A 110,229-nucleotide genomic window follows, 5' to 3' on the forward strand; every position below is an offset into this window, starting at 1 on the left:
AAAGCAAATTCATTTTATGGAACTTCTAGCTGAATCTTTAACTTCTTCCCAAAAAAAAGATTTAGACTGACCAGCAAGGTGTCTTTCTCTTCTTTGATCCATAACTTTATAATCTTCTTCAGATAATCCATCAATTATATTTGAAGAATCTTCTAATAATACTTTAACATTTTGCAAAATACTTTCCTCATTTATATTTATAAGCATCTCAATTAATTCTAACTTTTCAGAATCAAAGTATGTGGATTTCAATTTTTTAAGTGAAGGACTCTTCTTGTACTCTGCTTGTCCTTCCGCCAAAATTTCAATCCAATCAGCAACAGGCATTTCATCTAAAGTTTTGTAATCTCCTGAAGTTATTTGCGCATACAAAAATTCAGTCAACCTTGAAAGGCTGATGTTTTGCTTAGATGCAAACTCCTTTGCTTTTTCAATGACTTTTTGGTCCAAAGAAAGTGTGATTTTTAAGTCCATAAATTCCTATTTTTTATACGATAAAGTTTAAAAGATTATACTTACAAATCAAATATTACGCACAAATATACCTGATAATGAATTAATTATGAAGAATATAATACTGAATAATCTCTACACACAATCCATTACTTTTTTTGCGCCCTTTGCACCTCCGCAAACTTTGCGAGCTTAAATTTTATTTCCCCCAATTCCTCTCCCCTGCCTCTATAGCAAGCTCCAATATATTCTGTCTTGGTGGCAAAGGGCTAGTCGCAAAAGGAGTAAAAACACAAGGTGGATTATAAGCTTTATTGAAATCCAATATCACTATTCCATTTTCGTCAGCTTTTTGTGTGTAGAGATACCGTCCACCTCCATACGTCTCAGCACCACTCGTCCCATCCGCAAAAATCAAATACAACTGATCCCCTTCTTCCAAAGCATCGATATTGTAAATCCTTCCTTCAAAACCAAAACTCAAATAACCAATCGCTTCTGCAGGATAGGTTTGTCCTAAAACATTAGAAATTGGTATTTCTTTGGCAGGTTCATAAGGGATAAATCGTGCTTCAAATCTCCATTCCATATTCACTGGAAACCTATCAATTCCCTGAAAGTCCTTAATAAGATCTGATTCCACATTTCTCAATCGCAAGCCCACTAAATCTGACCTCTGCAATACAGACATTCTATAAGTCTCAAAAAAAATTATAGGAGCAAAATCAAGTTCTGGGACTAAAATAATTGGCTCAGTATTCAATTATAAAATTAAGTATGGCTAATAATTGAAACTCAAAATAAAATCTAACTTGAAATTAACTACATTCAAATATTTTTTTTTTATTTGTATAAAGTCAAATAAAAAAAAGTATATCCGCTTAAATACAAGTAGCCAAACAAAATCGTGAATTTTAAAGCTTTTAATACCCTGAAAACTTATCGACTTTTAACAATTTTGAGTGCGATAATTAGTGAAATTATCGGTTTCTAATATTACTCCGGATATTTCTATAAAAAAAAATACTAAAACACATCATTTCATTTCAATAAGAATCTTCTTTCTTTTTATGAACATTAAAAAAGCCCTTGAATTATTAGACCTTGAAGAAAATGCTTCAAAGCAGGAAATACGAAAAGCTTATCAGGAACTATACAATGACATGCAGGTCAGAATTACCAACGTTCCTGACAGTCTTAGGCAAAAATATATCGAAAGACTCAAGCAGATAGATGAAGCTTACCAAGTTTTAGGAGGGACTTTGGAAGATGATGTCTCCGATCTGCCAAGCACAGGGCCTATTGAAAATGAAAGTAGTTTAGAATCAAACCCTGCTGAAGTCACAATATCTTCAGCAAAAGATTTACTAGGTATTCAAGGGGAATTCTTTCTGGAAGATTTGAAAAATATATACCAAGAAAGAAAAGCCGAACTGGAAGCTTCTATGCAAGAAGCACCCTTGAAAAACATCAAAAAAGCTTATGAAAGTACCTTAAAAGAACTTGATCAATCTTACGCATTATTAAAACTTAATGCAAAGAAAAAAAATGAACCGAATGAGGATAAAAGCAAGGTTTCAGAGTTAAAACAGGCTTATGAGACCTTGGGAGTTTCCTTTGGGACTGAATATGATGAAGTAAAGAAAGCTTATCAAGAGAAACGCAAGGAACTGGTTTATATCATCAATAACAGGAAGGATGATTTTGCTAAAGCAGCTTCTAAAGAACTTACTTTACTTGAACAAAACGTAAGTTTGATCATTCCCGATTTATCACATAAGGACAAATATCCTGAAAAAAATCAAGCAAAAGCAGCAGAAATAAAGAATGTCTATCCAACCAAAAAGAAAAATCTGCTTCCTGTTCTCTTGGGAGTCTCTGTACTCATATTGGTGGTGGTAGGATATTTATTTTTGAAAAGTGACGAATCCAAAATTGAGTCAATAGAAATAGTCAATGAGGCAGTCCCTGATAGTGACTTAGATTTGGCAGACACCATTACAGATATCAATTCCGAAGAAACTTCCACCTCCTCCACTACTCAAATCACCCAAACAGCGGAAAGCTCTACTTCTTCATCGAGTAATAACGCCATAATTGTCCAAGCCATGCAGGCTTATAATAATCTCGATTACAAAAAAGCTATAGATCTTTTCCAGACCGCCGCCAGGCAAAACGTGGCAGAAGCCTACACTATGCTCGGGTTTACATATTATTGGGGTGACGGATGGGGTAGCGTCAATTACCAAAAAGGAAAGGAAAGCTTTGAAAAAGCCTTATCCTTAGGAGACTTAAAAGCCAATTATGGACTAGGCCTTCAATATAATTCGGGAAATGGGGTGACTAAAAACCCAAGAACTGCTCAAGATTTTTTTAGGAAGTCTTTTAATGCTGTACAGGAAAAGTCCAAACAAGGAGATGATTTTTGGATGCAGATACTCTCGGCTATGTATAGAAATGGCTGGGGAGTCACCAAAAATCTAGAAGAGGGTATCAGATTACTAAAAATAGGCGATTCAAATCAAAATGCTCGTGCACAATTGAATTTGGGATATGCTTATCACTATGGTGAAGGAGTACTTCAGAACCATCAAGAAGCTGTCCGACTATACCGTTTAGCTGCCAATAAAGGTCAGGCCGTTGCAGAATTCAATTTAGGGGTTATGTATAGAGATGGCACTGGTGTATCAAAGGACGATAGAGAAGCATATAATTGGTTCCTCAAATCTGCTCAAAAAGGATTTTCTAATGCCCAAAATGAAATAGGCAGGTTCTATGAAAATGGCTGGCATGTCAGTAAGAATGAAAACGAGGCTTTTAATTGGTATAAAAAAGCTGCTGCTCAAAATAGCCAATATGGACTGTTTAATCTAGGGAGATTTTATTTCAATGGTATTGCAATTACACGGAATGATGAAGAAGCCTATAAATACTTCAAAAGTGCTGCAGATAGAGGACATACTGGCTCCATGAGTTTTATAGGAGCCATGTATGATTATGGATTCTTCTTAGAATCTAATTGGGAGAAAGCTTTTGAATTTTATAAAAAAGGAGAAGAATCTGGATATTATTTACGCCAATTGGGAGAAATGTATTTTTTTGGCGTCGGTGGCGCTCCCAAAAACGAGATTTTGGCCATGGAATACTTCAAAAAATCTAATGACAATTGGTCAAAAGTCTATATGGAAGTCATCCCAAAATTGGGCAAGGAAAAATATTTTGAAGCAAGTAATAACAGTGGGGATAAAATTTCACTTACCACTTCGTTTTCCAGTCCAGTAGTCATGGGGAAATTAGGCAACAACTGGACAGAAAAAGTTAGCCTTAGTTTCAACGCTGCCTCAAGGGCAAGGGTATGGCCAATCGGAAATGCTAATAGCGGAGGAGAAAACCCCAAAGATGAAATTATTTACAGCAACTATAGTTCTAGTGAAGAATTTACCTCCAATACTGAAAAGCTGGTAAGTGTATCATCTAAAACTCCACGGAGGACTATAGGCTACTATTATGTGACTGCCACTTTCAATACCGGTGATGTCCAATTAAAAATCCCGATGGCATTTGCATGGAAACCAGAATAGAAGATAAAGAATTGGTTCCCTATTAATATCCAATATTTATTATTATCGAGCCCTTGAAAAGCTGCGGATATTGGGTCGATGGCAAAATAGCGATTATGAATTAATCAAATGCATAAATCAATTAGAACCAATCCCTTAAAGCTAAATAGTTCAAATATTAATATATCTAAACTGAATAGCAAATGCCTGAAAATTAATTTGGTACATATATTATAAAATTTATATATTACTTGATATTTAACAGATAATAATCAAGTATTACCTGAATTAAACTTAAACTGAAAAGTTTTTGACAATTATTCACTAACCCCATCTTGTAATGGACAATAAAATGACTGAGAAAAAAGCAAAGGGAACCTTTAAAAAAGAAAACCTAGGTACTACTATTGGGGCAGCAGTAGTAGGTGGTGCTGCAACTGCCGTAGCCAACAAACTTTTCGGCAATGATATGTCAGGCGAAGGTACCGAAGGTACTATACTAGAAGAAGAGATCTTACCTCAAAATACAGCTCCCGGAGTAGTGAGCGCCACAGGTACACCTGTTACAACAGTGGAATCCAAAGATCAAAATATTGATTTAAGTTCTTACATGACTTCAGTGTTACAAAAAGCAAACATTCTCAACTCAACCATACAAAATTTATAATCAATTATGGAATCACCTCAGGAACTTTTAGCTATCGCAGCAGAGCTCGATAGTGCTTTGACTACACTTAACTCAAAAGTGTTTGACATTCAATCTTTGTACCAAGAAATTGAAACTAACAAACAACAAATTCTTGCTTTAACAGAAGAACTGAATGGCTACAGAGACGAAGTGGTCTCTTTGAAAAATGAAATTGCTGAATTCCGAAATCAGACCGAAACTTTCCATAGCGAAAGTGAATCTATGAGAACGGAAATTGAAGGGTTTAGGGAAACAGCTCAAGAACAGTTAGAAATTACAACTGAACACCAAAATAACGCGCTCGAATCCTTAGGATTAACAAGAGAACATGAAACCAATGCTCTAGAAGCTTTGAATATCACAAAAGAGCATGAAAATAATGCATTGGAATCACTTAACTTGACCAAGGAGCACGAAGCAAATACATTGGAATCCCTCAATATTACCAAAGAACACGAGGCCAATGCTTTAGAGTCTTTAAATATCACCAAGGAGCATGAAAATAATGCCATGGAGTCTTTGAACACAACGAGAGAGCATGAAAATGCTGCATTGGAATCACTCAACATTACTAAGGAACATGAAAACAGTGCTTTTGAATCATTGAATACAACGAAAGAGCATGAAAATAATGCACTGACATCTTTAAATTCGACGAAAGAGCATGAAAACGGCGCATTAGAGTCCTTGAATACAACAAAGGAGCACGAAAATTCCGCACTGGAATCGCTGAATATTACCAAAGAACATGAAAACAATGCTTCTGAATCTTTGAATACAACAAAAGAGCATGAAAATAATGCCAGCGAAGCACTCAACACGACCAAAGAACATGAAAGCAATGCCGCAGAGGCTCTAAAGCAAACAGAAGATCATGCTTCCAAAGCAGAAAGCGCGATGAGCAATGCAGAAAGTTCAGAAAGTTCTGCTGATAGTGCTGCAAGTCAAGCAGAAAGCGCCGCTAGCAGAGCAGAAAGTGCTGCTAGTGATGCAGAAGCTGCCGCCTCAAGAGCGAACTCTGCTGGAGGGGGATTTAGTTCTTGGTAATTCAGAGCTTATCCAGAAATAAATTTAATTAAATATACATTTCGGATATTCCGCCTTTTTATAAATTGTCAATAAAAAATACCCTTGTTCGGCTTTTGTGCCAATAAGGGTATTTTAATATTTCCTTCATTGATTTACTCACCCGAACTGAACAAAAAATTGATCACATTAAGCGAGTGATCAAGATAGTTTGATTTTAGCTAGCGTCTCCATCATATGCATGTTTCCAAAATAAAAAATGCACTCAAGGACATTGAAAGGATTGCTGAATTTTCTCTAGAACCAGGAACTTTAGTCCACTTGTCTGAATCACTAAGAAAAATTGAAAACAGTATTTCGTCTGAAAACATCAAGATGGATATTCTTTTTCTTGGTCAAAATGATGATTTGGAAATGATCCTTCCACAGGAATTTCATGATCTATGGAAAGAAAACCATATGGTAGGATTATCAGAAGGTCCATTTTCTATACGTGTTTTTGGTCCTTCCAAATTTCCGATAGTCAAGATAGATGAGTTGCATCCTGTTATCAAAGTAATTTATCTGAATGATTCTGAAATTGAAAAAGAGGAATTAAAATATTTCGTAGACCGGTTTTCAAAAAACACCGCTTTTCTATACTTTATTTTGGGTCCAAAAATTGAAAAAATAAACCCACAGGAATTCAGTTTAGAGAAAATCTGGAAAGTTCTGCGTCAATCTTCCGAAGAATTCAACAACATTGTAACATTTACCAAACAAATACCTGAGCCTTACAAGAAAGTTTCGGCGTTCATCAGTGGCGTTTTTGGTCTAAAGAAATTATCTGAATTCTTAGAAATACAAATGCAGAATGAGCAAAAAGAGATAGATGCAAAAAAAATTGCGGTTAGTAAGGAACTAGAAACCAATAAAAAATCTGCCAATTCCAAGTCTGGACAGGAAGTATTTCAACAGATTAAGAACAACCTCAGTAAAAGTGCCTCCGAATTTGAAAAGGGAATTGGGGAGCGTTTTGGGAAAATCACCAAAATACAAGATGGCTCTTTATTTTTTAATGTAGAACAGGAAATTGCTTTGCTCAAAGAATTAGAAGAAGTAGAAGTGGATGGAGAAATTATGTTAAGGCTTCCCAAATCAGTAAATCAACTTTTCGAATGGATGGAGCAGCAATTGAAAGACCACCTAAGTAATGATGTTATTTCTATGAATGATTTCTTATCTGCTTCTATTGAAGAGGTCCAAGAACTATTGGAGAAAACTGGTGTACAGGCTGCAAATATCCAGACTGAATACTATGACAAAAGTAAAATCCAACCCCTCTTGGACCATAGTATTAGGATGGAAAAGGATTTTGAAGCCAAAGGAGTAAGCAAAAATTTTAATAGTTTATTCAGCGCCATCAGGCAACCTGTTTTCATGGTAATGTCAATTTTGATGATCGCAGGTTTTGCTGGATTTAACCAGGAGGTACAGCTCGTTAAAGACAACTTTAACATTTTAATTGTTGTTTTGCTTGGCTTTGGAACATATCAGGCCTTTCAAAATATTTCCACTGAAAAAAGAAGAAAAATGACAGAGGAAACAAAAAAAGCCAAGCAACACCTATCTACAGAAATTAAAAGAATCCTATCTACTGTGGAAAGAGAATGGAAGCAACCCTATAATGATTTTCTAAAGAAACAGATCCGCGATATTATTGACAATTGCGAAACAGTACTTAAAAATTACAGTCAGAGAACATCGCAGGAGATCAATGACAAAAACCTACTCACACAAAGAAAAATGCTCAATATCAATAATCAGGAAAAACAATTTCAGAATGGTCTGAGGGAAAAACAGAATTTTGATAATAAACTCAATAACCTGATGGCAGAAACAAAAATTGAATTCCAAAAATTGACTCAGTAAGAAATGTTAGTAGGAATTGACTTAGGCACTACTTATTCTCTCATCTCTAGGGTAGGAAAAAACGGGATACCGGTTTTGATCCCGGACAACCACAAAAACAGTGTATTTACTACTCCCTCAATCATTCATATTGATGGCGATACAGCTTATTTAGGAGAGTTTTTAGAAACCAAATTAGAAAGAAATCCTGGACTTGATCTCATTAAGTTTTTCAAACGACATTTTGGCGATAAAAAACCCTTATACATTGATAAGGACGATACACCTTGGTATCCAGAAAGTCTAGCAGCACTTTTACTTAAAAAGCTCAAAATAGATGCAGAAGCTTATACTGCAGAAAAAATAGAAGGAGCAGTGATTACTGTACCAGCACATTTCAATGATGTCCAAAGAAAAGCGATACTGAATGCCGCTGCTCTGATTGATTTGCCTGTGCTGAATCTATTAGAAGAGCCAATCGCTGCTGCTATTCATTATGGCCTGACCAATAAGAAATATAATAAAACCATCATGGTCTATGATTTAGGTGGTGGCACTTTTGACGTTACCATAATGACGATGGATGAAAAAGGTATCTATGTAATCGCAAAAGATGGGCATACGGAAATCGGAGGAAAGGAATTTGATGAAAAAATAGGCGAAATCATTCTACAGCAATTCAAAGAAGCTTATGGAATGGAGCCAGTATTAGATGCCAGAAACTCGCTACATCTTAGGAGGTTTTCCGAAATGTTGAAGGTAGAGTTATGCATGCCGGGGACTCAGTTTGTCGATCAAGTTTGCGTGATAGGTAATCAGTCATTAGAAGTTCATGTGTCGAGAAATGAATTTGAGAAGGCCATAGAACCCTATCTGATTACTTGTGAAGAAATCCTCAATAGATGTTTAAAAAGTGCGAGTTTGGATTTTGAGGATGTGGACACCTTGTTATTGGTGGGAGGCTCGTCTATGATACCCTATATTAAGAAGCGACTGAAGAAAATTTTCACCAAAGAAAGCCAAGAGATTCTGACCCACGAGCCTATGCGCGCTGTTGCCTACGGAGCAGCACTTCATGCCATTCAGCTATCCGGACAGAAAATGGATTTTGAGTTACCTCCAGAACTTAAAGGAGTAACAGGATACAACCTAGGAGTAAGAGCTATTAATCCTAAAACAGGGAGAATCGTCATCGATAGCTTGGTCAAAAAAAACATGCCGCTACCCTTTAATAACAGCAAGACCTATTACACCTCCAATCCAGAACAGAAAAAAATGAAGCTGGAAATTATCCAATATTTAGATAAGGGAGAAAAAGAAGTGAGTTTGGGTTCATTGGTGATCGGCCCCCTACCCTCTTTTGAAGCAAACTATCCAATTGAAGTGAAAATAGAAAGCAGGACTGATGGTACGGTTTGGTTTTCTGCCTTTGATCCTAAGACAGGAATAGAAATCGAAAAACTCTTTGGGGATGAAGTAGAGGGAATTTCCAAGCTTCCAAGACAGAAAGCCATCGTACAGTCAACTTATATCAATATGATTATGTAAAGCCATGGATAAGAAAGAAGCTTTTGCCCTACTTCAAGTCACTGAAAATGCCTCCTCAGAAGAAATCAAAAAAGCATTTGAACAATTAAACGAAGCAACCAAACAGCTTATAGAACATTCCCCCCTTCAAAGCCAAAAACAGCTTTACAGGAAAAGAATGAGCCAATATTGGCAGGCATATGCTTCCTTGGTAGACATTAGAAAGTCAGAAAATGTTTTGAACTTTTCAGAAGAGGAAATGCAAAAAAAATCAGCTCCTGAAATAAAGATGTCCGGGAAATCCGGCCAATTCTTTCAATCAGAACCTAAACCTGAAAAAAAGAAGGGTCTGAGTGAGATACCTTGGAAACCCATCGCTACAGCGGCATTTTTAGGATTAGCACTTTTCATTACATGGAAAATTATTTTTGCCATTCCTTTACCTATCAAGCAGTTAATGAATGATATGGAGTATATCTCAGGTGGCACTTTTGAGATGGGCTGTACTCAAGAACAACGTGGAAAATGCGCTGATAATGAATTCCCCAACCATGCAGTAACCCTATCAAGCTTTCAAATTGGAAAATTTGAAGTGACTAGGGCTCAATGGTACGCTGTAATGAAATATTATCCCAAAAGTCCAGCCAATTGTACCGATCCGAATTGTCCTATAGTCCATATTACTTGGAATGAGGCTCAGATTTTTTTGAGTAAACTCAATAAGATGACTAAAAGCAATTATAGACTCCCTACTGAAGCAGAATGGGAATATGCTGCAAGAGGGGGCAATGCATCTAAAAACAGAATTTTTTCAGGTTCTGATCAATTCAATAAAGTTGGTAGCCGAGCTACAGCGCCATATCTAATAGGGACATTTTCTCCAAATGAAAAATTACTCTTCGATATGAGTGGGAATGTGTGGGAATGGTGTTTTGATGGATTTGATTCTAACTATTATAGCAATAGCCCAAAAGTTAACCCAACAGGTGTAGCTAAAAATAGCTGTAAAGTGATACGAGGTGGAGGTTTTCAGTCCAACGACTCTAACAGACGGGTGTCTAGTCGAAATTGCCTTCAACAAGACCAACATGCAGAAGAAGTGGGGTTCAGGATAGCAATTTCATTTATCAAATAAATGATCATGGATAAGGCTTCAAATAGATTTCAAGACCGTCAACTTAAATTAATCGATTTCCAAGATCGTGTTTTGATTGTATGTCCTAGGTGTACCCAAATGGCACAAGCAACAGCAGATTATGAGAGCAAAATAGCTAAATTAATATGTGGCCATTGTGGTTTCAATCAACAAAAGTCCACCATGCTTGATCAAAAAGCTAACTTGATCACATCAGCTGAATATTATTTTGAGGCTGATTTATGGCTTTCTTCTAGCTACAAAGAGCATCAATTTTCTGCTTACAACGAAGCACATTTGCTTTACCTAGAAGAATTCATTAGAGCAGATATAAGAGAGAATAGAGATAGGAAATTCTTTACAATGGTTGAAAAATTACCAAAATGGATGATTTCCTCTAAAAATAGATTGTCAATATTGAAGCTTATTCAAGCTTTGAAAAAAAAGATACCACCAACAACTTAATCACAGTATTATCATATGACACGCGAACAAGCACTTGAACTTCTCGAATTGGAGCCGGATGCAGGAGTATCTGAAATTAGAAGATCTTACAAAGAAACATATAACGAGTTGCAGATCCGTTTGACGAATGCTCCTACTGAGCAACAGAAAAATTTATATGGCAATCGTATCAAGAAATTAGAAAATGCTTATCAATTATTAATTGGTAACATAGAAGATGATTTTGATGTGCTACCTAATATCAGTCCAATTGCTGAGGAAGATTCAAAATCTTATGTAGGTGATGATAAGAATATTGAACCTTCAGGATCCTTATCAGAAGCGCTTGGTATTTTAGGGTTAGACCCCGATTATTCAGAACAAGAGCTTTATGACGCTTATAATAATAAGACCGCACAATTTGAGGATGCAATTCAAAAAGCTCCAATTGAACGTGCAAAAAAGCTGCTTAGGGAAGGTCAGGCAGAGTTGGATGATGCTTTTGAGGTGTTGTTGAAAGTAGTGATCAAGAAAGGATTCTCTACAAAAAAGAAGGAGACTAATACAGCAGATAAAAAGCAGACTTCAAAAACCACTTCAGCAGATAAATCAAGTAAGGTTGATGAAGTCATTGAACAAAAAAAGAAAATTAAAGCGGGTCTCTGGATTACTATATTTATTTTGATTGCCATCTTAGGAGTAGCTGGAAAGTTTGGTTTTGATTATTATCAAGAAGAACAATACCAAAATCAACTAATGACTTTGAAGGCTGAAGCAGAAGCGTTGGAAGAGGCTGGTGATTTCAAAAACGCTTACTTGAAGTATGAAGAAATCACTCAGTTTTGTAAAAGAGATTGTGAAGTATTTTCTGAGAAATTAAATGCCATGGCTGAAAAGAGTTTAGTGATGCATCAGAAATATTTGCAAGAGGCAGATTCTTTGATGGGAGGATATGAATTCGAACTAGCAAAGGAAAAGTTTATGGAAGCTCAAAAATGGCACCCAACAGGATGGGATATTGAGGAAAGTTTGGCGATGTTGGAACACGCTAAGGAGGATTTTGAGGCGGAATCAGAAGCTGAAAGACAGAGATTACAGCAAGAGTTGATCTTGGAACAACAAAGGCAACAGCAAAGGTTGGCACAAGAACAAGCAGATAGAGAAAGAAGAGCGAGACTCGAAGCAAGTGCCAATGAAATGGAAGCATCGGGAGATGTCTATCTTAGAAACTTAGAATATCAGAAGGCTTACGATTTTTATCAAAAGTCTCTTGATTTTAGTTATTCTGATCGAGTTTGGAAAAAAAGAACCGAAGCTGAGAACAAGCTGCCTATTAACTTATTCTTTTCATTTTCTCAAGTAGACAGTAGGTTTGTTAATTCTAAGGATGCAAATAAGGAATGGAAAACAGATGGCGGAGTGCTCAAGCATTTCTCTTTTTCAGAAGGATTTTCATATAATAAATTCTTTAATCAGTCAAGACTATCTGAGGCGACATTAGTAGAGATTAGTGTAGATGTGATGCATGTATCTGGAGCAGATAATTTTAGTTTTGGTTTATTGTTTTTGGGTAATAGTACAGACCCAAGCTACCGATTTGGGATAAGTGCTAATGGATCCACAAATATTGGAACATTAGAAGGAGGTAAATGGAATACAAAATGGGAATCAAATTCTGCAATTAGAAAAGGAAGTGGTCTATGGAACACTCTGAAAATCATTTATCAGGCAGGTAAAATAACTTATTACGTTAATGGAGTACAAGTAAAGCAAGAATCAGGAAGACCTTTTGGGAATACTATTGGAGTTTTTGTAGATGCTCGTATAAAAGAATCTTGGTATGATAACCTCTCCATCAAAGCGACCTTTTGAAATTTGGTCAATATAGCATGAAAACTCTGTTGCCGTAGATATGACGATGTGGGTTTTAAAACCTAAACACTATGTTTGATCACTAAGCTAACTTGATCACATCAGCTGAATATTATTTTGAGGCTGATATATGGTTATCTCCTAGCTACAAAGAGCATCAATTTTCTGCTTACAACGAAGCACATTTGCTTTACCTAGAAGAATTCATTAAAGCAGATATAAGAGAGAATAAAGATAGGAAATTCTTTACGATGGTCGAAAAATTACCAAAGTGGATGATTTCCACTAAAAACCGAGAACCTCTGCTCAAACAGATAGCCTTCTTGAAAAAAAAGATTCCGATTATCTGAACCGATTGAGCTTCCAACTATTTAAAAATTTATTTTAGTAGATATCAGATAAAAAGTAAATCCTTTTAGATATGGACACAGAAAAAGCACACTACATAATGGACTTGTATTCAGGTGCTTCATTGGAGGAGATTGAAAGAGCCTACCAGGAAAAGTTGGCAGATATCATGCTGCGCCTTCAACATGCCCCTACAGCCCATTTGAAGAAACTATTTTCCCGAAAATTGGAGGAACTCAACTCTGCTAATGAACACCTTTTGAGGCTGCACGAGGCTGACCATTATACGCTACCTTTGACAGAAAAATCAGCTAAGCCCGTTTCTATTGATAAGGAGTATGGCATACAGGGCTATGGTTCCTTAAAACTCCATTCGTCCACCTTTTCCCTATATGACTTCAGTATGGAAATGACGATTCCGGCTGCCTACCGGGAGTTTGAATTTGTTTTCATTGACTTCAGTGAAGATGAGCTCGTTATAGCGGGGTGGAAAGATGAAAATATTATTATTATACACAGACAGAATCTGAATAAGGATCCAAAATTACAATCACTAGAATCCATTATGGAAAAGAAAAGGCTAAAAGTCCAATCCTTATCTTGTTCATATTCTGAAAAAAAAGTACTCTTATCATTACCTCAATTCACAGAAAAATACGATAAACTCTCCTTTATGCTACTCCAAGAGATGGCTGGGCTTGATTATTTTAGACATCGATCTCATTTAGCCGTCCTGGAGTTTTTCTCTAACCAGCCTCTGGATGCCGAAGTGGTGTTTTATGAGGAAGATAAAGAAAGACATTATTTTTCATTTTATGAGGTATATGAGGGTATTTTCGAGGAACGTACCAACTCGAATTACCAAAAAAATGAATACCCAGACCTCCAAAATGCATTGGGTCAATTTCTAAAAGACAAGCCTTTGATCACATTCAATTATTTATTGGTACAGGGTAAAACAAACTTTCAAAAGGATGGTGTCTTTTCAATCCAGTTGGACCGCTGGGCAACTTTACAAGGAATGGGGCACCTTTGCCGGATTTGGAAAGGGCAAAATAAAAATCAATTATTACTGGGAAGCCTTGGCTTCAATATTTATTTCAAAGTAGATGATCGGGAAGAAAAATTGATCTTAGACAAAGAAAACACCCTTCCTACAGGGAAAATCGAAAAGTTTACCTATGAAATTGACTCCCAAAAAAGTATGACACTGCAATTATTATTGGAGTATGTTGATGTTGTAAAGAAAAAGAAATTAATTTGGGAAAGGCGAGTGGAACAACTGCCAAAGGTCCTTGGGACTGCTATACAATTGGAGTTGAGTGTTAATATAGAGGCTAAGAAAAACCCAATCCGAGTTGAGTTAAATGGGTATTCCCAAAAAGGAAAACCCTTTTTTGAAGAAATTCACGAGATAGATTTTATGAAGGATATCTAATCCATAAATCAGAAGACTATGAATGAACAAAAAGCTTTAGAACTCCTAGACCTTGAACCGGGCGCCTCTACCTCTGAGATCCGCAGGGCCTATCAGGAAGTCTATAACGAACTTCAGATACGCCTGACCAACGCCCCAACCGAGCACCAAAAAGAACTCTACCGCAAGCGCCTTGCCGCCGTGGAGGAGGCCTATCTCTTTCTTGGCGGGGAAAGCGAAGAAGACCTCAGCGAACTCCCCAGCATGGGACTCGTAGAGAATCCTTCTGAGGAAAAAATCCAATCTTCCAAGCTAAAGCCCCTCAGTGAGGCCGCTGCTTTGGAACTATTAGGGTTAAGCAAGCCATTTTCTAAAAATAGATTAGTGGATGCATATGAGAGCAAGAAAGAATATTTTGAAAAAGGGTTGAAAAGTGCACCGAATAATCTGGTAAAACAAGCGTTCCAACATTCTCTTGAACAACTTGAGCAATCATTTTCTACGCTGGAACCTTTAGCAGAAAACCCTGCTCCAGCCCCACCTAGACCAGAACCTCCTAAAAAAGAACCTCGGCCCAAAAAGAAAAAATCATCCCCATTACTCTGGGCAATTCCTGCCATCTTGCTTTTGGCAGCAGGTCTCTGGTTCTTCTTGCCAAAAGGAGAAAAACAAGATGAAATCTCTCAGGAGCTTAAGGAAGAATTTATTAAGGTGAAAAGTCAGGCAGATCTTTTGGCCGAAAAGCAATACTGGGATCAGGCTTTGGAGAAATATGAAGAAGCTTATACTTTATTGGCAGATAACGAAGTCAAAGATAGCATAGCAAGCATCGAGCAGCGCCTTGCGGCCATTGCAAAAGAAAAAGCGGATTTCGAGGTGTCTAATACCCTCCTAGTGAAAGGTATGAAATTAATCAAGATACCAAGTAAGAATTTTTATATGGGTGAAACTGAGGTAACCCGCGGACAGTTTGAAGTCTTTGTAATTGCCACTGGTTACCAAACTACGGCTGAGAAAGAGGGTTGGAGCTGGGTATGGACTGGAAGTGGCTGGGAAAAGGGTAATGGAGTAAATTGGCGCAACAATGAAGGAGGCAGCGGCAGTCAGCCTAGCTCACATCCTGTGATTCATGTAAGTTGGCATGATTCAATGGCCTATTGTATTTGGGCGGGAGTTCGTTTACCAACTGAGGAGGAATGGGAAGAAGCGGCCAAAGGCGGCCTAAACCATGAATATGCGGGCAGCAATAAGATCGATGAAGTGGCTTGGTATAAATATAATAATGGTAAAACCACACATGCAGTAAAAGGAAAAAAGCCAAATGGGTTTGGTTTATATGACATGAGTGGCAATGTAAAGGAGTGGACGGCTTGGGCAGGAGGTTACCTTCCAATATTGCGTGGTGGCGGTTGGACAAGCGATGCGTTTGACTGTAGAGTTTTTTCTCGCTTGGCTATTGGCTCTGAAACACGTGACATGACTAGCGGTTTTCGAGTAGCCCTATCCCCTTGAAAAATCAACACCAATTACCGTTCGTCATAATGCTGTTAATTTTGTAATCCTTAAAAGCACAACATTGACTTTAAAAAATTCCACATTAACCAAATATTACACTTAAATATATCTGATAATGAATTGATCATGAAAATATATAATATTGAATAATCTCCACTCACAATCCTAAACCTTTTCTGCGCCCTTCGCACCTTAGCAAACTTTGCGAGCTTAAATTTTATTTCCCCCAATTCCTCTCCCCTGCCTCTATCGCAAGCTCCAATATATTCTGACGTGGGGGCAATGGGCAAGTCGCAAAAGGTGTAAAAACACATGGCGGATTAAACGCTTTATTGAAGTCCAAAATTACGATCCCATTTTCATCGGCCTTCTGGGTATAGAGATAGCGTCCACCTCCATACGTCTCAGCACCACTCGTCCCATCAGCAAAGATCAAATACAACTGATCCCCTTCTTCCAAAGCATCTATATTGTAAATCCTTCCTTCAAAACCAAAACTCAAATAACCAATCGCTTCTGCAGGATAGGTTTGTCCCAAGACGTTGGAAATTGGAATCTCTTTTACAGGTTCATAAGGGATAAATCGTGCTTCAAATCTCCATTCCATATTCACTGGAAACCTATCAATTCCCTGAAAGTCCTTAATAAGATCTGATTCCACATTTCTCAATCGCAAGCCCACTAAATCTGACCTCTGCAATACAGACATTCTATAAGTGCCATATGTAATTGTTGGAGAAAAATCATTTTCGGGATCGAAAACAAGTACTTTTTCTGTAATCAATTCTTCGCCAATCTTGATCCCATCGATTTCAGGACTGAAATAAACTTGCTTTCCAACCTTCCCGAAGGTCCCAAAAAATTCAGGAAACAAGGCATCATCAACTAGCAGTTCCGATCCCACATTCATTCCCAATCTATTGCTATCCTGTTCAAACCAATACAAGCCTATCAAGTTCAGCCAGCCATTTTCTGATTTCAAAGATGCTACCCGGTTGTTGTACCAGTTTTCAATTTCTTCTGTGTGTGCTTCTTGGGAAATAGCGTAGCTCTCCTCCTTTTCTACATGACAAGAAGAAAAAAGTAACAACAGAATCAACATGCTGAATGATAAATGCTTCATAGGGAATAGAGCGTTGGTAAAGAGTGAATATACCATTTTGAACACAACATTTAACCACATGGAACACTAAGTTTTCTCAAAGAATACAAAAAATAGAATAGATCACTTTAATCACGGATAACAGCTGAACAATGCTTTTTTTGATTATGCTTGGTTCATTTCACTTCTGATATATTCTTCAAATTTCCTGATCTCCAAAACATCCAAACTCCCTCTAGGGATCTTAATCCGAGTGTTATCAGACTTGATAAGCAGCGTATTCTCTACTTTGTCAAATGACTTGATATCAGCTATTTTAACTCGTTTATTTTTGAAGAGTGCCTGTTTGATAATTTCCCCGTTAGCTATTTCAACATACGGGTATTTTTTGAAATACAAAGCACCAACAATCCCTATCAAACCAAGCGATATTTGGATAGAGGGGTAAGTATTCATGTAATCACGAACCAATCCAAAAACTCCGGCTAGTATTTGAAGCCCAGAAGCAATAATTAATAATTTGTGAGACTGCTTGTCATATAACTTCATGACTTATTTTCATTAGATAGAATTGCACTAAAAACTAATCCTCTAATATACAAAAATGTTTTACTTTATAAAGATCAAAAAATAGAAAACTAAAAACGCTTATTTTACAGATGAGCACCATTTTTTTTTGTGTTCATCTGTGTTCATCCGTGGTAAATAAAAAAAAGGCTAACCATCGGCCAGCCTCTTTAATCTTATTTTAACCATTAAATCATTTTACAAGCCAAAAAGCCTTGGCAGCCAAAGTGTCAAACCTGGCCATAGTGTAATTACAATCAACCCAAATATCATCGCAACAAAGAATGGAATCAGAGGTTTGACGACTTTCTCTATGCTCGTCTGGGCCACGCCAACACCGATAAACAGCACTGAACCAACAGGTGGGGTACATAGTCCTATACAAAGATTCAAAATCATGATAATCCCAAAGTGAACAGGGTCAATACCCAATGCAGTCACAATCGGTAAGAATATCGGCGTGAAAATCAAAACTGCTGGAGTCATATCCATGAAAATCCCGACAAACAACAGGAGAATATTGATCAGCAATAAAATTACAAAAATGTTGTCACTGATAGACAACAGGGACTCTGAAATGGATTGTGGAATATCCTCACTTGACATCACCCATGACATACTCATGGAAGTAGCGATCAAAAGCATCACCACAGCAGTGGTTTCTGATGACTTGAGCAAAATGGAAGGAAGTTCTTTCCACTTCAACTCTCTATAGAAAAATGATAAAGCAAGCGTGTAAATTACCGCAATAGCTGAAGCTTCTGTTGCGGTGAAAATACCCCCTACAATTCCTCCCATTACTACAACCAGCAACATCAAGCTTGGAAATGCTCTGAAAAACTTGCTTGTCAATTCCTTCATGCTTGTCGCAGTTCCACCGGGAAGGTTTTTCCTTTTGACAAAAACTGCAGCAGTCAGCATCAATAGCAATCCAATAAATATCCCTGGCAGGTATCCTGCTACAAATAATGCGGCGATAGAAACCCCACCTGAAGCCAATGAATAGACGATCAAAATATTGGATGGAGGAATAATTAATCCAGTCGTTGAAGAAGTGATGTTTACAGCAGCTCCAAGTTCTTTTGGATAGCCTTCATTCTCCATTCTTTTTCCCAAAATCCCACCTATAGCCGAAGCAGCAGCAGCGGCAGAACCAGCTATTGCTCCAAAAAGCATGGCAGCAATTACGTTGACATATAATAATCCACCTGGCAATCTCCCTGTGATGGCTTTTGCCAATTCTATCAAGCGATTGGCAATCCCTCCCCGATTCATGATTTCTCCTGCTAAGACAAAGAAGGGTATCGCCAAAAGCGAAAAACTATCCAAGCCTGTTCCCATTCGCTGGGCAATCGTCGTGGCTGAGGGCCCAGCGGCAACAGAAACCATCAAGGTAATCAAACTTGATAAACCTAAACTCCAAGCGACAGGCATTCCGATCGCCATCAATGTCACAAAAGTCAATACGAGTATGATAATGCTGATATACTCCATTTTAGTCCTGGGTTTTGGTTTTAATCAAATGAAAAATTCCTGCTACTTGGTAATACAAGACCAATAGTCCACTTGCTGGAATGATGCTGTAGATATAGGCAAGTGGAATTTGTAAAGTGGCTGATTTCTGGCCAAGCAAATATGTAATGTAAACCAGATTACTCCCTCCCAAGATCATCGCTGCAATCGCAAAAACCATAATCAAAACATTGATCAGGATTTGAAGCTTCATTTTGGCTTTTCCTTCCAATTTTCTCAAAACAATATCAATGGCTAAATGCTGGTTTTGTCCCGCCACATAAGCCGCACCCAACATTCCCAACCAGATCAACATATATCGGGATAACTCATCTGTAAAGGAAGATGGATTTTGAAAAATATACCTAGACAGCACCTGCCAAGTCACATTCAATACCATAGAGCCCATCAAAAAGATCAAGAGCCAGCCTATGATTTTATCTAAATTTTCTTTGAATTCTATACTAAACATTTTCAAATAGGTCTGTGGGTTAATAAGATTAATTAAGGTTGCTTTCTGATTTGATCGATTACCGCATACAATTCAGGTTGAGCGACTTTCAATTCTTCGTACATACTTTCTACAGATGCTCTGAAGCCATCTTGCTCCGGATAGACAATGGTAACTCCTGCCTTTTCCATTTCCATTAAGGACTCTTCCACTGCGTCTGCCCAAATTTTATATTGATAAACAGCAGATTCATCTGAAGCTTCCTGAAGCCATTGTTTTTCTTGATCTGAAAGTAATTTCCAAACCTTCGTACTGATAATCATGATATCTGGAACGGCTGTATGCTCGTTGATAGAATAAAATTTACAGACTTCATAATGTCTAGAAGTGTATAAACTCGGAGGATTATTCTCCGCACCATCTACAATTCCTTGTTGAAGTGCTGTATAAAGTTCTCCATAAGAAACAGGAGTCGGAGAACCACCAAAACTTTTTACCATATTGATGGCCGTATTGCTTTCCATTACTCTGATCTTGAGGCTTTGCAGATCTGCTGGGGATTCTACGGGTTTAGTTTTAGTATAAAAACTCCTTTTTCCAGCATCATAATAGCATAGTCCCCTCAACCAAAACTCTTCCCCATCCAATAAAAGTTGTTTTCCAATCGGACCTTTGAGGACACTTTCTCGATGCTTATCATCTCTAAAGAGGTAAGGCATACTGAATACTTGAAGCTTGGGAGCGAAACTTTCCATTACGGCAGATGACACTTTGGTCATACCTAGGCTTCCGATTTGTAGCAGTTCGACTAATTCTCTTTCAGAACCTAATTGTTGATTGGGATAAATTTTGATGATCATTTCACCACCGGATTTCTCCTTGACCCGCTCCGCTAAAAAAACCATGGCTTCATGAACAGGGTGAGTTACACCGAGTCCATGACCCAATTTGATCACGCGAACCCCTCCAGGACCTTTGCAAGCTGTAAGGAAAATCAATGAAATAGCAATGATATAGCAAATTCTCAATTTCATTTGAATGTTATTTTTGGGTTGTCGGCCTTAAGACCTAATCGACTTTATCAATGTAAGTGTAGCACTTATTTTTTCTTGAAGTATCTCGTACTGTCCCGACTCGATGACTTTCTTATCAAATAGCTGAGATCCCATACCCACGCAATGTACGCCAGATCCAAACCATTCTGATAAGTTTTCCTTGGTCGGCTCCACTCCTCCCGTCGGCATCATCATTACATCAGGCATAATTGACTTCACTGCTTTGATAAAACCTGAACCAAGAAGATTCCCTGGAAATGCCTTGATTAACTGTGCTCCGAGACTTTTGGCATGGAATACTTCTGAAACCGTGGCGCATCCCGGAACCCAAAGCATCCCTTTCATAGTACAAAAATTTGCAACTTCAGGAATCAACGCAGGGGAAACTATAAAATCAGCTCCAGCAAATATGAACCTTTGAGCATCAGTTGCAGTAAAAATCGTCCCAATTCCCAAATACATCCCTTCAAACTCCTCACTATAAATTTTCAGAGCCTTAAATACCTCAAAAGCATTTTTTTCTCTATTGGTAAATTCAAAAACGCGAACACCTGCTTTGTAAGCCGCTGCTAATACTGACTTGGCAACTTCAATGTCCTTGTGATTAAAAACCGGGATCATTCCCGAATCAGTCATGGCTTGAAGGATGGATTTGTTTTGGTTCATTTGAATTTTAGATTTATGATTTTAGATTTTAGATTAGGAATATTGTTGGGATAGCTTTTCCGCTACGTCGCGGCGTACAAGCGCCTTACATTTTTGGTCTTATGTCTTGCGTCTTACATCTTAAGTCTCATATCTTACCTTAGCAGTTTACCGACATTCTCACCTTTTACCAGTGACTTGACTTCTTCAAGACTGACGAGGTTGGCATCTCCTGGAATACTGTGTTTCAAGACCGAGGCAGCAACTCCGAATTCTAAAGCTTCTTCATCGGAAAGATGGAGCAGTCCATAAATCAATCCAGCCATATAAGCATCTCCTCCTCCTACTCTATCTACAATATGCGTCATATTGTACTTTTTAGAAGTCAGTAGATTTTTCCCATTCCAAAGGATTGCACTTAGTCCATTTTCAGAAGCAGAAATAGAATCCCTTTCTGTAGTTGTAATATATTTGATTTGAGGATAGTCTTTTTTGGCTTGGATACATGCTGCTTCATAATCTTCAGCTGTGATGTCCATACAATTTTCGAAGTCAGCCATTCCGGCTACAATAATATGTGTATAGCGAATCAATTCAGGCATTACTTCCAATGGCCCTTTTCCATATTGCCAAAGATTTCTTCTATAATTGATATCACCACTGATTGTAATTCCTTTTGCAGATGCAGCTTTCAATGCTGCTAAAGTCATATCTGCAGCTCTCTGGGAAAGTGCAGGCGTGATACCCGTCCAATGAAACCAATCCGCTCCTTCAAATATTGCATCCCAATCTACTTCAGCACCATCGAAATTTGCAAAAGCTGAATCAAATCGGTCATAAATAATTTTTGAAGCCCTCTGCATGGCTCCATTTTCTAAGAAATAGAGACCCATTCTTCCTTCGGAAGTAAAAATATATTCTATTCCAACTCCCATTTGCCTCAAGTAATTTGTCGCAGCTTTTCCCAAATCATGATCTGGAAAAGCTGTTACATGGTAGGATTTCACTCCCCATTGTGCAAGGGAGACAGCTACATTAGCCTCTGCCCCACCGTAGACAATATTGAATTGATCGGCTTGTAAAAAACGCTCATTGCCCGGTGTGCTAAGCCGCATCATCACTTCACCTAGAGTTATTACCTTTTTAGTCATGGGTTGATCTTTATTCTAATTGGTAAATTAATGCCTTATATTTTTATTTTTGAATTTCTTTTGCCTAAATTGTGCAATCGATTGCGCAATATAAACAAAAAATTCAATGAACCATAAGTTTTTACAAATTCATCCACAGGACAATGTACTCGTCGCTTTGACAGATTTACGTGCAGGTGAAGTGATAGAATTCGAAGGGAAAAAGATTACCCTAAAGGACTCTGTACCTGCCAAACATAAATTTGTATTGACTGAAATTGAGCAAGGTGGTTACGTCTATATGTACGGTTCAGTAGTAGGGAAGTCAGTCACTCCCCTAGTTAGTGGATCAGTCTTGACAACTGCCAATGTGAAGCATGAAGCCAATTCTTTCAGTGAAAAGACAGAAACTACAGGATGGACTCTACCTGATTTTAGCAGGTTTGAGAGAAGAACTTTCAAAGGTTATCACCGATCAGATGGGCAAGTGGGAACGGCCAATTATTGGGTTGTAATTCCATTGGTTTTTTGTGAAAATAGAAATGTAGAAGTCATCAAGCAGGCCTTCGTAGATGAGCTCGGTTTTGGGAAACCAAACAGGTTCAAAAGCCTTGTGCAACAAATGGCTGATTTGTACAAAACAGGAAAAAAAGAGCAGATCGAAACGTTACAAGTTGAGGAATTTGTAGAAGTTAGCGCTTCAAAAATTTTCAAAAACATAGATGGTATCAAGTTCCTAACCCACCAAGGTGGCTGTGGTGGAATTCGTCAAGATTCAGATATGCTTTGTGCTTTGTTGGCCGGATATATCAATAATCCAAACGTGGCTGGCGCGACAGTTTTGAGTTTGGGTTGTCAAAATGCACAACCTGCGATCTTAAAAGAAAAACTGAATGCAATCAATCCCAATTTAGATAAGCCAATAATACTCCTTGAACAACAAAAAGAAGGAACAGAAAGCAACTTGCTATCACAAGCAATTAAGCAAACTTTCCTTGCTATGGCTGAAGCCGATCAACAAGAAAGACAGGATGCTCCGCTGAGTAAGTTGACGATTGGTTTGGAATGTGGTGGATCCGATGGATTCTCTGGTATTTCAGCTAATCCAGCGGTTGGGCATGTTTCTGATCTGATTGTTGCCTTGGGTGGAAAATCAATCTTGTCCGAATTCCCAGAACTTTGTGGCGTTGAACAGGAATTGATCAATAGATGTGTTGACAATACCATTGCGAAGAAATTCAGTAAGCTAATGGTAGATTATGCAGCATCTGCTGAAGCAGTAGGTTCAGGTTTCGATATGAATCCTTCACCAGGAAATATCAAAGATGGTTTAATCACAGATGCGATGAAATCCTCTGGAGCTGCCAAAAAAGGAGGAACTTCTCCTGTAGTAGATGTCTTGGATTACGCGGAGTATGCAACTAAACCCGGCCTCAACCTCCTTTGTACGCCTGGAAATGATGTAGAAAGTACCACCGCCATGGCTGGATCAGGTGCCAATATCATTTTGTTCACAACTGGACTTGGTACGCCAACAGGCAATCCAGTAACTCCGGTCATCAAAATATCTTCCAATACAAAGTTGGCAGAAAGAATGCCTGATATCATTGATGTAAACACAGGTGCTGTAATCTCAGGAGAAAAAACTATCCCTCAAATGGGCGAAGAGATGCTCGAACACATTATTAAAGTTGCCAGCGGCGAGATCAAATCCAAAGCCCAACTCCTGGATCAGGACGATTTTATTCCGTGGAAGAGAGGGGTTTCTTTGTAGGTTTAAATTTCAAAGTTCAGATTTTAGATTTTAGATTTGGCCTAGAATTAGGATTGCTACGTCTTGGTTCTAGGCTTAAAAAAAATGACTCATTTTTTCTCTAACTTTTTCCTCTAAACACTTTCTACCACTAACATTTTTCCTTTGGAAGCTTGAAAGCGGATATTTTTGGCTGTGGTGTATTGCTCAGAATTGTACCATTCTTTTGCTCTTTCGACAGATGGAAATTCTAAAACAACCAAGCGCTGTGGATTCCAATCACCTTCGAGAGATTCCGTCTGTGCCCCTCTAACGACAAACTTTCCACCAAAAGCTTCAACCGCTGGTAAACTCAGTTTTTTATAATCTTCGTACAATTCAGGATTATGGATTTCTACTTCTACTAGAACAAGTGCTGGCATGGTTGATTTTAAATTTTTGATTGTTGAATTCAGATTAATATTTGGTTTATCAGAAACCAGATTAAAAAATGTAGCTTATAGAGAAAAAGGCTAGATTCCTGAGAAGCTAGCCTTTTCTATTTTTTATCTTTGCTTGTTGCTCTTTTCGTAATAAGCCATGGCTTCTGCCATTTGGCTATTTAATTCTTGAATTCTTTTATCTGGACCTGGGTGAGTCGATAAAAATTCCGGTGGCCTTGCACCTTCTGCACCTGCATTCATTCTTTCCCAGAATATAGGGGCTTGTCTTGGATCATACCCCGCTAAAGCCATGAAATTTAAGCCTAATTGATCGGCTTCTAATTCATGCTTTCTAGAAAATTTCAACATTCCCAATTGTCCACCATAACCTACAGCTTGAAGGAAGATGCTTTGAGTAAGTGTTGGGTTTTGACCCATTGCGACCTGAACACCGCCAATCAATCCATTCAATAAAAGGCCATTTGACATTCTCTCTCTTGCGTGACTTGCTATAGCATGTGCTACTTCGTGACCCATAACAACAGCAATCCCTGTCTCGTCTTGGCAAATAGGCATGATACCTGTGTAAAATGCTACTTTACCACCTGGCATACACCAAGCATTGATTTGTTCACTATCTATAAGATTGAATTCCCATTGAAAGCCTTCCAATTCATCTGCATAACCCTTTTCTCGCATGTAAATATCTACAGCTTCTGCAATTTTTCTACCTACTCTTACGACTTGCTGACCTTGCGTCGAACTAGTTACTAACTTACTTTCTTGCAATACCTGACCATATTGATCGTATGACATCGGGAGAATCTCTGCATTACTTACAAGACTTAACTGATTACGTCCACTAAATGGGACTTTGGCACAGGAATAGGTGATTAGCCCGACCAAAAACAATATTGATAATTTCTTTAACATAACAGTTTGGATATTTATACAAAATTGCCCAAAAAAGATGCCATATCAAAAATGCATTCCTTTTTTTTAATTAATTTGGAACATTAAATACTTAATCCAATCAATATGACCCCAGAAGCAAAAAGTTACTTAGGTAAAATGACTAATCCTTTCATTTTTTGGTGGGCGATGTTGTTCAAATTACCCTCTGCCATTTTTTGGCGATTGAAAATCAAAAAACTTGATGCAGAAGCTTGCGAAGTGTCTATTCCTTATTTCTGGAGAAGTCAAAACCCTTTCAATTCTATCTATTTCGCGGCACTTGCCGGAGCAGCTGAATTGTCCACTGGTGCATTATGTCAACTTTCTATGGCTGGAAAAGGCAAATTCAGTATGCTGGTGGTTGATTTTAGAGCAGAATACTTTAAAAAAGCAGATCAATTGATCACCTTCAGTTGCAATCAAGGAAAAGAATTGGAGTCAATAATCAACCAACTTCAACTTGGTGAAAGCAACAAACTCACGATGATTTCGACAGGATTGACTAAAGATGGAGAAATGGTCGCAAGATTTTATGTTACTTGGTCTTTCAAAAAGAAATAGATGGGCGTACGACTTGGAGGAAAATCAGAATCTACTCTCTGCGTCTACCTGTTCTCCAATCAAAAAACTCGATCAGTCGCTGTTCCACCATCTTCCAACTCATATCAAGAAACTGATGGTCTTTGTTGTGCAGGTTAAATTCAATAATCAAATCATCTAAATCCTGATTGGAAAGGTTGTATTCAGACTTAAGCGCTGTCATCACTGAATCTGATTGAATCAATTCTAAATAATCTTTTTTCCGAGCTATTATGGCCAGTTTTCTGGCGTATTCCCGCTTATTTCTTTCGCTTTTCATAAAATAAGAAATCGGACCATCAATAGTCATCGCAGGAACTAAACCAGGATTATCAGACATACCCATGTACATTTTCCCTGGTCCTGCTTTTCTATCAGAGAATCCACGCATTCCAGTTGGACTTGCAGTACCACCAACCAAATAGGGAACTTTATATTCATTTCCGTAAACGCTAAACTGAGGGAGTGTTCGCGCATTTAAATATATCTCAGCTACAAAATGTCTGTCCTCACCAACGATCACTTTGTTTGGAATATAATATTGTTTTGAAAAATGTATGGAATCACCTCTGCTTCCCTGAAGTCTAAAATACCCTCTTGAATTTGTCAAACTGCTATCCATGTTCGTCAAATTCACAACCCAGACGTCCTCCAAGTAGCCTTTATCAAAGCCATCAATCACATTTCCGGTAATTGTCTGGGCCTGTATGCTAAATTGCAGCGTAAAACAGATCGTAAATAAAAGTACTATAATTCTCACCGTACGAAGGTAAAGTGAATTGTCTTTCACTAAAAATTTGTCGTGTTAAAAAACATTAAGCTTATAAATCACTAATTTGAATTTTCAATCTTAAAAGCATTTTATAAAAACACCTATATACAGCAATGGATAAATTCAAATTAACCAGATTCGCCCCTACACCAAGTGGTTTTTTACATCTTGGAAATATCTATTCTTTTTTGATTACGAAAGTTTTGGCTGAAAAACACGGAGCAAAAATCCTCCTCAGAATCGATGATTTGGATCAAGAAAGAGTCAAGAAAAAATACACGCAAGACATTTTCGATTCGCTAGATTTTATGGGACTCAGCTATGATTTAGGCCCAAAAAATCTGAAAGATTTTGAACAAAATTTTTCTTGTTTGAAACGAATAACCTTATACCAAAAGCACATCGAAGAATTAATTAAGAGAAAAGCTATTTTCGCTTGCGATTGCAGCAGAAATAAAATTGAAAAAATGCATCCTAAAGGATTTTATACAGGCTTTTGCAAAAAAAGGAATCTACCAATGAATACATCAGGATCAACTCTAAGAATCAATACTCCTGTAAATCAAAAAATAAAAATCCAAACTCTTGAAGGAATTCAAGAAAGTGAAATCCTTGGGATTTTAAGAGATTTTGTCATCAAAAAGAAAGATGGGATACCTGCCTATCAATTACAATCAATCTCAGATGATATTCACTATGGTGTTGATCTAATTGTGAGAGGCAATGATCTTTTTGGATCTTCAATTGCTCAAACTTTCCTCGCGTCTCAATTGGATAAAAATGGGTTAAATCAAATCACTTTCCATCATCATGATCTGATATTTGGGAAGAAAAATCAAAAATTGTCAAAAACCACTGGAGATGCCTCCATCCAATTTCTTAGAAAATCAGGAATGAAAAAAGAAGGAGTTTTCGAGCTTCTGGGGAAAATGGCGGGTTTTCCCCAACCCATTAAAAGTTTTGAAGAGTTTTCAAAAGCGTATTTAGCGGATATGATTATCCAAAAAAGTGATAGCAAGAAAAGTTAAAGATTTGCAATTGTGAGTAAGAGTTAATGGTTAATCAGTAGATAAATCTAATCTACACAGGCTCCTATTTATAAGAAAAGTTAGGTAATTGCTTCAATGTAAAAGCCGAAAGTCATCCTGACTTTCGGCTTTTACAATTAATCTATTTGAACTTATTATTTTCAATTTTTTGCTGGAACACCCTTTCCTGGAAGGCTATTTTTGATAAACTCTCGAATGTCATCATTGGATGTCTTCAAATCTTCTGCTCTCAGATACATCATGTGACCACTTCTGTAGGCCTTGAAAGAGAGTCTATCCTTCAATTTTCCATTTTGATCCATTTGCCACATATTGTATTTGGCATTGAAGTAATCTGTGCCACCATCAAAATAACCGGATTGTGTCATCACATGGAGATATGGGTTTTGACGCATGGCGTTGGCAAGTTGTTCACCAGTATTTTCATTACTTCTATCCCAAGGATTTACCGGACCAAAGAGATTGTATGTCAGATCAGTTTCATACTCCAAGACATTTCTTGCATAAAGATTGAAAGCTGGTGCAAAAGCATGATTCCAAGACGTCAAGGCTGGATCAAAATCATAGCGCTCTCCTGCATCACTTTTGTCAATTCCTCTATACCTACTATCCAACCTACCAATGGTCATTCCCTGATCTCTCAACAATTCCTTCCAGAAAAAACCTGTTGGAACAGCCAAATTATGTTCTAAAATAACTTTTTCACTCAATCCTGAGTAGTAAGCCATCTTTTTTGCAATTTCAATTCGAGCTTTTGGATCTAAAGAACCACCTTTTGCCATAGCTGGCAATAAAACATCGAGTGTGTAAGCCTCCACTTCAGGAAGAATTTCATCTAAGTCTTTGGCTTGAAGGTCTGCGGGGAGCACTTTGTGATACCATGCTGTAGCAGCGTAATAAGGAAGGTAATTAGCATCTGAAACTGGTCCGTTTCTCTCTAGTCCCATTGGAGTTGGAGATACTAATATCACACCATTGAAATACATCCAATGCGCATTTTGAAGTTGAGAAACCAAACCAGCAACTCTTGTGGTTCCGTAACTTTCTCCTATCAAGTATTTTGGAGAAGCCCATCTGTTTTGTCTGGTTACAAAGGTATTCACCCAGTCAGCCAAGTATTTGATATCAGCATTTATCCCGAAAAATGTTGATCGAGGTGTTTCTTTATCAACAATCCTAGAATACCCAGTATTAACTGGATCTACGAAAACAATATCAGCGACATCCAAAATAGAATGTGGGTTTTTACTGTAACCATATGGCTGAAGTGGGTAACCTTCGTCATCAATATTCAATTTGTAAGGTCCAGTGTAGGCCAAATGCATCCAAATTGATGCAGACCCAGGGCCACCGTTAAACGAAACTACCAAAGGCCTCGAAGCGCGATCAGAAACATCAGATCTTTCGTAATACGTGTAAAACAAAGAAGCAATTGGTTTCCCATCTTCGTTCCAAACAGGCTTCGTACCAGCAGTCGCTTTGTACGGCACCCTTTTGCCATTGATAGTTACTTCGTTGTTTGTTACTTTGGAAGATTCAACAGCTATTTGTCTCGTTTCTTGTGCCGAAACATACGTCAAGCTCAAAAGAAACAATGAAGCACTTAGTAAATATTTTTTGATCATAATTTTTGGATTTATTTTTACTAAAATAGAAAACTCAATTCATATCCCGTAATGAAATTTTTCAAAGGTCAAATAATCTGGTAAGAGGAGTACCGAGATTAATCTTGATGCTTAATATTACTTGCGGCTGCTACAAGTTTTGCGATGATAACTGCTGGATATAGAATCCCAATTGCTGACAAGAAAACTGAAAGCATTTTGGTTGGTACATTTAGTGGAAAAATATCTCCATAACCAACTGTTGTAATGCTTACTAAACTATAATAAATATAGGAAACATAGTCTCGATCATCTCCATACAACTCTACCTCACCTCCAATGGTAGACCCTGTCAAGAAGTAAATAATTTCAAATCCAAAACTTCCAAATAACGCTAAAAGTAGATATACATTGATTGCTCCAATAACCCTATAAACATCAATCTGATCATCCCTAAACAAAAGACGAACATTGATTACTATGAAGACTATCAAATTCAGTATTCCAACCACTCTTTCCATTAAGTAAAAATCTAGAGGTAAATCACTTAACCTAATGATTTTTAGAACTAAATGAAGTAGGAATAAGATGCTTGTAATAATGATAAAAGTCCTGTCTCCTGAGGAGAAAATCCCCACGAAAAACAATGCTAAAAATATGACATTTAAGAATAATACATTGTCAGATTCTACATCAATGAAAATCGGCATGATAAATACCGTAAAAACTAAAATGACGAGTAGTGTCACAAAACTTGCATCGGATACCCAATAATTTTTTATTTTCTTTAATGCAATGAACATGACAGAAGATTTGATTTAAAAATGAAATTTACACAATATTTCTATTCAAAAAGAAAATCCCGACCAAAGGCCGGGATTTTTAAATTAGGCTGCATTTCTAGCAGCATTGATAATTCCAAACATTGTCCGGAGTATCAATTTCTGCAACACAGGATCTTCTTTTCCTGAATCGAGCATAGATTGTATCGCATATTGCTGAATGGTAATCAGCGGAAGAACGATTTTCTCTCTAATTGCGATAGATTCTTTAGAAGTTGGATTGTCTTGAAGCAGAGAATCCATACCAGATACTTCCAAAATCAACCTCAAAGTTCGTTCGTACTCTTCAAACATCAATTTCCATAAATCAGCATATTGAGGATTGTCTTTCAGATAAGCCGTAGATTTATAAAAGGATTTTGCTAAGGACTGCATACTATTCCCAAGCAAAGATCTAAAGAAGAGTGAGTCACTATAAAGTGCTTGAGCATGATCAAATTTACCTTCTTTTTTCAAGGCTTCTAATGCAGCACCTACGCCAAAGAATCCAGGGATATTTTGCTTCATCTGAGCCCAAGAACCTACAAATGGGATTGCCCGCAAATCATCAAACTTCAACCCTGCATCCTTACCTCTTTTCAAAGGCCTAGAACCAATATTGACTTGACCAAAATACTTAAGCGGAGTCACATGCTCCAAGTATGGAAGAAACTGTGGATGATTTTTGAAATCCTTGTAAAACTGATAAGAAACATCAGCCATTTTATTGATCAAGACGCGCTGATCTTCAGAAAGTGTTTTTTCTGAGGAAGGATAAAGTTCGTTTTCAATCCCTGCACAGAGTAATTGCTCTAAGTTATACGTACAAGAAACCTGCTTGCCATAATTCGAGGAAATCGTCTGTCCTTGAATGGTAATTTGTATTTCTTCATTTTCAACTTGAGGGCCAAGGGAAGCATAAAAATTATGCATGTTTCCTCCACCTCTTGCAGGTGGTCCTCCTCTCCCGTCAAAGAAAATGACTCCAATCTCATAAAGCCTCGAGATTTTTGTCAATTCTTCTTTAGCGAGTAAAATAGACCAATTTGCTCGGATGTATCCTCCATCCTTTGTTCCATCGGAGAATCCAAGCATAATCGATTGCTTTTGCTTTCTGAATTTCAGGTGTTTGGCATAAGCTTTATTTTTGTAGAGCTCCTCCATAATTTTTGGAGCTTGGGCCAAATCATCTATTGTCTCAAAAAGTGGTACAATATCTAGTGGAAGCTCTCCTTCCTTATGGGGTATGCTGAGTTTTGCAAGTTTAAATACTTCTAAAACATGAAGCGCTGATTGACAATTAGAAATGATATAACGATGCAGACCATCTTCACCATTTTCCTTTTGCACAGTTTGAATAGCATCAAAACTTTTAAGCATTTCCTTATGAAAGTCATCTTTGATTCTATCTACTTTCGGAAGCTTATCAAAATCAAATAGATAGCTAATTTTCTCTTCTTCACTCAACTTGTGGTAGCCATCTAGCTCCTTTTTCCCAAGTTCCAATTCAATGATTTCATCCCATAGAGCATCATGCTTTCTGCTATCTTGACGCACATCCATATTGGCAAAGTGGAAACCAAAGATTTTCACTTTAAGAATAAACTCATCCAATTGATCCAAAAACAAACCCTCATGATGTTCAATAAGCGCACTTCTCGCTTCCAATAAATCATTGAGAAGATCTGCTTTTGTTCTGTAGACACCTTGATCTTCAAATAAGGAGTTAAAAAGTCCATTTTCAACTTTGACCATAATTGGCTCTACATGTTTGAAAGTCAACCTCCTTCTAATCAACCTAATATCTCTGTAGTAGCATCTAAGAATCCATTTTTGGAGTCTTTCTGCAACTTTTACTGTGATGTCATGCGTGACAAATGGATTACCATCACGGTCCCCACCAGGCCAGAATCCAACTTTTAACAATCCTGGATTATCCCACTCGTGGAGTGGGATTTCAAGTCTATTCAATAATCTCGTGAGGATATCTGGAATACTTTTATAAAAAACGTTTGTCAAAAACCAAATTAAACTGACCGCTTCATCAAGAGGAGTTGGCTTATCCTTATTTATAAAACCAGTTTTCCCTAGCTGCTGTAGGAGAAGATTGATGTTACCCAAATCGTTGTTCTTGATCGCATTTTCAAGATCAGTAATGATTCCCAATACATTGCCAGGATAGAATTGTGTAGGGTGGGCTGTGAGTGTCAGTCTCACAGAAAAATTATTGAGCTTCTCTATCAAAGCTTCTTTTTTCTTATCATTTTCCACTCGATTGATCAAGGCTGCTACACTTCCTTTTCCTTTCAGGTCGTGGATCTTGTCAAAAGCTGCATCCTCTATGGAATCAAAAAGTACAACTTGTCTTTCGACATATTGTACCATTTTAAAAAGAAGATTGTGACGATCATCTTCAGATTGACTTCCCATCAATTCATCAAAAAAGTTTCTAATAATCTCTTTGGGAGTTTTGTCTTTTTGATAGCCTTCTTCACACTTACTTGCTAATATTGGCAATAGTGTCCCTGTGCGGTTAATATCACTAAATGGTAAGTCTAGAAATAGACTGTTATAAATAGTGAATCTTTTGGCTACTTCGGTTTGATAATTATTCTTTAACATTTTTAGGTTTAAGGTTTGAGAGTCGTGAATTTAAGCAATTTTTATGTTTTTTTCATAAAAATGGATTAATTTATACCATTTATACATCTAAATACTAATTTAATTGTTGATTTTATTAAAAAATATAGACTTTATTAAACAAGCTAGAATTATAAAAAAGGCTTCTTTAATGTGAAAGGTAAAAATACCTTCACCTTTTTTCGTAATTTAGGATTTTTAACGCTGAAAAAGAAATCACCTATAAGCATGATATTAGCTATTCTTTCAGGGTTCATTGTTGCTTCAATGATTCCTCTTATGAGTAAATTTATAAAAGGAAAAGGTTCAATTCTGATCCCATTTCTTCCATTAGCTTTATTCATCTACTTCTTGACCTTTCTACCTCAAGTTAGTCAGGGTAATCCTATTGATTTCTTTTACAGTTGGGTTCCAAGCTTTGGAGTTGATTTGTCCTTTCGACTAGATGGCTTATCATTGCTATTTACTTTATTGATCACGGGAATAGGTACACTCGTATTTTTCTACACATACAGTTACCTGAAAGGCCATGTTTACTTAGATAGGTTTTATGGCTATTTGAGTATGTTTATGGCTTCTATGCTTGGCTTGGTGCTCTCTGATAACATCATGACTTTATTTATTTTTTGGGAATTGACGAGTATCAGTTCTTTTTTCTTGATTGGCTTCAACAACGAAGACCCTAAATCCAGAAAATCTGCCATGTTAGCATTAAGCATCACAGGATTAGGTGGACTTTTCCTTCTTGCTGCTGTTATTTTACTCGGTTATGTAGGTGGAACTTATTCCATCCAAGAATTACTCTCCCAATCTGAGCTCCTCAAGGCATCAGCAAATTACAATTGGATTATTTTCCTCTTATTCATCGCTGCATTTACCAAATCTGCACAGTTTCCTTTCCATTTTTGGCTTCCCGGTGCGATGAAGGCTCCAACCCCAGTAAGCACCTACCTGCACTCTGCTACGATGGTAAAAGCAGGTATCTATTTATTGGCAAGGTTTACTCCTGTATTAGGAGGAACGGCAGAATGGAATACAACATTGATTATCGTTGGAGCAATCACGATGGTTTACGCTGCAATTCATTCGCTTTTTAGATTAGATATGAAAGGTATCTTAGCTTACTCAACCATATCTGCATTAGGGATTTTGGTATTTCTGATTGGCTTAGGAACAGAGGAGGCTCTCTTGGCAGCTGGTGTATTTATTTTAGTTCACGCTTTATATAAAGCTACACTTTTCTTAATAACGGGTATCGTAGATCATGAAACCGGTTCTCGTGATGTGACTGTACTGTCAGGTTTACGAAAAGTGATGATGCCTGTAGCTGTAGCTGCATTTTTAGCAGCACTTTCCAATGCTGGAGCGCCACCATTCTTTGGATTTGTAGGAAAGGACTTGATCTATGAAGCCACTTTACATTTTGGTGATTGGGCTTATGTATTGACAGGTGCAGCGATTGTAACCAACATTTGTTTACTATTTGCAGGACTTTTAGCTGGTTACAAGCCATTTGCAGGGCCACTTCCAAAGCAATTCGAGAAAGTACATCTTCCCCACCCTACCATGTGGGTTCCACCATTGATTTTGGCTGGATTAGGTCTTGTCTTTGGAATATTTCCATCGCTAATAGAAAAAAGTCTCATTCAACCAGTTTTTACAAGCCTAGTTAATAATGATACCATTATCCACTTGAAACTCTGGCATGGTTTCAACCTTGTTCTTGGACTTAGTGCCCTAACTTTGGCTACGGGAGTTTTACTTTATTGGAAATTAAAACCTTCTAATAATTTACTTAGAAAGACTTTTAAGTTCGAGATTCTCTCACCAAAAACCCTGACAGAACAATTTGGGAATCTATTCTCCAATTTTGCAAAGCTTTGGACAGGATTCTTTCAAAATGGTTATTTAAGAAATTATGTCATCACCATCTTAGGTTTTCTGACCCTGCTTTTAGCTTTCCGTCTTTATCAAGGAGTGAATATTTATATTGATACAGCAACCCTCACAGATGTGACGATTTACGAAGCGATAGTGGTCATCATCATGGCAGCTTCTATCATCTTCACTGTTTTCTCAAAATCCAGATTGGTAGCAGTAGCATCGCTCGGAGTTATAGGATACGCAATCTGTTTGATTTTCCTATTCTATTCAGCTCCTGACCTAGCGATGACCCAATTCTCTATAGATACTTTGACAGTGATTCTATTTGTTTTGGTGATTTATAACTTGCCCAAATACAAATCTTTCTCTAAAAAAAGAGTCCGTATAAGAGATGGTATTCTTTCAATTTTCTTTGGTACTTTGATCGCCTTGCTGACCTTAGAAGTTTTGTCCGAGCCACTGAATCGAGAAACCTCAAAATATTATGCGGAAAATGCCTACATCTTAGCCAAAGGGAAGAATGTGGTGAATGTAATTCTAGTAGATTTTAGAGGTTTCGATACCATTGTCGAAATCACTGTTTTGGTGATTGCGGCAATTGGAGTTTTTAGTTTATTGAAATTGAGGTTAAAAAGCATAGAAAAAGAATAATATGAAAACAATCATTTTCAAGACAGCATCAACCTATCTTTTACCTTTGTTGATTTTGTTTTCTGTATTTATCCTACTGAGAGGTCACTATCTTCCAGGAGGCGGATTTGTGGGGGGATTAATTGCATCTATTGCATTTATAATTCATTCGTTTGCCAATGGACTCGAAAAGACAAAGACCATCATCAAATTTCATCCAGGTTTTTTGATGCCAATTGGATTAGCTATTGCACTTTTGAGCGGAGCTGCACCTCTGCTAATTGGACAAAGCCTAATGACCGGATTATGGTTTGACGAACCTATTGCAGTAATCGGAATGGTAGGGTCAGCATTATTTTTTGATACGGGAGTTTATTTGGTTGTCATTGGAGTTACTTTAACTATTATTTTCACCATAACTGAGACTATTTAATATGGAATTGTTATTAGTTATATTAATTGGTTTGCTATATGCCGCAGGAATCTACATGATGCTGAGGAGAAGTATGGTAAAATTAATTTTAGGCTTGATCCTACTTGGCAATGGTGCAAACATGCTGATCTTTCTTTTGGGAAGAATTGTCAAGGGTAAACCACCTATTATCGATTCAGCAGAAAAAATGTTTACTGAAATATATGCTGATCCTGTCCCCCAAGCATTGATCCTAACAGCTATTGTAATCAGCTTTGGCTTACAATCATTTGCTATTATCCTTGTCAAAAGGGCCTATAAAATCACAGATACTGATGATTTGGACGAATTGAATACTACAGACGAGATTTATGAATAACCCCTATATAGTTTTACCTGTCCTTTTCCAATTATTCACAGCAGTGCTTCTGTTGTTTTTCTGGTTTCGAGTCAATACACAACGATTGATCACCATCATTTGTAGTCTTACATCTGTTGGAATCGCCATTTGGTTGTTTTCAGAAGTCTATAACAATGGCATTCTAACTATGCAAGCAGGAGAATGGAAAGCCCCTTTTGGGATTACCTTCGTGGCAGATATTTTTAGTTCTACGATGGTCTTGTTAACTTCCATCTCTGGAATGGCAGTAGCTATTTTCGCGACAGGAAGTATTCGAAATGCAAGATTGAAATTCGGTTTTTTCCCGATCCTAAACTTCCTTTTGATGGGGCTACACGGTGCTTTTTTGACAGGAGATATATTCAACCTTTATGTTTGGTTTGAGATTATTATCATCGCTTCATTTGTATTGATCACGATTGGTGGAGAAAAAGCTCAGATAGAAGGTGCGATGAAGTATGTGACGATGAATTTGCTTGCTTCTGCTATTTTCTTGACTGCAATCGCAATTTTATACGGAATGGCAGGAAGTCTTAATATGGCAGACCTCTCAGGTCAAGTCGCTCAAATAGAAAACAGAGGACTTGTCAATGTTGTGGCTATTCTTTTTCTTGTAGGATTCGGAATCAAATCAGCAATTTTCCCATTATATTTTTGGTTACCAGCATCTTACCACACACCTCCTCCAGCTATTTCAGCAATATTTGGCGGATTATTAACCAAAGTTGGTGTATATGCACTCTTGCGAATCTTCACCTTGATCTTTATTCCTGACGAATTCTTGAGTAATTTATTGATTGTCATGGCAGCTTTAACAATCCTATCAGGTGGATTAGGTGCTATTTTACAAGTCAATATGCGGAAGATTTTCTCTTACCTCATTGTTTGTCACATAGGATTTATGATTGCTGGATTAGGGATCTATACAGAATTAGCCATTCTCGGTGCCATCTTCTACTTGATTCACGACATTGTCGTCAAGACTAATTTATTCCTCATCTCCGGTTTGATTTTTAAACTAAAAGGAACATTGAATATCGAAAAGCTTGGAGGGATTTATAAAAAATACCCAAAATATGCACTTCTGATAGCTATCTCGTTGTTTTCATTAGTAGGAATACCACCGCTTTCAGGATTTTGGGCTAAGATATTCTTGATTCAAGGAGGATATCAAGAAGGTCAATATACTTTGATCGGCTTTATTTTATTGGGAAGTTTTCTTACCCTTTGGGTTATCGCAAAACTTTGGTCGGAAGTGTTTTGGAAAGAATCGGTTGATTTACCAAAGAAAATCAATGTAAAATACTTCAGTGAATTAGTTCCATTTAAACAGTGGGTAATGATTATTCCAATTGTTTTTTTGACAATTATCACCTTGTATATTGGTCTTGCTGCGGAACATATTATCATCTTAAGTAAGCAAATTTCTTATGAATTGATGAATCCATCGGTTTATATAGAAGCAGTATTAGGAACTCAAATTGAAACGCCATGATCAAAACCAGATTTTTAAGTAACCTTTTACTTTCCCTCATTTGGATAGCTATTACTGGAACTTTCAGTTTTGAAAATTTTCTGTTTGGTTTTGTACTTAGCTTCTTCCTTTTATGGCTCACTGCTACGAATAGAAGGGAAAACAAATATTTCAACAGAGTTCCAAAATTATTCGCTTTTGTATTTTTCTTTCTTTACGAATTGATCAAAGCAAATATTGAAGTGGCTTATGATGTAGTCACTCCGAGGCATTTTATGAAACCTGGAATTGTAAAAATTCCTTTGGATGCTAAAACCGATTTGGAAATCACATTGCTAGCAAATTTAATTTCCCTCACACCTGGCACCTTAAGTCTTGATGTTTCCGATGACAAAAAAGTCCTCTATGTACATGGAATGTATGTAAATGACAAAGCTGAATTTATAGCAAACATCAAAAATGGATTTGAAAAAAGACTACTAGACATATTGAGATGAGCACATACGACTATCTATACTATATCATATTACCCGTTTTGAGCATTTCAGTTTTGATTATATTCATTCGATTCCTAATGGGTCCAAGACTTTCTGATAGAGTGGTATCATTGGATTTACTCTTGACTACGGGTATTGGTATAATCGCAGTTTACAGTATTCATACGAATCAACCCACCTTCTTGGACATCGCGATGATTTTAGCGTTGATAGCCTTCTTGGGGACAGTTGCTTTTGCTTATTATTTAGAAAAAAGAGAAAGAAATGACTGATATAATCGTAATTACACTGAGTACACTTGGTACACTCTTTATCCTTTTGGCTGCAATAGGTGTTGTGAAAATGCCTGATTTATATCTTAGAATTTCCGTAACAACCAAAGCGGCTACTTTAGGCATTGGATTAATTTTAATCGCAGCAGCATTTTATTTTAACGATCCATCCATCACCGCTAGAGTTTTAGCTATCATCGTTTTTATGTTACTTACTGCTCCTGTAGGCGCACACATGATTGGTAGAGCTTCTTACTTTACGGGTGTAAAAATGTGGCATAAGTCTAAAATTGATGAACTTGAAGGTCAATATGACCCAAAAACGCATAAACTTAAAAGTGAGGATCAAACACCTACAGAAGATGAAAATCCAAAATCATAAATGATGAAAAAATATCTCCTAAGATATCTCGTTCTCCTTTTTGGAACTTTGGTATTTACTGCCTGTGATGAAGAACCTTCAGAAGAAATCTATGAACCAAAAAATCAATTTTTAGTAGGAGCCTATACCAATTCAGTAGAAGAGGGCATTGGCCTTTTAGAATACGATCCGATCACAAACACTAGCAATATAGAAGTGATCAGTGAAGGTGTTTCTAATCCTTCTTTCATATTAATGAACAAAGAGCAAAATCTATTATACACCGTTGAGGAGATATCAGGAGTAAATGGAGGAAGAGTCAAGTCATTCGGGTATAACAAAGTCGATAAAGAATTAACTTTGATCAGCATGGTCGATACGTATGGAGACCACCCCTGCTATTTGGCACTTGACCCGAGCGAGCAGTTTTTAGTAGTAGGAAATTATTCCGGAGGTAATTTCTCTACATATAAAATTAATTCTGGTGACCTGACCCATGTACAAACTATAGCACACGAGGGACAAAGTATCATTCAATCAAGACAAGAAAAAGCACACGTACATAGTGCTGTATTTCAACCAAATGAAGCACGCCTTATCGTTGGGGACCTCGGAACAGACAAGATTTATATCTATGATTTCAACCCTGATTATGCTGTACCATTCCAGCCAGCCTCTACACCATATTTCGAGGTTGAACCTGGTTCTGGGCCGAGACATTTGATTTTCAATGACAAAGGTGACAGGTTATTTTTGATTCATGAACTGACTGCTGAAATTGGAGTCTATTCTTATGAAAATGGAGAAATAAACTTATTGAATACGGTTTCTTTGACCCCTTCACAATATCAAGGGACAGTTGGTGCAGCCGAAGTTAGATTCTCTCCCGATGGAAAATACATTTATGCCTCAAATCGTGGGGATGCAAATGAAATATCTGTCTTCGAGAAAGATTTAAATGATAAATTAATCCTTGTTCAAAGAGTTCCAACACAAGGAATCACCCCAAGAAATTTTAATTTTAGTAAGGATGGCTCTTTCTTGGTTGTTGGAAATCAAGAATCTAATGAAATCGTAATTTTTGATGTAAATCAGAAAACGGGTATGATTGGCGATTTGAAACAAAAAGTAAATTTTTCAAATCCTGCTTATATTTTACCATTGAATTAACTCTGAGACCTTAATCCGTATTTGTTTATTTTCATTGAGAGATAAAATTTTATAGCCCTCAATCAATTGTCCATAGCTGATTGTAATATATTTCATACAACATTATAAATGGCTACTGGTAAGAAATCGGATGTACATAAAATTTTCTAAGTAAATCAACCGTAAAACACAATTCAAATAAAATAAATTGATGTTGATCATTAAAATAACCGAAAAATATTTTCTTGAATTGTTTGTATTGTAAAAAGTAATCGTACCTTTGAGCTATTAAATAATCAATACAATTACAATATCATGAACACAGGAAAAGTAAAATTTTTTAATGAGTCCAAAGGATTCGGTTTTATCGTAGACGATGAATCTTCTAAAGAGTATTTTGTACACATCTCAGGATTAGTTGACGAAATTAGAGAAGACGACGAAGTAACTTTCGACCTTAAAGAAGGTAGAAAAGGACTTAACGCTGTGAATGTAAAGTTAGCTTAACATACAACATTGACAAGTATAAAAGCGGCTCAAACGAAAGTTTGATCCGCTTTTTTATTTTAGTCCTTTTTGAAAATGTTTATATCTTGAACATCATTTGGAAAACCAATACTATCCTCTTTCATTTTTTCAATCACAGCCAGCATCACTTCATTTTTCAAAAGCGCATTTCTTCTTTGTGCTCCTAGCAAGCTATACCAATAAGTAATACTCAACTGAACTGTTCCTCCTTCAAAGTTTTTGATTGTGACCGTAGGCTTTTGTGTTTTCAATAGATGCGGCACAGCAGCTACTACTTCATATATAATTTCAATCACTTGTCTGATATCGTTCGAATTGCTTATACTAATGTCAAAACTTTCCCTTAGTTGATCATCAATCGTATAATTGATAAAATGCTTTTTAATGATGTCAGAATTAGGAATATAGACATCCTTACCATCAACAGTTTTGATTGTAGTTTCTCTAATAGATATCCTTATCACACGACCAATTCTACCTTCAATTTCAATTAAGTCTCCCATTTCAAAAGGACGATCAAAAATCATCACTATCCCAGCAAGGAAATTCTCGCCGATATCTTTTAAGGCAAAACCAATGATAAAGGTAGTGATCCCCGCAGCGCCAATTATTGTTTGGGTCAGAGCACTCAATCCTAGCGTTCTAAAAATGATAAATACTAAAATTATAAAGAAGATAAATATCAAAATGTCTGCTAAAAAACGTGCTCCAACTGGATCTTTTGATCTGCTTACCAGTCTATTAACCACAACACTTTTCAGACTTCGAATAATGACAATTCCTACCACAAGCACAAAAAGTGACACCAATAAATTTGGCATCAAATCAATAATATCCAGGTAAAGTGCTTCAAAGCTAGTTCTAAACGATTCTATTACTTTTTCCATAAAATTTAATTTAAAAATGAAAAGTTTTCTTCTTAGTGAAATTAAGGCATTTTTTTTAATATTCTTTTTAATACCTCTTTGAAAGAAATATACAAACTCAACAAATATAGGATAGAACCCTTAGCTTGGTATTCAATTATCGCTTAATTTCTTTAGATAGAGCTCCAAGGAATATTTTGTTCATAGACCAATGTTCCTGATTCTATCACAAGTGGAGACTCAATATTGTTATGATAAAGTTGACCAGTTCCCAGTCCTTGGGGCAAAGAAGTTTCGAAAGTTGCTGTAAATTGAGAAATAGCATTCAATCCGATATTACTTTCTAAAGCAGATGTCATCCACCATGTAATATTCAATCTTTCAGCAATATCTATCCACTCCTTTGTTTCCCTAAATCCACCTAAAAGAGTTGGTTTCAAAATGATATACTGAGGATTAATTTGTTGGAGAAGTGACTTTTTATTTTCTTGGCCAAAGACTCCAATCAATTCCTCATCTAGTGCTATTGCAATAGGAGTTACTTCACACAATCGAGACATTGCTGAAACTTGCCCTTGTCGAATCGGCTGCTCGATGCTATGTAGGTCAAATTCAGCTAATCTTTTTAATTTCTCAAAAGCTTCATCGGGGGTAAATGCACCATTCGCATCTACTCGTAAAGTGATTTGATTTTTATCAAACTTACTTCTAATATAAGCCAGCAAATCACATTCCTGATCGAAGTCTATCGCTCCAATCTTCATTTTAATGCAATCATACCCATCTTGAAGTTTTTTGTCTATTTGTTCTAGCATAAAATCCTTCTCCCCCATCCAAATCAATCCATTGATAGAGATTGGTTCTCTTTTGGAAACGAAATCTGAGTCGAAAATCAGTCTTTTCCCTCCATTTGAATAATCCAAAAGTGCTGATTCAAAAGCAAAACGGATACTTGGGAGTGATCCAGAAATATTTTTATTTACAAAATCAAATATATGAGTTTGATCAAGCTCAATTTCGGTGCTAGATAAATCATTACAAATTTTCATTAACTGGTCTTCAAAATCTGGAAGATCATCTAAGCTCAAATTAGGAAGCGGACCAGCCTCACCTATTCCATAAAACCCTTGAGAATTACTTCTTGATCTGACAGTTACAAAATAGGTTTCTTTTTGCTTGAGAACACCTCTAGAAGTTCCTGCATCAAATTTAAAATCTAATACATGCTTTTTGCACTCGAAAAATAATTGCTCTGTTTTACTCATATTTTCTACATCATTTTTAATGCTTTCAACAAGTTTAATAATTAAGGGTTCGAACTATTGGGGAAATTTATGCTTTATATTTGCAAGCCAGATTAAAAATCGAAGACTTTATGAACCTTTCAACTGCTATAGCTGAATTACAATTATCAGATTACGAATATACTTTACCTGAAGAGAAAATCGCAAAGTTCCCTCTTGAAAAAAGAGATGCCTCAAATCTCCTTCATTTCAAAGACGGAGAAATCGAACATCTAAAGTTCAATCAACTTCCTGAGTTGATACCAGCGGGAAGCTTAATGGTCTTTAACAATACAAAAGTAATCCCAGCTAGATTGATTTTTCAGCGCAGCACGGGGGCCAAAATCGAAATATTTTTACTTAAGCCCGTTGCTCCTACTTCTGTGATCAATGAGGTCATGATCAAGACCGATACAGTTTCTTGGGAATGTATGATTGGGAACCTCAAGAAATGGAAAGCAGGAGAAATTCTTTCAGGTGAAGTTATTTATCTAAATCAACGTATTCAGCTCAATGCAGCTTTAATAGATCAAGAAAATAGAATTGTTAAATTCACTTGGAGTGAAGAGGTTCCTTTTGTATCGATAGTTGAGGCATCAGGAGAAGTACCGCTACCACCCTATTTGAATAGGAAACCAACTGAAGATGATAAACCTCGTTACCAAACGGTGTATTCGAAAAATGAAGGAGCAGTTGCAGCGCCTACAGCGGGCTTACATTTTACAGATGAAGTCCTTCAAAAGCTTATTGATAATGACGTAAAAGAAGAATTTTTAACCTTACACGTCGGAGCAGGTACTTTCCAGCCTATCAAAACTGAAAATATCACGGAGCACAATATGCACAGCGAGCAGGTTGTGGTCGGTATTGACACAATCAAATCTATATCTAAACACAAAAATAAATTAATAGCTGTAGGTACTACATCAATGCGCTCTTTAGAAAGTTTGTATTGGTTTGGAGTAAAATTGATTAGAGAAGAGGGTGAGGAGTTTTTGATCCCAAAGCTATATCCTTATCAACAATTTGAAGAACTCCCTTCCAGAATCGAGAGTTTTGAAAAAATATTAGACTTTATGAAAAGTAATAATCTAAAGGAAGTTACTGGCAGTACTGAAATTTTTATAATGCCTGGATATAATTTTAGAGTTTGTGATGGATTAGTGACTAATTTTCACCAGCCAGGCTCAACATTAATTTTACTAATCGCTGCTTTTACTAAAAAATATTGGACAAAAATCTATCAAGATGCATTAGATAATAATTATAGATTTTTGAGTTATGGAGATAGCAGCTTGTTGTGGTGTCAGAAGGGCTGATAATTAATCAGCACCTCCTGCTCCTAATTTGATTATACCTTTTGTAAGATTTTGATAGTATGTTCTACCTACAGGTACTACATCTTTGCCAACTGTTAATTCTCTAGGGTTGATTGACAGGATCTCTTCCAGCCTAACTATGTAACTTTTATGAATACGCATAAAATCATTTATTGGCAACACAGTTTCAAAATCCTTAAGAATATTTCTAAGAGAGTATACACTCGTTCTAGTCACTAAAGTAGTGTAATTCCCATCACCTTTCATCCAAAGGATATCTTCAAACTTTACTTTTACCAAACTTCCTTTACTTCGGACAAAAATTGCGTCTTTGATTAACAATTCACCTTCCAATTCATCTTCCATTTCTTGGGAGTGCCCATTTCCATTGGAACTATAGCTTTTTACTAATTCTTTCATTTGACCCATTGATTAATGATAAATGACTAGCAAACAGAAACTGAACAGAGTATTTTACTAGTGTTAAGTTAACATTCTGTAAGGTAATAAGTTTTGAAAAATCTGAATTAAGGTAAATTTGAATTAAGCTTATAAGTAAAAAAACCAGGTGAAAAATTTCACCTGGCTTTAAATTATCACGATAACATTATGAAAAACTGTCTTAATCGAACTCATTTATTTTTCTGGCGTTCTCTCGGATCACCATATCAAGTTCCTGAGCTAAAGGCTTTAAATAAGAAAAATACTTGGTATTTTCCGTATCTAACTGCTTTTTGTCAATCAAATCCAAAAGACCTAACATGGATGACAGGGGTGACCTTAGAAGGTGAGATTGGATGTAAGCAACTTCTCTAAGCACTTTGTTTTTTTCTTCGACTCTCTTAAATTCTAGCTTCTTCTCTTCAATATTTTTATTGGCATATACAAAACCAATAACTTTTCTATCTGAATTAAATAAAGGGAAAAACTTATGTTCAAACCAAACCTCTTCATTGGTTCTGTTGTGATTTACCACTTTTTCGTAAGTGATGGAATTTCCTGCAAAGACCGTTTCTAAATCTTTCAGAAACTGTTCTTCCAAGCCCGCTAATAAATAGGGTAAAAAATCATCCCCTTCTTTCAATTCTTTTCTGAAATATGTTTTTACTAGTTTTTTTGCATTCGTATTAAAGGAGACAATATTCAATTCTAAATCAACTAGAAAATAATTTTCATCTGCGTGTTCGATAATTGATTTAAGATTCATTTGAGCCTGCTGAACTGCCAATTCATTCGTTTTTTCCTTGGTAATGTCCTTCATCATCACATGCATCTCTGACTTGTGACAAACAATAAATACCTTAAACCATTTTTCAATATCAGGTCTTCTTTCTTCAAATACTATTATCTCATTTTCTTCTTTCGCTTTTTTGAATTGCAATGCAGATTGATGGAGTTTATTATTAGGATAGACTTGCCAAATTGTTTTTGATAAGAGTGAATTACTACATTTTCCAAAAAACTTTTGAGCTGCATCATTTACAAAACTAATTTCCCATTGGTCATTGAGTTTGAAATAAATGTTTTCTACAATACTCAAATCAAAACCTGATTTCTTATAAATTTCTTCAATTTCAGATTTGACAGTTATTGCTACCGCTACTTCATGGCCAATCCCTAAAACTCCCATGATATCCCCTTCATCTGATTTGAGAATGGAAAACTCCCAATTGACTTTCTTTTGATTGGAAAGGTTAAGGAATACCTGCTTGCTCTTGTTCGGTGACCCTAGTAAGTCTGACAATAAAAATTCAAAAAGGCCATGATCATTTTCCTCTAAAAAATTTGAAAAGTTATGAACATAAAACTCCTTTTTAAAAAGAGGAAATTCTGTTTCAAACTTTTTCCCGATAAAATTGACATGACCATCAATATCCAATCCGGCAACATAAAGCTGCGTAGAATTGAGTAAATAGTCAGGAATCATTTTATCAATTATTGGACTCATTTGTACTAATTCGGTCTTACCAAATGTTAAAATTAATCAAGTAACTCTCTCCTTTTATGAAGGAATTGATTGCAAGATAAATTAAATTGATGAAAAAATAAAAATTTGTAAATCATTAATTATCAAAATTTTATAACTTTTTTTCGTTGAAAAATAATCATTCATTTTGAATTTAGAAAAATACTTTTCCTATTAAGAAAAATGGTTTTTATATTAATTGTTGAAATTCTATCCGTAAAATTAAAATAAATCGTAAAATCAATATGTCAATCTTAAAACTTCAGAAATGAGAAAACTCCTTATTCTTACATTTCTTTGCCCCTTTTGGATTTATAATGGGTTTGGTCAGAAGCTCTATTCTGTCGATTATGAAAACCAAGCTGATATCAAAGTATTTGTTGTTCAATATGAAAATCAGGCGGACTTAAAAGTCTTCAAAGTCGACTACGAGAATCAAGCCAGTGGTAACGAAGGCAGGTGGTTTTTCACAAAGTACCCGAACCAAGCCAAAAAGAAAATTTTCTTTGTGAAATACGAAAATCAAGCTGATTTGAAAATCTTTTTCGTGAACTACCAAAACCAATCAGGGTGGCGAAATAGATCAAAAATGCATCTCTTGTTTTGAAATCAGTATGATCCTAAAACCAATTTAAGCTTTTTTCACAAACTCGCTTTTCAAAGCCATCGAACCAAAGCCTTCAATCTTACAATCAATGTTATGATCACCATCTACTAATCGGATATTTTTCACCTTAGTTCCTGCTTTAATCGACTTTGGTGCACCTTTTACTGGCAAGTCTTTTACAACGACTACTGAATCGCCATCTTGCAAAACCGCACCATTTGCATCTTTTACCACAAAACCAACCTCTACTCCTACTTCCTCAACTTTCCACTCAAAACCACATTCAGGACATGTAAGCCCATTATCTGTTTCATATCCGTATGGGGAATTACATGATGGGCAATTTGGTTTTTTTTCCATGTGGCGAAGATAATTATTCTAAATCTAAATCCTGTCACCTCATTAGAAGGAATTCATGCTTAGTTTTTATTCTTGAAATGGTAACTTTACTGTATTAAGAAAAAACTGAACAAACATGAATGTTTCCCAAACATATATTTCAGAGTTAGAACAAATTTCAAAAGATGTGAAAAGTAGTTTTTCAGGTCTTTCAAAAGAAGTACTTTATCAAAAACCCGATTCTAAAAATTGGAGTATTGCGGAAAATCTAGCACATATCATTGTTTTAAATAGCAGCTACTTTCCCATATTCCAAAGGCTTAAAAATGGAAACCTGAACAATGCTTTTGTCTCTAAAATCTCATTTTTCCCTAAGGTCATCGGCGATATGATTTTCAAATCCGTCTCTGATGGCGGAAAAAGAAAAGTTAAGACTTTCCCGCTTTGGGAACCTAAAACTTCTTTAGATCAAAAGGAGGATATTCTTGATAAATTTATCGAACATCAAAAAGAACTTTCAACATGGATAGATGATTTGCAACCATTTCTAGAACAAAGGACTATCATTCATTCACCAGCCAATAAACTGATCGTATATTCCCTTAATAAAGCATTTGAAATCATTATTGCACATGAAAAAAGACATTTTGATCAAGCTAAAAATGTCTTAAATCAAATCTAAAAGTAAATAAAAAATCCTCAGCTCTTTTTAGAACTGAGGATTATCTTTATTCATTGGAAATGTTTATAATCCCTTAAGTCCTTCCTTGGCCAAATTAAAATTAGGCTCAAGTGCTAAAGCTTCTTCAAATGCTTTTCTAGCATCTTCTTTACTTCCTTGTTCTATATAAACCAAGCCCTTCAAATTTAAAGCTGCTGCTTTCATACTTACTTCCTGAGTTTCATCATTTTCACCTGGAAACCCTAGTTTTTGTTCAGCAGATTTGGTGTTTTTCACAATCATATTGATTGAATTCAATGCTTCCTCGTGCTTTTTCAAAGAATATTGTAGGTAGGCTGATTTGTAAAGCGAATAGATATCGTCTGTAAGTAAGTGAAGTCGCTCAAATTGAGTCAATGCCCTATCTAATGCGCCAATTTGCTCTAATGAATATGCTGCTACTTCTAAGGCTTCAATGCTTCTATCGTTAACTTGCAAAACATCGAGCGCTGCTAATGCCGCACTACTAAATTGATTGTTTTCAAAATAAAGTGTCGCCAATAGCTCTCCATATCTTGAGTTGGTTGGATTTCTTTCAATCAATCCAATCAAGGAAATTCTTGCTGCGGCAAGATCGTTGTATCTTAACGCCAATTGGTAAACACGCTGATCTCTTTCATTTTTTTGACGGATTGTTTCTACTTCAGGGCTAGCAACTTCTTGTGCAAATGATGCTGAAATCGATAATGTCAAGATGACTAGGAGTAATTTAATTTTGTTCATAATTTGATTTATTTGCTTTTCAGTCCTCTTTTTTCTGCTAAACGGTATAATAACTGTAATGCTTCTTCTTTATTGTTTTGAATTTGTCCCTCAAGGATTGCTTCTTTGATGTCTTCCTTGAGTTCTCCGATAACTTTAGATGGATCGAGGCCAAAAATAGACATAATTTCTTCTCCTGAAACAGGTGGTTGAAAATTTCTCACATGATCTTTTTCCTCTACCTCTAATATCCTCTGCTCGACCTTGTCGAAATTAGCGAGATATTTTTGAACTTTGTTGTTATTTTTAGATGTCACATCCGCTCGACAAAGTTTCATCAAATCATCCACAGCATCACCTGCATCGAAAAGCAATCTTCTCACAGCGGAATCTGTCACCTTATCACTTACCAATGCAATAGGCCTAAGATGTAACCTTACTAGCTTTTGGACATACTTCATTCGTTCATCCATAGGTAATTTCAATCTTCTGAAAATCAAAGGAGTCATCCTAGCACCTTTGTCTTCATGACCATGAAATGTCCATCCTACTTTTTGGTTGAATCTCTTGGTGGCAGGCTTAGCAATATCATGCATGATCGCTGCCCAACGTAGCCATAGGTCATCCGTGAAAACTGTGATGTTATCCAATACTTGAAGTGTATGATAGAAATTGTCCTTGTGGGATTTATCTCCAACTGAATCCACACCTTGTAACTCCACCATTTCTGGAAAAAATTGATGTAACAATTTACTAGCGAAAAGAAGCTTGAAACCGTAAGATGGTTTTTCTGCCAAGATTATTTTATTCAATTCATCGATAATTCTTTCGCCAGAAATGATGCTTAGCCTTTCTGCATTTTGAATCAATCCATCAAATGTATCTGCATCAATATCAAACTTCAATTGTGTTGCAAAACGAATAGCGCGCATCATCCTCAAAGGGTCATCAGAAAAAGTAATATTCGAATCTGTAGGAGTTTTGATGATTTTCTTTTTGATATCCTTCAATCCATCAAATGGATCGATCAATTCTCCAAATCGAGATTCATTGAGACAGATCGCCATTGCGTTGATGGTAAAATCCCTTCTTTCCTGATCTTCTTGCAGCGTTCCGTCTTCTACAAGCGGTTTTCTTGAGTCCGCTCTGTATGATTCTTTTCTTGCGCCTACAAATTCCAACTCGTAGTCATCAAGCTTGATCATCGCTGTTCCAAAGTTTTTGAAAACAGATAAGGGGACATGCTTCTCAAAACTCTCTGAAACTTGAGTTGCCAAGGCTATTCCTGATCCAACACAGACAAAATCCAAATCCTTGCAAGGTCTCCCCATGATCAAATCGCGGACATAGCCACCTACGACATAGGTTTCCAAACCCATCTCATCTGCGACTTTCCCAACTTGACGGAAAATGAGATTTGTATCTAATTGTACTTTGAAATTCATGCTTTAATAATTTTCACATCCCCATCAGGACTCAAAAACATCTCTTTGACATCGGGACCATAAAGTGGAAATCTTTCTTTTGTTTCAAAATCAGCAGGAACACCTTCTTTTTCTTGGTAAATCACTGGCTGACCAAAAGCAAATAGCACCTTATTCCAAAAATCATTTCTAATCATCGCGAATTTCACATTCCCATTGACTTTAGGCCCATTTTGAAGAACTCTATTCACCGGACTGTGATAGATCGTAGCTTTTGTAGCGTACTCAACTATATCAAGAGACACCTCAGAAAATTGTTCTGTGACTGATCTGATTTGAAATAAATCAAAAAATAAAAAAATTCCTGTTGGGGAATCATTCTCTTCATTCCATCTCGTAGGAATGATCAATTCTATAATTCTTCCATTTCCTTCTCTGATCGACACACGACCATTTGTCTTGATATGCTTGGCTACTGCTGAATTCTCCACTTTTCTAAAATTTTGTCAAAAATACAGTAGATAATCAAGAAAAGGGGCAGATTTCAAGAAAATGTGAATTTAGTATTCATTTAATTTCTAAAATTTTAGCCTAAAATAAAATCTGCTGCCAATTGTGCATGAAGTTGTGTAGTAGCTATCAGAGGGAATTTTGAATCTTCTTCCTTGATCAATAGTGGTAATTCTGTACATCCCATGATTATTCCATCAGCCCCACGATGATTTAAATTTTCCATTTGCTCTAAATAAAAAACTTTGGCTTCATCAGTGAATTTTCCAAGTGTAAGCTCCTTTGAAACATAATAATGTGATTTATCAAGATACTTCTCCTCAGGAATTATTGTATCTATGTCATAATGCTTCTTAAGATAATATGGAATAAAATCACCCGTCATAGTTGGCCGGTTGCCTAACAGCCCAAGCGTTTTCAACCCTCTTTTCTCCGCGGCTCTTCCAATAGCCTCAGCAATATGTAAAATAGGGATACCAATTTGAGGCTGAACAAATTCATAAACTAGATGTGGTGTATTGGCACAAATAATTATTGCTTCTGCTCCAGCGGTTTCTAGCTTCTTGGATATTTCAAGATATGCTTTTTTAATCTTCTCATGATTTTGTTCCCGCATCAATTGGATATTGATACTGTGTAAAATTAGAGGAGGATTTTGATCACCGCCTATTACCCCACCAACAAGCTCGTTGATCAATTTATAATATTCTATCGTGGAGTGCCAAGAAGTTCCACCTATCATACCTAGTGTTTTCATAAGGATGAAGATCGAATTTTAATCTTCGGGACTTTGTGATAAAGCACACCGATGAATAAAATATTGAACCAATATTCTACTGCCTATCGAGTTTCTTACCAAATCAAAAAAATGATGTTTCTTTCGAAACCCATATTCTTAAATGAAAATCTCTTTGAAAAGGAATTTGAACCACTTGATAGTATAAGTTTAAATTGATAGCTTTTTTCACTTGCGCACCTACCAAACGGATTATTTCCTTACATTTGTATCCCATAGGAATCACAATAAATATACATCCGCACTATTCTTATGGCATCATCCACCAAGTTTATCTTTATTACCGGAGGCGTAACCTCTTCCCTTGGAAAAGGCATCATTGCTGCTTCTTTGGCCAAATTATTACAGGCGAAGGGCTTTTCAGTTACCATCCAAAAATTCGACCCTTATCTTAACATTGATCCAGGAACGCTCAATCCTTACGAGCATGGCGAATGCTATGTCACAGAAGATGGCGCAGAAACTGATTTGGATTTAGGGCATTACGAAAGATTCCTCGATACCCCTACTTCCCAAGCCAACAACATCACAACAGGTAGAATTTACAATAACGTAATTACCAAAGAGAGAAAAGGAGAATACTTGGGCAAAACTGTTCAGGTAATCCCTCACATCACCGATGAAATCAAAAGAAACTTTTTCAAATTAGGTGAAGAAGGCAATTTCGATGTTGTCATCACCGAAATCGGCGGATGTGTTGGTGACATCGAGTCATTACCATTTATTGAAGCAGTGAGACAAGCCAAGTGGGATTTAGGACAAAATAATTTTTTAGTAATTCACCTTACGCTAATTCCATACCTCGCTGCTGCAAAAGAATTAAAAACAAAGCCAACGCAGCATTCTGTGAAACAATTATTGGAAGCAGGTATTCAACCGGATATCTTGGTTTGCAGGACAGAATATTCTTTACCTCAAGAAGTTAAAAAGAAACTGGCTCTATTTTGCAATGTTCAGCTGAACTGTGTGATTGAAGCTATGGATGCAGACACCATCTATGACGTGCCTCTTTTGATGAAGAAGGAAAAGTTGGATGAAAGAGTGATGAGCAAATTGAAGCTGACTTCGAAAAGCAATACCGACCTAGAGCAATGGAAAGATTTTCTAGGCAAATTAAAGAACCCAACACAAGAAGTAAATATTGGACTTGTAGGCAAATACGTCTCATTGCCAGATGCATACAAATCAATTATTGAAGCTTTTATTCATGCAGGTGCTGTTTCAGAATGCAAAGTGAATTTAACTTTAATATCCTCAGAAGAATTATCTGCTGATTCGATTCCAAAAAAACTCGAAAATCTTGATGGAGTAGTTGTGGCTCCAGGCTTCGGAGAGCGAGGATTGGAAGGGAAAATTGAAGCAGTTAGATTTGTAAGAGAAAACAATATTCCCTTTTTCGGGATTTGTTTAGGAATGCAGGTTGCCGTTATAGAATTTGCTCGGAATGTGCTGGGATTAAAAGATGCTAACAGTACAGAGATGGATCCAAACACTCCGAATCCTGTTATAGGTCTGATGGAAGATCAGAAAAATATTGAGATAATGGGAGGAACCATGCGCCTTGGGTCTTATGCGTGTGAATTGAAAAAAGGAACCAAAGCCTACCAAGCTTACGGAAAAAGTAAAATTCAGGAAAGACATAGACATAGATATGAATTTAACAATGCCTATCTCTCAAAAATGGAGGCCGCTGGAATTGTAGCATCTGGAATTAATCCTGAAACACAACTAGTTGAGATCATTGAAATCAAAGATCATCCGTGGTTCGTTGGCGCACAATTTCATCCAGAGTACAAAAGTACGGTCTTGACACCACACCCGCTTTTTGTAAGATTTATTAAAGCGACCATAGAAAACAAAAAGACAAAATAAATCCTTCTATATTTGTCAAAATTGCTTGGTAACCCAAAGGAATATTTCGGAATTGGTTTTCGATTTTATCCTTTGTGTTACCTTTGCTTTTAAATAGACAGTTTAATTTAAAATTATGGATAGAAACCAAGCGACAGGACTGATCCTTTTCGCCGCAGTGATACTGGTATACTCGATTTTCTTCGGTAGCACTCCCGAACTGCCGACTCAAGAGCCAACAGGCGAAGTTATCAGTTCCGTTCAGGAAAATTCTACACAGGCCATTGCCACAGAGGTGGAAGAAGTAGATAGCCTTCAAGATCTAAAAGCTCAAATCCAATATGGTGTTTTTGCTCCTTTGGTAAAAGGTACTGAGTCTGAAGTAACTCTAGAAAATGATAAAATGATCGTTACCCTTTCAACAAAAGGTGCCGAGATCAAAAAAGTAGTCCTAAAAGAATATAATTCCTGGGATCAAAGACCATTGGTATTGATGGATCATGAAAGCTCAAATCTTTCTTATCAGTTAAACACCACAAAAGGCCCTTTGAGTTTGAATGAGTTTTTCTTTGAAGCAAGTTCAAGCTCCACGGAAATTGACGGTGTAGCCATCTCAAAAGTAGCGTTTACTGCTCAAACTGGCTCAGGTAAAATCACAAGATCCTATTCTCTTCCAGACAATTCTTATGTGTTAGGAAATAATTTGGAAATCGCAGGATTAACTTCTCAGTTGGTAGATTCCAATGTAAATATCCTTTGGGATTCCAAACTCATCAAGCAAGAAGAGGATATTGAGGAGTCAAGGAGAAAAACCAATATCAACTTTTTCAAATCGACTGAAAAGTATGATTATCTAAGTTTGACATCAGACGAAGCTTCTGAACAAGTTTCTGAACCATTAAAATGGATTTCATTCAGTCAGCGTTTTTTTACTGCTGGTATCATTGCAGAAAATCAATTCAACTCTGCCAGTCTTGAGCAAGTAACTCCCGACGATACACTTTCAGTAAAAAACATGAAGGCAACGATTGCTCTACCACTTACTGAAGGAAAAGCCGATTTGAGCTATTATTTTGGTCCAAACAAATACAAAACACTTAAGAAAATCACTCCAGGTTTTGAGAATAACGTGGACATGGGTTACTTCTTTGTGAGTTGGGTGAATAAGTACATCATCGTCAATTTGTTTGTATTCCTTGAGAAATTCTTTAGCAATTATGGAATCATCATCATTATCATAGTTCTTATCATCAAAGCAGCTCTTTTCCCGCTGACTTATAAGTCTTATGTCGGAATGGCTAAAATGAGGGTGATCAAGCCTGAAATTGATGAGTTGAAAGAAAAGTACAAGGATGATTCAACCAAGCAGCAGCAGGAACAAATGAAGTTGTTTGGTCAATTGGGAGTGAGTCCAATCTCGGGTTGTCTTCCAATGCTCTTGCAAATGCCATTCTTGTTTGCGATGTTCTTCTTCTTCCCGAATTCCATCGAAATGAGACAAGAGTCATTCCTTTGGGCACATGACCTTTCTACTTACGATACATTTATAAAACTTCCGTTTACGATTCCTTTCTATGGATCTCACGTCAGTTTGTTTACTTTGTTAATGACAGTCTCTCAAATTGCTTATACGCACTTCAATAACCAACTTACAGCAGCGCAAGGACCAATGAAGAATCTCGGTTACATTATGCCAATTGGCTTTATGTTTATTCTGAACTCCTACCCTGCGGCATTGAGTTTCTACTACTTTGTATCAAACATGGTGACTTTCGGTCAGCAAGCCTTAATTAAGCTATTTGTTGATGACAAGAAAATCAGAGAAAAAGTAGAATTGAGTAAAGTAAAAAATGCAAATAAGAAGAAATCAAAGTTCCAGCAAAAACTGGAAGATGCGATGAAAGCTGCTGACGCTAACAAAAAGAAAAAATAAGGTATTTAACTCCGAAAGGAGAAGTATTTTAATATGACATTAAGGGAGTTGGTGATACCAGCTCCCTTTTTTTCCCTATCCCCCAATCTCATTCGTATAGACCATTAATTTTCAAAAGGTTAACGCTATCCACATAGCACTGTGGAAAACAAAACATTTTGAGTAAGAATATAAATGATATATTTGTATAACTCTGAAAATTAAAAGCCAACAAGATGATTGAACTTACTTATTATGGACATTCGTCCTTTTTAGTAGAAATCAATGGAAAAAAACTTCTTTTTGATCCATTTATCAGACCAAACGAAAAAGCATCAAATATTTCAGTTGCAGATATCAAAGCAGATTATGTTTTGATAACTCATGGACATGAAGATCATATTGCAGATGCGGAAGAAATCACTAAAAATTCTGATGCACTGTTAATCTCCAATTTTGAAATCGCATCATGGTTTGCCAAAAAAGGCGTTCAGAAATACCACCCAATGAATCAAGGAGGTTCAAAGGTATTTGATTTTGGAAAACTTAAATATGTCAATGCCGTGCATAGTAGCACTCTTCCCGACGGAAGTTCTGGCGGTCAGGCTGGAGGTTTTGTGGTTCAACACGAAGAAGGATGTTTCTACTTTGCAGGAGATACTGCGCTGACTTTCGATATGAAATTGTTAGATGCAGAATTCAAAATTGATTTTGCGATACTTCCAATAGGCGATAATTTCACGATGGGCATCGATGATGCGATCCGTGCCGCAGATTTTGTAGGAACAGATCGAATCATAGGCATGCACTATGATACTTTTCCGTATATTGAAATTGACCTTGAAGCAGCAAAAAAAGCAGCGATAGAAGGAAAAAAAGAATTGATTTTGCTTAATATTGGAGAATCTATTACCCTTTGAAATTAGATAATGGGAAAAGTAATTGCAATTGCAAACCAAAAAGGCGGAGTTGGGAAAACCACTACTGCCATGAACCTAGCTGCGAGTTTGGCAGTCCTAGAATATAAAACTCTGGTCATTGATGCAGATCCTCAGGCCAATACGACTTCCGGTCTTGGGGAAGATCCTAAAGAAATCGATACCAGCATTTATGAATGTATGGTAGATGGGATTGATATCGAAACCATCATTCACAAAACAGATATGGAATATTTGGACTTGGTTCCTTCCCATATTGACTTAGTGGGTGCTGAAGTAGAGATGATCAACTTGGACAACAGAGAAGAAAAAATGAAGTCGGTGATTGCTAAAGTCAAAGAAAAATATGACTTTATCATCATCGATTGCTCACCTTCTCTAGGATTGATCACCATCAATGCATTGACTGCCGCCAATTCCATTATCATTCCTGTCCAATGTGAATACTTCGCATTGGAAGGTCTGGGAAAGTTATTAAATACAATTAAAATCATTCAGACTCGTTTGAATCCTGACTTAGAAATTGAAGGAATCTTACTTACTATGTATGATGTTAGGTTGAGATTATCCAATCAGGTTGTAGATGAAGTGAGAATGCATTTCAAAGATTTAGTATTTAAGACAATCATCCCAAGAAATGTGCGATTGAGTGAGTCACCAAGTTTCGGCTTGCCTGTCATAGCTTTTGACGCAGACGGTAAGGGTGCTGTAGCCTACTTGAACTTAGCTCACGAGATTGCAGCAAAAAATGGAATGGAAAAAGTAAATTGATAAAGCAATATGGCTGATAAAAAACCTATACAAAAGAAGAATGCATTGGGAAGAGGACTGGGTGCTTTATTGCAAGACTCGCCCCAAAAGGTTCAAAAACAAGACTTAATTCCTGCAGCATCTTCTGCTGGAATATACGAAATTCCTTTATCAACTATCCAAGTCAATCCTTATCAGCCAAGGACACATTTTGATAAAGATGCGCTACAAGAGCTTTCTGAATCCATTATTGTTCAAGGAATCATCCAACCAATTACTGTCCGCAAACTCGCTGATGATGAATATCAGTTGATTTCTGGAGAGCGACGATTTCAAGCATCCAAACTCGCTGGTTTAGAGAAAATCCCAGCTTATGTCAGAACTGCCAATGATCAGCAAATGCTGGAGATGGCCTTGATAGAAAACATCCAAAGAGAAAATCTTAATGCACTTGAAATAGCTCACTCCTATCAAAGATTACTTGCAGAGTGTAATTTGAAGCAAGAAGAACTCGGTGATCGTGTTGGGAAAAACAGAACTACTGTCAATAACTATTTAAGATTGCTCAAACTGCCACCGGATATTCAAGCGGGAATCAGAGATCAAGTGATTTCAATGGGACATGCGAGAGCTTTGATCAATATTGAAGACATTGACAAGCAATTGGCAATTTTCAAAAAAACCGTAGCGGAAGAACTTAGCGTAAGAAAAGTAGAGGCGCTTGTCAAAGCACTCAATAACGAGGACGATGAGTCAGAGAGCAAAAAAACTCCTGCATTAGATCCTGTCAGGAAATATGAAATCGGAAAAATCCAACAAAGATTAGCCACTCACTTTGGATCAAAAGTTCAACTGAAGGCAAATGATAAGAACAAAGGTGAAATTAAAATCCCTTTTGGTTCAGCTTCTGATTTGAATAGAATTCTAGAAATATTGGAGATCATATAACAGTGAATCCACATCAAAATAATCTTCGATTGATAAAATCAAACTTAGCAATGGTTCTCAAAGGAGCCCTTGCTGTTTTTGTTTTATTGGCATTTTCAAATCAAGCTTCCTTTGCTCAGGTTCAGGGTGATACTGTTTCTATTGAGTTCAATGAAAAGCTACCCAAAGACCCTAGAGTCGCCACGATCTTATCCGCAGTTTTTCCTGGGGCAGGACAAGTGTATAATGAAAAAGTCTGGAAACTTCCAATTATCTATGGAGGAATTGCAACCAACCTTTATTTTATTGAATTCAATAACAGAAGGTATCAACTGTTCAGAGATGAGTTAAGAAAATTTGACCAAGGTGATCCAGCACTCAGCTTTCCAAATCTAAATAGAGATGCATTAGCAAGAAACGTTGACTTTTGGAGGAGAAATCGAGATTTGAACTTTGTAGTATTTGGCGTAATCTATTTATTAAATATTGTCGATGCACAAGTCGATGCACATTTATCAGGGTTTGATATCAGCGATGATATCGGTATGATCTTCGAACCATCATACGAAACATTAACTGCGGGAGGCCAACTTGTAGGAGTTTCTTTAAAATTAAAATTCTAAACCATGAATATATTAATACTAGGCTATGGGAAAATGGGGAAAATTATCAGTGAAATCGCTGAATCCCGAGGTCATAGCATCGCAGGAAAAATCAATATTGACAACAGACATGAATTGGATGATTTAGATCCAAAGGATATTGATGTTGCTATCGAGTTTTCTCAACCTGAAGCTGCTGTTGAAAACATCAAATGGGCTATCTCAAATGGTATCCCAATTGTATCAGGCACCACAGGCTGGCTAGATCAAAAGCCTGCGATCGAAAAGCTAACACTTGAAAATAACGGGACATTCTTCTATGCTTCTAACTACAGCATTGGAGTAAATATCTTTTTTAAAGTGAATGAATTTCTTGCTAAGTTGATGGGAGAACAGTCCGACTATCAGGCGAGCATGGAAGAAATTCATCATACTGAAAAGAAAGATGCCCCAAGCGGAACTGCAATTACTTTAGCAGAAGGTATTATCAAAAATATTTCAAAGCTCAATAAGTGGGAATTGTCCGAAAATATGAACGGAAACGAACACGCACTCCCTATCACTGCAAAGAGAATCGACCCTGCTCCAGGTACCCATATTGTACGCTATCGTTCAGAAATCGACGATATTGAAATCAGCCACACCGCACATAGTCGCAAGGGTTTTGCTCTTGGTTCAATTTTGGTATCTGAGTGGATTATTGATAAAAAAGGTGTGCTATCTATGGACGATTTCCTATCTTTCTAAAATTTTTGACCAACATGACTAAAGAAAAAAAGAAAAAATCAGCAACCAGAGAATGGGTAGACGCCTTGGTATTTGCTGTTATTGCAGCCAGTTTAATCCGATGGTTGTTACTTGAGCCATTTACTATTCCTACTGGTTCTATGGAAAAATCACTTCTAGTAGGCGATTTCCTTTTTGTAAGTAAAATGCACTATGGGACCAGAATACCCAAAACTCCCCTTCAAGTACCTTTGACACATCAAAAAATTTGGGGAACAGAGTTAAAGTCTTACTCTGACGCGATTGAACTTCCATACTACAGACTTCCTGGATTCACTTCTATCAAAAGAAATGATGTGGTTGTATTTAATTATCCCGCTGAATACGAATATCCTGTAGATCTCAAAACTAATTATATTAAAAGAGCAGTAGCTGTGCCTGGAGATGTATTAGAAATCAAAAAAGGACAGGTGTATATCAATGGGGAACTAGGTGATAATCCTGAAAAAATGCAATTTACCTATGATGTTTTGACAGATAAAAATCTATCTATTGAGTTTTTTGAAGACTATGGGATAGATAGAGACAGTTTTTATCCATTTAGCAACGGGGTTGGATATATGGTGTCTGCTACTGACGAAATGGCTGAGAACCTTAGCAAATCACCTGCAATCACAGATGTGACCAAAAGATTGGAAAGAGCTGATATGGGGGAATCAAAAATATTTCCCGATGGTGCTTACTTCGGTTGGAATAGAGATTATTGGGGTCCATTGGAAATTCCAGGAGAAGGAACAACCATTGAAATCAACGATGAGACTATGGCTAAATATGCTTTTACCATCGAAAAGTATGAAGGTCTTAAAAACATGGAAGTTAGAGACAATAGATTGTTTATAAATGGTCAGCAAGTTGAAAGCTACACCTTCAAGCAAAATTATTATTTCATGATGGGAGACAATAGACATGATTCCTTGGATTCAAGGTATTGGGGTTTTGTTCCCGAAGACCACGTTGTAGGTAAAGCTTGGTTCTTGTGGTTGTCTTTGGATAAGCATAAATCTATGTTCAGCAAAATCCGCTGGAACCGATTCTTCAATGGAATTGACTAAAATTCCCTAGGGGAGACAATCCTTATTAGACATAAAAAAAGATTGCTGAAAAGTTCAGCAATCTTTTTTTATGTCCATTTGAATCTACCATTTAACTTATTGTAGATCCGTTAGCTGTGCTAGAACCTGGTTCAAGAAGTCTCAGGCTGCCATCTTTATCTTCTGCCATCAATATCATTCCTTCCGAATCAATCCCCATCATTTTCCTAGGAGCCAGATTGATCAACATGGTGACCTGCTTTCCAATCAAATCTTCCGGTTTGAAAAACTCAGCAACACCACTCAAGACAGTTTTTTTACCCAATCCAGTATCAACTGTCAGTTTGAGAAGTTTCTTTGATTTTGGCATCGGTTCAGCGGTCAAAACTGTAACCACACGCATGTCTAACTTTGCAAAGTCATCATAAGAAATGATGTCCTTCATTGGAGTTACCGTCGCATTATCCATTTCATTTTTCTTTTTGGCTTCCAAAAGTTTATTTACTTGCGCATCAACAACATCATCTTCAATTTTCTCAAATAATAGAGAAGCTGCATTGATCTGATCACCTGCTTTTAGCAAATCAAATTCTCCAGAATTTTTCCATGTCAATCCTTTCAAATTGAACATATCGAAAATCTTCTCCGAAGTAAATGGCAAGAATGGCTCTGCCACAATGGCTAAATTCGAAGCAATGTTCAAAGCAATATTCAAGATGGTTCCTGTACGTTCTTTATCTTCTTTGATGGTCTTCCACGGTTCTGTATCCGCTAAGTACTTATTCCCTAATCTGGCAAAATCCATTACAAAAGAAAGTGCTTCTCTGAATCTATATCTTTCTATAGAAGCAGCGATTTTTTCAGGGAAAGCATTCAATGCATCCAAAATCTCCTGATCGTAAGGAGAAAGTGTGCTTTTCGCAGGAACAACTCCATCAAAAAACTTATGTGTCAAGACCACTGCTCTATTCACAAAATTACCATAAACAGCGACCAACTCTGAGTTATTTCTTCCCTGGAAATCCTTCCAAGTAAAGTCATTATCCTTAGTTTCTGGTGCATTAGCAGTCAATACGTAACGCAAAACATCTTGCTTCCCTGGGAATTCTTCCAAATATTCATGTAACCAAACCGCCCAATTTCTTGAAGTGGAAATTTTATCTCCTTCCAAATTCAAGAACTCATTTGCAGGTACATTTTCTGGTAAAATGTAATCGCCATGCGTTTTCAAGATTGCAGGGAAAATAATACAGTGAAATACAATATTATCCTTTCCAATAAAATGAACCAACTTGGTATCCTTATCTTTCCAATATGGTTCCCAGTCTATCCCTTTCTCTTTAGCCCATTCTTTGGTAGAAGAGATGTAACCTATAGGCGCATCAAACCAGACATAGAGCACTTTTCCATCCGCTCCTTCCACCGGAACAGGGATTCCCCAGTCCAAGTCACGAGTCATCGATCTGGCCTGCAATCCATCCCCAGCTTCTAGCCAAGACCGACACTGACCCAAAACATTGTTTTTCCAATCGTCTTTATGATCAACAAGGATCCATTTTTGCAAAAACTTCGTGTATCTCGCTAAATCTAAAAACCAGTGTTTCGTCTCTTTTAGAACAGGTGTGTTTCCACTTAGTTTTGATTTTGGATTGATTAGCTCAGTAGGACTCAAAGAGCTTCCACATTTTTCACATTGGTCACCATAAGCACCATCATGACCACATTTTGGACATGTTCCTTCGATATATCTGTCTGCCAAAAACTGCCCTGCTTCTTCATCAAAATATTGCTCTGTGGATTGCTCCAAAAACTCACCTTTATCATAAAGATCTTTGAAAAAACCCGAGGCAGTTTCATGATGTATTGGTGCGGAAGTTCTAGAATAGTGATCAAAATTGATCCCAAAAGCTTCAAAACTTCCTTTCATCATTTCATGGTATCTATCTACAACTTCTTGAGGAGTGATGCCTTCTTTTTTGGCTTTTATAGTAATCGCTACGCCGTGTTCATCCGATCCACACACATAGGCTACATCTTTGCCTAGAGAGCGAAGGTATCTCACGTAGATATCTGAAGGAATATAACACCCAGCCAAATGACCAATATGAAGTGGACCATTGGCATAAGGAAGTGCAGAAGTAACTGTATATCTTTTAAATTCTTTGTTATTCATATTTGCAAAGATAGAAATTTCGGAAAGTATTAAAGATGAAAAAGAAGCTTAAATCAAGACTTTTGAAACTCTTCTCTCGCTTCGTCAGTCAAGATCCCTTGATAAATGATCTGAATTGTTTGATCAAAAATTTCAGAAGTATTCAAATTCATTTTTTCACGCATTTCGAAAGGAAACTGAGCGAGAAATTTGGGATCTATTAGACTTTGAATAGCGGAAGCGTATACCAATACAATCATTGTTTTATTGATATTGGGTGCTACCTGACCTTTTTCAATTCCTTCTTCAATTAATTTTTGGAATCTCAAGTAAGCAGAATCTCTTACATAATCCTGCAATTCAGACCAAATCTCAGGAGCATGATCTCTTAAATCTTCTAACAATTCTGGATTGATCGGAGCCAAATCAGCCGCCACTATAGATAAAAATGATTTCAGTTTAGCTGTAAACGGAATGTGTCTATTTTCAAAAAGCGCCTCTACTTTTATAGAAAGCTTGGTCTTGAGCAAATCAAAAGATGCTGCAAGTAATTCTAATTTGCCTGGAAAATATTTGTAGAGCGTCTTTTTGCTCATCGCTAATTCTTGCGAAATATCATCCATAGTGGTATTCTTGTAGCCTTGCTTCAAAAACAGCCGGTACGAAACATCTAAAATTCTTGACTCGATATCAGTTTTTTTACTCATTTTTCTTGAATAGGGAACAAAGATATACATTCCGAGTTATGTACCTTCCCAAAATCAAAACTTAGTCTATCACAAAAGCTTTGCGCTTTCGGTAGCAAAGGTTAATTTTGACCGTAGCATTCAATAATTTTAGCAAAAAAGCAATGACCCCAACGCAGGCCGAAGCAAGGATCGCTGAACTGACTCAGCAAATCAATCACTACAATTACCTTTACTACCAAGAAGACAAGTCTGCCATCTCAGATTTTGAATTTGATAAGTTATTGGAAGAATTGATTCACCTTGAAACCAAATTTCCTCAATTTTTAACTGAAGAAAGCCCAAGTCAGCGTGTTGGTGGGACGATAACTAAGGAATTTGAAACTGCTGTTCATGAAACCCGGATGCTTTCTTTGGGTAATACTTATTCTGAAGAAGAACTTTTGGCATTTGATGAACGTGTGGCGAAAGGTCTCGAACATAGGAATTTTGAGTATTTCTGTGAATTGAAATTTGATGGAGTTGCCATCAGTCTTGTTTATGAAAATGGCAAATTGGTAAGAGCTGTGACTCGAGGCGATGGAACAAGAGGCGATGTGGTGACGGAAAATATCCGTACAATCCGAAATATCCCTTTGTTCATTACTGGGAATGATATTCCAGAGAGGTTTGAAGTTCGTGGTGAAATTTTTCTCCCAAGAAAAGAATTCGAAAAAATCAATGCAGAAAGATCTGCTAATGAAGAAGCACTTCTTGCAAATCCTAGAAATGCAGCCTCTGGTACAGTCAAAATGCAGGATAGCGCAGTAGTAGCCAAAAGAAGATTAAACTGCTATTTCTACCAATTGATCACCGATGATGCAGGCATTGAGCAACATGATCAAGCGATGACATTTTTGGAAAAATGGGGATTCAACGTCTCTCCCACCTATAAAAAATGTGGTTCGATGAAAGATGTATTGAATTTTATCGAAGACTGGAGAGAAAAAAGACATCAATTACCCCTTGATACAGATGGCGTAGTTTTGAAAATCAACAGTTATGATCAAAGGGAAGAATTAGGATTTACAGCTAAAATTCCTCGTTGGGCGATAGCTTATAAATATCAAGCTGAAAGCGCAGAAAGTCAATTACTCTCTATCACCTATCAAGTAGGGCGAACAGGAGCAATCACGCCCGTTGCGAATTTATCTCCTGTTCAGCTCGCAGGCACCACTGTTAAAAGAGCATCCCTTCACAATGCCAATGAAATTGAGCGGCTGGGTTTGCATGAAGGAGATACAGTATTTGTAGAAAAGGGAGGAGAAATTATTCCAAAAATTACAGCTGTAGCCATTGAAAAGAGAAAATCTGATGCAAAGGAAGTTCAGTATATTTCAACTTGTCCAGAATGTGGGACGCCGCTAGAAAGAAAAGAAAGTGAAGCCAAACATTACTGTCCCAATGCTCAAAGTTGCCCACCGCAACTTCTCGGAAGAATAGAACATTTTGTTCATAAACGAGCCATGGATATTGATTCTATGGGAACGGAAAGAATCCGTGCGCTAATTGATCAAGGTTATATTGTCAACTTTGCAGATATCTATGAATTAGAATTGAAGAAAGATGCGCTATTGGGCTTGGAAATGAGCCAAGATCAATATCAAAAAACTGATGAGGGTATGCTCTACATCTCTCTTCATAAAGCGCTTTTTTCATTAACCGATGGAATCCCTCTATCTTCCATTGTGAAGTTTCTTGATGAAAACCAATCAAATAAGCTTGGTGAAATCCTTAGAAGTTTCAAAGAATTCATCAGAGAAAGCAAGAAGAAAGTAGCTCAGAATATAGGTACAATCCAACTAATGGAAAACCTACTTCTCTCCTACCCTTTTCCACAAATTGAAGATTTCCTTCCACTTCCTATCGTTCTTTCCTTATTGATCGGAAAGCAAGTTGGAATGAGTAGATTGAAAGAAGTGGCGATGCAAGAAAGCACTGTTCATGGGATCATGCTCGAATTGAATATCGCTCTGAGCCAAGACCAAGAAGATAAAATCAAAAAACTGAAAGCCAATACTTTCCAAGAAGGCGTTATCAGCAATATGCTTGAAGGGATCAAAGTCTCCAAATCTCAAAGCTTTGAGCGAGTATTATTTGCTTTAGGAATTAGAAATATTGGAGAAAATACAGCTCAAATTTTGGCAAAATCCTTCAAAAATATTGAGGCTTTAAAAAATGCAAGCGATGAAGAATTGCTTGCAGTCAATGGCGTCGGAGAAACATTGGTAAATAGTATCAAAGAATTTTTTGCAGATGAAGAAAATCTCAAAATTATTGAAAGACTAAAAGCCCATGGGTTGAATTTTGAAATTGAAGAAGTAGAGCGGATTTTCGAAAGTAATAAGCTGGAAGGTATGAAAATACTCGCTTCTGGAAAATTGAACCATTTCAAGCGGGATGAAATTATAGATTTTATTGAAAGCAACGGAGGACAATATATCAAATCCGTATCCAAGAATATTGACTTCATTATTGAAGGAGAAGATATGGGACCAAGCAAAAAAGAAAAGGCAATGAAACTTGGAGTGAAGTTAATTTCCGAGGAGGAGTTCATGAAAATGGTTGGAAAAGAAATCTAAATATGGAGTTTGTAAAAAAATATTTTATTAAAAAAAAGATCCAAAGGACTTCAACCTCCCTTGCTAGAAAAATCATCATTCCAAACGAAATAACTTCTATTGCCATTATTGCAAATACAGAAGAGGAATTAAGGGATTGTGAAGAAATGATTGCGGTCAACTTTGGTAAAGCAGTAAAAATATTAACCTATTACTTTTCAAAAACAGATTTAGAAACAGGTATTTCCTCTAAGGATTTTAATTTATTTGGTCAGCCGAATGAAAGAATCGAAAGGTTTTTAGAAGAAAAAGTAAATTTTATTTTGGCACCTTCTTTAAACCTTAATCCTTATTTACTTTATTTGTTAATTCATTCTAAAACTGATTTGAAAGTCGGATTTTGGTCAACTGAAAACAAAAATTTCTTGGATTTAATGTTAGACCAAAAGGAAAATAGTCTTAAAAGAAACATCCAAAACTTATTGGATTACTTGATAAAAATAAAAGCAGCATGTTAAACTTATTTGGTACAGGAGTAGCATTGATCACACCAATGAATGAAGATTACAGCATTGATTTCATTGGGTTAGAAAAATTGATCAATCATGTGATTGCGGGAGGAGCTGATTATTTGGTGGTACAGGGAACTACCGGAGAATCTGCTACGATGACCAAAGAAGAGAAAAAACAAGTCTTGGCTGCTTCAATCAAAATCAACTCCAAAAGACTGCCAATAGTCTATGGACTTGGAGGAAACAATACCTCTGCAGTATTGGAAGAAATCAAGCAAACAGACTTCACCGGCGTAGATGCTATACTTTCTGTTTGTCCATACTACAACAAACCATCTCAGGCCGGTATAATTGCGCACTACCATGCCATCGCTGATGCTAGTCCTGTTCCAGTTGTTCTTTATAATGTTCCTGGAAGAACGGTTACAAATATGACTGCTGCCACAACTTTGACCTTGGCGAAGCATCCAAATATCATTGCGATGAAAGAAGCAAGTGGAAACTTGGAACAGTGCATGGCTATAGCAGCGAATATGCCTAATGACTTTCTATTAATCTCAGGTGATGATATGCTGACAACAGCATTACGCGCTGTAGGCGGATCGGGGGTGATTTCTGTCTTGGCCAATGCCTATCCTTTGATTTTCAAAACTATTAGTCATGGAAGCCTAGAAGAATCCAAAAATGCTACTTTTAGTTTGCTCAATATCAATCCTTTGATGTATGAAGAAAGCAATCCTGTAGGATTAAAATATTTATTGAATGAAATAGGAATTTGTGGTGATACGGTGAGACTGCCATTAGTCAAAGCCTCAGAAAGTCTCAGTAAAAGAATTCAATCAACTATGATCTAAAATTTGAAAGATTCACCGTGTTCCGAATCTAAATCATAAAGCAATCCGCAACTCTGAATTTCATCGATTAGATTTATGCAGAATTGCGGATAAATTCATTTTTAAGTAAATTTCAAGTATGCAGCAAGCGATTTCACTTTTAGAACTAAATCAAATCATTCGAGATTCTCTAGAAAACAATCTTTCTCCAAGTTATTGGGTGATTGCGGAAATCGGAGAACTGAAACTCGCTGCTGCTGGTCATGCTTATTTGGAATTGGTAGAAAAAAATGGCAACCAAGTAAAAGCAAAAATCCGAGCAAACATCTGGCAATATTCTTTTAGAACCATTGCCGGAAGATTTCAAGCGATAACGGGAAAGGAATTGAGAGCGGGTATGAAAGTTCTCGCTCTTGCTACAGTTACTTTTCATGAACTCTATGGCATCAGCTTGACGATCAAAGATATTGATCCGAATTATACATTGGGTGAAAGAGCTCGGATCCGACAGGAAATTATAGATAGACTTCGGCATGAAGGCATGATGGAGCTCAACAAGCGCTTTGAGTTACCTTCTGTTCCGCAACGTATTGCCGTTATCAGTAGCCAAACGGCCGCTGGCTATGGAGATTTTGTCCAGCAATTACAATCCAACCGCTATGGATATCAGGTACATTTCAAACTTTATCCAGCCACACTACAAGGCTCCGAAGCTGCCAAAACGATGATTAGAGCTCTGGAGCAGATTGAGGAAGATGCTCAGGAAATAGGCTATGATATGGTCATCATCATCCGTGGTGGTGGTGCTCAAATGGATTTGGATTGTTTTGATGATTATGACTTGGCATTGGCTATTGCTAAATTCCCAATTCCAATTCTGACAGGAATCGGCCATGAAAGAGATGAAACTATTGCCGACTTGGTAGCTCATACCAAAGTCAAAACCCCGACTGCCGCGGCTGAATTTATCCTTTCTGGATTTTTAGGTTTTGAAGAGGAGCTATTGACTTTCCTCAAACAAATTGAAAGACAAGTCTCCCAAAAACTGCTGTGGGAAGACAGAAACCTACGCGATTATACTTCAAAGCTAAAACACATCAGTTTACAGAAAATCAATTGGGAAAAACAATCATTTACTACTAAGGAGAATCAAATTCAAAATTTAGCCTTCAACAAGGTGAAAATGCAGTGTTTTCAACTAGAAAAACTATCTGAAATCATCAAAAAAGATTTCAAAGGTTCAATTCAGAAAGAAAATCAAAATTTAGATTCTTTGGAAAAAGCCATCAAAAATCTTGATCCTATTTCTATTTTTGAAAAAGGATACTCAAGATCAGAAATAGACGGAAAACCAATCCATTCAACGGGAATCAGAGAGGGAATGGAAATGGTCACTATTACTAAATCTAAAAAAATCAAAAGCACAATTCAAGAAATCGAAGATTATGGAAAATGAAAATTTGAGTTACGATAAAGCGCTGGCACGAATAGAAGAGATCGTGAATAAACTAGAAGCAGGAGAAGAAGGAATCGACCAACTATCAGAAATGGTCAAAGAAGCAGCAAAACTTGTGAGTTTTTGTAAAAATAAGCTTCGAATGACAGAAGATGAAATCAAGCAAGCTTTTGAGGAGTAAAATATTTTACCTGTTTTATCCTTTTATGAAATTAAGAGAATTCAAAACAGATAAGTAAGTACATACTATTTAATTTTTTCATTTCTTAAAGCACCAATAATGTATAATAATTTTAAAAAATCTTCCTCCTTGCTTATCTTAATTTTTTTTATGGCGTGCATGAAAGAAGTCTATGGACAGAATTTTTATGCTTATCAAACTCCCCTTCAAAACTCTTTAATCATTGGTGTAGGTCCGTCATTTATATATGCTGATAATGGAGGAATATATAGTCAATTTAAATTTCAAATAAACCCAGCGATAACTGCTGCTTATAACAGAAAAATAAGTCGTCACTTTAATTTAAGAGCCAATTTGGGATACCAAAAGATTGAAGGTCAAGAATCATCAAATCAAAATATCTTAGAAATTTGGGAAAATCGTTCTGCAGCAAATAATTTCTCTGGTCATGTTTCTTATTTTGATTTCATGCCAGTATTTAACATCTTTCCTTCAGATCATCCTTATTTGAGAACCAAGGTAAATATTTATGGCGGACTTGGCCTTGGTATTTTGATGTCAAATGTTGACTTAGAATACAGAAATAAAAGAGATGAAAACCATCAAATCATCTCTTTATATGTGCCAATTCGAGCTGGATTGTCTTATATGATTAATCAAAAAACAGATATCATGTTAGAAGGAAGTATCTTATATAACTTTAGTGATAATGTAGATGGAAATGAAAATTTTAATAGATTTAATGATCATCTTTTTCAATTACAATTTATGATTAAGAGGTATTTGAATACCTCAACAAACAGGAATTAATTGAAATGATGTTTTTAAAGAAAGTCTCTTGTATTCGTTTTGAATTTTAGATTTGATTCTAAAATCATTTTTACAGAATATAAAAGGTAAGAGTTGAGTAAATTACTCAGAAACTGACATTAAAAACTTCCTTTCAATACTTACCATTAAGTTTTGATTGATACCCGGAACTCTTATAATAAAGTAATCTTTATTGCCTTTATTGACACATTCTCCCGCCATTCCTTCCAAAGCACCACCGATGATTTTCACCTGTTCTCCTGGCTGAATTTCAGAATTATCGGTTTCTATTGCTACACCTGTTTCGAGGATTCTTTTGATAATATTAATTTCAGATTGTCTAACCGTAGCATGTTCCCCAGCAAAATGCACAAATTTTACTGCACCAGGCACTTGCAAAGTGTTCCAAAGATCAGCTTTGGTTGTTTTAACAAACAGATAGCCATTAAAAAGTGCCTTTTGTACTTTCTTTTTCCTGTCACTCCACTGTCTCAGTTCCTCGATCATCGGAAGAAAAACTTCCAGTCCCTTTTCTTCTAATCTTTGAGCTACTTTTTTCTCAGCTCTTGATGTGGTATAAAGTACGTACCAATTTAACTCTGCCATTTTGCCTATTTATTTCAAAAATGTAAAATTAAAAACCCTTGAGATAAAATCCCAAGGGTTTAAACATTTAAAACCACCAACCTTCATTAATCATGCTATTTCAATCTACGAATCAACATGTTTAATTTGTCTGCCAATAAATACATGACAGGCACAATTACTAACGTCAAGAAGGTCGCAAAGGTTAACCCAAATATTACTGTCCAAGCCATTGGTCCCCAGAAGGTCGCATTATCTCCTCCAATGTAAAACTGAGGATCAAATTCCGATAACATGGTAGCAAAATTGATGTTCATTCCAATCGCCAAAGGTATCAATCCAAGCACTGTTGTGATCGCTGTAAGCAATACTGGTCTTAGCCTTGTTTTTCCTCCTTGAATTATACTTTCTAATAAATCTTCAATTGATAAGAATTCATCATCATTCAAGTCCAATTCCTGTCGTCTTCGTTCCCTTACCAAATTCGTGTAATCTATAAGTACAATGGCATTGTTTACCACGACTCCAGCAAGAGAAATAATCCCAATTCCTGTCATAATTACCACAAAATCCATATTGAAGATTACCAATCCAAGAAATACTCCAATCGTACTCAAGACTACAGAAGCCATGATGATGAAAGGCGTAGTCACTGAGTTGAATTGAGCAACAATGATCAAGAAAATCACAGATATTGCAATAAACAATGCCCGCATCAAGAAAGCTGTTGATTTGGCTTGCTCTTCCTGTTCTCCTGTAAATTTCACCGTGATACCTTCACTCGTTTCGTAATTCGCAGTCAATTCCTTGAGTTTGTTATTAATCTCAGTAGGATTGTACCCGTCAGTTACATTGGAGAAAATAGAAATCACTTTATTCAAATCCTTTCTTTTCACGGAACCATAGGTAGATCCATATTCTAAGGTCGCTACAGCAGAGATTGGCACTTCCTTTTGATTGCCAAATTTATCCCTGAAACTAATCTTCTTGTTGATCAGAGAAGACAAATCATAACGGTATTCATCTTTCAATCTCAATTGAATTGGATAATCTTCTTCACCGTCTTTAAATTTCGAAACTTCAAGACCAAAAAGGGCTGTTCTCAATTCATTAGCGATAGAAGACGTAGAAAGTCCGAATCTTCTTGCTTTCTCCCGATCGATATTCAAAACCACTTCAGGGCTTCCAAGCTCCAAGTCAGTTTTCAATTCTTCAATTCCAGGAATATTAGCTGACACTAAATATTCTCTGTATTTACCGACGTAAGCTATCAACTCTTCGAAATTCTCTCCACTTACTTCGATATTCACTGCCTTGCCTACTGGAGGTCCATCTCTTTGCTTATCAACTGTGAACAAAACACCAGGATACTTATCAACCAAGTCCCTGATATCTTCCATTACCTGATTTGTGTTGATCCCATTTCGATACTGAATCTCTACGAAACTTATGGTGATTTTAGCCTTATGAGGTGTATTTGCTATGCTTGGACCTTCGGATTGATCACCCGTACCCTCTCCCACTTGCGTGATGATGGACTCGATGATATCATTATAAGGTTCCAAAACATTCAACAAATCGTCTTCCATGGACTTCACAAATTCATTAGTCGCTTCGGTGTCTGTCCCGATTGGATTTTCCACAAAAACATTCACCAATGCAGGTTCATTATCTGGAAAGAATAACACTTTTGGAGATCGCACAAACAACAAACCTACAGAAAGCAACAACACCAAAAATATCCCGCCAAAAAACAAATAAGGTTTCCAACCATTCAATGCAAATACTAAAGTAGCCTCGTAGGCATTTTCTAATTTCACTAAGAAAACATTCTGAAACCATCTAATCGCTTTTCTTAATACCAAAACATTGAATATTGTGAAAATAGCAGCAATCATGGCCAAATTACCAATCGAAATCCATCCAAACATGTATGATAGAATCGCAACCACCATTAAAAAAAGAGCTATTAACAATGGTTTTTTCCTAGATTTTTCTGTGTCGACATCCTGAACTTTCATATACAATGAAGTCAACACTGGATTGACGACCAATGCAACAAATAGTGATGATGACAACACAATAATCAAGGTGATAGGAAGGTATTTCATAAACTCTCCTATCAAATCATCCCAAAATGCTAGAGGAAGAAAAGCTGCTAAAGTTGTCGCTGTAGATGTAATAATCGGCCAAGCAACTTCTCCAACTCCCTCTTTTGCTGCGATGATCGGCGACTTTCCTTCTTGCATCAAGCGGTAGATATTTTCTACTACCACAATGCCATTATCCACAAGCATACCCAATGCTAGAATTAAGGCAAAAAGCACCATCAGGTTCAAGGTTATCCCAAATGCATTCAAAATCAGGAATGAAATGAACATGGAGAGCGGAATAGCAACCCCTACGAAAAGTGCATTCCTAAAACCTAGGAAAAACATCAAAACTAAAATCACAAGAATTACACCGAAAATAATACTATTTTCAAGATCATTTACTTGAGATCTAGTTTGCTTGGATTGATCGTTGGTAATGCTGATTTCCAAATCTGCAGGAAATCTATTTGCTTTTGCATTGTCTAATAAGGCCTTGATCTTATCAGATGCGTCAAGGAGATTTTCTCCACTTCTCTTGATGACGTTGACAGTTACTACAGGCAGTTTATTGCTTCTTGCATAACTCGTACGCTCTTTATAAGTATCCTTTACTTCGGCAACATCTCTCAGATATACGATTCTATTATTTTCTGTTTTGATGATGATATCGAGAATTTCTTCGGCTTTTTTAAATTCACCGGTAATTCTTAGAGCTCTTCTAAAATCACCTGAAAGAACATTACCACCTGAGATAGTCACATTTTCTTGTCCAATCGCTTCCGAAATATCAGAAAAAGAAACTCCCAATGCTTCCATTTTGAAAATATCAGCATCAACTCTAATTTCTCTTTCAATAATACCTCTTAATTCTGCTTTAGAAATTTCAGGGAGTTTTTCGATTTCATCTTCCAAATACTCTCCGTATTTTTTCAGTTCTTCTTCCGTATAATTACCTGAAATATTCACATTCATGATCGGGAAATCAGAAGTATTTACTTCAATCACGTCAGGCTCCTGATCTAGATCATTCGGTAATTCACTTTTTGATTTATCTACCGCATCTTTTACATCTTGAATAGCTTTGGAAATCTCCACTCCTGGGTTGAATTCCACTACAATAGATGAAAAATCCTGAACAGAAGTCGATTTGATATCTTTGATATTGTTGATTCCTTTCAGTTCCTTTTCGATTGGTCTAGTGATCAAATTTTCCATATCCACAGGTGAGTTACCCGGATAGGCTGTACCCACATAGACAGTAGGGATTACAATTTCAGGGAAACTTTCTTTTGGCATTGTTTTGTATGCCAAGATTCCTAAAGCGGTTATGATAAAAACCAATATGACAATCGAAGTCTGATTATCAACAGAGAGGGAACTCAACCCAAACTGTCTGGTAACTCCTTTTTTCTTTTCTTCTTGATTTGACATGAGAAAATTATTGGGCAATGTTTACACTAAAATTATCTCCAACTTCACGGAATCCTTTATCCACCAATGTTTCAGAACCATCTAGTCCTTCAAGAACTTCTGTGATTTCTTGGTAAACTTTTCCTCTGGTTATATATCTTTTTTTGCTAAGACCTCCTTCAACCACAAAGATGTAATCTCCTTTACTATCCTGCAGGATCAGGTAGTTAGGAACTGTGATCGCATTTTTATTTTCATAATCATTGATTTTCATTACTGAAATCATGTTTGGCTTCACGTAAGAAAGATTAGGCAAGACGACTTCCACTTTAAAAGTTCTGTTGTTTGGATTGATAATCGCTCCGATAGCAGAAACCTTCGTCTTTAGAGTTTTATTAATTGATGGAAAAGAAACTTCAACAGAATCACCTCTATTTACAATTCCTACATACCTTTCAGAGACATCTGATTCAATAAATAAATCACTTTCACCGACAAACTGGAACATCGGTGTACCCGGCTGAACCAATTCACCCAAGCGTACATTCACTGTCTCAACCGTTCCATTGAAAGGTGCTCTTACCTTTGTTCTATTCAGTTGAGTAGTTAAACCCGCCATTGTTTTTTCTAAAGATTCTTTTCTATTCTTAGCTTCCAGAAACTGAATTTCAGTACCGATTTGCTGTTTCCAAAGTCTCTCTTGCTTTTCAAAAACTATCACAGCGAGTTCTAGCTGCTTTTCCATTTCATCGATATTTCTTTGAATAGATTCTGCATCAATTACTGCGAGGATTTCTCCTTTAGCTACACGCATGCCTTCTACGGCTGTGATTTCTTGGATTCTTCCAGAAGACTCACCTGATATATTGACATTTTTCTTAGATAGCACAGCGCCTGTTACTTCCACAAAATGCTGAAAAACCTCTTTTTTAGGAGTTGTGGTAGAGATCAACACAGACTTTCTGTTCAATTTCCCAAACTCTGGATCAAGAGCAGAGATCTCTTTCTCAAGCGTCTCGATAGAAACTCTAAGTTCTGATGCTTGAGTTTTCAATTCATCTAATTCAGCTTTTTTAACTGACAATTCATCTTCTTTAGCACACGAAAACATCATTGCTGCTAAAGGAAGGATCAAAAATTTTGAATATGATTTCATATAGATTTATTATACAATTTTCTTGTTCTGATTTTATAAAATTCCTAATGCTTTTTCCAAATCTACTTTGGCTATCAATGCATCATATAGAGCTGAGAAGTAATTGGTTTCTGCTTCTTTCAAAGCGGAATCTGCTTCCACTACTTCCAAATTAGACCCCACACCTTCCTGATATTTAATTTTTGTCATTTCAAAAACTTCCAAAGCCAAGCCTCTATTCTCTTCTTGTACATTTAAGGTTCTTAAAGCATTTCGAAGGGTGATATTTGCCTGATACCTTTCCAATTCAATATTCTCTTCCAAATAATACTTTTGATTTTCGAGTTGCTTGATTTGAACTCTATTCTGTTGAACCTTATAACTTTTTCTTAATCCATCAAAAATTGGTATGTTCAGCCTAACTCCGGCAAACGAAGATGAAAACCATCTATCAGAATCTAAAACTGTTTCAAATCTTTGAGCACCAGTGACTCTCTGAAATGTACCAAAAGCAGATATATTAGGCATATATTGAACTTGATTATTTTTCAAATCCAACTTTGCCAAATCAAGATTTGTGTCCAGTTGATCAACTTCTACTCTCCTGTATCCATTATTACTCAGGAGTGATTCTAATTCGCTGACTGAATTGATATCAGAAATATTCTGATTAAGCACAACTTCTGTATTGATAGGCATACCCATTTGAACTTTCAAAAGCTGCATACTTATTTCCTCTGCTGCTTGAACTTTATCAAATTCTGACTGTAGATTATTTAATTGAACTTTTACTCTACTCACATCTAGTTTTTCTACAAAACCTTCCTCATATAAAGCCTCAGTTTCTTTTAGCAATTGTTTAATTCTATCAAGATTAGCTGAAACTAGTTCTTTTCTTTCTTTATTGATTAGGACAGTGAAAAAAGCTTTTTTGATAGACTCAATGATATCATTTTCGGTTTTTTCTTTGTCAAATTCAGTAAGTGATTTCAAGGTTTTAGCTGCCTTCAAACCAACAAAGTAAGAACCATTAAAAATCATTTGTTCAATGGAAACTGATAATGAAGATTGATAATTTACTGCAAATGGAATTACCGTAATGTCGTCAGGACTGTTCATCCCAGGATCAGATCCTCCATCACCATTTCCTCCACCAAGTGCCCCACCAGCTTCCGCAGGTAAAATAAGTAAAGGCGGTTGCAAGTTCTTTGTCATTTCAACCGTACTGTTGATCTGAGGGAGCCCAGTAGCTCTGTTTTCTCCAATTATGCCTTTTGAAATAAGGATTTCCAACTGAGCATTTTTAGCATCCACATTATTTTCTAGGGCATACTTGATACTTTCATCTAAAGTCAGCTGAATTACTTGCTGAGCCAAAGCAACTTGGCAAAACGAAAAGCTGAATAGCATCAAGAAAACCCCTTTTATGATTGATTTCTTCATAGTATTAATTTTGGCTGTTTTTCTTTTTTAAATAGGTTTCTTTTCCTTTTTCTGTAAAAATTCCATAAAGGAAATGTTCAAACATTTCTAAATGTAAATCTCCCATGTTGTATTTTGAAGGTGGAAATTTGATCGGGTCAAAAAGACTCATCATTTGCTCCATTCTCATCAAAGCAATAATTTCAGGGTCGATCTCAGGTCTGAAATATCCATCCTGTATACCTTTCTCCAATAAATTGACGATGTCTTGATAGATACATTTACTTTTGAAATCTTCAAATAATTGCCAACATTGAGGATAATAACGCTGAATCTCATTCATCACCAAAGGATTCATCTCACTAAATCGTTTTCGGATGTAAGTCGATAAACCAATCAAGTGTTCTATGATACCATCGTTGAGCTGTGGAAGGCGCTTCATCATCAATTCATCATCCTGAATTGCCGACTGAAAAGTTTCCAAAACCAAATGATTCTTATCAGTAAATTCCTGATAAATGGTTTTCTTTGAGACGCCTGCCAAACGAGCGATATCATCCATAGTAACTGACCTTATGCCATAATGCATAAATTGATCAATTGCCGTAGCGATAATTTTTTCTCTTGTCTCCAAATTTTTTCTAAATTTAGAACAAAACTCAGGAAACTATTTGAAAGTTCAAAGTTTCTTAAGTTTTTTACAAATATTTTCTTCCTCTAAGTGAGTAATTCAGGTATATTTTAAATATAAATATTTTAAAAATATGATTTAAAAAAAATATAATTCCGAAAACCTACATATAGTAATACAATCAATCGTTCTTATTAATAATTTTAAAATAATGATCTTTTTAGAAACCAGCTTTGGGAATTTAGCCTATCAAAAACATGGTAAGGGTAGCGATATCCACCTCTTATTTCACGGGTTTGGTCAAAACATGAAGGTGTACGATTCATTTTTATCCTTAAGGAAAGAAACTGATTCTTTTATCATATTTGATATATTCTATCATGGACAGAGCAGTTGGAAATCGGCAGAACACAAACTAAGCAAGGAAATATGGAAAGAAATTGTCCAAAAGCTGATGGAAAAAGAAGGATTTGAAAAATTCCATTTAATCGGCTACAGCATGGGTGGAAAATTTTCCTTGGCTACTTATGAATTATTCCCAGAGCATGTTCAGTCTCTTCTCCTTATGGCTCCTGATGGAATCAAAACTGGATTTTGGTATAACATGGCAACATTTCCTGGCATACTCAATCGGGTTTTCAAGCACGTAGTATTTCATCCAGAGCGATTTTTCAAAACAATGAAAGTCCTCAAGATTGTCGGTATTTTACAGAAAAGCTTGATCAAGTTCGTAAAATCTCAAATGAAAACCCGCACGATGCGAGCACAGGTCTATTTTACCTGGATAGTTTTCAAACCACTACAGCCCTCTATGGGCAAAATCATCAAATCTCTCAGAGAAAATCAAACCCCCATCACCTTAGTAACTGGTAAATTTGACAAAATGGTTACAACAGAAAATCTGAAGAAATTCTCTAGCAAAATCGAACACATTAAAATCGTGGAATTAGAAAGTGGACACAATACCTTGATTGAAGATACTGTGAATTACTTAGCAAAAGATTTTGATCATCATCAATAATGTTGCTTCTATCGTGTATTCTTACCAAATAATTTTGCTAAGCCCATTTTGCTCTAAATAATCATTCGCCAGCGTGAAATGTCCACAACCTATAAACCCTCGATGCGCAGAAAGTGGACTTGGATGTGGTGCATGAAGTTTCAAATGTTTGGATTCGTCGATAAATGCAGCTTTTTTCTGAGCATACGCTCCCCAAAGCATAAAAACGATATTGGATTTTTGTGAAGCAAGTCTTTGAATTACCGCATCTGTGAAATCCTCCCAGCCTTTTTTCTGATGAGACCCTGCTTCACTTGCTCGCACAGTCAATGTAGCATTCAATAGCAAAACACCTTGATCTGCCCAACGGGTAAGGTTTCCATTTGCAGGCATCGACTGATCTAAATCTCTGTTAATCTCCTTGAAAATATTCAGCAAACTTGGTGGAAAGGGCACTCCCTCTCTAACAGAGAAAGATAATCCATGGGCTTGTCCAGGTCCATGGTAAGGATCTTGACCTAAGATAACCACTTTGACCTTATCAAAAGGACAGTGCATAAAAGCATTGAAAATTTCTTTTCCTTTAGGATATATTTCCTGCGTAGAATATTCTTCTTTTATAAATTGAGTGAGTTGGGTAAAGTAAGGTTTGTCAAATTCTTCATTTAAAACAGACTTCCAGCTATGCTCTATTTTTACATCCATTATGTTAATTTTTCGTTGTGGTTTGATTAGAATCCTTTAGATTTGTTAGGTATAAATTCAAAATGAATTCAAATATGGTCAGTGCGATTACAGAAGGCGTCAAAGTGAGTGTGGAAGTTACTTATCAACCTGAATTTTCCAGCCCACATCAGCAACATTTTGTGTTTACTTACAAAGTAAATATAGAAAATAACAGTGCGCATACGATACAATTGATGCGAAGAAAGTGGGAAATTTTTGACGCAGGTGATGAATTCAAGATTGTGGAAGGTGATGGCGTAGTCGGACAGCAGCCAATTTTAGAACCAGGACAATCTCATCAATACATCTCAGGGTGCAATTTAAAATCAGGACTTGGGAAAATGCGTGGCTCTTACATTATGGAGAAAATCAAGGACGGAAAGATTTTTCAAGTTAACATTCCCGAGTTTCAAATGATCGCTCAAATATTCGATAATTGATTTGAAGAAAAGTATCTATCCACTCTTTTCTTATCTCAAATATTGGCTTCTCCAAGAAGACCAATACGCATTGCAATCACCTTTCATCTTCCGCATTTATACTAACCTTCTCTCATTTTTTTTAGCAAAAAAAACAGCAGATCTTGACTTAGAAGAAATTAGAAAAATGCTTCTAGAAGATCAGGAAATATTAAAAATTTCAGATCACGGAGCTGGTTCAAAAAAGCTAAAGAGTCATTTTAGAAAAACAGCTGAGGTAACGAAATTTAGTGCTACAGGCAGGAAATTCTCGCAGTTGTATCAATATTTCTGTTCACTGACACCCGCAGAAAACGTTTTGGAACTAGGGACATGCGTAGGAATAAACAGCAGATATTTAGCTAAAGCGACCATGGGAACACTCTATACTTTCGAAGGTGCAGAATCTTTATTCCAAAAGGCACAGGAATTCCCTGTTGAATCAAATACAAAATATATTTTTGGTAACATCAAGGATACACTGCCTAATGTTCTTCAACTATTTGAGAAAGTAGACTTCGCTTTGATTGATGCCACACACACTTATGCAGGTACCACTTCCTACTTCAATCATATCCTACCCTATCTTCACAAGGGAAGTATTGTGGCGATTGCGGACATTCATTGGTCGAAAGAAATGGATCAAGCATGGGAAGAAATCAAAAAACATCCTAAAATTCGATTGAGTATAGATTTCTATGAATGTGGTATTTTATTTTTTGATCAAGATATTGCTCAAGGTGAATATATCTTAAAAATCTAAAAACATCACTTCTTAATCAGCCTGATAAAAATCTCCGAATCTAGTCGTGGGGGAATTGAATTATAGCAAGCCTCCATAGTTTTGATATCAAACAAATCGGAAAAGTAAGTTCGATACTCCGCTATACTACCGCCAAAAGGAGGGCTATCATTTCCAAAATTCCTATTAAAAAGAACACCAGCAAGCTGACCATTTACCTCAAGCAGATCATGCATCTTGTCTGCATAATCTTGCCTAAGTATGATTGGAAGAGCACAGAAAAAAGTCTGTTCTATGATCAAATCATATTTTCCTTGATGATCAAAAAAGTTTTCATGATGAACATGATCTTTTGGGAAATCAGAATATTTCTCAAGAAAATTATTCAGCGGGACTTTGGAAATATCCAAAATATGCAAATTTTTGAATCCTGATTCAAAAGCATACGCAGCTTCATAAGCATTGCCTGCACCAGGGATCAAAACCTTCAAATCTTTGTTATCAATTTGGTCTAAAAATTGCTTAATGGGGAAAGTAACTTGCCCTACATCCCACCCGATTGAATTTTGATTATATCGAGAGGTCCAATATTGTTCGTTCAGTGAAAGAGTCATTATTATTTATTAATTTGGTAAAAATACAAGGATAAACACCATGAATACCAATTTTGAAAAGGAAAAATCAACTAATACTGAGAAAGGTAAAAACATTTTAATCATTGTTTTGATCATTCTTGTAATCATCAGCGGAATCAAGCTTTACTCAGATTCAGTAGATAGAAGCAAAAAAACTGAGGAAATCCTCTTACTTTCTGAGGAAAACAATGAAATCAATCAAAGGCTTGATTCAATAACTTTTCAGTTGGATTTGAGAATTCAGGAAATTGAAAAATTGGGTGGTGACATAAGTTCTCTCCAAGAAATAAGAGATCAATTAGTCTCAGAAAGAAATCTAGACAAGAAAAGATCAGCTGAGGAAATCGCAGTCTTGAATACAAAGATCAATTCTTATACAACTGTTTTGCAAGAAAAAGACCAAGAGATCGTCAGGTTAAGAGAGATAAATCAACAACTGTATGCAGAAAATGAAGATTTGAAATCTTCCCAAGCGGAGATAGAAGAAACTGTTGTGCAGTTGAACCTTAAGAGAGAAGAACTTGAAGAGAAAGTAAATATTGCTGCAAGATTAAAAGCAGAAAATGTGGTCATCGCAGCGGTCAATTCAAGAGGGAGAGAAAGAGAAGATGGTTTTAGAAACCGTCAGTTAGAACGATTAAAAATAACATTCAATCTGGCTGATAATAAGGTAGCCGAGAAAGGCCCTCGTAATATTTTTGTACAGATCATTGCTCCAAACAATCAACCCATCTTTGATATTGCGAGAGGTTCTGGGACATTTATGATAGATGGTCGAGAAGAATTTTACACTGTACATCAAGACATCCTGTTCGATAATACAAAGCAGACATTGACGTATTTTTATGAAAAAGGAAGTAAATATGTGGATGGCACTTATCAAGTAAGAATCTACGCTGATAATTATCAAATTGGGAGTGGAAGTTTTGAGGTCAAATAATTTAAGAATCTCTTCTTCCATTTCTAGCACAACACATTTTAATTTAAGCTAATAATTGTATAAAACAGATTATTACACTACTTTTGCGGTCTGTTTAAATAAAAATACATTAAACAATTAAAAAAATGTTCCAAAAAAATTATGAAACGGTATTCATACTAACTCCCGTTTTGTCTGATGTTCAGATGAAGGATACCGTAGACAAGTTTGTAAACTTGTTAAAAGAACAGGGGGCAGAAATCGTAAATGTCGAAAATTGGGGCCTCAAAAAGATGGCTTATGCAATTCAGAAGAAAAGCACCGGTTTTTACGTTTTGATCGAATTCAAAGCTGAGCCGACTTTAATTAAGAAGTTTGAGCTTGAAATCAGAAGAGACGAGAAGATTTTAAGATTCTTGACTACAGCATTCGATAAGCATTCTTTGGCTTACGCTGAGAAAAGAAGAAAAGGTGAATTTAACAAAAAAGCAGAAGCTAAGGAGGAGCAAGCCTCATGACATTAAGAAACGAACCAATCAATAGAGTAGAGAATAGAAAGAAATATTGCCGATTCAAAAAGAATGGCATCAAGTATATTGACTACAAAGATCCTAACTTCCTTTTGAAGTTTGTGAACGAGCAAGGTAAAATCCTTCCAAGAAGATTGACCGGTAACTCTGCGAAGTTCCAAAGAAAAGTGGCTAACGCTATCAAAAAAGCAAGACACTTGGCTTTATTGCCATTCGTAGCTGACGGATTGAAATAATCCAAGCCTGATCGATTATTTACAAATTAAAAATTTATCACAATGGAAGTTATCTTAAAAACAGACATAAAAGGTTTAGGTTACAAGAATGATCTTGTGGCAGTAAAACCTGGATATGGCAGAAACTACCTTATCCCACAGGGATTTGCAGTTTTGGCTACTCTATCCAACAAGAAAATACTTGCTGAAAACATCAAGCAAGCAGCTCACAAAGCTGAGAAAATCAAAACTGAAGCTGAAGGAATTTCTGCTAAATTGGCCAACCTTACTTTGGAAATCAAAGCTAAGATCGGTGAATCAGGTAAAATCTTCGGAAAAGTTACTACACTTCAAATTTCTGATGCTTTGGCTAGCCAAGGAATCGAAATTGACAGAAAGAAAATTTCTATCAATGTCCCTGTACAAACTGCAGGTGAATTCGAAGCTGAAGTAGATCTTCACAGAGAAGTAAAAAGCTCAGTAAAATTTGCTGTTGTTGCAGAATAAGCACAAGCAAAAGAAAAACAAAAAAAGCTTTCTCTATCGAGAAAGCTTTTTTTGTTTAATTCAACGCGATCTTTTCTAGATCTTCAATTAATTTCTTAGAAATAGCTCTAGCGTTTTCTTCACGTTTAGCTTTAAAAAGTGCTAATGCTTTTTGGCTTTTTTCAATGACACCTACAGGATTATTGTCATATTCATAGCTCTTCAAACACCAACTTAATTCAGCATAAAGCTTGTCATCAAGTTTCAATTTCTCCAGTTTTTCCAAAGTGCTGACCACTGTTTTTTCAAGATTTTTAACTGCCATTTTTGTAAATTTAATAGGGTTAAGAAATAATTTTCACAACAAAATAGTATAATATTTTTTGAAATAACAAAATTAACCTAGTTATGGTAACAATTATTTAATAAAGCAGGACATCATATCATGAATAAAATCTGATCATTTGAAGCTAGTTGGAAGCTTTAAATCCAAGGAAAAACAAAGAGGAATTGAGTTTCAGATCAAGAAAGTTATCTTTAAGAAAAAATCAAAATGGAAAGAAAGCAAACCCTTCAAGAAGAATTTGCCAATAGCATCAGTCACGGAATAGGTGTTTTGTTTAGTGTTGTCGCCATTTCCTTGCTCGTAACTTTTTCAGTTTTGAATGGTACTGCTATTCATATTGTCAGCTGTAGCATTTTTGGGGCCTCTATCCTACTTCTTTACACATTTTCTACTTTATACCATGCAGTCCAAGACCCTACTGTGAAGGCCTGGTTAAGGACTCTAGATCATATCGGAATATACATCTTAATCGCAGGAACATATACCCCTTTCCTTCTCCTTTCTGTACAAGGATTTTTAGGATGGCTTTTCTTTGGAATCATTTGGGGACTTACAGCCTTCGGAATAGTTTTTAAGATCTTTTATACTGATAGGTTCAAAAAAGCATCATTGATTTTGTATTTATCGATGGGATGGTTAGCGATTTTTATCATCCGTCCACTCTTAGATAACTTGAGCAATCCCATTCTCTTTTTGATAGCGGCTGGAGGATTAAGTTATACACTTGGTACTATTTTTTATACTAGACCGAAAATAAAGTATGCCCACACGATATGGCATTTGTTTGTATTGGGTGGAACAATCCTTCATTTTATTGCGATTATGTATTTAATTCAAGACTTATAAAGCCAATATAAATAAACAGTGTTTTTTTTCTGATTGAAATCTAGGTGATTAAGAAAAAGTACATAAAATCTTTATCTATTGACTTGCATAAAATAGAAAGTCCTCCTACATTTGTACCACCTTAAAGAAGAGCAATCAACTGCAAGTGAAATTGGCCGATGGTGTAACTGGCAACACGTCTGGTTTTGGTCCAGAAGAGTCCAGGTTCGAGCCCTGGTCGGCCAACATTAAAAATCCCAAACTGATTTTATAGGTTTGGGATTTTTGTTTTAACATCACTTATACTTTTGGCAATTTCCAACCATTGTGGTAGCTAGCTCCTAACAAATCATTGGCTTCAGACTTATTGAAAACTCCTTTATCCTGATCCCAGTAAATTTTCTCACCTGTCTTATATGCAATATTGCCCATGTGCGCATTGATTGCTGCTATACTGCCTGTTTCTACACCACACTTCAATAAAGAAGCATCATTTTTTGAAATTGATTCCACAAAATTCATTGTATGCAAATCCAATGCATTCCCTGTTGGTTTTACTCTTGACATTGCTTCCAGTTTAGGCTTATCTCCCTCCTTTTCAGAAATTATTTCCCAACCACCTCTATTAACCACAAGCGTTGCATTATTTCCTATAAAAGCAATGCCTTCATTATATCCATAATTTCCTCCATCTATTCCTGTAGCATGTTCCCAGAGCATATTGAATCCTTCATATTCATATATTGTCTGTAGGGTATCTGGCGTTTCTGAGGCATCATTGGGGTAAGCCAGTTTCCCTCCTGAAGCCATGATTGATTTTGGCGCAGACACACCCATTGCAAAAAGGGCAATATCTATTTCATGAACTCCCCAATCTGTCATCAAACCACCCGCATAATCCCAAAACCATCTGAAATTAAAATGAAAGCGATTTTCATTAAAGGAACGCTTTGGTGCTGGACCAAGCCACATATCATAATCCACTCCTTGGGGTACTGGAGAGTCTTGCTTTACTGGAACGGGCTTCATCCAGCCTTGATACGCCCAACACTTTACCAATCGGATATTACCCAATTGACCAGACTTGACAAAATCAATTGCCTCACTATACTGCGAACCACTTCTTTGCCATTGGCCCACTTGGACTAATTTACCATAGCGAGCTGTGGCATCTACCATCACTTTACATTCTTCTATTGAATTCGCTAAAGGCTTTTCAACATAGACATGTTTTCCAGCAGAGAGACTATCTACCAAGTTCAAACAATGCCAATGATCTGGAGTGCCAATAATGACTATATCAATGTCCTTATTCTCTAACATTTTTCTATAATCAGTGTATAATGTAGGTTTTCTATTTCTTTGCTTGACAACATCTTCTGCACGCTGATTCAAAACGTTTTGATCTATATCTGCAAGTGCGATGCAGTTTACTTGGGGCATTTTTAACATCGAGTTCATATTTGACCAGCCCATACCTTTACACCCGATCACCCCTACATTTATCTGATCATTCGCTCCGATTTTTTGTGTGGTTCTAAAAAACTGTTCCGCTGTTACTACATTAGACATCGTAATTCCTGCTGTTGCTAAGAGGCTGTTTTGTAAAAATCTTCTTCTTGAATTCATAGGTCATTTTGGTTTTTTTGAGATTTGTTAAGTTTTCAAATGAAATATATTGAGATCGCAAGCATTTCATTCGTTAAGTGTTAAATATACGCTTTAAAAAATAAATGAAAAATCCATTTCCTATCCCTGTCTAAAATTAATGAATAATCAAATACCCTTTTTAAAACTTAACGGAAAAACACAGGATTAAACTTTTTTTAAAACTATTTTATTAAGAAATTTCAAAAAAAATCTATGCTATGAAAAACTTGTATGCCTTATTGATAATATTAACAATGATTTCCTGTGGTGGAAGTGGTGAAAATAAAACACTCTCTGGAGAACTGAGTTATGAATTAGTAAAAGTTGACTCTTTCACCGTAGAAAATCTAACTAAAGTAAGAATCACTGATTACAGCGAATCAGAAAACATTTTTTTAGGATACAGCGAAGCTGAAAATGATGTATTAGAAATTTCTCCAAAAGGAGAAATTCTCAAGAGAGTAAACTTAAGCGGAGAGGGGCCTGAAAAACTAGGAAACTGGGTTCCCCTGGGCTTGAGTTTTGGACCTGATGACAAAAGAGTTTTTCAACTTCCTTTTCAGCTGGTGACATACAATAAGGATTACAAACAGCTTGAAAACATAAGAATCCAATCTCCCCTACCAGTCAGAACAAACTCACCATTAGGTAAAACGGCATATTTCATAGAAAATGGCAATCCTCGTTATTTGGTAGGGCCTACCACTTTCCTTTCTGCACATCTACTTATTTACAATGAAGAAGGGCGAGATACTTTACAAAATTTCTCCTTACTCTATCCTGAATCAGGTCAGATGAAATCTATTATTCCATACGAGGAAGACTCTTACTATAAAAAAACTGAAAATATCTACACTGATTTAATGAACAAATCATTTTTCATTGATCAGAAAAATTTGATTCTTCTTCAAGGTTTATCAGAGACAATACAAATTTATGATCTTTCGGATTTCTCACTTATAAAAAATATTCCAATAACACATGCTGAATTCTTAAAATACGATCCAGTTCCAGTTGGGACCGCATTTGATGATCCCAGAACAAAGCAATTGTCTTCCATGGCTGGTAGAAATCAAAGGATATTTCAATTGAGCGAAGATTATTGGTTGATTAGATATTATCAGGGAGTTACAAATGCTGAATTTGAAGCTAGAGATTCAGAAGAAGAGCCATTTCGATATGCAGATGCAACAGATAAAATCAAGCTTCTTGTAATCAAAAATGGTGAGCAAGTTTCATCAGAATTAAGCGTTCCCGAAGGAGTCATGCTGTTTTCACTAGGGAAAAATAAAATCTTAATTCAAGAAAATGCTAGTATAGAAATAGAAGAAGAATTTACTAAGTACTCCATTTATGAATTCAAGGAAGTGAATTGAGCGTCCAGTGAAATATAGGAAGTGGGCAATCAATTTATCAGATTGCCCACTTTTCTTGTTTATAAGCAGAATCCCAAAACATCCATTCTAACTTCGTCGCCATCTCAAAAGCATCATGCATTTGAGCCTTCAATGAATCACTTGCTTTCGCTGCCAAATCATCTGCAACATTGATTGCTTGATTTACAGAGTTGGCAAAATCTTCACCTGCATAAGTGTCGATCCAATTTTTGTATGGGTTTAAATTTTCAGCTTCCTGTTGAGAATAAATATGATCTCCAACCTTTTTGTAAATCCAAAAACAAGGTAAAACTGCTGCAACTGCAACTTCTACATTTGAAAAGGCAGCTTGAGAAAGTAAATAATTAGTGTATAGCAGACAGGTCGGAGAAGGTTGGACTTCTTCAGGAATCCCCAAAGTCTTGAAATACCCTTCATGCAATGCCCGCTCAACAACGATTGCCCCCGAAGCAAATTGAGAAAAGGCAAGAACTTGATCTAAATCGTTTAACCTTCCAGAAATTGTGCTCAATGCTTTTCCAAATTCCCCCAAATAATAAGCATCTTGAGCCATGTAAAATTTGAATTTTTCTTTGTTCAAATTTCCATTACTCAACTCCTGATTGAAAGGCAATTTTAAGATCTGATTATAAATGGGATTTGCTCTTTCCCAAGTTTGTTCACTCCATTTCATTGATAATTTGTTTTTGAGGATCGTAAAAATGATTTAATGGCCCATTTCCTTTGCCTGTTTTGACTGTTTTCCCATTTAAAATGGCCTGATAAATATAATTTCTTGCTTTGGTTACAGCCTCTTCTAATTCATGTCCTTTTGCTAATTCAGCTGCAATGGCGGCAGAAAGGGAGCAACCGGTTCCATGTACATTTGAAGATTGGATTTTCTCACTCTCAAAAACCCGCTCCTTCCCGTCAGAGAAGACGAGCAAATCTTGGATCATTTCAGTTTGTAGATGACCTCCTTTAATTAAGACGGCGTTTGGGATAAATTTTTGAAGATAAGCTGCTGCTTTTTTCATTTCCTCAAGGGTATGAATCTCGAAGCCACAAAGAATTTCAGTTTCATCCAAGTTTGGAGTTAATAAGGTAGTGATCGGAAACAACTTTTCTTTGATGACTTCGATGGTCTCTTCCCTAATCAGTCGGTCACCTGAAGTAGCTACCATTACAGGGTCGAATACAATGGGGATAGCTAAACCTTTTAACTTCTCAACCAAGCAATCTACCACCTCAGGACGATCAATCATACCTATTTTAATCGCTTTAGGCATAATATCTTCTAATATTGCATCAAGCTGTGCAGCAATATGAGAGACTGGAATACTATGAATATCCCTTACTCCTTGCGTATTCTGTGCTGTAGTCGCTGTAATCACTGTCATACCATAGCAACCCAAAGCAGAAAAGGTCTTTAAATCCGCTTGTATTCCTGCTCCTCCACTGCTGTCAGAACCTGCAATACTCAATACTGGGATATAAGTTTTCATCTATTTTTAAGTTTAAGCCCTTTTTCAATTTCCATTCTAAATGCCTCAGCTGCCTTTGCCGGCTGTTGCTCACTACAAATCCCTGACACCACCGCCAAACAATCCGCCCCCGCTGCAATGACATCAGCAGCATTTTGGATCTTGATGTTTCCAATAGCTACTAACTTCTTAGAACTGATTTTTTGAAGTTCTTGTAATCCATTCAAGCCCCATTCAGTACGTGTGTCTGTCTTTGTTGGAGTTGAGAAAACTGGACTTACACCATAGTACCAAGCCAATTCAGATTCCAAAGTCTGAATATCGGATAGTTGTTCTATCGACAAGCCTATTGGAAAATCTTTGCCCAAAACTTCTTTGGCTTTAGAAATTGCTAAGTCAGATTGACCCACATGAAGTCCTGCCACTCCAACATTTTTGGCTACTTGAGCACTATCATTGATAATAAGGGGAACATGATAGCGGTCACAAATGATTTTGAGTCGCTCTGCTTTTCTTATAAAAGCAAATTCATTTAATTCCTTTTCTCTAAGTTGTACGATATCAACACCACCTTTTAATGCCTCTTCCACAACCCAAAAAAAATCTCTTTCTAGGCAAGCGAGTTGATCTGTAACCAAATAAAGGCGATATGGGAAATCATCAATCATAAATAAGAAACTAGAACTCTTTTCTCAAGTTCTGTATCCGTCAGATTGTATAAAGCATCGTAAAAATACAGCTGTAGCGTACCCGGTCCAATTGCTACGTCTGCGGCCAAGTCTCCTGCTACTCCCATTACTGCCATAGCTGTCAATGTTTCCAAAAACGGATCTTTTCCAAGTCCAGCAAATGCACCAACTATTGCGGAAGCGGTACAACCCATCCCAGTGACTTTTGCCATCATCGGGCTTCCGTTGGAAATTGTAGCGACTTTGTCATGATGAATAACATAATCTTTCGCTCCAGAAATACAAACGACTGCTCCAGTTTCTTTGGAGAGTTGAATTCCTGCTTGCAAGGCCTCATCGGAAGAATTGCTACTATCCACTCCTTTACTTTGAATATTTACACTTGCCAAGGACATGATTTCAGAAGCATTCCCTCTGATGATTGTAGGTTTCTTTTCTAAAAGTTCAGAAAGCACTTCATTGCGATAAGGTGTGGCCCCAGCCCCTACTGGATCAAGCACCCAAGGTTTGTTTTGTAAGTTGGCTTGCTCAGCTGCTATAAGCATACTTTCCGCCCAATATTCATCGAGTGTCCCTATATTGATTACAAGTGAACTGATGATTCGAACCATGTCCGCTTGTTCAGGCTGTGCATGTGACATGATCGGCGATGCACCAATTGCGAGCAAAGCATTGGCAGTATTATTCATCACCACATAATTGGTAATGCTTTGAACCAAAGTAGGATTTGACTTAAAATCTTGAAATGTACGAATTACGGAATCCTTCATGATTATTAATTTAAATGAAAAAACTTTAGGAGTCCATAAAAGACGAAGAATAGCGCTTTCAAGAGGCAATTAAAAGCGACACTTTTTCTTTCGCCGGCATTATCCGGTTCAAGTTCAAAGGGTATAATCTCAGCCATTGGCACCCCTAAAGTTTACATCTGCTAAAGTAAGCGTTTATGTATTTTCAAAAAAGTATAATTAAAATAATTTCAAATTATCATTTTTCACATGTAATCAGAATTGATGATTAACACATCATTTTAAGGGATAAAGACCTAAAAATCTGAAATAAAGGGTCAAAAGAAATAGAATAATCCTAAAAATATTCCCAATATAATTTCAGTGTCAACAAATTTTAATCATTTAATAACAATAAAATTCGGTTTAAACGGCTATAAACGCTTAATTTTAACAGCATTTTATATACAATAAAATGCAATACTTAAATCATCAAAATCACACTAAATGAAACACTATTTACGCAATGCATTAATGTTTGCTATGTTGATGTGCTGGAGCATAGTATCGCTTCAAGCACAGACAGAAGTTATAGCAGGCTGGACATTCGGAACGGTTACAGGTGAAGAATCACTTTTGGCCGACCAAGGGAATTTCAATAATGTTGGAATTCAACAATTATCTTTAACAAATACCAATACTATAACTTTTGTAGGGGGTTCACCAGGCAGAGCCGCTACAGCTACAGGATGGAATAATTTTGATATCGAAAGATTTTGGCTTGTTTCCGTAAATACCATAGGCTTTGAAAGCTTGACACTTTCTTCGAAGCAGCAAAGTTCAAATACTGGCCCTAGAGATTTCAAGGCACAATACAGTTTGGATGGCAGCTCATGGACAGATATTCCAGGAGCAGATATAACTACCGCAAACAACTTTACTACTGGGGTTTTAAATAAAATTTCATTACCACAGGCTGCAAATAATAACGCTTCCGTTTTTATTCGTTGGTTTAATACCTCAAGCACGTCGGTGGGTGATGCTACAATCGCTTCTACTGGAACCAGTAGAATTGATGAAATCTTTATTGAGGGTTTAGCATTAGGTGAACCTCTTGACCCAACAGCAACTCCAATCATCAGCCCTAGTGGTGGAATTTACGAGGAGGTTCAATCCGTTACCATAACTAGTGAAACTGAAGGAGCAAATATCTATTACACTTTAGATGGAAGTGTCCCTAATTTAGGTAGTACGCTTTATACAGGAACGATATCGATTGAAGAAAGCGCAGTTTTATCTGCAATTGCTTTTGCAGATGGATTTGCTGTAAGTGAAGCAGCTTCTGCTGAATTCACAATCAACTTACCTGCAGTTCCTGCTTCAAGAATTCCTTATATTCAGAATTTTGAAAATTTTGTAAGTCTAAGCAATCCTGTTTCAACTTTTGGAGTTGATGGAGAATGGACTTTTGAAGGATCTGTAAGAAACTACAATGGACTTTTTGATTCTGGAACAGCAGGCGGATTTAGAGGTGGAGATGTTTTAGGATATCAACATAGTGGAACATCAGGTGTTCTAAATGCAACCTTAACTTTAGAAAACACAACTGGCTTCCCAATATCTGATTTAGAAATATCTTATTTAGGAAAAGTAGGAAGAGCTGATCAAACGAGATTCCCTGAATGGACCGTAACTATAAATGGTACTGAATATCCTGAATTAAGTTACAGCACAGCATCAGGAGTGGATCAGACAGTATCAGCTATTGTTTCTGATTTGAATATTCTTCCTGGAGAATTAGTGATTATTTCTTGGTCATCAGACAGAGGTTTTAATGCTGGTGGAGCAAGTAGACAGATTGGGATTACAGATTTGAGTGTAACAATTCCAGAGATCCTTGAACCAGTAGAATTTGTGAACTGGGACTTTACTGGCGCTCCTGGAAATCAAGCCACCACAACGGGAACAGCGCTTGTTCAGGGAGTGTTTGCTAAGGACTTCGCAAGGGGCTCAGGAATAAACCCTGCCAATGCGATGAACTCTATCAGCTCAAATGGTTGGAATGCTGGAGAAGACAGATACTTTACATTTGGTTTTAATGTGGCTGGTGATAAACTTATTGATTTAACTCAGCTTCAAATTGGTTCAACTTCATCTGGAACAGGACCAAGAGATTTGGCTTTGGTTTATAGCGGTGACGGGTTCACTTCAAGATTAGCCGAGTGGGAACACACGGGTTCTTTTGTAAATCAAGTCATTGACTTATCTGGCTTACAAAACCTATCTGGTGATATAGAATTTAGAATAATCAGTACAAGTGATGTTTCTGCAAGCGGAGGAACAATAGGGTCAGGAGGAACTTTAAGAGTTACCAACTTCTTCCCAGGTACTTTACCAGTAACCTTCATAGGAATTGTAAAAGAAGCCGATGGTGTCATTATCCCAGGATTGACAACTGATCCAACTTCCCTAGAGTTTGGTTCTGTAAGCAAAAGCGATGATGCTCCGGTTCTTTCTTACACACTTTCGGCTGTGAATCTAGAAAATGGTGTAACGGTTTCTGCAACTGCTCCTTACGCTGTATCAAAAGATGGAACTACTTTCTCTCCTTCTATTGAATTTACATTAGAAGAAATGGCATCTGCACAAACTGTATTTGTGCAACTAGATAATAGTGCAGAGGGCAACTTCAATGGGACTATTTCAAACACAACGGATGGTGCCACACCTGTATCTGTAAATGTCACAAGTTCAGTATTTGACCCATTCAATATCACAGAGAACTTCAACAATATCTGCCAAGCTAATCTTGGGGGAATTGGAGGTTCATGGTCAACATTTAGCGTAGCAGGTGATCAGGTATGGTCATGTACTAACTTTGGTAGAGCAGGCACCACTCCTACTGCATCTGCGCCTTTTGGAGTTCAAATCAGCGGATTTTCAGGTGGGGCTGTACTGAATGAAGATTGGTTGATCTCAGCTCCTTATGACCTGACAGGATTCAATATTCCATTGATGACTTTCTGGAGTAGAGTGGCTTTTGAAGGACCAAGATTGAAGTTATTGATTTCAACTGACTACACTAATGGCAATCCTAATGATGCCTCTTGGACAGAATTGAGTGATCGCTTTGCAACAGCCAATGAATGGACATTCTCAGGTCAAGTTGATCTAACTCCATATTTGAATGAAACTGTAAGGATTGCTTTCGTTTATGCTTCTTCTCCAGAAACAGGAGCTGCAAGATGGACATTAGATGACTTTGCTTTGTTTAGCTCTGATGTACCAGCAGAACCTTTCTTTACAAATAATATCGGAAATGTAGATTACTGGCATTTTGGAATTGTACCAGTTGGAGAAACTTCTACTGAGACGAGAACATTCAATTTCGGATTATCTAATCCTGCCGCTGATTTGACAATCACTGGAGGAGATGGTTTTGAATTCTCAAAAGATGGAAGCGCATTCAGCCCTTCTTTAACTTATTCACCAATTGAATTGACTGGTCAGAAAACTGTAACAGTGAGATTTGCTCCTACTTCAGAAGGTGCTTTTGCAGCACCAATCAATTTCGAGAGCGGAGATATCAATATCACAAGAGGTTATTTGACTGGTGCCACTGTCAACAAGGATGAAACCTTTGATGTAGTCAATTGGAATATTGAATGGTTTGGTTCTACCAATTCAGGTCAAGGGCCAACCAATGTGAATTTACAACTTGAAAATGTGAAAAAGGTAATCGAAGATTTGGATGCTGATGTATATGCATTCCAGGAAATCACCTCTTTAGCCAAATTCACAGAATTGGCAGATGCACTTCCTGGCTACGGAATGGCAGTTTCTCCTGCCACTTCTGCAGGTGGAGAATTTGCTGAAGAAGCACAGAAACTCACCTATTTATTCAAACTCGCGACAGTAGATACAATTCAGACAAGGGTGTTATTGAAAGGTGTTGAGACTTCAGATTTGATTGGTTATCCTTCTTCCCCTGACAGATTCTGGGCTTCTGGAAGATTACCATATTTGATGGATATCAAAACGAATATCAATGGTGTTCAGCAAAATATCACTTTGGTCAATGTACACACGAGATCGAACGGTGGTGGTGAAAGTGCTTCTAACCCGAGATATGCAATGAGAAAATATGATGTCAATGTATTGAAGGATTCATTAGACATGTATTACAGTGATGTCAATTTGATCCTGCTAGGAGATTTCAATGATGACTTGGACGAAACTGTAGCGAATCAAACTGCTGCAACTGTCAACACGACTGAGACTTCATTTATCAACTACATCAACGATACAGAAAATTACAATCCTATCACAATCAGCTTGAGTAATGCAGGTTTGAGAACCTTCCCTACTTTCGAAAATGTGATCGATCATCAAATCATTTCTACTGAATTGGTTGAAAACTGGATTGTCAATTCCGAAAGAATCGTAGCTCCATACGGATTGATAGCAAACTATGATAATACTACCTCGGATCACCTTCCGGTAGAAAGTAGATTCATTTTCAAATGTGATCTTGAACAAGCTCAGGTTATCGCCTCAGAAAATGAAGTTTGTGCTGGTTCTAATAGTATTGATTTTGAATTAGTCGGAGGAAGATTCGATAGTATTGTAGGTTGGGAAATATCTACAGATGAAGGTGCTTCTTGGACCTTGATCGAAGGAACAGCGGAATTGAGTGAAATAACTGTAGAGAACCTTGAATCCGCATCTTTAGTGAGAGCTATAATTGATTCCAACATCTGCGAACCAATTGCAACAGAAGCTGTAGCGATCACAGTTAAATCCTTACCAACACCATTCATAGCCTTCGAAAGCGGGAAGTTGTTCACTTTGGAAGGAGACTACTCTTATCAGTGGTTCAAAAATGGTGTCTTGGTTGCTATTTCAACAATCAATGAAACGAGAATTCAAGGAGCTGGAATTTATACAGTCTTGATTACGGATACGGACGGCTGTTCTTCATTATCTGAAGAATATGCATTCCCAACCATCAAGGCTTCTAATAAAACCAAGGTTTTCCCTAACCCAACTTCAAGAATCGTAAATGTAGAATTGAGACGTACTGAAGGGCTTCAAAACGTAGAACTGCGTACGGCTAACGGCCTCTTAATTGAATCTATAATATCTACAGGAGAATTAGTACAATTTGATGTATCTTCTTTAGCAAAAGGTGTTTACTTGATTATGATTACTGATAGAAATGGAATTACTACGGTCGAAAGATTAATTGTAAGATAAAATTTCAGACAAATATTTTGATAAAGCCAATCCTGATAGGGTTGGCTTTATTTTTTTTATAGGATCATCAAAATGGTTTTTTGAGTTTATATCTTACCGTAGAACCTTTTTTCGAACTTACATTTCGTCATTTTTTTGTTTCTTTGTGGAGCACTAAATTGAAAAGTATGTCACCCTTTGAAGATATAAGACCTTTTTACGATACAGAAGTCAATGATGCATTAAAAGAAATCATCCAACATCCTATGTTGAAAGCCATGATGAATTTCACTTTTCCAGATGCTACAGATGATTATTGGAGAGACTTGATGCTTCATTGTCATTCTATTAGAGATTTTCAAATCAACTTTATATATCCCGCAGTTCAAAAAGTGTTAGAGAAAAGCTCTGAAGGTTTAAGCACCTCTGGATTTGAAAAGTTGGAGAAAAATGTTTCCTACCTCTTTATTTCAAATCACAGAGATATTATATTAGATACTTCCTTACTCAATGCTTGTTTGTACGAGTATGGCCTTTCAATGACCACAACTGCCATTGGCGATAATTTGGTTAAAAAACCATTTCTAAAATCACTCTCAAAACTTACTAGAAGCTTTACCATCAAAAGAGGACTCCCTGCAAGAGAGTTGTTAGAAAGCTCTAAAGTCACCTCTGCTTACATCAAAAATTCCATTTTAAGAGAAAATAGATCTGTCTGGATCGCACAGCGGGAAGGAAGAACAAAAGATGGAAATGACGAGACACATAAAGGAGTCTTAAAGATGATCTCTATGGCAGCAGGAGACGAAAATATCATTGATTATTTTAAAAGAATCAACATTGTTCCGATTTCTATTTCTTATGAATATGATCCTACGGACGTCCTGAAAATGCCTGAATTGCTTGCCAAAGCAAAATCAGAAACCTATGTTAAAGGTGAGAATGAAGATTTCATGACTTTGTTAAATGGAATCATAGGACAGAAAAAGAGAATTCATATTCATGTCGGAAACCTCCTCAATGACGAGATTCAAAATATTGCAGATCAGGAAAACAATCCAAATAAACAATTCCAAGCTATCGCTGACTTATTGGATAGGAATATTCTTGCTGGTTATAAATTATGGCCAACAAATTACATAGCACATGATTTACTTTATGGAGATAATGAATATAAGGATCATTATACAGCAGAAGAAAAAACGATTTTTGAAAGTCGGTTTAAAAAGGGTGTAGATTTGAATGATCCGATGGCCGTAAAAAGTTATCTCGCCATGTACGCAAATCCTGTAAACAATCAAAAAAGAGTATTGAAGGAAGTCAAAAATTGACTTCCTTCAAATTTCAAATTTAAACTGGTAATCTAACCGTAAATTTTGTCCCCTGATTTTGGTCAGAATCTATTGATATAGACCCATTGATTTTATCAATTAGATGCTTTACAAGTGTTAATCCAAACCCAAAACCTTTCTCTCCACCCGTTCCTAAAGTTGAATTTGCATTCCCATTTAATATTTCGTCAATCTTTTCAACCGACATACCAACTCCTGTATCATTCACTATTATAATTAATTCCTTATCGGTTTCATTTTCTTGAAGGTCAAGAGCAACATTTACAGCACCTTCATCTGGGGTAAATTTAATCGCATTAGAAACCAAATTACCTACAATTTGAAGGAGTTTGTTTTTGGGGAATGGAACCTGATCTTTTCCATCATTATTAGTAACAGTAAACTTTACATTTTTCTGAACAGCCTGAACACTATACATATCAAGAAGCTTTTCCTTTAAAGTTTCGAGGCTAAATTCAACAGCATGATTTATCTGAACTTTATTAGACTCAGCTTTTGAATAATCCTGAGACAATATTTCATCCGCCAATTCCAAAACAGAACTTCCGCTTCGTTGAATTAAGTTGATAAATTCAAGAACTTCGTCTAGTTGGTTTTTATTCCCTTGATCTTGAATAACCTTTGCTAAACCAATAATTCCACCAATCGGTCCTCTAATATCGTGTGCTACTTTCTTCTGATTCTCCTTGATCTCATTCATTTTCCCTTTGAGATCTTGAACAGCTTTAAGAATTTTGAATCGATTGACGATTTCGTCTGCAATAATCCGCAAAAGTTCTACTTTCTCTTGAGATAAAGATTTTACTTCTGTATCCAAAACACACAGTGCTCCCAGATTATTACCCTCAGGAGTCGTCAGTGGTACTCCAAAATAATACCTCAAATTTGGGTCGTCTTTGACAAAGAATTTATCCAAAAATCGCTCATCTTTTGATAAATCTTTTATTTCAAAATCTTCATTCCCCATGATGGTATATTGACAGACAGAGTCTTCGCGTGGTATCTGCATGGTGGGAAATCCATGGGCAGAAACAGACCATTGTGTAAAAGAATCAATCAGATTTATCAGTGAAATTTCCGTCCCCGCCACTTTAGCAGCTAGTTTGGTAAGGTCTTTAAACTGTTTGTCTAAATCTGTATAGTCGAAATCAAAATCACTCAATTGGAGTAATCTTTCAAATTCATTTTCAGGAATTGGGTTCTGTAAAGCTTTCATTTTTTGGTAATTTTCAACACAAATAACAGTAATTTTTTAATAAAAAAACTGTTATAATCAACTTATTTTAAGGGTTTTAAAAACAATACACATTTCAAAATTTGAAGTGCAAATATGTTTGTACAAACGTTTTGTGAGAATAAATTTAAATTAATTCATTTCTCATGATTTGTTTAAATACGCAAAACCCATTCCTTAATGGATAATTTTTGGGCAAAAAATAAAGTTGTTGGTCAAGACATTTTAACGTCAAATTTGAGTACAAATCATTTAACCAAAAAACCAAGTCCTAAATTCTTAATAATTCTATCTTTGATATCCTTGTTCAGCTCCAAATGACCTGTGTAGATATCTGTAATCTTTTCACAGTAACGCTGACCATTAGATTTCATTAAATAATTTCTAATCGTTTTCTGATTATAAAATAAATGAGCCAGATAGCCAGCAAATTTCAATTCTGGCAATAGTCTTTCGTTTAAAGATTCCACATAAGTTATTTCTGCTTGAGTAGGGTCATTGAAATGTTGGGCGATAGCCTTTCCAGCTAATCCTCCTGAGTACAGTGAATTTGTAATCCCCTCTGCCGTTAAAGGATCCGCAAATCCAGCTGAATCTCCTGTTAAAAACACATTTTTCTTAACGAAACCATCTTTACGTGGAGATATTGGGACTTGAAAACCATGAGCTTGTTCAGAAAGTATCTCGTCAATACCCAGAATTTTAAGGTACGCATGATAATGTTCTCGTAAATTAATTTTTCGCTTTTTGAAAGTCCCAACGCCGATCGATAAGTGATTTTTCTTTGGAAAACACCAGCCATATCCTTTAGGAATAACATCAATATCGAATCTAGCCTCTGTTGCCAACCGATCGTAAACGTCCTGAGGCACTTCTACTTCATATTCTAAAGCCGGAATTAGCTGTCGCGATTCCGACCAACCTGCATACTTAGCTGTAGGTCCTAATACTCCGTCAGCAGCAATGATATAAGTAGATGAAATATCACCTTGAGAAGATTTTAAAATTATATTTTCTCCAAATTCTAAAGCTTTTAGCGTATGATTTTCCAAAAGTTCTGCGCCCAAGTTCTTGGCATTTTCCACGATCAATTGGTCAAACTTATCACGCATTACCATCGTCACGACAGGATAGGTTCTTTTGGCAAAAAGTGGCTGGTCCAAATGATCAAAATAGATATACAGGTCGTTGTATTCCTTTTCTATCACATCTGATATATCGAAAGGAAGCATTTCTCTTCCTCTAAAAACTAGTCCTCCACCACAGGTTTTATATCGAGGTAAATTTTCTTTTTCTAAAATCGCAACGCTCAACCCAGCCTTCGCTACTTCGTATGCTGCCATACCTCCTGCCGGTCCTGAACCGACTACCACCACATCATAATGTTTCATGTCGAAAGATAGAAAAGTATTGATTTTGGAAAAAGATTTCATGGTGAACTCAATGGAAAAACATAAAAAAAGCTGCCATTTTCCAATGACAGCTTTTGCATTTATTAATTAGTTTATCAATTGATTACAATCTTCTCTACTTTTTCAATCTTCTTACCATCTTGGTAGGTGATTTCTTTTTTGATTTCTACTTTTTCAACTTCAGATACAACCCCGTGTGGTGTTTCAGAAATATGTGGAGCTATAACGAGCGCTACGATAGAAGTGAGCTTGATCAAAATGTTCATAGATGGACCAGAGGTATCTTTGAATGGATCACCAACAGTATCTCCAGTAACAGAAGCTTTATGCGCTTCAGAACCTTTGTACTGCATCACCCCATCTATCATTACTCCTTTTTCGAAGGATTTTTTTGCATTGTCCCAAGCGCCTCCAGCGTTGTTTTGAAAAATACCCATCAATACGCCCGATACTGTAATCCCAGCAAGTAAGCCTCCCAAGACTTCAGGACCGAAAGTAAATCCTACAATAATCGGAGAAAGCAAAGCTATTGCACCAGGTGCAACCATTTCTCTAATAGATGCCTTGGTGGAAATTTCAACACATTTTTCATATTCAGGCTTGGCTTTGTATTCCATAATTCCAGGAATCTCCCTGAATTGTCTTCGCACTTCATTTACCATATCCATCGCTGCTCTTCCCACTGCTGCAATCGCCAGTGAAGAGAAAATAAATGGAATCATGGCACCAACAAAAAGTCCAGATAGCACATCTGCCTTATATATGTCGATAGAACTAATCCCAGCTAATCCTACATAGGCAGCAAATAAAGCTAAGGCAGTCAATGCTGCTGAAGCAATTGCAAAGCCCTTTCCTGCCGCAGCAGTCGTATTCCCTACTGCATCAAGAATATCAGTTCGTTCGCGAACTTCCTTAGGCAAACCAGACATTTCCGCAATACCACCTGCATTATCTGCAATAGGACCAAATGCATCAATTGCCAACTGCATCGCTGTTGTAGCCATCATTCCTGCTGCTGCTATTGCAACCCCATAAAGTCCTGCTGCTGCAAATGATCCATAAATACCGCCTGCCAATACTAAAATTGGTAAAACCGTAGATTCCATACCCACAGAAAGTCCACCAATAATATTGGTTGCATGACCTGTTGATGATTGTTTGATAATAGAATTTACAGGACGCTTACCCATAGAAGTGTAGTATTCTGTGATGATACTCATCAAAAAACCTACAATCAAACCTATAACGACTGCTCCAAAAACTCCCATTTTTGTAAATGAAATAGAACCTCCTCTTGAAAGAACCAATTCTCCCTCCGGAAGCATGTAATCAATTAAGAAATAAGAAGCTCCTACTGTCAGGAGAATGGAAATCCAGTTGCCTTTGTTTAAAGCTGCCTGAACACTATCAGTATCTTTGGAAATCTTAACAAAAAAGGTCGCAATGATGGAAAACATCAATCCCATTCCGGCAATCACCAATGGAAGTAAAATTGGAGCTATTCCACCGAAATTATCGTTTGATACAATTTCTCTCCCCAAAACCATGGAGGCCAGAATAGTGGCTACATAAGAACCAAACAGATCGGCACCCATACCTGCCACATCACCCACATTGTCACCTACGTTATCAGCAATTGTTGCTGGGTTTCTTACATCATCTTCGGGAATTCCTGCTTCAACTTTTCCTACTAAGTCTGCTCCAACATCAGCTGCCTTGGTATAAATACCTCCACCAACTCTAGCAAAAAGCGCGATAGACTCTGCGCCAAGAGAAAATCCTGCCAATACTTCCAAGGCTGTGGCCATAGCATCTCCATTGACATCACCGCCTGTAGATAGGACAAACATATTATAAAACACAATAAATAGTGAGCCCATTCCAAGTACTGCTAGACCGGCAACACCTATTCCCATTACTGACCCTCCTGTAAATGACACACTCAAGGCTTTCTTTAAACTAGTTTTAGCCGCTTGAGTCGTTCGTACATTGGCCTTGGTGGCAATGTTCATTCCAAGATACCCTGCAAATGCTGACAGAAACGCACCAATCACAAATGAAATGGCGATAATCCAGCTAGAGTTGGCTACTAAAGTGCCTGACCAGCCTAAAATAATTCCTGCTATCACTACAAAATAGAATAATACTTTCCATTCTGCTTTTAGAAATGCCATTGATCCTTTGGCAATATGACCTGCCAGTTCCACCATTGTTTCATCTCCTGTTTCCTGCTTGGTGACCCATGCAGATTTGATAGCCATTACAATTAGGCCGATGATCCCCAAAACGGGGACTAAGTAAATAAATACTTGTTCCATGTGCTTATATTAGGTTATTGTTTTTTTAACTGTGCAACAAATATATTATTATTCAATTAGCAAGCAACAATCGACAAATAATCTTTGGTTAGGAATACAGGAATTGAAAAATTGGAAGATTAGAAAATTAGAAAATTAGGTATAGATTAGAAGGTTTAAAAGTTGAAAGGTTTAAAAGTTTGGGAGATTAGGAGATTGGTTTGGTTAAAACTAGTCTCGCAGAATTGAAGGGGAGGTTATAAGGTAATAAAGTTTAAGGGGTTAAAGGTTTGGGAGATGGAGAAATGGTTAGCTTTCTTTAGCCTATGCTTAGATTTTTCCTTGTACAAGTTATCACTTTATTATCTGTGAACATCAGCCAAATCAGCGTCATCTGTGTTCTATAAAAACTAAATATTAATTCCGTCTCGCTACTTACTTCTATAATCTCAAAATCCTCCTCTTATCCTATCTGCTATTTCCTTCAGCTCTTCTGAAGTTAATTTGAGTTTAGGGCGGGTGAAGTTGATGTCGTCCATGGTTCTAAGAGGAACTAGGTGAATGTGAACATGAGGCACTTCCAAGCCAATTACAGCTACACCAACTCTCGTGCATTTGATGGTTTTGTCAATCGCTTTGGCCACTTTTTTGGCAAATACATGAAGACCAGACAACACCTCATCTTCTAAATTAAAAATATAATCTACCTCCTGCTTAGGAACAACCAATACATGGCCTTTAACTAAAGGCATGATATCTAGGAAGGCTATGAAGTTATCATCCTCAGCGATGATTTCAGCTGGGATTTCTCTGTTGATGATTTTTGTAAATACTGAAGCCATAGTCCAAAAATAAAAAATCCCGAATGATAACCATCGGGATAAATAAAATTAATATGATATGTCTAAGATTTCGAATTCTAAAACACCAGCTGGAGCATTAATTTGGGCAATGTCACCAACAGCTTTTCCATTCAAACCTTTGCCAAAAGGAGATGCTAGAGAAATCTTTCCTGCTTTGAGGTCAGCCTCTTCTTCGGAAACCAAGGTATAGGTTACCGTCATCCCATTTTTCACATTTTTAATTTTTACAGTGCTAAGAATTCCCACTTTGGACGCATCCATCTTGGAGCTATCCATTACTCGAGCATTGCCAACTACTCCTTCAAGTTTAGCAATTTTCAGTTCCAAAAGTCCCTGTGCATCTTTTGCTGCATCATATTCGGCATTTTCACTTAAGTCTCCCTTGTCTCTCGCTTCAGCTATCTGCTTTGCTATATCCTGTCTTCCTTTTGTCTTAAGTTCTTGAAGTTCATCCTTCAATCTCTTTAATCCTTCTTCCGTGTAATACTGTATAGTTCCCATTTTATTAAATTTTACTTTACTATGGCTATGAAAAATAAAAGAACGGTCTCATATCTGAAACCGTTTCTCCTATGCATTTGCGTTATGTATAGGGCAAAGATATAAACATTGCTTTGAGAAAGCAATTATATTCTACTTTTCATAATGAAGACATTTTGATTTTCTCTACCAAGACTTGATTGATTTTTTCGTAAGATTGAAATGTCCATCCAGCGATATGCGGACTGAAAAGCACATTTGGTCTAGCTGCCAATTTTTCAAATTCTTCTTTCTGAGTAGCTGAGAAGTTCTTAGACTTTTCATTTTCCAAAACATCCAAAACAGCTCCACGAAGAACCCCTTGATCCAGAGCCAAATTCAATGTTTCAAAGGAAATCACCTCTCCTCTAGCCGTATTGATCAAGTATATGGGTTTTGAAAAGTTTTTTAACAAATCCAAGGTGAAATAATTTCTGGTCTCTACAGTGAGCGGCACGTGAATACTAAGAATATCTGCTTCTTGCTGTATTTTCTCAAAGGAACATTCTTTTACAAATGCAGAACCAAAACCTTTTTTATATTTATCATAAGCAAGGAGCTTGACATCGAATCCAAGGAGTTTCCGGGCAAAAGCTTGCCCCATGTTTCCAAATCCAAAGACCCCTACTGTCTTTCCTGCCAATTCCTCTCCTCTGTTTCCTTCCCTATCCCAAATACCTTTTCGGACTTCTTGATCTGCTTTGTTGATATGATTGAATAAAGCCAATAAACCTCCAATCGCATGCTCTCCAACCGCATCTCTATTTCCCTCAGGTGCATTGAAAAGCTTAATGTTCCTTTCTTCTAAGTATGATAAATCTATTTGATCCAGTCCTGCTCCTGCTCTTCCGATAAATTTTAAGTTGCTCGCTTTTTCTAAAAGTTCCTTATCCATTGGTGTTTTGGATCTAATGATCAATCCAGTATAGGAAGCAACGACCTCAAGAATTTCATCTCTTGTAATCTCAGGCATATAATCCACCTCAAATCCCTCCATTTCTAATAATGGAAGTATAGATGGATGCATTTCGTCTATAATTAAAACTTTGTTTTTTAAGAGCATTTTATTAAATGTAGCTAATATGTTTTTGTCGGCATTTGATTTATAAAACTCTTTAAATTATCCCCTAATTAAGAATGAAGGATGAAAACTTAACATAGCAAATCAGTCATCAGCAAATTTATCAATATTAATTATGGATTGGAACCTGAGGGTTAATAATCGATTAAATCTATGGATTGTTTTCCAGCGAAATAATGTGTTTCTAATACAAATTTAAAAATGCGATAAATTTAATACTGAGTTGGAGTAGGATTAATAAAAACTGATTATTAACGTATATAAACGTTTATAATTCGTGAAAAAAAATATAATTAAGTAAATAGTATTGATAAATTTATTTAAACATAATAAATAAGTCTTTTTTCATAATCCTAACCAAATTTTAAGTAAATGAGTGGAATCAAAAACAGGGTTCAGCTGATCGGGAGATTAGGAGCCAAAGCGGAAGTCAACCATTTTGACAGTGGTAAAATCAAAGCAAACATTCGGTTAGCCACCAATGAGAATTACAAAAATGCCAAAGGTGAAAAGGTAGAAGAAACCACATGGCACAACGTGACAGCTTGGGATAAAGCAGCCACAATTTTGGAAAAATACACCGATAAGGGATCCGAAATTGGGATTGTTGGTCGATTAACCAATAGAAGCTACGAAGATAAGGAAGGAAATAAAAAGTACATCACCGAAGTAATCGCAGATGAAATCTTACTTCTTGGTGAAAAAGTAGCTTCAAATTCATAAAGAAAAATGGGAATGTAGAATTTCCTTGTTCCACATTCCCATCATTTTTTAATATTCAAAATACCTCACTTTTTTTTGGTCATTATTTTTTTTCATTTTTCCCTAACAAAGACTTACAAATATGAGTATTTTTGAAATTCGAAAAACCTATTAAAACAATGAAAAAAATTGCAGTTTTTACTTCAGGAGGCGATGCCCCGGGTATGAATGCTTGTATCAGAGCAGTAGTCCGTACGGCTATTTTTCACGGAATAGAAGTTTACGGCATCACCTACGGATATGATGGTATGATAGCTGGAAATATTAAGAAAATGCAATCACATTCTGTAAGCAATATCATTCAAAGAGGTGGCACTATCTTAAAATCTGCTCGAAGTGAAGAGTTCATGACCAAAGAAGGTAGAAAAAAAGCATATGACCAATTAAAAGCTTTGGAAATAGATGGAATAGTCGCAATTGGAGGAGATGGAACATTCACTGGAGCTAAGGTTTTCTTTGAAGAATTTGGTATTCCCACAGTAGGTTGTCCTGGGACTATTGATAATGATATCTACGGTACAGATTATACGATTGGCTTTGATACTGCGGTGAATACAGCATTAGAAGCCATAGATAAAATTAGAGATACCGCTGCAGCACATGATCGAATCTTCTTTGTGGAAGTAATGGGAAGAGACAGTGGCTACATAGCTGTAGAGTGTGGAATTGGAGGGGGTGCTGAGTTTGTGATGGTTCCAGAAACTGAAACAGACCTCAAAAAAGTAGTAAAATCACTCAAAAACCTTAGAAAATCTAAATCATCAAGCATTATCGTTGTAGCGGAAGGTGATGAAGAGGGTAATGCTGAAGTAATCATGGATCAAGTTAAAAATAAGGTCAATGATGAAGACAAGGAATTCAAGGTAACCACACTTGGTCACATACAACGTGGTGGAAACCCTACCGCAAGAGACCGTGTATTGGCTTCCCGCTGTGGGATGGCTGCTGTAGATGGATTAATCAGTGGTCAGTCTAATTGTATGGCAGGTGTGGTCAATGGAGATGTTATCTATACTTCCTTTGAAGATTGTATAGGCAAGACCAAACCTATCAAAGGAGATCACCTTAAATTAATTGAAATCTTAAGTATTTAATTTACAAATGGGCTTTATTCCAATATTTATCACCCTTGGTGGTTCAGTTTTGCTTTTTATCTTGGTGGTTAGGCAAGGTATCAAATCTAAAAGATCTCAATTCTCACAGTTTTGTACTGAAACTTGGGCTGGCTTACAAAGCATCAAGTCCGAAGGAAATAAAAGCAAACCTGATTTTGAGGAATTAAGAAAAATTTATTTGGAAGTAAAGTCAAAGTTAAAAACAGAGGAATTGACCCAATTCGATAATCAAGTAAGGAAGCCATTTCAGCAAGCCAAACTGATACAGTCGCAACACAATTTATTTATAGCCAAAAAGCCCTACAGTTTTGTTGCAAGGCTTTTTGGCTATCATGCCATCTGAATTGAAATAAATTCAAGAACTTTCTCTAATTGATCTGGGTGAAACCATGTCATTTCAGTGTCTCTTTTGAACCATGTCAATTGTCTTTTTGCATATCTTCTTGAGTTTCTCTTCAAAAGTCTAATTGCTTCTTCTTTATCATAATTCCCATCCAAAAAGCCGAAGATTTCTGAATACCCGACTGTCTGCAGGGCGTTGAGATGTTTATGGGGAAATAGAGATACCGCTTCTTCAAAAAGACCTTCTTGGATCATCAAGTCCATTCTAAGATCAATTCTGCGGTAGAGCTCTTCCCGTTCTCTTTCCAGTCCGATTTTGATGATATTAAATGGGCGATCAACTTTTTTTTTATTTCTGAAAGAGCTAAAAGGCTTCCCTGTGCCTCGGCAAACTTCAAGGGCTCGCATCAGGCGCTGAGGATTATTTTGATCTACGAGAGCGAAGTATTCGGGATCAAGCAGCTTTACTTCTTCTTGCAAAAAGACAAGACCTTTGAGTTCATATTCTTTTATGATTTTTTGACGTATTTCTGAACCAACCTGAGGCATATCATCAAAACCCTTGCAAATCGCATCTATATATAGGCCTGATCCACCGGTCATGATAATGATGTTATGCTTTTGAAAGATCTCCTGCATCAAGTTTAAGGCATCTTCTTCAAACGATTTAACATCGTAATTATCATGGATTGAAAGTGAATTTATAAAATGGTGCGGCACTTCGGAAAGCTGTAAGTCTGAAGGCTTCGCCGTTCCAAGAATTGTTTCCTTAAAAAACTGCCTACTATCAGAAGAAATTATTTCCGTATTGAATTTTTTAGCTAAATTTATACACAAATCAGTTTTTCCAACAGCTGTTGGTCCAGCAATTACAATTAAGTATTTATTATCCTTCACAGGTTTATTTTATAAGTTAATTCTTTCAGAAAAGTAAAATTACCAATAATTGTCAATGAAAAGCAAAAAGGTTCTAATCGTAGACGACAACGCCCTAAATCGCCGGGTATTTGAACATATTATTGGTCAGGTTTACTTATATGAAGTAGCTGAAAATGGAAAAAGTGCGATAGATAAATTACGACTTGATCAATTTGATTTGATCCTAATGGATATTCAGATGCCAATTATGGATGGGATCACAGCATTAGAAATTATCAAACGGGAACAAATCTCACACTCTCCTATTATTGCGATTTCTGCTTATGCTGATCAGAATGACAGAGAGTACTTTCTATCAACTGGTTTTGATGATTTTATTTCCAAACCAATCAAACCCAAATCATTTCTTGAAACTATTTCAAACCATATTGAAAGGAAAAAATCGCCCACAGTAGCGGGAATGATTGATGATTTCGATGATTTAGAATTGGACACTAAGGTATTTAATCAACTACTGAAATATAATTCTCTCGAAAACATCCTTTTGGTATACGAAGAATTTATTTTGGAGACTGAATCTTTATTATCAGAGATAGAACCACTGATCAAAGAAGAAAAATTAAATGGTATAGGTGACAAACTTCATATTATTAAAGGAAATTCAGGTACACTTGGAGCTATGAAAATTTTTAATTCTGTTAAACAGTTTGAAAAAAACATAAAAAATAACATTTTTGACAATACATTAAAAGATTATTTAACTTTGATGGGATTAATAGCATCATTTAAAAAACACATTCAAACCATTCAAGATTTCAATTCATGAACGAAAACAAAAAAGTGTTGGTAGCAGAAGATAGTTCCGTAATCATCAATTTGACAAAAAATGTGTTGATGTTCGAGAAATACCACATCACAGCGGTAAAGAACGGTCAACAAGTTTTGGATAAGCTTGCCAAAGAAGACTTTGACTTGATATTAATGGATATCAATATGCCAATCATGGATGGAATAGCTTGCACTAAAGCTGTTCGCTTGCTTGAAGATGAAAAAAAATCAAAGGTTCCAATCATAGCCATCACCGGTAATTATAAAAACTACACGCTTGATGATTTCAAAAAGGCCGGTTTGAATGATTATGTACAAAAGCCTCTTGATTATGACCATCTTTTGGCGACAGTAAAGAAACATTTGTCCTAAACAAAGGTTAATTGTATGACAGTCAAATACACTAAAAATTTTCTTGACAAACTTGAAAATTTGTTTGCCTCGTCGGAATTTATTTTGAGATATGAAAAAGGTAGCTTTAAATCAGGATACTGTATTCTTAAAGAAAATAAAGTTGTGATTATCAATAAGTATTACACCATCGAAGGTAAAATAAATACATTGATAGACATCATTAAAGAGCTACAGTTCAATCCTAAGGATTTTCAAGAGAAAAAAAATCAAGACTTCTTGGGAGAGCTACAACAAACCGAATTAAAACTTTGAAAATTACATTTTTAGGAACAGGAACATCTCAAGGAGTACCAGTTATAGGTTGTGATTGTCCTGTGTGTTCCTCCTTAGATTTTAGAGATAAGAGACTCAGAAGTGCCATACATTTAGATATCAATGGAAAGAGTATAGTCATCGATACTGGACCTGATTTCAGAACACAGATGCTTAGGGAAAAAATCAATACCCTAGACGCCGTTATTTTTACACATGAACACAAGGATCATACGGCAGGATTAGATGACATTAGGCCTTACAATTTCATGCAAAAAAAGAATATGCCTGTTTTTGCTACCAAAAAGGTACTAAGTCAAATAAAAAGAGAATTTTCCTACATTTTCGAAGAAGTCAAATATCCTGGAGTCCCAAAAGTAATGACCCACGAAATATCTAAAACTACTGCATTTGAAGTAGAAGGAATTCCTTTTACACCTATTGAAGTGATGCATTATCGTCTCCCTGTTTTAGGATTTCGGATAGGAGATTTCACCTATATCACAGATGCCAAAACGATAGCTAAAGAAGAAATGGAGAAAATAAAAGGAACAAAATATTTGGTCCTGAATGCACTCCAAACTACGCATCATATATCACATTTCACTTTGCAGGAAGCAATCGATATGGTGAACTTCATCCAACCTGAAAAAGCTTATTTCACCCATATCAGTCATAAATTAGGATCTCATGCAGAAGTAGAAGCAATTCTTCCAGAGCATATTCGGTTAGCTTATGATGGCTTAAAATTGGATATTGCGTAATGCATTTCAATTACCATTTTCTGAAATTTCTTTGCCCTGCTTTAGAAACAAGATTCCTAGGAGCAGAAATAGTCGAATGTTTTTCTCAAAACAAAGATGAATTAATCATTGGATTAACTTTAGATAAAAACGATTTATTCATCCAAGCAAACCTATTACCCAGTATTTCCTGCTTGGCATTTCCTGAAGATTTCAAAAGAGGAAAAAGAAATACGGTTTCTCTTTTTCCAGATTTAATTGGACAAAAAGTCAAGAGCATCAATCCAATTTCGTTTGAAAGAGCATTTGTAATTTCTTTAGAAAGTGGTGACAGCATCGTATTTAAACTTCATGGAACAAGAAGCAATTTACTTTTCTATAAATCTGAGGAACATCTTCCTTACAAAATCTTTAGAAATGAACTGAAAGATGATTGGAGTATTCGAACAAAAGATCTTGCCAAAAATTTAGATTTGAGTAAAGAGAATTTTGAAGCACTAGAAGGAAATGCTTCTAAATTTTTACCCACTCTTGGAAAAATACCTAGAGAATGGCTCAAACAGAGAGGTTACATAGAGTCCAATTTAGAAGAAAAATGGGGATTATTACAGGAACTTTTGGACATGTTAGAATCTCCACTTTTCACAATCATAGAGTCTGGGAATGAGCATAATTTAAGCCTTTTACCAGAAGAGAATTCTGTATTCCAAACAGCCGATCCAATAGCTGCCATCAATACGCTTTTTAGATACATCGTCGTCATTCAGGCATTTCAAAGAGAAAAGCAGCACTGGTTCAAAATATTCGAGGATCAAAAAAAGAAATCTAACAATTACATTCAAAAAACTACAGAAAAGCTCCAAAATCTTGAATCAGAGATCTCCCCAGCTCAGTTAGCTGATGTAATTATGGCAAACCTGCATCAAATAGAGCGGAATTCTGAAGAAGTTACACTTTTCAACTTTTATACCAACCAAGATCAACTTGTCAAACTCAAAAGAGGTGTTAGCCCACAGATGTTTGCTGAGAATTTGTATAGAAAGTCAAAAAACAGAAAGATAGAGCTGGATCAATTGTATCAAAACTTAGAAGATAAAGAAAACCTCTTAGTCAAAATAGAAGAATTGCTAGATCAGCTCAATACGATTACTGATTTTCGTGCATTGAAAGCTTTTGTCAAGGAGCACAATTTGATTTCCCAAGAAAAAGAAAAGCAGGAACAAGTCCCATTTAAAAGGTTTGATGTTGAGGGATTTGAGGTTTTGGTCGGGAAGTCAGCAAAATCAAATGATGAAATGCTTAGATATTTTGCTTGGAAAGAAGATTTATGGCTTCATGCAAAGGACGTCTCAGGATCGCATGTGATCATTAAATTCAAGTCAGGAATGAAATTTCCAAAAACTGTCATCGAGAGAGCTGCAGAACTTGCTGCATACTATTCAAAAAACAAAAGTGAAACATTGGCAGCAGTTATGTACACGCCGGTGAAGTTTGTCAGAAAGGTAAAAGGATCACCAGCAGGTGCTGTAATGGTAGACAAGGAAAGTGTAGTAATGGTTCCTCCTATTGGGCCTAAGGAATAAAAAAAGCCATCTTTTTAAGATAGCTTTTTTATTGGTAATGTGGTCAAAAATAGTTGGTGACTTTTGTTGAAAAATTTCTTAACATGCCATGCAGATTCGAAGAGGACGTAAGCTCTGCTGAGGAGCAACTTACCA

At 36.6% G+C, this 110,229-nt stretch carries 105 protein-coding genes, 1 tRNA gene and 1 riboswitch; of the genes, 60 read left to right on the forward strand and 46 right to left on the reverse strand.

All coding sequences use genetic code 11. The annotated features are described in order from the left end of the window. Nucleotides 1-9: 9 nt before the first annotated feature. Together IEV57_RS14510 and IEV57_RS14515 are read right to left on the reverse strand one after the other, a co-directional pair. Nucleotides 10-474, reverse strand: a complete 465-nt coding sequence (locus tag IEV57_RS14510; protein WP_188443771.1) for a DUF6364 family protein — start codon at nucleotides 472-474, stop codon at nucleotides 10-12. A 178-nt stretch (nucleotides 475-652) separates the two neighbouring features. Next, nucleotides 653-1,144, reverse strand: coding sequence for a DUF1684 domain-containing protein (locus IEV57_RS14515; RefSeq protein ID WP_229744516.1), 492 nt, complete (start codon nucleotides 1,142-1,144; stop codon nucleotides 653-655). A gap of 379 nt (nucleotides 1,145-1,523) precedes the next feature. On the opposite strand from IEV57_RS14515, the gene IEV57_RS14520 reads away from it, so the two are divergent. The 11 genes from IEV57_RS14520 (at nucleotide 1,524) to IEV57_RS14570 (ending at nucleotide 15,872) form a co-directional block, all read left to right on the forward strand. Further along, complete coding sequence (locus tag IEV57_RS14520) at nucleotides 1,524-4,034, forward strand: tetratricopeptide repeat protein (RefSeq protein ID WP_188443772.1); 2,511 nt, start codon at nucleotides 1,524-1,526, stop codon at nucleotides 4,032-4,034. A 319-nt stretch (nucleotides 4,035-4,353) separates the two neighbouring features. Next, the gene (locus IEV57_RS14525; RefSeq protein ID WP_188443773.1) at nucleotides 4,354-4,680 is read left to right on the forward strand and encodes a hypothetical protein; all 327 of its coding nucleotides are present in this window, start codon (nucleotides 4,354-4,356) and stop codon (nucleotides 4,678-4,680) included. Nucleotides 4,681-4,686: 6 nt separating this feature from the next. After that, entirely contained in the window at nucleotides 4,687-5,748 is a 1,062-nt protein-coding gene (locus IEV57_RS14530) for a coiled-coil domain-containing protein (RefSeq protein WP_188443774.1), read from the forward strand. Nucleotides 5,749-5,964: 216 nt separating this feature from the next. Next, entirely contained in the window at nucleotides 5,965-7,638 is a 1,674-nt protein-coding gene (locus IEV57_RS14535; protein ID WP_188443775.1) for a zinc-binding metallopeptidase family protein, read from the forward strand. Nucleotides 7,639-7,641: 3 nt separating this feature from the next. Then, the gene (locus tag IEV57_RS14540) at nucleotides 7,642-9,165 is read left to right on the forward strand and encodes an Hsp70 family protein (RefSeq protein WP_188443776.1); all 1,524 of its coding nucleotides are present in this window, start codon (nucleotides 7,642-7,644) and stop codon (nucleotides 9,163-9,165) included. Nucleotides 9,166-9,169: 4 nt separating this feature from the next. Beyond that, nucleotides 9,170-10,279 carry an SUMF1/EgtB/PvdO family nonheme iron enzyme gene (locus IEV57_RS14545; RefSeq protein ID WP_188443777.1) on the forward strand — a complete coding sequence of 370 codons (1,110 nt, stop codon included), beginning with the start codon at nucleotides 9,170-9,172 and terminating at the stop codon, nucleotides 10,277-10,279. A 6-nt stretch (nucleotides 10,280-10,285) separates the two neighbouring features. Further along, the gene (locus IEV57_RS14550; RefSeq protein WP_188443778.1) at nucleotides 10,286-10,744 is read left to right on the forward strand and encodes a hypothetical protein; all 459 of its coding nucleotides are present in this window, start codon (nucleotides 10,286-10,288) and stop codon (nucleotides 10,742-10,744) included. Between the two features lie 15 nt (nucleotides 10,745-10,759). Beyond that, a complete protein-coding gene (locus tag IEV57_RS14555; protein WP_188443779.1) occupies nucleotides 10,760-12,595 on the forward strand; it encodes a LamG-like jellyroll fold domain-containing protein in 1,836 nt (611 codons plus the stop codon). 92 nt (nucleotides 12,596-12,687) lie between these two features. Next, complete coding sequence (locus IEV57_RS14560; RefSeq protein WP_188443780.1) at nucleotides 12,688-12,945, forward strand: hypothetical protein; 258 nt, start codon at nucleotides 12,688-12,690, stop codon at nucleotides 12,943-12,945. A gap of 71 nt (nucleotides 12,946-13,016) precedes the next feature. After that, nucleotides 13,017-14,381: a hypothetical protein gene (locus IEV57_RS14565; RefSeq protein ID WP_188443781.1), complete on the forward strand. Its 1,365-nt coding sequence runs from the start codon at nucleotides 13,017-13,019 to the stop codon at nucleotides 14,379-14,381. Between the two features lie 18 nt (nucleotides 14,382-14,399). Beyond that, entirely contained in the window at nucleotides 14,400-15,872 is a 1,473-nt protein-coding gene (locus IEV57_RS14570) for a formylglycine-generating enzyme family protein (RefSeq protein ID WP_188443782.1), read from the forward strand. 220 nt (nucleotides 15,873-16,092) lie between these two features. On the opposite strand, the gene IEV57_RS14575 is transcribed toward IEV57_RS14570, so the two are convergent. The 7 genes from IEV57_RS14575 to IEV57_RS14605 all read right to left on the reverse strand — a co-directional run bounded on the left by IEV57_RS14575 (nucleotide 16,093) and on the right by IEV57_RS14605 (nucleotide 22,358). Then, entirely contained in the window at nucleotides 16,093-16,998 is a 906-nt protein-coding gene (locus IEV57_RS14575) for a DUF1684 domain-containing protein (RefSeq protein ID WP_229744519.1), read from the reverse strand. A gap of 144 nt (nucleotides 16,999-17,142) precedes the next feature. After that, on the reverse strand, nucleotides 17,143-17,526 hold the full coding sequence (locus IEV57_RS14580; RefSeq protein ID WP_188443783.1) for a hypothetical protein: 384 nt from the start codon (nucleotides 17,524-17,526) through the stop codon (nucleotides 17,143-17,145). A 216-nt stretch (nucleotides 17,527-17,742) separates the two neighbouring features. Further along, a complete protein-coding gene (locus IEV57_RS14585) occupies nucleotides 17,743-19,038 on the reverse strand; it encodes a TRAP transporter large permease (RefSeq protein ID WP_188443784.1) in 1,296 nt (431 codons plus the stop codon). Between the two features lies 1 nt (nucleotide 19,039). Next, nucleotides 19,040-19,528 carry a TRAP transporter small permease gene (locus IEV57_RS14590; protein ID WP_188443785.1) on the reverse strand — a complete coding sequence of 163 codons (489 nt, stop codon included), beginning with the start codon at nucleotides 19,526-19,528 and terminating at the stop codon, nucleotides 19,040-19,042. Between the two features lie 32 nt (nucleotides 19,529-19,560). After that, complete coding sequence (locus IEV57_RS14595; protein WP_188443786.1) at nucleotides 19,561-20,541, reverse strand: TRAP transporter substrate-binding protein; 981 nt, start codon at nucleotides 20,539-20,541, stop codon at nucleotides 19,561-19,563. Nucleotides 20,542-20,568: 27 nt separating this feature from the next. Continuing rightward, nucleotides 20,569-21,228: a beta/alpha barrel domain-containing protein gene (locus IEV57_RS14600; protein ID WP_188443787.1), complete on the reverse strand. Its 660-nt coding sequence runs from the start codon at nucleotides 21,226-21,228 to the stop codon at nucleotides 20,569-20,571. 134 nt (nucleotides 21,229-21,362) lie between these two features. Next, nucleotides 21,363-22,358, reverse strand: coding sequence for a sugar kinase (locus tag IEV57_RS14605; protein ID WP_188443788.1), 996 nt, complete (start codon nucleotides 22,356-22,358; stop codon nucleotides 21,363-21,365). Nucleotides 22,359-22,464: 106 nt separating this feature from the next. On the opposite strand from IEV57_RS14605, the gene IEV57_RS14610 reads away from it, so the two are divergent. Beyond that, a complete protein-coding gene (locus IEV57_RS14610; protein ID WP_188443789.1) occupies nucleotides 22,465-24,111 on the forward strand; it encodes a UxaA family hydrolase in 1,647 nt (548 codons plus the stop codon). A gap of 113 nt (nucleotides 24,112-24,224) precedes the next feature. On the opposite strand, the gene IEV57_RS14615 is transcribed toward IEV57_RS14610, so the two are convergent. Both IEV57_RS14615 and IEV57_RS14620 read right to left on the reverse strand, forming a co-directional pair. After that, a complete protein-coding gene (locus IEV57_RS14615) occupies nucleotides 24,225-24,512 on the reverse strand; it encodes a DUF1330 domain-containing protein (RefSeq protein WP_014773550.1) in 288 nt (95 codons plus the stop codon). A 123-nt stretch (nucleotides 24,513-24,635) separates the two neighbouring features. Next, nucleotides 24,636-25,445, reverse strand: a complete 810-nt coding sequence (locus tag IEV57_RS14620) for a M48 family metallopeptidase (RefSeq protein WP_188443790.1) — start codon at nucleotides 25,443-25,445, stop codon at nucleotides 24,636-24,638. A gap of 105 nt (nucleotides 25,446-25,550) precedes the next feature. Here IEV57_RS14620 and IEV57_RS14625 point away from each other — a divergent pair, with 105 nt between their 5' ends. Beyond that, nucleotides 25,551-26,027 (forward strand): DUF4442 domain-containing protein, encoded by a 477-nt coding sequence (locus IEV57_RS14625; RefSeq protein WP_188443791.1) that lies wholly within the window; start codon nucleotides 25,551-25,553, stop codon nucleotides 26,025-26,027. Nucleotides 26,028-26,058: 31 nt separating this feature from the next. On the opposite strand, the gene IEV57_RS14630 is transcribed toward IEV57_RS14625, so the two are convergent. Then, nucleotides 26,059-26,835, reverse strand: coding sequence for a hypothetical protein (locus tag IEV57_RS14630; protein ID WP_229744520.1), 777 nt, complete (start codon nucleotides 26,833-26,835; stop codon nucleotides 26,059-26,061). A gap of 95 nt (nucleotides 26,836-26,930) precedes the next feature. Between IEV57_RS14630 and IEV57_RS14635 the strand changes: the two genes are divergently transcribed. Next, entirely contained in the window at nucleotides 26,931-27,845 is a 915-nt protein-coding gene (locus IEV57_RS14635; RefSeq protein WP_188443792.1) for a glutamate--tRNA ligase family protein, read from the forward strand. 161 nt (nucleotides 27,846-28,006) lie between these two features. Here IEV57_RS14635 and IEV57_RS14640 read toward each other — a convergent pair whose 3' ends face one another. The 3 genes from IEV57_RS14640 to IEV57_RS14650 form a co-directional block, all read right to left on the reverse strand. Next, nucleotides 28,007-29,491, reverse strand: a complete 1,485-nt coding sequence (locus IEV57_RS14640; RefSeq protein ID WP_188443793.1) for a S10 family peptidase — start codon at nucleotides 29,489-29,491, stop codon at nucleotides 28,007-28,009. Nucleotides 29,492-29,589: 98 nt separating this feature from the next. Beyond that, on the reverse strand, nucleotides 29,590-30,273 hold the full coding sequence (locus IEV57_RS14645) for a potassium channel family protein (protein ID WP_188443794.1): 684 nt from the start codon (nucleotides 30,271-30,273) through the stop codon (nucleotides 29,590-29,592). Nucleotides 30,274-30,357: 84 nt separating this feature from the next. Continuing rightward, nucleotides 30,358-32,913 carry a phosphoenolpyruvate carboxylase gene (locus IEV57_RS14650; RefSeq protein ID WP_188443795.1) on the reverse strand — a complete coding sequence of 852 codons (2,556 nt, stop codon included), beginning with the start codon at nucleotides 32,911-32,913 and terminating at the stop codon, nucleotides 30,358-30,360. Between the two features lie 246 nt (nucleotides 32,914-33,159). Here IEV57_RS14650 and IEV57_RS14655 point away from each other — a divergent pair, with 246 nt between their 5' ends. The 9 genes from IEV57_RS14655 to IEV57_RS14695 all read left to right on the forward strand — a co-directional run bounded on the left by IEV57_RS14655 (nucleotide 33,160) and on the right by IEV57_RS14695 (nucleotide 40,517). After that, nucleotides 33,160-35,466: a putative monovalent cation/H+ antiporter subunit A gene (locus tag IEV57_RS14655; protein ID WP_188443796.1), complete on the forward strand. Its 2,307-nt coding sequence runs from the start codon at nucleotides 33,160-33,162 to the stop codon at nucleotides 35,464-35,466. A gap of 1 nt (nucleotide 35,467) precedes the next feature. After that, nucleotides 35,468-35,878 (forward strand): Na+/H+ antiporter subunit B, encoded by a 411-nt coding sequence (locus IEV57_RS14660; RefSeq protein WP_188443797.1) that lies wholly within the window; start codon nucleotides 35,468-35,470, stop codon nucleotides 35,876-35,878. Between the two features lies 1 nt (nucleotide 35,879). Then, nucleotides 35,880-36,236 (forward strand): Na+/H+ antiporter subunit C, encoded by a 357-nt coding sequence (locus IEV57_RS14665; protein WP_188443798.1) that lies wholly within the window; start codon nucleotides 35,880-35,882, stop codon nucleotides 36,234-36,236. Next, nucleotides 36,229-37,752: a proton-conducting transporter transmembrane domain-containing protein gene (locus IEV57_RS14670; RefSeq protein ID WP_188443799.1), complete on the forward strand. Its 1,524-nt coding sequence runs from the start codon at nucleotides 36,229-36,231 to the stop codon at nucleotides 37,750-37,752. Before IEV57_RS14665 ends, IEV57_RS14670 begins: the two co-directional genes overlap by 8 nt. Next, nucleotides 37,749-38,228: a Na+/H+ antiporter subunit E gene (locus tag IEV57_RS14675; protein ID WP_188443800.1), complete on the forward strand. Its 480-nt coding sequence runs from the start codon at nucleotides 37,749-37,751 to the stop codon at nucleotides 38,226-38,228. The genes IEV57_RS14670 and IEV57_RS14675 overlap by 4 nt, the downstream gene beginning before the upstream one ends. Further along, a complete protein-coding gene (locus tag IEV57_RS14680; RefSeq protein WP_188443801.1) occupies nucleotides 38,225-38,500 on the forward strand; it encodes a cation:proton antiporter in 276 nt (91 codons plus the stop codon). The genes IEV57_RS14675 and IEV57_RS14680 overlap by 4 nt, the downstream gene beginning before the upstream one ends. Next, complete coding sequence (gene mnhG, locus IEV57_RS14685; protein WP_188443802.1) at nucleotides 38,493-38,882, forward strand: monovalent cation/H(+) antiporter subunit G; 390 nt, start codon at nucleotides 38,493-38,495, stop codon at nucleotides 38,880-38,882. Before IEV57_RS14680 ends, mnhG begins: the two co-directional genes overlap by 8 nt. Further along, on the forward strand, nucleotides 38,883-40,031 hold the full coding sequence (locus IEV57_RS14690; protein ID WP_229744526.1) for a lactonase family protein: 1,149 nt from the start codon (nucleotides 38,883-38,885) through the stop codon (nucleotides 40,029-40,031). 294 nt (nucleotides 40,032-40,325) lie between these two features. Continuing rightward, nucleotides 40,326-40,517 carry a cold-shock protein gene (locus IEV57_RS14695; protein ID WP_014773567.1) on the forward strand — a complete coding sequence of 64 codons (192 nt, stop codon included), beginning with the start codon at nucleotides 40,326-40,328 and terminating at the stop codon, nucleotides 40,515-40,517. A gap of 59 nt (nucleotides 40,518-40,576) precedes the next feature. Here IEV57_RS14695 and IEV57_RS14700 read toward each other — a convergent pair whose 3' ends face one another. Beyond that, nucleotides 40,577-41,425, reverse strand: a complete 849-nt coding sequence (locus IEV57_RS14700) for a mechanosensitive ion channel family protein (RefSeq protein ID WP_188443804.1) — start codon at nucleotides 41,423-41,425, stop codon at nucleotides 40,577-40,579. 152 nt (nucleotides 41,426-41,577) lie between these two features. Further along, entirely contained in the window at nucleotides 41,578-42,669 is a 1,092-nt protein-coding gene (locus IEV57_RS14705) for an o-succinylbenzoate synthase (protein ID WP_188443805.1), read from the reverse strand. A 110-nt stretch (nucleotides 42,670-42,779) separates the two neighbouring features. Between IEV57_RS14705 and IEV57_RS14710 the strand changes: the two genes are divergently transcribed. Then, on the forward strand, nucleotides 42,780-44,006 hold the full coding sequence (locus IEV57_RS14710) for an S-adenosylmethionine:tRNA ribosyltransferase-isomerase (RefSeq protein ID WP_188443806.1): 1,227 nt from the start codon (nucleotides 42,780-42,782) through the stop codon (nucleotides 44,004-44,006). A 3-nt stretch (nucleotides 44,007-44,009) separates the two neighbouring features. Here IEV57_RS14710 and IEV57_RS14715 read toward each other — a convergent pair whose 3' ends face one another. Both IEV57_RS14715 and IEV57_RS14720 read right to left on the reverse strand, forming a co-directional pair. Continuing rightward, a complete protein-coding gene (locus tag IEV57_RS14715; RefSeq protein ID WP_188443807.1) occupies nucleotides 44,010-44,426 on the reverse strand; it encodes a LytR/AlgR family response regulator transcription factor in 417 nt (138 codons plus the stop codon). A 202-nt stretch (nucleotides 44,427-44,628) separates the two neighbouring features. Beyond that, on the reverse strand, nucleotides 44,629-45,954 hold the full coding sequence (locus tag IEV57_RS14720) for a PAS domain-containing protein (protein WP_188443808.1): 1,326 nt from the start codon (nucleotides 45,952-45,954) through the stop codon (nucleotides 44,629-44,631). A gap of 286 nt (nucleotides 45,955-46,240) precedes the next feature. Here IEV57_RS14720 and IEV57_RS14725 point away from each other — a divergent pair, with 286 nt between their 5' ends. Then, nucleotides 46,241-46,579 (forward strand): 7(1) septoil knot domain-containing protein, encoded by a 339-nt coding sequence (locus IEV57_RS14725; RefSeq protein WP_188443809.1) that lies wholly within the window; start codon nucleotides 46,241-46,243, stop codon nucleotides 46,577-46,579. A gap of 24 nt (nucleotides 46,580-46,603) precedes the next feature. On the opposite strand, the gene IEV57_RS14730 is transcribed toward IEV57_RS14725, so the two are convergent. Continuing rightward, entirely contained in the window at nucleotides 46,604-46,939 is a 336-nt protein-coding gene (locus IEV57_RS14730; RefSeq protein WP_188443810.1) for a zinc ribbon domain-containing protein YjdM, read from the reverse strand. A 115-nt stretch (nucleotides 46,940-47,054) separates the two neighbouring features. Here IEV57_RS14730 and IEV57_RS14735 point away from each other — a divergent pair, with 115 nt between their 5' ends. After that, on the forward strand, nucleotides 47,055-47,600 hold the full coding sequence (locus tag IEV57_RS14735) for a DinB family protein (protein WP_188443811.1): 546 nt from the start codon (nucleotides 47,055-47,057) through the stop codon (nucleotides 47,598-47,600). A gap of 63 nt (nucleotides 47,601-47,663) precedes the next feature. On the opposite strand, the gene IEV57_RS14740 is transcribed toward IEV57_RS14735, so the two are convergent. The 4 genes from IEV57_RS14740 to IEV57_RS14755 form a co-directional block, all read right to left on the reverse strand. Further along, on the reverse strand, nucleotides 47,664-48,362 hold the full coding sequence (locus IEV57_RS14740) for a tetratricopeptide repeat protein (protein WP_188443812.1): 699 nt from the start codon (nucleotides 48,360-48,362) through the stop codon (nucleotides 47,664-47,666). Between the two features lie 8 nt (nucleotides 48,363-48,370). Next, on the reverse strand, nucleotides 48,371-49,786 hold the full coding sequence (locus tag IEV57_RS14745) for a CCA tRNA nucleotidyltransferase (RefSeq protein WP_188443813.1): 1,416 nt from the start codon (nucleotides 49,784-49,786) through the stop codon (nucleotides 48,371-48,373). Continuing rightward, a complete protein-coding gene (locus IEV57_RS14750; RefSeq protein ID WP_188443814.1) occupies nucleotides 49,783-50,256 on the reverse strand; it encodes a hypothetical protein in 474 nt (157 codons plus the stop codon). The genes IEV57_RS14745 and IEV57_RS14750 overlap by 4 nt, the downstream gene beginning before the upstream one ends. A gap of 95 nt (nucleotides 50,257-50,351) precedes the next feature. After that, nucleotides 50,352-51,032, reverse strand: coding sequence for an aspartate/glutamate racemase family protein (locus IEV57_RS14755; protein WP_188443815.1), 681 nt, complete (start codon nucleotides 51,030-51,032; stop codon nucleotides 50,352-50,354). A gap of 291 nt (nucleotides 51,033-51,323) precedes the next feature. Here IEV57_RS14755 and pyrG point away from each other — a divergent pair, with 291 nt between their 5' ends. The 8 genes from pyrG (at nucleotide 51,324) to lepB (ending at nucleotide 59,889) form a co-directional block, all read left to right on the forward strand. After that, nucleotides 51,324-52,943: a CTP synthase gene (gene pyrG, locus IEV57_RS14760; RefSeq protein ID WP_188443816.1), complete on the forward strand. Its 1,620-nt coding sequence runs from the start codon at nucleotides 51,324-51,326 to the stop codon at nucleotides 52,941-52,943. Nucleotides 52,944-53,058: 115 nt separating this feature from the next. After that, nucleotides 53,059-54,855: a membrane protein insertase YidC gene (yidC, locus tag IEV57_RS14765; RefSeq protein ID WP_188443817.1), complete on the forward strand. Its 1,797-nt coding sequence runs from the start codon at nucleotides 53,059-53,061 to the stop codon at nucleotides 54,853-54,855. 215 nt (nucleotides 54,856-55,070) lie between these two features. Next, on the forward strand, nucleotides 55,071-55,754 hold the full coding sequence (locus IEV57_RS14770; protein WP_188443818.1) for a metal-dependent hydrolase: 684 nt from the start codon (nucleotides 55,071-55,073) through the stop codon (nucleotides 55,752-55,754). A gap of 9 nt (nucleotides 55,755-55,763) precedes the next feature. Further along, nucleotides 55,764-56,543 carry a ParA family protein gene (locus IEV57_RS14775; RefSeq protein ID WP_188443819.1) on the forward strand — a complete coding sequence of 260 codons (780 nt, stop codon included), beginning with the start codon at nucleotides 55,764-55,766 and terminating at the stop codon, nucleotides 56,541-56,543. Nucleotides 56,544-56,552: 9 nt separating this feature from the next. Beyond that, a complete protein-coding gene (locus tag IEV57_RS14780) occupies nucleotides 56,553-57,470 on the forward strand; it encodes a ParB/RepB/Spo0J family partition protein (protein WP_188443820.1) in 918 nt (305 codons plus the stop codon). Nucleotides 57,471-57,499: 29 nt separating this feature from the next. After that, the gene (locus tag IEV57_RS14785; RefSeq protein WP_308419885.1) at nucleotides 57,500-58,072 is read left to right on the forward strand and encodes a DUF5683 domain-containing protein; all 573 of its coding nucleotides are present in this window, start codon (nucleotides 57,500-57,502) and stop codon (nucleotides 58,070-58,072) included. Nucleotides 58,073-58,075: 3 nt separating this feature from the next. Then, nucleotides 58,076-58,798: a 4-hydroxy-tetrahydrodipicolinate reductase gene (dapB, locus tag IEV57_RS14790; protein WP_188443821.1), complete on the forward strand. Its 723-nt coding sequence runs from the start codon at nucleotides 58,076-58,078 to the stop codon at nucleotides 58,796-58,798. 14 nt (nucleotides 58,799-58,812) lie between these two features. Next, nucleotides 58,813-59,889, forward strand: coding sequence for a signal peptidase I (gene lepB, locus IEV57_RS14795; protein WP_188443822.1), 1,077 nt, complete (start codon nucleotides 58,813-58,815; stop codon nucleotides 59,887-59,889). Nucleotides 59,890-59,980: 91 nt separating this feature from the next. Here the strand turns inward: lepB and metG are convergent, their stop codons facing one another. Both metG and IEV57_RS14805 read right to left on the reverse strand, forming a co-directional pair. Continuing rightward, a complete protein-coding gene (gene metG, locus IEV57_RS14800) occupies nucleotides 59,981-62,053 on the reverse strand; it encodes a methionine--tRNA ligase (RefSeq protein ID WP_262891049.1) in 2,073 nt (690 codons plus the stop codon). A gap of 41 nt (nucleotides 62,054-62,094) precedes the next feature. Next, the gene (locus IEV57_RS14805; protein ID WP_188443824.1) at nucleotides 62,095-62,727 is read right to left on the reverse strand and encodes a TetR/AcrR family transcriptional regulator; all 633 of its coding nucleotides are present in this window, start codon (nucleotides 62,725-62,727) and stop codon (nucleotides 62,095-62,097) included. 143 nt (nucleotides 62,728-62,870) lie between these two features. Between IEV57_RS14805 and ligA the strand changes: the two genes are divergently transcribed. From ligA to IEV57_RS14835, 6 genes are all read left to right on the forward strand, one after another. Further along, nucleotides 62,871-65,327, forward strand: a complete 2,457-nt coding sequence (gene ligA, locus IEV57_RS14810) for an NAD-dependent DNA ligase LigA (protein WP_188443825.1) — start codon at nucleotides 62,871-62,873, stop codon at nucleotides 65,325-65,327. Between the two features lie 2 nt (nucleotides 65,328-65,329). Beyond that, on the forward strand, nucleotides 65,330-65,824 hold the full coding sequence (locus IEV57_RS14815; protein WP_188443826.1) for a DUF6913 domain-containing protein: 495 nt from the start codon (nucleotides 65,330-65,332) through the stop codon (nucleotides 65,822-65,824). Beyond that, nucleotides 65,818-66,672, forward strand: coding sequence for a 4-hydroxy-tetrahydrodipicolinate synthase (gene dapA / locus IEV57_RS14820; protein ID WP_188443827.1), 855 nt, complete (start codon nucleotides 65,818-65,820; stop codon nucleotides 66,670-66,672). The genes IEV57_RS14815 and dapA overlap by 7 nt, the downstream gene beginning before the upstream one ends. Before the next feature lie 118 nt (nucleotides 66,673-66,790). Next, complete coding sequence (xseA, locus tag IEV57_RS14825) at nucleotides 66,791-68,107, forward strand: exodeoxyribonuclease VII large subunit (protein ID WP_188443828.1); 1,317 nt, start codon at nucleotides 66,791-66,793, stop codon at nucleotides 68,105-68,107. Beyond that, the gene (gene xseB / locus IEV57_RS14830; protein ID WP_188443829.1) at nucleotides 68,097-68,288 is read left to right on the forward strand and encodes an exodeoxyribonuclease VII small subunit; all 192 of its coding nucleotides are present in this window, start codon (nucleotides 68,097-68,099) and stop codon (nucleotides 68,286-68,288) included. The genes xseA and xseB overlap by 11 nt, the downstream gene beginning before the upstream one ends. 99 nt (nucleotides 68,289-68,387) lie before the next feature. After that, nucleotides 68,388-69,098 (forward strand): DUF6089 family protein, encoded by a 711-nt coding sequence (locus IEV57_RS14835; protein WP_188443830.1) that lies wholly within the window; start codon nucleotides 68,388-68,390, stop codon nucleotides 69,096-69,098. Between the two features lie 102 nt (nucleotides 69,099-69,200). On the opposite strand, the gene IEV57_RS14840 is transcribed toward IEV57_RS14835, so the two are convergent. The 5 genes from IEV57_RS14840 to IEV57_RS14860 form a co-directional block, all read right to left on the reverse strand. Next, on the reverse strand, nucleotides 69,201-69,704 hold the full coding sequence (locus tag IEV57_RS14840; RefSeq protein WP_188443831.1) for a UpxY family transcription antiterminator: 504 nt from the start codon (nucleotides 69,702-69,704) through the stop codon (nucleotides 69,201-69,203). A gap of 95 nt (nucleotides 69,705-69,799) precedes the next feature. Further along, nucleotides 69,800-73,207, reverse strand: coding sequence for an efflux RND transporter permease subunit (locus tag IEV57_RS14845; RefSeq protein WP_188443832.1), 3,408 nt, complete (start codon nucleotides 73,205-73,207; stop codon nucleotides 69,800-69,802). 7 nt (nucleotides 73,208-73,214) lie between these two features. Next, nucleotides 73,215-74,342, reverse strand: coding sequence for an efflux RND transporter periplasmic adaptor subunit (locus IEV57_RS14850; RefSeq protein ID WP_188443833.1), 1,128 nt, complete (start codon nucleotides 74,340-74,342; stop codon nucleotides 73,215-73,217). Nucleotides 74,343-74,375: 33 nt separating this feature from the next. Beyond that, on the reverse strand, nucleotides 74,376-75,764 hold the full coding sequence (locus IEV57_RS14855) for a TolC family protein (protein ID WP_229744527.1): 1,389 nt from the start codon (nucleotides 75,762-75,764) through the stop codon (nucleotides 74,376-74,378). A gap of 4 nt (nucleotides 75,765-75,768) precedes the next feature. Continuing rightward, nucleotides 75,769-76,377, reverse strand: coding sequence for a TetR/AcrR family transcriptional regulator (locus tag IEV57_RS14860; protein ID WP_188443834.1), 609 nt, complete (start codon nucleotides 76,375-76,377; stop codon nucleotides 75,769-75,771). A 208-nt stretch (nucleotides 76,378-76,585) separates the two neighbouring features. Here IEV57_RS14860 and IEV57_RS14865 point away from each other — a divergent pair, with 208 nt between their 5' ends. After that, entirely contained in the window at nucleotides 76,586-77,395 is an 810-nt protein-coding gene (locus IEV57_RS14865) for an alpha/beta fold hydrolase (protein ID WP_188443835.1), read from the forward strand. Between the two features lie 21 nt (nucleotides 77,396-77,416). Here the strand turns inward: IEV57_RS14865 and ung are convergent, their stop codons facing one another. After that, a complete protein-coding gene (gene ung / locus IEV57_RS14870) occupies nucleotides 77,417-78,079 on the reverse strand; it encodes a uracil-DNA glycosylase (RefSeq protein WP_188443836.1) in 663 nt (220 codons plus the stop codon). Nucleotides 78,080-78,153: 74 nt separating this feature from the next. On the opposite strand from ung, the gene apaG reads away from it, so the two are divergent. Together apaG and IEV57_RS14880 are read left to right on the forward strand one after the other, a co-directional pair. Further along, nucleotides 78,154-78,540, forward strand: coding sequence for a Co2+/Mg2+ efflux facilitator ApaG/CorD (gene apaG / locus IEV57_RS14875; RefSeq protein ID WP_188443837.1), 387 nt, complete (start codon nucleotides 78,154-78,156; stop codon nucleotides 78,538-78,540). 1 nt (nucleotide 78,541) lies between these two features. Further along, a complete protein-coding gene (locus IEV57_RS14880) occupies nucleotides 78,542-79,321 on the forward strand; it encodes an O-methyltransferase (RefSeq protein ID WP_188443838.1) in 780 nt (259 codons plus the stop codon). Nucleotides 79,322-79,326: 5 nt separating this feature from the next. On the opposite strand, the gene IEV57_RS14885 is transcribed toward IEV57_RS14880, so the two are convergent. Next, nucleotides 79,327-79,914, reverse strand: a complete 588-nt coding sequence (locus IEV57_RS14885; RefSeq protein ID WP_188443839.1) for a class I SAM-dependent methyltransferase — start codon at nucleotides 79,912-79,914, stop codon at nucleotides 79,327-79,329. A 40-nt stretch (nucleotides 79,915-79,954) separates the two neighbouring features. On the opposite strand from IEV57_RS14885, the gene IEV57_RS14890 reads away from it, so the two are divergent. The 4 genes from IEV57_RS14890 (at nucleotide 79,955) to rplI (ending at nucleotide 82,106) form a co-directional block, all read left to right on the forward strand. After that, the gene (locus tag IEV57_RS14890) at nucleotides 79,955-80,875 is read left to right on the forward strand and encodes a DUF8428 domain-containing protein (RefSeq protein ID WP_188443840.1); all 921 of its coding nucleotides are present in this window, start codon (nucleotides 79,955-79,957) and stop codon (nucleotides 80,873-80,875) included. Nucleotides 80,876-81,000: 125 nt separating this feature from the next. Further along, complete coding sequence (rpsF, locus tag IEV57_RS14895; RefSeq protein ID WP_188443841.1) at nucleotides 81,001-81,372, forward strand: 30S ribosomal protein S6; 372 nt, start codon at nucleotides 81,001-81,003, stop codon at nucleotides 81,370-81,372. Beyond that, the gene (gene rpsR, locus IEV57_RS14900) at nucleotides 81,369-81,620 is read left to right on the forward strand and encodes a 30S ribosomal protein S18 (protein WP_014773610.1); all 252 of its coding nucleotides are present in this window, start codon (nucleotides 81,369-81,371) and stop codon (nucleotides 81,618-81,620) included. The genes rpsF and rpsR overlap by 4 nt, the downstream gene beginning before the upstream one ends. 42 nt (nucleotides 81,621-81,662) lie before the next feature. Then, a complete protein-coding gene (rplI, locus tag IEV57_RS14905; RefSeq protein WP_188443842.1) occupies nucleotides 81,663-82,106 on the forward strand; it encodes a 50S ribosomal protein L9 in 444 nt (147 codons plus the stop codon). 55 nt (nucleotides 82,107-82,161) lie between these two features. On the opposite strand, the gene IEV57_RS14910 is transcribed toward rplI, so the two are convergent. Beyond that, nucleotides 82,162-82,410 (reverse strand): hypothetical protein, encoded by a 249-nt coding sequence (locus IEV57_RS14910; protein ID WP_188443843.1) that lies wholly within the window; start codon nucleotides 82,408-82,410, stop codon nucleotides 82,162-82,164. A gap of 228 nt (nucleotides 82,411-82,638) precedes the next feature. On the opposite strand from IEV57_RS14910, the gene trhA reads away from it, so the two are divergent. Both trhA and IEV57_RS14920 read left to right on the forward strand, forming a co-directional pair. Further along, nucleotides 82,639-83,277 carry a PAQR family membrane homeostasis protein TrhA gene (gene trhA / locus IEV57_RS14915; protein ID WP_188443844.1) on the forward strand — a complete coding sequence of 213 codons (639 nt, stop codon included), beginning with the start codon at nucleotides 82,639-82,641 and terminating at the stop codon, nucleotides 83,275-83,277. Between the two features lie 152 nt (nucleotides 83,278-83,429). Next, nucleotides 83,430-83,502: transfer RNA gene (locus IEV57_RS14920), tRNA-Gln, on the forward strand. Between the two features lie 54 nt (nucleotides 83,503-83,556). Here the strand turns inward: IEV57_RS14920 and IEV57_RS14925 are convergent. Further along, the gene (locus tag IEV57_RS14925) at nucleotides 83,557-84,885 is read right to left on the reverse strand and encodes a Gfo/Idh/MocA family protein (protein ID WP_188443845.1); all 1,329 of its coding nucleotides are present in this window, start codon (nucleotides 84,883-84,885) and stop codon (nucleotides 83,557-83,559) included. Nucleotides 84,886-85,124: 239 nt separating this feature from the next. On the opposite strand from IEV57_RS14925, the gene IEV57_RS14930 reads away from it, so the two are divergent. After that, entirely contained in the window at nucleotides 85,125-86,282 is a 1,158-nt protein-coding gene (locus IEV57_RS14930) for a hypothetical protein (RefSeq protein ID WP_188443846.1), read from the forward strand. A gap of 37 nt (nucleotides 86,283-86,319) precedes the next feature. Here the strand turns inward: IEV57_RS14930 and tenA are convergent, their stop codons facing one another. Genes tenA through thiM form a run of 4 tightly spaced genes read right to left on the reverse strand, consistent with a single transcriptional unit; the run spans nucleotide 86,320 to nucleotide 89,225 of the window. Next, entirely contained in the window at nucleotides 86,320-86,976 is a 657-nt protein-coding gene (gene tenA, locus IEV57_RS14935; protein WP_188443847.1) for a thiaminase II, read from the reverse strand. Then, on the reverse strand, nucleotides 86,963-87,787 hold the full coding sequence (gene thiD, locus IEV57_RS14940; RefSeq protein ID WP_188443848.1) for a bifunctional hydroxymethylpyrimidine kinase/phosphomethylpyrimidine kinase: 825 nt from the start codon (nucleotides 87,785-87,787) through the stop codon (nucleotides 86,963-86,965). Before thiD ends, tenA begins: the two co-directional genes overlap by 14 nt. Beyond that, on the reverse strand, nucleotides 87,784-88,434 hold the full coding sequence (gene thiE / locus IEV57_RS14945; RefSeq protein ID WP_188443849.1) for a thiamine phosphate synthase: 651 nt from the start codon (nucleotides 88,432-88,434) through the stop codon (nucleotides 87,784-87,786). Before thiE ends, thiD begins: the two co-directional genes overlap by 4 nt. Next, nucleotides 88,431-89,225 carry a hydroxyethylthiazole kinase gene (gene thiM, locus IEV57_RS14950; RefSeq protein WP_188443850.1) on the reverse strand — a complete coding sequence of 265 codons (795 nt, stop codon included), beginning with the start codon at nucleotides 89,223-89,225 and terminating at the stop codon, nucleotides 88,431-88,433. The genes thiE and thiM overlap by 4 nt, the downstream gene beginning before the upstream one ends. 68 nt (nucleotides 89,226-89,293) lie before the next feature. Beyond that, nucleotides 89,294-89,382: riboswitch (TPP riboswitch) on the reverse strand. Nucleotides 89,383-89,690: 308 nt separating this feature from the next. Between thiM and IEV57_RS14955 the strand changes: the two genes are divergently transcribed. Then, nucleotides 89,691-94,439, forward strand: a complete 4,749-nt coding sequence (locus tag IEV57_RS14955; protein ID WP_188443851.1) for a chitobiase/beta-hexosaminidase C-terminal domain-containing protein — start codon at nucleotides 89,691-89,693, stop codon at nucleotides 94,437-94,439. 167 nt (nucleotides 94,440-94,606) lie between these two features. Then, nucleotides 94,607-95,749, forward strand: coding sequence for a 1-acyl-sn-glycerol-3-phosphate acyltransferase (locus IEV57_RS14960; RefSeq protein WP_188443852.1), 1,143 nt, complete (start codon nucleotides 94,607-94,609; stop codon nucleotides 95,747-95,749). 19 nt (nucleotides 95,750-95,768) lie between these two features. On the opposite strand, the gene IEV57_RS14965 is transcribed toward IEV57_RS14960, so the two are convergent. From IEV57_RS14965 to IEV57_RS14990, 6 genes are all read right to left on the reverse strand, one after another. Beyond that, complete coding sequence (locus IEV57_RS14965) at nucleotides 95,769-96,986, reverse strand: GAF domain-containing sensor histidine kinase (RefSeq protein WP_188443853.1); 1,218 nt, start codon at nucleotides 96,984-96,986, stop codon at nucleotides 95,769-95,771. Between the two features lie 266 nt (nucleotides 96,987-97,252). Further along, on the reverse strand, nucleotides 97,253-98,437 hold the full coding sequence (locus IEV57_RS14970; protein ID WP_229744528.1) for a geranylgeranyl reductase family protein: 1,185 nt from the start codon (nucleotides 98,435-98,437) through the stop codon (nucleotides 97,253-97,255). 74 nt (nucleotides 98,438-98,511) lie between these two features. Further along, nucleotides 98,512-100,734, reverse strand: coding sequence for a sodium-translocating pyrophosphatase (locus tag IEV57_RS14975; protein ID WP_188443854.1), 2,223 nt, complete (start codon nucleotides 100,732-100,734; stop codon nucleotides 98,512-98,514). Between the two features lie 428 nt (nucleotides 100,735-101,162). Continuing rightward, a complete protein-coding gene (locus IEV57_RS14980; protein ID WP_188443855.1) occupies nucleotides 101,163-101,555 on the reverse strand; it encodes an HIT family protein in 393 nt (130 codons plus the stop codon). A gap of 48 nt (nucleotides 101,556-101,603) precedes the next feature. Next, the gene (gene greA / locus IEV57_RS14985) at nucleotides 101,604-102,077 is read right to left on the reverse strand and encodes a transcription elongation factor GreA (RefSeq protein WP_188443856.1); all 474 of its coding nucleotides are present in this window, start codon (nucleotides 102,075-102,077) and stop codon (nucleotides 101,604-101,606) included. A 139-nt stretch (nucleotides 102,078-102,216) separates the two neighbouring features. After that, nucleotides 102,217-103,158 carry a 2-hydroxyacid dehydrogenase gene (locus IEV57_RS14990; RefSeq protein ID WP_188443857.1) on the reverse strand — a complete coding sequence of 314 codons (942 nt, stop codon included), beginning with the start codon at nucleotides 103,156-103,158 and terminating at the stop codon, nucleotides 102,217-102,219. A 390-nt stretch (nucleotides 103,159-103,548) separates the two neighbouring features. Here IEV57_RS14990 and IEV57_RS14995 point away from each other — a divergent pair, with 390 nt between their 5' ends. From IEV57_RS14995 to IEV57_RS15005, 3 genes are all read left to right on the forward strand, one after another. Then, on the forward strand, nucleotides 103,549-103,899 hold the full coding sequence (locus IEV57_RS14995) for a single-stranded DNA-binding protein (protein ID WP_188443858.1): 351 nt from the start codon (nucleotides 103,549-103,551) through the stop codon (nucleotides 103,897-103,899). A 158-nt stretch (nucleotides 103,900-104,057) separates the two neighbouring features. Beyond that, nucleotides 104,058-105,032 carry a 6-phosphofructokinase gene (pfkA, locus tag IEV57_RS15000; RefSeq protein WP_188443859.1) on the forward strand — a complete coding sequence of 325 codons (975 nt, stop codon included), beginning with the start codon at nucleotides 104,058-104,060 and terminating at the stop codon, nucleotides 105,030-105,032. A gap of 7 nt (nucleotides 105,033-105,039) precedes the next feature. Then, a complete protein-coding gene (locus IEV57_RS15005) occupies nucleotides 105,040-105,396 on the forward strand; it encodes a hypothetical protein (RefSeq protein ID WP_188443860.1) in 357 nt (118 codons plus the stop codon). On the opposite strand, the gene miaA is transcribed toward IEV57_RS15005, so the two are convergent. Next, entirely contained in the window at nucleotides 105,384-106,292 is a 909-nt protein-coding gene (gene miaA / locus IEV57_RS15010) for a tRNA (adenosine(37)-N6)-dimethylallyltransferase MiaA (RefSeq protein ID WP_188443861.1), read from the reverse strand. The two genes, IEV57_RS15005 and miaA, sit on opposite strands and share 13 nt — an antisense overlap. A 55-nt stretch (nucleotides 106,293-106,347) precedes the next feature. Here miaA and IEV57_RS15015 point away from each other — a divergent pair, with 55 nt between their 5' ends. Genes IEV57_RS15015 through IEV57_RS15035 form a run of 5 tightly spaced genes read left to right on the forward strand, consistent with a single transcriptional unit; the run spans nucleotide 106,348 to nucleotide 110,094 of the window. Continuing rightward, on the forward strand, nucleotides 106,348-107,100 hold the full coding sequence (locus IEV57_RS15015; protein ID WP_188443862.1) for a response regulator: 753 nt from the start codon (nucleotides 106,348-106,350) through the stop codon (nucleotides 107,098-107,100). Next, a complete protein-coding gene (locus IEV57_RS15020; RefSeq protein ID WP_188443863.1) occupies nucleotides 107,097-107,474 on the forward strand; it encodes a response regulator in 378 nt (125 codons plus the stop codon). Before IEV57_RS15015 ends, IEV57_RS15020 begins: the two co-directional genes overlap by 4 nt. 15 nt (nucleotides 107,475-107,489) lie before the next feature. Beyond that, nucleotides 107,490-107,768 (forward strand): hypothetical protein, encoded by a 279-nt coding sequence (locus IEV57_RS15025; protein WP_188443864.1) that lies wholly within the window; start codon nucleotides 107,490-107,492, stop codon nucleotides 107,766-107,768. Further along, nucleotides 107,765-108,532: an MBL fold metallo-hydrolase gene (locus IEV57_RS15030; protein WP_188443865.1), complete on the forward strand. Its 768-nt coding sequence runs from the start codon at nucleotides 107,765-107,767 to the stop codon at nucleotides 108,530-108,532. The genes IEV57_RS15025 and IEV57_RS15030 overlap by 4 nt, the downstream gene beginning before the upstream one ends. Continuing rightward, on the forward strand, nucleotides 108,532-110,094 hold the full coding sequence (locus tag IEV57_RS15035) for an NFACT RNA binding domain-containing protein (RefSeq protein ID WP_188443866.1): 1,563 nt from the start codon (nucleotides 108,532-108,534) through the stop codon (nucleotides 110,092-110,094). The genes IEV57_RS15030 and IEV57_RS15035 overlap by 1 nt, the downstream gene beginning before the upstream one ends. Nucleotides 110,095-110,229 lie beyond the last annotated feature (135 nt).

The organism is Belliella aquatica, assembly GCF_014637795.1.
GTDB lineage: Bacteria > Bacteroidota > Bacteroidia > Cytophagales > Cyclobacteriaceae > Belliella > Belliella aquatica.

What these genes read in the sequence shown, in the direction of transcription:
- IEV57_RS14525 (WP_188443773.1), top strand. Translation starts at nt 4,354, where the DNA reads ATGGACAATAAAATGACTGAGAAAAAAGCAAAGGGAACCTTTAAAAAA.
- IEV57_RS14885 (WP_188443839.1), bottom strand. Translation starts at nt 79,914, where the DNA reads ATGACTCTTTCACTGAACGAACAATATTGGACCTCTCGATATAATCAA.
- IEV57_RS14730 (WP_188443810.1), bottom strand. Translation starts at nt 46,939, where the DNA reads ATGGAAAAAAAACCAAATTGCCCATCATGTAATTCCCCATACGGATAT.
- IEV57_RS14775 (WP_188443819.1), top strand. Translation starts at nt 55,764, where the DNA reads ATGGGAAAAGTAATTGCAATTGCAAACCAAAAAGGCGGAGTTGGGAAA.
- pyrG (WP_188443816.1), top strand. Translation starts at nt 51,324, where the DNA reads ATGGCATCATCCACCAAGTTTATCTTTATTACCGGAGGCGTAACCTCT.
- mnhG (WP_188443802.1), top strand. Translation starts at nt 38,493, where the DNA reads ATGACTGATATAATCGTAATTACACTGAGTACACTTGGTACACTCTTT.
- xseB (WP_188443829.1), top strand. Translation starts at nt 68,097, where the DNA reads ATGGAAAATGAAAATTTGAGTTACGATAAAGCGCTGGCACGAATAGAA.
- IEV57_RS14770 (WP_188443818.1), top strand. Translation starts at nt 55,071, where the DNA reads ATGATTGAACTTACTTATTATGGACATTCGTCCTTTTTAGTAGAAATC.
- IEV57_RS14615 (WP_014773550.1), bottom strand. Translation starts at nt 24,512, where the DNA reads ATGCCAGCACTTGTTCTAGTAGAAGTAGAAATCCATAATCCTGAATTG.
- IEV57_RS14660 (WP_188443797.1), top strand. Translation starts at nt 35,468, where the DNA reads ATGAAAACAATCATTTTCAAGACAGCATCAACCTATCTTTTACCTTTG.
- IEV57_RS15015 (WP_188443862.1), top strand. Translation starts at nt 106,348, where the DNA reads ATGAAAAGCAAAAAGGTTCTAATCGTAGACGACAACGCCCTAAATCGC.
- IEV57_RS14970 (WP_229744528.1), bottom strand. Translation starts at nt 98,437, where the DNA reads ATGAAATCTTTTTCCAAAATCAATACTTTTCTATCTTTCGACATGAAA.
- IEV57_RS14520 (WP_188443772.1), top strand. Translation starts at nt 1,524, where the DNA reads ATGAACATTAAAAAAGCCCTTGAATTATTAGACCTTGAAGAAAATGCT.
- ung (WP_188443836.1), bottom strand. Translation starts at nt 78,079, where the DNA reads ATGGATGTAAAAATAGAGCATAGCTGGAAGTCTGTTTTAAATGAAGAA.
- IEV57_RS14910 (WP_188443843.1), bottom strand. Translation starts at nt 82,410, where the DNA reads ATGGCAGTTAAAAATCTTGAAAAAACAGTGGTCAGCACTTTGGAAAAA.
- IEV57_RS14690 (WP_229744526.1), top strand. Translation starts at nt 38,883, where the DNA reads ATGATGAAAAAATATCTCCTAAGATATCTCGTTCTCCTTTTTGGAACT.
- thiE (WP_188443849.1), bottom strand. Translation starts at nt 88,434, where the DNA reads ATGATTGATGATTTCCCATATCGCCTTTATTTGGTTACAGATCAACTC.
- IEV57_RS14625 (WP_188443791.1), top strand. Translation starts at nt 25,551, where the DNA reads ATGACCCCAGAAGCAAAAAGTTACTTAGGTAAAATGACTAATCCTTTC.
- greA (WP_188443856.1), bottom strand. Translation starts at nt 102,077, where the DNA reads ATGGGAACTATACAGTATTACACGGAAGAAGGATTAAAGAGATTGAAG.
- IEV57_RS14655 (WP_188443796.1), top strand. Translation starts at nt 33,160, where the DNA reads ATGATATTAGCTATTCTTTCAGGGTTCATTGTTGCTTCAATGATTCCT.
- IEV57_RS14510 (WP_188443771.1), bottom strand. Translation starts at nt 474, where the DNA reads ATGGACTTAAAAATCACACTTTCTTTGGACCAAAAAGTCATTGAAAAA.
- IEV57_RS14540 (WP_188443776.1), top strand. Translation starts at nt 7,642, where the DNA reads ATGTTAGTAGGAATTGACTTAGGCACTACTTATTCTCTCATCTCTAGG.
- IEV57_RS14535 (WP_188443775.1), top strand. Translation starts at nt 5,965, where the DNA reads ATGCATGTTTCCAAAATAAAAAATGCACTCAAGGACATTGAAAGGATT.
- rpsR (WP_014773610.1), top strand. Translation starts at nt 81,369, where the DNA reads ATGACATTAAGAAACGAACCAATCAATAGAGTAGAGAATAGAAAGAAA.
- IEV57_RS15035 (WP_188443866.1), top strand. Translation starts at nt 108,532, where the DNA reads ATGCATTTCAATTACCATTTTCTGAAATTTCTTTGCCCTGCTTTAGAA.
- apaG (WP_188443837.1), top strand. Translation starts at nt 78,154, where the DNA reads ATGGTCAGTGCGATTACAGAAGGCGTCAAAGTGAGTGTGGAAGTTACT.
- IEV57_RS14550 (WP_188443778.1), top strand. Translation starts at nt 10,286, where the DNA reads ATGGATAAGGCTTCAAATAGATTTCAAGACCGTCAACTTAAATTAATC.
- IEV57_RS14710 (WP_188443806.1), top strand. Translation starts at nt 42,780, where the DNA reads ATGAACCTTTCAACTGCTATAGCTGAATTACAATTATCAGATTACGAA.
- IEV57_RS14990 (WP_188443857.1), bottom strand. Translation starts at nt 103,158, where the DNA reads ATGCTCTTAAAAAACAAAGTTTTAATTATAGACGAAATGCATCCATCT.
- IEV57_RS14865 (WP_188443835.1), top strand. Translation starts at nt 76,586, where the DNA reads ATGATCTTTTTAGAAACCAGCTTTGGGAATTTAGCCTATCAAAAACAT.
- IEV57_RS14720 (WP_188443808.1), bottom strand. Translation starts at nt 45,954, where the DNA reads ATGAGTCCAATAATTGATAAAATGATTCCTGACTATTTACTCAATTCT.
- IEV57_RS14780 (WP_188443820.1), top strand. Translation starts at nt 56,553, where the DNA reads ATGGCTGATAAAAAACCTATACAAAAGAAGAATGCATTGGGAAGAGGA.
- IEV57_RS14995 (WP_188443858.1), top strand. Translation starts at nt 103,549, where the DNA reads ATGAGTGGAATCAAAAACAGGGTTCAGCTGATCGGGAGATTAGGAGCC.
- IEV57_RS14925 (WP_188443845.1), bottom strand. Translation starts at nt 84,885, where the DNA reads ATGAATTCAAGAAGAAGATTTTTACAAAACAGCCTCTTAGCAACAGCA.
- IEV57_RS15025 (WP_188443864.1), top strand. Translation starts at nt 107,490, where the DNA reads ATGACAGTCAAATACACTAAAAATTTTCTTGACAAACTTGAAAATTTG.
- IEV57_RS14955 (WP_188443851.1), top strand. Translation starts at nt 89,691, where the DNA reads ATGAAACACTATTTACGCAATGCATTAATGTTTGCTATGTTGATGTGC.
- IEV57_RS14680 (WP_188443801.1), top strand. Translation starts at nt 38,225, where the DNA reads ATGAGCACATACGACTATCTATACTATATCATATTACCCGTTTTGAGC.
- IEV57_RS14590 (WP_188443785.1), bottom strand. Translation starts at nt 19,528, where the DNA reads ATGTTTAGTATAGAATTCAAAGAAAATTTAGATAAAATCATAGGCTGG.
- dapA (WP_188443827.1), top strand. Translation starts at nt 65,818, where the DNA reads ATGTTAAACTTATTTGGTACAGGAGTAGCATTGATCACACCAATGAAT.
- IEV57_RS14670 (WP_188443799.1), top strand. Translation starts at nt 36,229, where the DNA reads ATGAATAACCCCTATATAGTTTTACCTGTCCTTTTCCAATTATTCACA.
- IEV57_RS14745 (WP_188443813.1), bottom strand. Translation starts at nt 49,786, where the DNA reads ATGAATTTCAAAGTACAATTAGATACAAATCTCATTTTCCGTCAAGTT.
- IEV57_RS14605 (WP_188443788.1), bottom strand. Translation starts at nt 22,358, where the DNA reads ATGACTAAAAAGGTAATAACTCTAGGTGAAGTGATGATGCGGCTTAGC.
- IEV57_RS15020 (WP_188443863.1), top strand. Translation starts at nt 107,097, where the DNA reads ATGAACGAAAACAAAAAAGTGTTGGTAGCAGAAGATAGTTCCGTAATC.
- IEV57_RS14975 (WP_188443854.1), bottom strand. Translation starts at nt 100,734, where the DNA reads ATGGAACAAGTATTTATTTACTTAGTCCCCGTTTTGGGGATCATCGGC.
- trhA (WP_188443844.1), top strand. Translation starts at nt 82,639, where the DNA reads ATGGAAAGAAAGCAAACCCTTCAAGAAGAATTTGCCAATAGCATCAGT.
- IEV57_RS14850 (WP_188443833.1), bottom strand. Translation starts at nt 74,342, where the DNA reads ATGAAATCATATTCAAAATTTTTGATCCTTCCTTTAGCAGCAATGATG.
- IEV57_RS14855 (WP_229744527.1), bottom strand. Translation starts at nt 75,764, where the DNA reads ATGAAGAAATCAATCATAAAAGGGGTTTTCTTGATGCTATTCAGCTTT.
- IEV57_RS14640 (WP_188443793.1), bottom strand. Translation starts at nt 29,491, where the DNA reads ATGATCAAAAAATATTTACTAAGTGCTTCATTGTTTCTTTTGAGCTTG.
- IEV57_RS14665 (WP_188443798.1), top strand. Translation starts at nt 35,880, where the DNA reads ATGGAATTGTTATTAGTTATATTAATTGGTTTGCTATATGCCGCAGGA.
- IEV57_RS14705 (WP_188443805.1), bottom strand. Translation starts at nt 42,669, where the DNA reads ATGAGTAAAACAGAGCAATTATTTTTCGAGTGCAAAAAGCATGTATTA.
- pfkA (WP_188443859.1), top strand. Translation starts at nt 104,058, where the DNA reads ATGAAAAAAATTGCAGTTTTTACTTCAGGAGGCGATGCCCCGGGTATG.
- IEV57_RS14595 (WP_188443786.1), bottom strand. Translation starts at nt 20,541, where the DNA reads ATGAAATTGAGAATTTGCTATATCATTGCTATTTCATTGATTTTCCTT.
- ligA (WP_188443825.1), top strand. Translation starts at nt 62,871, where the DNA reads ATGACCCCAACGCAGGCCGAAGCAAGGATCGCTGAACTGACTCAGCAA.
- IEV57_RS14805 (WP_188443824.1), bottom strand. Translation starts at nt 62,727, where the DNA reads ATGAGTAAAAAAACTGATATCGAGTCAAGAATTTTAGATGTTTCGTAC.
- IEV57_RS14675 (WP_188443800.1), top strand. Translation starts at nt 37,749, where the DNA reads ATGATCAAAACCAGATTTTTAAGTAACCTTTTACTTTCCCTCATTTGG.
- IEV57_RS14700 (WP_188443804.1), bottom strand. Translation starts at nt 41,425, where the DNA reads ATGGAAAAAGTAATAGAATCGTTTAGAACTAGCTTTGAAGCACTTTAC.
- IEV57_RS14695 (WP_014773567.1), top strand. Translation starts at nt 40,326, where the DNA reads ATGAACACAGGAAAAGTAAAATTTTTTAATGAGTCCAAAGGATTCGGT.
- IEV57_RS14725 (WP_188443809.1), top strand. Translation starts at nt 46,241, where the DNA reads ATGAGAAAACTCCTTATTCTTACATTTCTTTGCCCCTTTTGGATTTAT.
- IEV57_RS14650 (WP_188443795.1), bottom strand. Translation starts at nt 32,913, where the DNA reads ATGTTAAAGAATAATTATCAAACCGAAGTAGCCAAAAGATTCACTATT.
- IEV57_RS14740 (WP_188443812.1), bottom strand. Translation starts at nt 48,362, where the DNA reads ATGAACAAAATTAAATTACTCCTAGTCATCTTGACATTATCGATTTCA.
- IEV57_RS14835 (WP_188443830.1), top strand. Translation starts at nt 68,388, where the DNA reads ATGTATAATAATTTTAAAAAATCTTCCTCCTTGCTTATCTTAATTTTT.
- IEV57_RS14555 (WP_188443779.1), top strand. Translation starts at nt 10,760, where the DNA reads ATGACACGCGAACAAGCACTTGAACTTCTCGAATTGGAGCCGGATGCA.
- IEV57_RS14965 (WP_188443853.1), bottom strand. Translation starts at nt 96,986, where the DNA reads ATGAAAGCTTTACAGAACCCAATTCCTGAAAATGAATTTGAAAGATTA.
- yidC (WP_188443817.1), top strand. Translation starts at nt 53,059, where the DNA reads ATGGATAGAAACCAAGCGACAGGACTGATCCTTTTCGCCGCAGTGATA.
- IEV57_RS14545 (WP_188443777.1), top strand. Translation starts at nt 9,170, where the DNA reads ATGGATAAGAAAGAAGCTTTTGCCCTACTTCAAGTCACTGAAAATGCC.
- IEV57_RS14715 (WP_188443807.1), bottom strand. Translation starts at nt 44,426, where the DNA reads ATGAAAGAATTAGTAAAAAGCTATAGTTCCAATGGAAATGGGCACTCC.
- IEV57_RS14585 (WP_188443784.1), bottom strand. Translation starts at nt 19,038, where the DNA reads ATGGAGTATATCAGCATTATCATACTCGTATTGACTTTTGTGACATTG.
- IEV57_RS14565 (WP_188443781.1), top strand. Translation starts at nt 13,017, where the DNA reads ATGGACACAGAAAAAGCACACTACATAATGGACTTGTATTCAGGTGCT.
- IEV57_RS14610 (WP_188443789.1), top strand. Translation starts at nt 22,465, where the DNA reads ATGAACCATAAGTTTTTACAAATTCATCCACAGGACAATGTACTCGTC.
- IEV57_RS15005 (WP_188443860.1), top strand. Translation starts at nt 105,040, where the DNA reads ATGGGCTTTATTCCAATATTTATCACCCTTGGTGGTTCAGTTTTGCTT.
- IEV57_RS14755 (WP_188443815.1), bottom strand. Translation starts at nt 51,032, where the DNA reads ATGAAAACACTAGGTATGATAGGTGGAACTTCTTGGCACTCCACGATA.
- IEV57_RS14645 (WP_188443794.1), bottom strand. Translation starts at nt 30,273, where the DNA reads ATGTTCATTGCATTAAAGAAAATAAAAAATTATTGGGTATCCGATGCA.
- IEV57_RS14575 (WP_229744519.1), bottom strand. Translation starts at nt 16,998, where the DNA reads ATGAAGCATTTATCATTCAGCATGTTGATTCTGTTGTTACTTTTTTCT.
- thiD (WP_188443848.1), bottom strand. Translation starts at nt 87,787, where the DNA reads ATGAAAACTTATATCCCAGTATTGAGTATTGCAGGTTCTGACAGCAGT.
- IEV57_RS14515 (WP_229744516.1), bottom strand. Translation starts at nt 1,144, where the DNA reads ATGTCTGTATTGCAGAGGTCAGATTTAGTGGGCTTGCGATTGAGAAAT.
- IEV57_RS14580 (WP_188443783.1), bottom strand. Translation starts at nt 17,526, where the DNA reads ATGAAGTTATATGACAAGCAGTCTCACAAATTATTAATTATTGCTTCT.
- IEV57_RS14980 (WP_188443855.1), bottom strand. Translation starts at nt 101,555, where the DNA reads ATGGCTTCAGTATTTACAAAAATCATCAACAGAGAAATCCCAGCTGAA.
- IEV57_RS14530 (WP_188443774.1), top strand. Translation starts at nt 4,687, where the DNA reads ATGGAATCACCTCAGGAACTTTTAGCTATCGCAGCAGAGCTCGATAGT.
- IEV57_RS14620 (WP_188443790.1), bottom strand. Translation starts at nt 25,445, where the DNA reads ATGTTAAAGAAATTATCAATATTGTTTTTGGTCGGGCTAATCACCTAT.
- IEV57_RS14635 (WP_188443792.1), top strand. Translation starts at nt 26,931, where the DNA reads ATGGATAAATTCAAATTAACCAGATTCGCCCCTACACCAAGTGGTTTT.
- IEV57_RS14960 (WP_188443852.1), top strand. Translation starts at nt 94,607, where the DNA reads ATGTCACCCTTTGAAGATATAAGACCTTTTTACGATACAGAAGTCAAT.
- lepB (WP_188443822.1), top strand. Translation starts at nt 58,813, where the DNA reads ATGACTAAAGAAAAAAAGAAAAAATCAGCAACCAGAGAATGGGTAGAC.
- IEV57_RS14845 (WP_188443832.1), bottom strand. Translation starts at nt 73,207, where the DNA reads ATGTCAAATCAAGAAGAAAAGAAAAAAGGAGTTACCAGACAGTTTGGG.
- IEV57_RS14735 (WP_188443811.1), top strand. Translation starts at nt 47,055, where the DNA reads ATGAATGTTTCCCAAACATATATTTCAGAGTTAGAACAAATTTCAAAA.
- IEV57_RS14815 (WP_188443826.1), top strand. Translation starts at nt 65,330, where the DNA reads ATGGAGTTTGTAAAAAAATATTTTATTAAAAAAAAGATCCAAAGGACT.
- rplI (WP_188443842.1), top strand. Translation starts at nt 81,663, where the DNA reads ATGGAAGTTATCTTAAAAACAGACATAAAAGGTTTAGGTTACAAGAAT.
- IEV57_RS14570 (WP_188443782.1), top strand. Translation starts at nt 14,400, where the DNA reads ATGAATGAACAAAAAGCTTTAGAACTCCTAGACCTTGAACCGGGCGCC.
- IEV57_RS14930 (WP_188443846.1), top strand. Translation starts at nt 85,125, where the DNA reads ATGAAAAACTTGTATGCCTTATTGATAATATTAACAATGATTTCCTGT.
- IEV57_RS14840 (WP_188443831.1), bottom strand. Translation starts at nt 69,704, where the DNA reads ATGGCAGAGTTAAATTGGTACGTACTTTATACCACATCAAGAGCTGAG.
- tenA (WP_188443847.1), bottom strand. Translation starts at nt 86,976, where the DNA reads ATGAAATGGAGTGAACAAACTTGGGAAAGAGCAAATCCCATTTATAAT.
- dapB (WP_188443821.1), top strand. Translation starts at nt 58,076, where the DNA reads ATGAATATATTAATACTAGGCTATGGGAAAATGGGGAAAATTATCAGT.
- rpsF (WP_188443841.1), top strand. Translation starts at nt 81,001, where the DNA reads ATGTTCCAAAAAAATTATGAAACGGTATTCATACTAACTCCCGTTTTG.
- xseA (WP_188443828.1), top strand. Translation starts at nt 66,791, where the DNA reads ATGCAGCAAGCGATTTCACTTTTAGAACTAAATCAAATCATTCGAGAT.
- IEV57_RS14600 (WP_188443787.1), bottom strand. Translation starts at nt 21,228, where the DNA reads ATGAACCAAAACAAATCCATCCTTCAAGCCATGACTGATTCGGGAATG.
- thiM (WP_188443850.1), bottom strand. Translation starts at nt 89,225, where the DNA reads ATGAAGGATTCCGTAATTCGTACATTTCAAGATTTTAAGTCAAATCCT.
- IEV57_RS14890 (WP_188443840.1), top strand. Translation starts at nt 79,955, where the DNA reads ATGAATACCAATTTTGAAAAGGAAAAATCAACTAATACTGAGAAAGGT.